The sequence below is a fragment of the Halobaculum sp. P14 genome (assembly GCF_051195155.1).
Classification (GTDB): Archaea; Halobacteriota; Halobacteria; order Halobacteriales; family Haloferacaceae; genus JBNTKA01.
In genome coordinates, this window is sequence record NZ_JBNTKB010000002.1 from 57,672 (window position 1) to 168,844 (window position 111,173).

At 72.0% G+C, this 111,173-nt stretch carries 103 protein-coding genes, 1 tRNA gene and 1 other RNA gene (2 of these 105 cut by a window edge); 55 read left to right on the plus strand and 50 right to left on the minus strand.

What is annotated here, in order from left to right; translation table 11 throughout:
* Positions 1–136, minus strand: the start of a protein-coding gene (locus ACQUS7_RS05345) for a hypothetical protein (protein ID WP_435123735.1). The gene continues 275 nt to the left of window position 1, outside the view; only the first 136 of its 411 coding nucleotides appear in the window; the start codon lies at positions 134–136; its stop codon lies off the left edge, out of view.
* 171 nt (positions 137–307) lie between these two features.
* Complete coding sequence (gene rnz / locus ACQUS7_RS05350; RefSeq protein ID WP_435145357.1) at positions 308–1,240, minus strand: ribonuclease Z; 933 nt, start codon at positions 1,238–1,240, stop codon at positions 308–310.
* 213 nt (positions 1,241–1,453) lie between these two features.
* Between rnz and ACQUS7_RS05355 the strand changes: the two genes are divergently transcribed.
* Positions 1,454–2,536 (plus strand): DUF4382 domain-containing protein, encoded by a 1,083-nt coding sequence (locus ACQUS7_RS05355; RefSeq protein WP_435145360.1) that lies wholly within the window; start codon positions 1,454–1,456, stop codon positions 2,534–2,536.
* 40 nt (positions 2,537–2,576) lie between these two features.
* On the opposite strand, the gene ACQUS7_RS05360 is transcribed toward ACQUS7_RS05355, so the two are convergent.
* Complete coding sequence (locus ACQUS7_RS05360; RefSeq protein ID WP_435145363.1) at positions 2,577–3,113, minus strand: hypothetical protein; 537 nt, start codon at positions 3,111–3,113, stop codon at positions 2,577–2,579.
* Between the two features lie 143 nt (positions 3,114–3,256).
* Here ACQUS7_RS05360 and hisG point away from each other — a divergent pair, with 143 nt between their 5' ends.
* Positions 3,257–4,153 carry an ATP phosphoribosyltransferase gene (gene hisG, locus ACQUS7_RS05365; protein ID WP_435145365.1) on the plus strand — a complete coding sequence of 299 codons (897 nt, stop codon included), beginning with the start codon at positions 3,257–3,259 and terminating at the stop codon, positions 4,151–4,153.
* 67 nt (positions 4,154–4,220) lie between these two features.
* Here hisG and ACQUS7_RS05370 read toward each other — a convergent pair whose 3' ends face one another.
* Positions 4,221–4,577: a DUF7473 family protein gene (locus ACQUS7_RS05370; RefSeq protein ID WP_435123744.1), complete on the minus strand. Its 357-nt coding sequence runs from the start codon at positions 4,575–4,577 to the stop codon at positions 4,221–4,223.
* Positions 4,577–5,137 carry a TATA-box-binding protein gene (locus ACQUS7_RS05375; RefSeq protein WP_435123745.1) on the minus strand — a complete coding sequence of 187 codons (561 nt, stop codon included), beginning with the start codon at positions 5,135–5,137 and terminating at the stop codon, positions 4,577–4,579. Before ACQUS7_RS05375 ends, ACQUS7_RS05370 begins: the two co-directional genes overlap by 1 nt.
* A 123-nt stretch (positions 5,138–5,260) precedes the next feature.
* Between ACQUS7_RS05375 and ACQUS7_RS05380 the strand changes: the two genes are divergently transcribed.
* Positions 5,261–6,256 (plus strand): THUMP domain-containing protein, encoded by a 996-nt coding sequence (locus ACQUS7_RS05380; protein WP_435145881.1) that lies wholly within the window; start codon positions 5,261–5,263, stop codon positions 6,254–6,256.
* Positions 6,257–6,307: 51 nt separating this feature from the next.
* On the opposite strand, the gene ACQUS7_RS05385 is transcribed toward ACQUS7_RS05380, so the two are convergent.
* Together ACQUS7_RS05385 and ACQUS7_RS05390 are read right to left on the minus strand one after the other, a co-directional pair.
* Positions 6,308–6,973 (minus strand): protein sorting system archaetidylserine decarboxylase, encoded by a 666-nt coding sequence (locus ACQUS7_RS05385; RefSeq protein ID WP_435145370.1) that lies wholly within the window; start codon positions 6,971–6,973, stop codon positions 6,308–6,310.
* Positions 6,970–8,010, minus strand: a complete 1,041-nt coding sequence (locus ACQUS7_RS05390) for an AAA family ATPase (RefSeq protein ID WP_435123747.1) — start codon at positions 8,008–8,010, stop codon at positions 6,970–6,972. Before ACQUS7_RS05390 ends, ACQUS7_RS05385 begins: the two co-directional genes overlap by 4 nt.
* 196 nt (positions 8,011–8,206) lie before the next feature.
* Between ACQUS7_RS05390 and ACQUS7_RS05395 the strand changes: the two genes are divergently transcribed.
* The gene (locus tag ACQUS7_RS05395) at positions 8,207–8,863 is read left to right on the plus strand and encodes a hypothetical protein (protein ID WP_435123749.1); all 657 of its coding nucleotides are present in this window, start codon (positions 8,207–8,209) and stop codon (positions 8,861–8,863) included.
* Here the strand turns inward: ACQUS7_RS05395 and ACQUS7_RS05400 are convergent.
* Both ACQUS7_RS05400 and ACQUS7_RS05405 read right to left on the minus strand, forming a co-directional pair.
* Positions 8,836–10,878 (minus strand): helix-hairpin-helix domain-containing protein, encoded by a 2,043-nt coding sequence (locus tag ACQUS7_RS05400; protein WP_435145374.1) that lies wholly within the window; start codon positions 10,876–10,878, stop codon positions 8,836–8,838. The genes ACQUS7_RS05395 and ACQUS7_RS05400 overlap by 28 nt on opposite strands.
* A 143-nt stretch (positions 10,879–11,021) precedes the next feature.
* The gene (locus tag ACQUS7_RS05405) at positions 11,022–11,318 is read right to left on the minus strand and encodes a hypothetical protein (protein ID WP_435123752.1); all 297 of its coding nucleotides are present in this window, start codon (positions 11,316–11,318) and stop codon (positions 11,022–11,024) included.
* Between the two features lie 100 nt (positions 11,319–11,418).
* Between ACQUS7_RS05405 and larE the strand changes: the two genes are divergently transcribed.
* Positions 11,419–12,375, plus strand: coding sequence for an ATP-dependent sacrificial sulfur transferase LarE (larE, locus tag ACQUS7_RS05410; RefSeq protein WP_435145377.1), 957 nt, complete (start codon positions 11,419–11,421; stop codon positions 12,373–12,375).
* Positions 12,376–12,425: 50 nt separating this feature from the next.
* Here the strand turns inward: larE and ACQUS7_RS05415 are convergent, their stop codons facing one another.
* Complete coding sequence (locus ACQUS7_RS05415) at positions 12,426–13,796, minus strand: twin-arginine translocase subunit TatC (protein ID WP_435145380.1); 1,371 nt, start codon at positions 13,794–13,796, stop codon at positions 12,426–12,428.
* A gap of 100 nt (positions 13,797–13,896) precedes the next feature.
* Here ACQUS7_RS05415 and ACQUS7_RS05420 point away from each other — a divergent pair, with 100 nt between their 5' ends.
* The 3 genes from ACQUS7_RS05420 to ACQUS7_RS05430 all read left to right on the plus strand — a co-directional run bounded on the left by ACQUS7_RS05420 (position 13,897) and on the right by ACQUS7_RS05430 (position 17,922).
* On the plus strand, positions 13,897–16,713 hold the full coding sequence (locus ACQUS7_RS05420; protein WP_435145383.1) for a twin-arginine translocase subunit TatC: 2,817 nt from the start codon (positions 13,897–13,899) through the stop codon (positions 16,711–16,713).
* 323 nt (positions 16,714–17,036) lie between these two features.
* Complete coding sequence (locus ACQUS7_RS05425; RefSeq protein WP_435123760.1) at positions 17,037–17,219, plus strand: ribbon-helix-helix domain-containing protein; 183 nt, start codon at positions 17,037–17,039, stop codon at positions 17,217–17,219.
* The gene (locus tag ACQUS7_RS05430) at positions 17,212–17,922 is read left to right on the plus strand and encodes a queuosine precursor transporter (protein WP_435123762.1); all 711 of its coding nucleotides are present in this window, start codon (positions 17,212–17,214) and stop codon (positions 17,920–17,922) included. The genes ACQUS7_RS05425 and ACQUS7_RS05430 overlap by 8 nt, the downstream gene beginning before the upstream one ends.
* Positions 17,923–18,194: 272 nt before the next feature.
* Here the strand turns inward: ACQUS7_RS05430 and ACQUS7_RS05435 are convergent, their stop codons facing one another.
* Entirely contained in the window at positions 18,195–19,007 is an 813-nt protein-coding gene (locus ACQUS7_RS05435; RefSeq protein WP_435145388.1) for an SAM-dependent methyltransferase, read from the minus strand.
* Between the two features lie 100 nt (positions 19,008–19,107).
* Between ACQUS7_RS05435 and ACQUS7_RS05440 the strand changes: the two genes are divergently transcribed.
* Positions 19,108–19,281, plus strand: a complete 174-nt coding sequence (locus ACQUS7_RS05440) for a DUF7535 family protein (protein WP_435123823.1) — start codon at positions 19,108–19,110, stop codon at positions 19,279–19,281.
* Between the two features lie 157 nt (positions 19,282–19,438).
* Positions 19,439–20,182 (plus strand): DNA polymerase sliding clamp, encoded by a 744-nt coding sequence (locus tag ACQUS7_RS05445; RefSeq protein ID WP_435123825.1) that lies wholly within the window; start codon positions 19,439–19,441, stop codon positions 20,180–20,182.
* A 159-nt stretch (positions 20,183–20,341) separates the two neighbouring features.
* Here ACQUS7_RS05445 and ACQUS7_RS05450 read toward each other — a convergent pair whose 3' ends face one another.
* Entirely contained in the window at positions 20,342–20,938 is a 597-nt protein-coding gene (locus tag ACQUS7_RS05450; protein WP_435123827.1) for a DUF7474 family protein, read from the minus strand.
* 142 nt (positions 20,939–21,080) lie between these two features.
* Here ACQUS7_RS05450 and hemB point away from each other — a divergent pair, with 142 nt between their 5' ends.
* Positions 21,081–22,061, plus strand: a complete 981-nt coding sequence (gene hemB, locus ACQUS7_RS05455; protein WP_435123829.1) for a porphobilinogen synthase — start codon at positions 21,081–21,083, stop codon at positions 22,059–22,061.
* Positions 22,062–22,230: 169 nt separating this feature from the next.
* Positions 22,231–22,731, plus strand: a complete 501-nt coding sequence (locus ACQUS7_RS05460; protein WP_435126055.1) for a DedA family protein — start codon at positions 22,231–22,233, stop codon at positions 22,729–22,731.
* Positions 22,732–22,873: 142 nt separating this feature from the next.
* Here the strand turns inward: ACQUS7_RS05460 and ACQUS7_RS05465 are convergent, their stop codons facing one another.
* Positions 22,874–23,041, minus strand: a complete 168-nt coding sequence (locus ACQUS7_RS05465) for a DUF6757 family protein (RefSeq protein ID WP_435123831.1) — start codon at positions 23,039–23,041, stop codon at positions 22,874–22,876.
* An 85-nt stretch (positions 23,042–23,126) separates the two neighbouring features.
* A complete protein-coding gene (locus tag ACQUS7_RS05470; protein WP_435145393.1) occupies positions 23,127–23,918 on the minus strand; it encodes a PHP domain-containing protein in 792 nt (263 codons plus the stop codon).
* Positions 23,919–24,061: 143 nt separating this feature from the next.
* On the opposite strand from ACQUS7_RS05470, the gene ACQUS7_RS05475 reads away from it, so the two are divergent.
* Positions 24,062–24,346: a DUF5789 family protein gene (locus ACQUS7_RS05475; protein WP_435123835.1), complete on the plus strand. Its 285-nt coding sequence runs from the start codon at positions 24,062–24,064 to the stop codon at positions 24,344–24,346.
* A 121-nt stretch (positions 24,347–24,467) separates the two neighbouring features.
* On the opposite strand, the gene ACQUS7_RS05480 is transcribed toward ACQUS7_RS05475, so the two are convergent.
* Positions 24,468–25,517 carry a DUF5784 family protein gene (locus tag ACQUS7_RS05480; protein WP_435123836.1) on the minus strand — a complete coding sequence of 350 codons (1,050 nt, stop codon included), beginning with the start codon at positions 25,515–25,517 and terminating at the stop codon, positions 24,468–24,470.
* Positions 25,518–25,638: 121 nt separating this feature from the next.
* Between ACQUS7_RS05480 and ACQUS7_RS05485 the strand changes: the two genes are divergently transcribed.
* Positions 25,639–25,809: a DUF5786 family protein gene (locus tag ACQUS7_RS05485; protein ID WP_435145397.1), complete on the plus strand. Its 171-nt coding sequence runs from the start codon at positions 25,639–25,641 to the stop codon at positions 25,807–25,809.
* 137 nt (positions 25,810–25,946) lie between these two features.
* Here ACQUS7_RS05485 and ACQUS7_RS05490 read toward each other — a convergent pair whose 3' ends face one another.
* The gene (locus ACQUS7_RS05490; RefSeq protein WP_435145399.1) at positions 25,947–26,960 is read right to left on the minus strand and encodes an NAD(P)H-binding protein; all 1,014 of its coding nucleotides are present in this window, start codon (positions 26,958–26,960) and stop codon (positions 25,947–25,949) included.
* A 153-nt stretch (positions 26,961–27,113) separates the two neighbouring features.
* On the opposite strand from ACQUS7_RS05490, the gene ACQUS7_RS05495 reads away from it, so the two are divergent.
* The 3 genes from ACQUS7_RS05495 (at position 27,114) to ACQUS7_RS05505 (ending at position 29,697) form a co-directional block, all read left to right on the plus strand.
* Positions 27,114–27,332 (plus strand): DUF7561 family protein, encoded by a 219-nt coding sequence (locus ACQUS7_RS05495; RefSeq protein ID WP_435123838.1) that lies wholly within the window; start codon positions 27,114–27,116, stop codon positions 27,330–27,332.
* Positions 27,333–27,413: 81 nt separating this feature from the next.
* A complete protein-coding gene (locus ACQUS7_RS05500; RefSeq protein WP_435145402.1) occupies positions 27,414–29,336 on the plus strand; it encodes a helicase C-terminal domain-containing protein in 1,923 nt (640 codons plus the stop codon).
* 175 nt (positions 29,337–29,511) lie between these two features.
* Positions 29,512–29,697 (plus strand): hypothetical protein, encoded by a 186-nt coding sequence (locus ACQUS7_RS05505; protein ID WP_435123842.1) that lies wholly within the window; start codon positions 29,512–29,514, stop codon positions 29,695–29,697.
* 103 nt (positions 29,698–29,800) lie between these two features.
* Here the strand turns inward: ACQUS7_RS05505 and ACQUS7_RS05510 are convergent, their stop codons facing one another.
* The 3 genes from ACQUS7_RS05510 to ACQUS7_RS05520 form a co-directional block, all read right to left on the minus strand.
* The gene (locus tag ACQUS7_RS05510) at positions 29,801–30,922 is read right to left on the minus strand and encodes a 60S ribosomal export protein NMD3 (protein WP_435145405.1); all 1,122 of its coding nucleotides are present in this window, start codon (positions 30,920–30,922) and stop codon (positions 29,801–29,803) included.
* Positions 30,923–31,012: 90 nt separating this feature from the next.
* A complete protein-coding gene (locus ACQUS7_RS05515; RefSeq protein WP_435145408.1) occupies positions 31,013–32,113 on the minus strand; it encodes a DUF7096 domain-containing protein in 1,101 nt (366 codons plus the stop codon).
* Between the two features lie 111 nt (positions 32,114–32,224).
* Positions 32,225–33,475, minus strand: coding sequence for a helix-turn-helix transcriptional regulator (locus tag ACQUS7_RS05520; RefSeq protein ID WP_435145411.1), 1,251 nt, complete (start codon positions 33,473–33,475; stop codon positions 32,225–32,227).
* 137 nt (positions 33,476–33,612) lie between these two features.
* Between ACQUS7_RS05520 and ACQUS7_RS05525 the strand changes: the two genes are divergently transcribed.
* Together ACQUS7_RS05525 and ACQUS7_RS05530 are read left to right on the plus strand one after the other, a co-directional pair.
* Positions 33,613–33,786, plus strand: a complete 174-nt coding sequence (locus ACQUS7_RS05525; protein ID WP_435123848.1) for a DUF7554 family protein — start codon at positions 33,613–33,615, stop codon at positions 33,784–33,786.
* 4 nt (positions 33,787–33,790) lie between these two features.
* Complete coding sequence (locus ACQUS7_RS05530; RefSeq protein WP_435145414.1) at positions 33,791–34,402, plus strand: 2'-5' RNA ligase family protein; 612 nt, start codon at positions 33,791–33,793, stop codon at positions 34,400–34,402.
* Between the two features lie 60 nt (positions 34,403–34,462).
* Here ACQUS7_RS05530 and lpdA read toward each other — a convergent pair whose 3' ends face one another.
* Entirely contained in the window at positions 34,463–35,887 is a 1,425-nt protein-coding gene (lpdA, locus tag ACQUS7_RS05535) for a dihydrolipoyl dehydrogenase (protein ID WP_435123852.1), read from the minus strand.
* 356 nt (positions 35,888–36,243) lie between these two features.
* On the opposite strand from lpdA, the gene engB reads away from it, so the two are divergent.
* Both engB and ACQUS7_RS05545 read left to right on the plus strand, forming a co-directional pair.
* A complete protein-coding gene (engB, locus tag ACQUS7_RS05540; protein WP_435123853.1) occupies positions 36,244–36,864 on the plus strand; it encodes a GTP-binding protein EngB in 621 nt (206 codons plus the stop codon).
* A 92-nt stretch (positions 36,865–36,956) separates the two neighbouring features.
* Positions 36,957–37,847 (plus strand): hypothetical protein, encoded by an 891-nt coding sequence (locus ACQUS7_RS05545; protein WP_435145418.1) that lies wholly within the window; start codon positions 36,957–36,959, stop codon positions 37,845–37,847.
* 24 nt (positions 37,848–37,871) lie between these two features.
* Here the strand turns inward: ACQUS7_RS05545 and ACQUS7_RS05550 are convergent, their stop codons facing one another.
* Positions 37,872–38,387, minus strand: coding sequence for a DUF367 family protein (locus ACQUS7_RS05550; RefSeq protein ID WP_435145421.1), 516 nt, complete (start codon positions 38,385–38,387; stop codon positions 37,872–37,874).
* Between the two features lie 148 nt (positions 38,388–38,535).
* Between ACQUS7_RS05550 and ACQUS7_RS05555 the strand changes: the two genes are divergently transcribed.
* Both ACQUS7_RS05555 and ACQUS7_RS05560 read left to right on the plus strand, forming a co-directional pair.
* Positions 38,536–38,886: a nuclear transport factor 2 family protein gene (locus ACQUS7_RS05555; RefSeq protein ID WP_435145424.1), complete on the plus strand. Its 351-nt coding sequence runs from the start codon at positions 38,536–38,538 to the stop codon at positions 38,884–38,886.
* Positions 38,887–39,090: 204 nt separating this feature from the next.
* Positions 39,091–39,273, plus strand: a complete 183-nt coding sequence (locus ACQUS7_RS05560; RefSeq protein ID WP_435123859.1) for an AbrB/MazE/SpoVT family DNA-binding domain-containing protein — start codon at positions 39,091–39,093, stop codon at positions 39,271–39,273.
* A 186-nt stretch (positions 39,274–39,459) separates the two neighbouring features.
* Here ACQUS7_RS05560 and serS read toward each other — a convergent pair whose 3' ends face one another.
* Entirely contained in the window at positions 39,460–40,842 is a 1,383-nt protein-coding gene (gene serS / locus ACQUS7_RS05565; RefSeq protein ID WP_435145426.1) for a serine--tRNA ligase, read from the minus strand.
* 172 nt (positions 40,843–41,014) lie between these two features.
* Positions 41,015–42,148 carry a thiolase family protein gene (locus ACQUS7_RS05570; RefSeq protein ID WP_435145429.1) on the minus strand — a complete coding sequence of 378 codons (1,134 nt, stop codon included), beginning with the start codon at positions 42,146–42,148 and terminating at the stop codon, positions 41,015–41,017.
* Positions 42,149–42,289: 141 nt separating this feature from the next.
* On the opposite strand from ACQUS7_RS05570, the gene mutS reads away from it, so the two are divergent.
* The gene (mutS, locus tag ACQUS7_RS05575) at positions 42,290–45,145 is read left to right on the plus strand and encodes a DNA mismatch repair protein MutS (protein ID WP_435145432.1); all 2,856 of its coding nucleotides are present in this window, start codon (positions 42,290–42,292) and stop codon (positions 45,143–45,145) included.
* The gene (gene mutL / locus ACQUS7_RS05580) at positions 45,138–46,916 is read left to right on the plus strand and encodes a DNA mismatch repair endonuclease MutL (protein ID WP_435145435.1); all 1,779 of its coding nucleotides are present in this window, start codon (positions 45,138–45,140) and stop codon (positions 46,914–46,916) included. The genes mutS and mutL overlap by 8 nt, the downstream gene beginning before the upstream one ends.
* A gap of 33 nt (positions 46,917–46,949) precedes the next feature.
* Here mutL and ACQUS7_RS05585 read toward each other — a convergent pair whose 3' ends face one another.
* On the minus strand, positions 46,950–47,255 hold the full coding sequence (locus ACQUS7_RS05585) for a DUF7573 domain-containing protein (protein ID WP_435145438.1): 306 nt from the start codon (positions 47,253–47,255) through the stop codon (positions 46,950–46,952).
* A gap of 123 nt (positions 47,256–47,378) precedes the next feature.
* Here ACQUS7_RS05585 and ACQUS7_RS05590 point away from each other — a divergent pair, with 123 nt between their 5' ends.
* Positions 47,379–47,606, plus strand: coding sequence for a hypothetical protein (locus ACQUS7_RS05590; protein WP_435123867.1), 228 nt, complete (start codon positions 47,379–47,381; stop codon positions 47,604–47,606).
* A gap of 36 nt (positions 47,607–47,642) precedes the next feature.
* Here ACQUS7_RS05590 and ACQUS7_RS05595 read toward each other — a convergent pair whose 3' ends face one another.
* Positions 47,643–48,716: a 5,10-methylenetetrahydromethanopterin reductase gene (locus ACQUS7_RS05595; protein WP_435145441.1), complete on the minus strand. Its 1,074-nt coding sequence runs from the start codon at positions 48,714–48,716 to the stop codon at positions 47,643–47,645.
* Positions 48,709–49,464 carry a coenzyme F420-0:L-glutamate ligase gene (locus ACQUS7_RS05600; protein WP_435145444.1) on the minus strand — a complete coding sequence of 252 codons (756 nt, stop codon included), beginning with the start codon at positions 49,462–49,464 and terminating at the stop codon, positions 48,709–48,711. The genes ACQUS7_RS05595 and ACQUS7_RS05600 overlap by 8 nt, the downstream gene beginning before the upstream one ends.
* Before the next feature lie 116 nt (positions 49,465–49,580).
* On the opposite strand from ACQUS7_RS05600, the gene ACQUS7_RS05605 reads away from it, so the two are divergent.
* Entirely contained in the window at positions 49,581–50,840 is a 1,260-nt protein-coding gene (locus ACQUS7_RS05605; RefSeq protein ID WP_435145446.1) for an NUDIX domain-containing protein, read from the plus strand.
* Positions 50,841–51,122: 282 nt separating this feature from the next.
* Here ACQUS7_RS05605 and ACQUS7_RS05610 read toward each other — a convergent pair whose 3' ends face one another.
* Entirely contained in the window at positions 51,123–51,887 is a 765-nt protein-coding gene (locus ACQUS7_RS05610) for a twin-arginine translocation signal domain-containing protein (RefSeq protein WP_435123873.1), read from the minus strand.
* Between the two features lie 94 nt (positions 51,888–51,981).
* Here ACQUS7_RS05610 and ACQUS7_RS05615 point away from each other — a divergent pair, with 94 nt between their 5' ends.
* Both ACQUS7_RS05615 and ACQUS7_RS05620 read left to right on the plus strand, forming a co-directional pair.
* Entirely contained in the window at positions 51,982–52,941 is a 960-nt protein-coding gene (locus ACQUS7_RS05615; protein WP_435145450.1) for a DUF5787 family protein, read from the plus strand.
* Positions 52,942–53,039: 98 nt separating this feature from the next.
* A complete protein-coding gene (locus tag ACQUS7_RS05620) occupies positions 53,040–54,482 on the plus strand; it encodes an aryl-sulfate sulfotransferase (protein WP_435145452.1) in 1,443 nt (480 codons plus the stop codon).
* A gap of 48 nt (positions 54,483–54,530) precedes the next feature.
* On the opposite strand, the gene ACQUS7_RS05625 is transcribed toward ACQUS7_RS05620, so the two are convergent.
* The 5 genes from ACQUS7_RS05625 to ACQUS7_RS05645 form a co-directional block, all read right to left on the minus strand.
* The gene (locus tag ACQUS7_RS05625) at positions 54,531–55,358 is read right to left on the minus strand and encodes an MBL fold metallo-hydrolase (protein WP_435145455.1); all 828 of its coding nucleotides are present in this window, start codon (positions 55,356–55,358) and stop codon (positions 54,531–54,533) included.
* 97 nt (positions 55,359–55,455) lie between these two features.
* Positions 55,456–56,826 (minus strand): ATP-binding protein, encoded by a 1,371-nt coding sequence (locus ACQUS7_RS05630; protein WP_435145457.1) that lies wholly within the window; start codon positions 56,824–56,826, stop codon positions 55,456–55,458.
* Between the two features lie 95 nt (positions 56,827–56,921).
* Positions 56,922–58,730: a flippase activity-associated protein Agl23 gene (locus ACQUS7_RS05635; protein ID WP_435145459.1), complete on the minus strand. Its 1,809-nt coding sequence runs from the start codon at positions 58,728–58,730 to the stop codon at positions 56,922–56,924.
* A gap of 99 nt (positions 58,731–58,829) precedes the next feature.
* Positions 58,830–60,659 (minus strand): PAS domain S-box protein, encoded by a 1,830-nt coding sequence (locus tag ACQUS7_RS05640; protein ID WP_435145462.1) that lies wholly within the window; start codon positions 60,657–60,659, stop codon positions 58,830–58,832.
* Positions 60,660–60,726: 67 nt separating this feature from the next.
* A complete protein-coding gene (locus ACQUS7_RS05645) occupies positions 60,727–61,353 on the minus strand; it encodes a deoxyuridine 5'-triphosphate nucleotidohydrolase (protein ID WP_435145465.1) in 627 nt (208 codons plus the stop codon).
* A 122-nt stretch (positions 61,354–61,475) separates the two neighbouring features.
* Here ACQUS7_RS05645 and ACQUS7_RS05650 point away from each other — a divergent pair, with 122 nt between their 5' ends.
* From ACQUS7_RS05650 to ACQUS7_RS05680, 7 genes are all read left to right on the plus strand, one after another.
* Positions 61,476–63,461, plus strand: coding sequence for an aconitate hydratase (locus ACQUS7_RS05650; RefSeq protein WP_435123886.1), 1,986 nt, complete (start codon positions 61,476–61,478; stop codon positions 63,459–63,461).
* A gap of 211 nt (positions 63,462–63,672) precedes the next feature.
* Positions 63,673–64,245, plus strand: a complete 573-nt coding sequence (gene rimI, locus ACQUS7_RS05655; RefSeq protein WP_435145469.1) for a ribosomal protein S18-alanine N-acetyltransferase — start codon at positions 63,673–63,675, stop codon at positions 64,243–64,245.
* A 103-nt stretch (positions 64,246–64,348) separates the two neighbouring features.
* Complete coding sequence (locus ACQUS7_RS05660) at positions 64,349–64,894, plus strand: DUF5810 domain-containing protein (protein ID WP_435123890.1); 546 nt, start codon at positions 64,349–64,351, stop codon at positions 64,892–64,894.
* Positions 64,895–64,917: 23 nt separating this feature from the next.
* On the plus strand, positions 64,918–65,475 hold the full coding sequence (locus ACQUS7_RS05665) for a DUF5809 family protein (protein WP_435145472.1): 558 nt from the start codon (positions 64,918–64,920) through the stop codon (positions 65,473–65,475).
* A 32-nt stretch (positions 65,476–65,507) separates the two neighbouring features.
* Positions 65,508–65,891: a hypothetical protein gene (locus tag ACQUS7_RS05670; protein WP_435123893.1), complete on the plus strand. Its 384-nt coding sequence runs from the start codon at positions 65,508–65,510 to the stop codon at positions 65,889–65,891.
* Between the two features lie 50 nt (positions 65,892–65,941).
* A complete protein-coding gene (locus ACQUS7_RS05675) occupies positions 65,942–66,595 on the plus strand; it encodes an NUDIX hydrolase (protein WP_435126060.1) in 654 nt (217 codons plus the stop codon).
* An 84-nt stretch (positions 66,596–66,679) separates the two neighbouring features.
* Positions 66,680–67,120, plus strand: a complete 441-nt coding sequence (locus ACQUS7_RS05680; RefSeq protein WP_435123895.1) for a rhodanese-like domain-containing protein — start codon at positions 66,680–66,682, stop codon at positions 67,118–67,120.
* 14 nt (positions 67,121–67,134) lie between these two features.
* Here the strand turns inward: ACQUS7_RS05680 and ACQUS7_RS05685 are convergent, their stop codons facing one another.
* On the minus strand, positions 67,135–69,246 hold the full coding sequence (locus tag ACQUS7_RS05685) for a hypothetical protein (RefSeq protein ID WP_435145477.1): 2,112 nt from the start codon (positions 69,244–69,246) through the stop codon (positions 67,135–67,137).
* Between the two features lie 240 nt (positions 69,247–69,486).
* On the opposite strand from ACQUS7_RS05685, the gene ACQUS7_RS05690 reads away from it, so the two are divergent.
* A complete protein-coding gene (locus ACQUS7_RS05690; RefSeq protein ID WP_435123898.1) occupies positions 69,487–70,623 on the plus strand; it encodes a WD40/YVTN/BNR-like repeat-containing protein in 1,137 nt (378 codons plus the stop codon).
* A 220-nt stretch (positions 70,624–70,843) separates the two neighbouring features.
* On the opposite strand, the gene ACQUS7_RS05695 is transcribed toward ACQUS7_RS05690, so the two are convergent.
* The 6 genes from ACQUS7_RS05695 to ACQUS7_RS05720 all read right to left on the minus strand — a co-directional run bounded on the left by ACQUS7_RS05695 (position 70,844) and on the right by ACQUS7_RS05720 (position 77,103).
* A complete protein-coding gene (locus ACQUS7_RS05695; protein ID WP_435123900.1) occupies positions 70,844–71,023 on the minus strand; it encodes a hypothetical protein in 180 nt (59 codons plus the stop codon).
* 108 nt (positions 71,024–71,131) lie between these two features.
* Positions 71,132–72,109 carry a hypothetical protein gene (locus ACQUS7_RS05700; RefSeq protein WP_435123902.1) on the minus strand — a complete coding sequence of 326 codons (978 nt, stop codon included), beginning with the start codon at positions 72,107–72,109 and terminating at the stop codon, positions 71,132–71,134.
* 165 nt (positions 72,110–72,274) lie between these two features.
* Positions 72,275–72,568, minus strand: coding sequence for a stress response translation initiation inhibitor YciH (yciH, locus tag ACQUS7_RS05705; RefSeq protein ID WP_435123904.1), 294 nt, complete (start codon positions 72,566–72,568; stop codon positions 72,275–72,277).
* Positions 72,569–72,682: 114 nt separating this feature from the next.
* The gene (locus tag ACQUS7_RS05710) at positions 72,683–74,983 is read right to left on the minus strand and encodes a transglutaminase TgpA family protein (RefSeq protein WP_435145482.1); all 2,301 of its coding nucleotides are present in this window, start codon (positions 74,981–74,983) and stop codon (positions 72,683–72,685) included.
* Between the two features lie 55 nt (positions 74,984–75,038).
* Positions 75,039–76,133, minus strand: a complete 1,095-nt coding sequence (locus tag ACQUS7_RS05715; RefSeq protein ID WP_435123908.1) for a DUF58 domain-containing protein — start codon at positions 76,131–76,133, stop codon at positions 75,039–75,041.
* 4 nt (positions 76,134–76,137) lie between these two features.
* Positions 76,138–77,103, minus strand: a complete 966-nt coding sequence (locus tag ACQUS7_RS05720; RefSeq protein WP_435123910.1) for an AAA family ATPase — start codon at positions 77,101–77,103, stop codon at positions 76,138–76,140.
* 531 nt (positions 77,104–77,634) lie between these two features.
* On the opposite strand from ACQUS7_RS05720, the gene ACQUS7_RS05725 reads away from it, so the two are divergent.
* A complete protein-coding gene (locus tag ACQUS7_RS05725; RefSeq protein WP_435145487.1) occupies positions 77,635–79,839 on the plus strand; it encodes a hypothetical protein in 2,205 nt (734 codons plus the stop codon).
* An 81-nt stretch (positions 79,840–79,920) separates the two neighbouring features.
* On the opposite strand, the gene ACQUS7_RS05730 is transcribed toward ACQUS7_RS05725, so the two are convergent.
* Together ACQUS7_RS05730 and ACQUS7_RS05735 are read right to left on the minus strand one after the other, a co-directional pair.
* A complete protein-coding gene (locus ACQUS7_RS05730) occupies positions 79,921–80,634 on the minus strand; it encodes a hypothetical protein (RefSeq protein WP_435145489.1) in 714 nt (237 codons plus the stop codon).
* Positions 80,635–80,955: 321 nt separating this feature from the next.
* Positions 80,956–81,029, minus strand: a tRNA-Lys gene (locus ACQUS7_RS05735).
* Between the two features lie 134 nt (positions 81,030–81,163).
* Between ACQUS7_RS05735 and ACQUS7_RS05740 the strand changes: the two genes are divergently transcribed.
* Positions 81,164–81,637, plus strand: coding sequence for a universal stress protein (locus ACQUS7_RS05740; protein ID WP_435145492.1), 474 nt, complete (start codon positions 81,164–81,166; stop codon positions 81,635–81,637).
* Between the two features lie 208 nt (positions 81,638–81,845).
* Positions 81,846–83,126, plus strand: coding sequence for a DHH family phosphoesterase (locus tag ACQUS7_RS05745; protein WP_435145494.1), 1,281 nt, complete (start codon positions 81,846–81,848; stop codon positions 83,124–83,126).
* Between the two features lie 219 nt (positions 83,127–83,345).
* Here the strand turns inward: ACQUS7_RS05745 and ACQUS7_RS05750 are convergent, their stop codons facing one another.
* From ACQUS7_RS05750 to ACQUS7_RS05770, 5 genes are all read right to left on the minus strand, one after another.
* The gene (locus ACQUS7_RS05750; protein WP_435123918.1) at positions 83,346–83,789 is read right to left on the minus strand and encodes a DUF5807 family protein; all 444 of its coding nucleotides are present in this window, start codon (positions 83,787–83,789) and stop codon (positions 83,346–83,348) included.
* Positions 83,790–83,820: 31 nt separating this feature from the next.
* Positions 83,821–84,261, minus strand: a complete 441-nt coding sequence (locus ACQUS7_RS05755; RefSeq protein ID WP_435145497.1) for a DUF7112 family protein — start codon at positions 84,259–84,261, stop codon at positions 83,821–83,823.
* A gap of 17 nt (positions 84,262–84,278) precedes the next feature.
* A complete protein-coding gene (locus ACQUS7_RS05760) occupies positions 84,279–84,701 on the minus strand; it encodes a 30S ribosomal protein S6e (RefSeq protein ID WP_435123922.1) in 423 nt (140 codons plus the stop codon).
* A 141-nt stretch (positions 84,702–84,842) separates the two neighbouring features.
* Positions 84,843–87,287 carry a PGF-CTERM sorting domain-containing protein gene (locus ACQUS7_RS05765; protein ID WP_435145500.1) on the minus strand — a complete coding sequence of 815 codons (2,445 nt, stop codon included), beginning with the start codon at positions 87,285–87,287 and terminating at the stop codon, positions 84,843–84,845.
* Between the two features lie 191 nt (positions 87,288–87,478).
* Entirely contained in the window at positions 87,479–88,351 is an 873-nt protein-coding gene (locus ACQUS7_RS05770; RefSeq protein ID WP_435123924.1) for a hypothetical protein, read from the minus strand.
* A 118-nt stretch (positions 88,352–88,469) separates the two neighbouring features.
* Between ACQUS7_RS05770 and ACQUS7_RS05775 the strand changes: the two genes are divergently transcribed.
* From ACQUS7_RS05775 to ACQUS7_RS05785, 3 genes are all read left to right on the plus strand, one after another.
* Positions 88,470–89,120: a lipoyl protein ligase domain-containing protein gene (locus ACQUS7_RS05775; RefSeq protein WP_435145884.1), complete on the plus strand. Its 651-nt coding sequence runs from the start codon at positions 88,470–88,472 to the stop codon at positions 89,118–89,120.
* A 161-nt stretch (positions 89,121–89,281) separates the two neighbouring features.
* The gene (locus tag ACQUS7_RS05780) at positions 89,282–90,616 is read left to right on the plus strand and encodes a dihydroorotase (protein WP_435145886.1); all 1,335 of its coding nucleotides are present in this window, start codon (positions 89,282–89,284) and stop codon (positions 90,614–90,616) included.
* A 144-nt stretch (positions 90,617–90,760) separates the two neighbouring features.
* A complete protein-coding gene (locus tag ACQUS7_RS05785) occupies positions 90,761–91,330 on the plus strand; it encodes a DUF7529 family protein (RefSeq protein WP_435145503.1) in 570 nt (189 codons plus the stop codon).
* Between the two features lie 4 nt (positions 91,331–91,334).
* Here ACQUS7_RS05785 and ACQUS7_RS05790 read toward each other — a convergent pair whose 3' ends face one another.
* Positions 91,335–91,907 carry a cysteine hydrolase family protein gene (locus tag ACQUS7_RS05790; protein WP_435145505.1) on the minus strand — a complete coding sequence of 191 codons (573 nt, stop codon included), beginning with the start codon at positions 91,905–91,907 and terminating at the stop codon, positions 91,335–91,337.
* A 267-nt stretch (positions 91,908–92,174) separates the two neighbouring features.
* Between ACQUS7_RS05790 and ACQUS7_RS05795 the strand changes: the two genes are divergently transcribed.
* The 3 genes from ACQUS7_RS05795 to ACQUS7_RS05805 all read left to right on the plus strand — a co-directional run bounded on the left by ACQUS7_RS05795 (position 92,175) and on the right by ACQUS7_RS05805 (position 96,460).
* Positions 92,175–93,797, plus strand: a complete 1,623-nt coding sequence (locus tag ACQUS7_RS05795; RefSeq protein WP_435145508.1) for an Hvo_1808 family surface protein — start codon at positions 92,175–92,177, stop codon at positions 93,795–93,797.
* A gap of 64 nt (positions 93,798–93,861) precedes the next feature.
* Entirely contained in the window at positions 93,862–95,238 is a 1,377-nt protein-coding gene (locus ACQUS7_RS05800; RefSeq protein ID WP_435145510.1) for an Hvo_1808 family surface protein, read from the plus strand.
* 58 nt (positions 95,239–95,296) lie between these two features.
* Complete coding sequence (locus tag ACQUS7_RS05805; RefSeq protein ID WP_435145513.1) at positions 95,297–96,460, plus strand: nicotinate phosphoribosyltransferase; 1,164 nt, start codon at positions 95,297–95,299, stop codon at positions 96,458–96,460.
* A 322-nt stretch (positions 96,461–96,782) separates the two neighbouring features.
* Here the strand turns inward: ACQUS7_RS05805 and ACQUS7_RS05810 are convergent, their stop codons facing one another.
* Positions 96,783–97,385 carry a TIGR00296 family protein gene (locus ACQUS7_RS05810; protein WP_435123935.1) on the minus strand — a complete coding sequence of 201 codons (603 nt, stop codon included), beginning with the start codon at positions 97,383–97,385 and terminating at the stop codon, positions 96,783–96,785.
* Between the two features lie 172 nt (positions 97,386–97,557).
* Between ACQUS7_RS05810 and rnpB the strand changes: the two genes are divergently transcribed.
* The 6 genes from rnpB (at position 97,558) to ACQUS7_RS05840 (ending at position 104,634) form a co-directional block, all read left to right on the plus strand.
* Positions 97,558–97,915, plus strand: an RNA gene (gene rnpB / locus ACQUS7_RS05815) — RNase P RNA component.
* A gap of 191 nt (positions 97,916–98,106) precedes the next feature.
* A complete protein-coding gene (locus tag ACQUS7_RS05820) occupies positions 98,107–99,210 on the plus strand; it encodes a matrixin family metalloprotease (RefSeq protein ID WP_435145516.1) in 1,104 nt (367 codons plus the stop codon).
* 106 nt (positions 99,211–99,316) lie between these two features.
* Positions 99,317–99,610, plus strand: a complete 294-nt coding sequence (locus ACQUS7_RS05825) for a hypothetical protein (RefSeq protein ID WP_435123939.1) — start codon at positions 99,317–99,319, stop codon at positions 99,608–99,610.
* 115 nt (positions 99,611–99,725) lie between these two features.
* On the plus strand, positions 99,726–100,652 hold the full coding sequence (locus ACQUS7_RS05830; RefSeq protein ID WP_435145519.1) for an MBL fold metallo-hydrolase: 927 nt from the start codon (positions 99,726–99,728) through the stop codon (positions 100,650–100,652).
* 67 nt (positions 100,653–100,719) lie between these two features.
* On the plus strand, positions 100,720–102,642 hold the full coding sequence (locus ACQUS7_RS05835) for an AMP-dependent synthetase/ligase (protein ID WP_435123943.1): 1,923 nt from the start codon (positions 100,720–100,722) through the stop codon (positions 102,640–102,642).
* 108 nt (positions 102,643–102,750) lie between these two features.
* A complete protein-coding gene (locus tag ACQUS7_RS05840) occupies positions 102,751–104,634 on the plus strand; it encodes a cation:proton antiporter domain-containing protein (RefSeq protein ID WP_435123945.1) in 1,884 nt (627 codons plus the stop codon).
* Between the two features lie 65 nt (positions 104,635–104,699).
* On the opposite strand, the gene ACQUS7_RS05845 is transcribed toward ACQUS7_RS05840, so the two are convergent.
* Positions 104,700–105,338: a hypothetical protein gene (locus tag ACQUS7_RS05845; protein WP_435145524.1), complete on the minus strand. Its 639-nt coding sequence runs from the start codon at positions 105,336–105,338 to the stop codon at positions 104,700–104,702.
* A 148-nt stretch (positions 105,339–105,486) separates the two neighbouring features.
* Positions 105,487–106,617, minus strand: coding sequence for an ORC1-type DNA replication protein (locus ACQUS7_RS05850; RefSeq protein WP_435123948.1), 1,131 nt, complete (start codon positions 106,615–106,617; stop codon positions 105,487–105,489).
* Between the two features lie 258 nt (positions 106,618–106,875).
* Between ACQUS7_RS05850 and ACQUS7_RS05855 the strand changes: the two genes are divergently transcribed.
* From ACQUS7_RS05855 to ACQUS7_RS05865, 3 genes are all read left to right on the plus strand, one after another.
* Positions 106,876–108,078 (plus strand): peptidase, encoded by a 1,203-nt coding sequence (locus tag ACQUS7_RS05855; RefSeq protein ID WP_435145527.1) that lies wholly within the window; start codon positions 106,876–106,878, stop codon positions 108,076–108,078.
* Positions 108,079–108,150: 72 nt separating this feature from the next.
* Positions 108,151–109,449, plus strand: a complete 1,299-nt coding sequence (locus tag ACQUS7_RS05860; protein ID WP_435145529.1) for an amidohydrolase — start codon at positions 108,151–108,153, stop codon at positions 109,447–109,449.
* Between the two features lie 461 nt (positions 109,450–109,910).
* A protein-coding gene (locus tag ACQUS7_RS05865) for an adenosylhomocysteinase (protein ID WP_435145532.1) crosses the window boundary here: on the plus strand, positions 109,911–111,173 show its 5' portion. It continues 24 nt past the right edge of the window; only the first 1,263 of its 1,287 coding nucleotides appear in the window; the start codon lies at positions 109,911–109,913; the stop codon falls past the right edge of the window.

Sequence of the window (111,173 nt, forward strand, 5' to 3'; positions counted from 1 at the left end):
CGGCGCCGGTGACCGCGATGTCGTCGCGTGCGAGCAGCGCCGTCGCGGCCGCGCGGAACTCCTCGTGCGGGTCCACGAGCAGCGCCGTCACGGTCCGTTCGGCCTCCTCCGCCGTGGATGCGTGTGCTGCTGCCATCGCGTCACCGGTTCGCCGTCCGGGGCTTAAGCGGCGCTATGAGGGAGCCGTCGCGCACGTGTGAGAAACGTACACGTGGATTCGTCGCGCCGGTAGCCGTCGCGGCGGTGGCCGTCGAGACGGTGCTGGCCGTGCCGCTCGGCGCGGCGGCCGGGCGGCGGAGTCGGCCGGTCAGTCGCCGTCCGGGAACGGCACCGCGACCTCGTCGCCGTCGTCCGGGACGAACACCTCGCCGTCGAACACCGCCGCCGCCTCCGATTCGAGTTCGTCGACGCGGCCGGCGTACCGCGAGGAGACGTGGACGAGCGCGAGCCGTTTCGCGTCGGCGCGCCGGGCCACGTCGGCGGCCTCCTTCGCCGTCGAGTGCGCCGTCTGCCGCGCGCGGTCGGCGTCCGCCTCCGTGAACGTCGCGTCGTGGACGAGCAGGTCCGCGTCCGCGGCGGCGTCCACCGTCGATTCCACCGGGCGGGTGTCGCCGGTGTAGACGAACGTCCGGCCGGGCCGCGGCGGCCCGACCACTTCGTCGGGCTGCACGACGGTTCCGTCGTCCAGTTCCACCGGCTCGCCGCTGTGCAGTTTGCCGTACTTCGGCCCCGGCGGAATCCCGAGTTCCTCCTCGGCCTTCTCGCGGTCGAACCGGCCCTTCCGGTCGGATTCGACCAGCGCGTACCCCATCGACGAGGTGCGGTGCTGCGTCTCGAACGTCCGTATCTCGTACTCCTCGCGGTCGACGGCGACGTCGCCCGGCGCGACCTCCCGCACCCGGACCGGGAACCCCGGGTCGTGGTCGCCGGCGCGGACGAGCGACTCGACGGTCCGCTTCGACCCCGGCGGCCCGTGGATGGTGAGCGGGTCCTCGCGGTCGTTGAAATCGAGGCTCTGGACGAGCCCCGGGATGCCGAGGATGTGGTCGCCGTGCATGTGCGTCAAGAAGACGTGCTCGAAGCCGAAGCCCGTGGAGAACCGCATCATCTGCCGCTGGGTCCCCTCGCCGCAGTCGAACAGCAGTTCGTCGCCTTCGCGGTTCACGTACAGCGCGCTCGGCGCGCGCTCCACGGTCGGTACCGCGCCGCTCGTCCCGAGGAAAGTGACCCGCAGCGTCATGCCCGCACCTGCGGCGCCCGGCGGTGAAACGCTGTCGAACCGCGGCCGCTCCGTCGCCGCCGCGGACCGGTCCCCGCAGCCGCCGCTGACCGCCCCCGAGACCGCCGCGCCGCGGCGACGGCCGTTCACGGCGCCGTATCCGGATTAATTCGGCTGAATCGGGCTTCGGGGGGTCCTATTTATAACCGGGTCGCGGCCGTCACGTCGACGTGCATGACCGAACACAGGACCTGGGCCGCCGTGGGAGCGGCCCTGATGCTGCTGCTCGCGGGCTGTAGCGGCGGCCTCACCGGGCCGTCCGGCTCCGGCGGCGGCGACGGCACGGGCACCGTGAACTTCTACGTCAGCGACCAGCAGAACGCCATCGACCAGTTCGAACACCTCAACGTCACCGTCACGCAGGTGACGCTCGTCAGAGCCGAGGGCGCGGCGAACAGTTCGACCGACGGCGACGCAGACGCCAACGCGACCGCCGAGGCCGGCGCCGACGGGCAGGTCACGTACGACGTCTCGAACGTCACGGTCGACCTGACGGAGCTGCAGGGCGCGAACGCCTCGAAACTCGGGTCGTTCGGCGTCCCGGACGGCCAGTACGACAAGGTGTTCGTCTACGTCAGCGACGTCGACGGGACGCTCACGAGCGGCGAGTCGGTGCGGGTGAAACTGCCGTCCAGCAAGCTCCAGATTACGAAGCAGTTCACCGTCGGGAACGGCGAGGAGGTCGACTTCGTCTTCGACATCTCGGTGTTCAAAGCCGGGAACTCCGGGAAGTACATCCTGAAGCCCGTCGTGAGCCAGTCCGGCACGGGCGACCAGGTCGAAATCAGGGAGAAGGGCGACCGGAAGCAGAAGCAAACGCAGAAGCAGAAACAGAAGCGCGGAGCCGGTGACGACGCGAACGAGACGGCGACGGCGCTGAACGCCTCGTTCGTCGGGAGCGTCGCGGCCGGCGAGAACGCCACCGTGTCGGTGACGCGGAACGGCACCGCGGTCGAGAACGCCTCGGTTCGCGTCACCCAGCACGTCGACGGTGAACTGTCGGTGACGACCGAGACGACGACCGGCAACGGCACCGCGACGTTCGCCGTGGCCGCGAACGCGACGAAACTGACCGTGCTCGTCGAGGACGGCGACGACGACGTCGAACTCGAGCGGGAGTTCGGCGACGCCGACGCGGAAACCACGACCACCGACGACGACAGCGGAGCGGGCAACGGAAACGGCGGTAACGCCGGAAACGGCGGCGGCAACGGAAACGGCGGTAACCCGGCCGTCCGCGCCGAACTGCTCGGCTAACGCCGAGTATCGCCGGTCGACCGGTGCGGTAGTCGCGCGGTCAGGACTCGTTTTTCGCGCCGCCGGCGGCGACGCTGCGGCCGGCGCCGGCGCTGCCGCTCGTCGCGCCGGCGGAGGCGTAGTTGACGCCGACGTACTCGCCGTCGACGGTCAGCAGCAGCGTGTAGTCACTCGGGAGCGTGAGGTTCGCGGCGAACCGGGCTTCGGGCCGGCCGGCGTCGCAGGCGGTCCGGTTCGCCGGCTGCTCCGTTCGGACGGCGAGTCGGTACGTGCCGGGCGCGATGCGGTCGAAGCGGGCGTCGAGCGCGACGTTCGGGTCGTCGACGGTGACGTTCTCGCGGAGCGTCAGGTCGGCGCCGGAGCCGTTCGGCGCGCTGACGGTGCGGTCGACCGCGCCTTCGGCGGCCGGGTCGACGCAGCCGACGCTCACAGTGTCGAACTCCTGGAGGGCGGCGTCTGGCTGGGAGGCGAACGGGCTGTCCGTGGAGACGGCCACGGCGGTCGCGGCGCCGCCGGCAGCGACGCCGACGGCGAACGCGACCGCGGCGGCCGCGAGGAGGGAAGTGCGGGAGACCATGCGTCCTGTCGGTATCGCGCCGCCGCAATCAGCGTTGCCGTCCGCGCTTGGACGCCGGACGCCGGCCGCGGCGACTCCGGGCTGTGCCGTGGCGCCGTGTGCGGAGGGAAAGACAGTTCCCGGCTCCCCCCGTCGGCTCGCGTATGCGCATCGCCGTGCCCAACAAGGGGCGCCTGCACGAGCCGACGATGGAGCTGCTGGAGCGGGCGGGGCTGCACGTCGAGCAGACCGCAGACCGGCAGCTGTACGCGGAGACGGTCGACCCGGACGTGTCGGTGCTGTTCGCGCGGGCGGCCGACATCCCGGAGTACGTCGCCGACGGCGCGGCCGACCTCGGCGTCACCGGCCTCGACCAGGCGCGCGAGTCCGGACACGACCTCGCGGACCTGCTCGACCTGGAGTACGGCCGCTGCCGGCTGGTGCTGGCCGCGCCGGAGGACGGCGACATCACGTCGCCGGCGGACGTCGCGGGCCGCACCGTCGCCACCGAGTTCCCGACGATTACGCGGCGCTACTTCGACGACCTCGGCATCGACGCCGAAGTCGTGGAGGTGACGGGCGCGACCGAACTGACGCCGCACGTCGACATGGCCGACGCCATCGTCGACATCACGTCGACCGGGACGACGCTGCAGGTGAACCGGCTCGCCGTCGTCGACGAGGTGCTCTCCTCCTCCGTCCACCTGTTCGCGCGGCGGGACGTCGCCGACGACGGGAAGGTGCAGCAGGTCGTCACCGCCTTCGAGTCGGTGCTGACCGCCGACGGCAAACGCTACCTGATGATGAACGCGCCGCGCGACCGCCTCGACGACGTCAGAGACGTGATCCCCGGGATGGGCGGCCCGACCGTGATGGACGTCGCGGACTCGGCTGACCCGGCTGCCAGCGGCGAGAACGGCGAGGCGCGAAGCGACGGGGAGGACCGCGTCGCCGTCCACGTCGTCGTCGACGAACGGAAGGTGTTCGAGGTCATCACGGACCTGAAGCGCGTCGGCGCCAGCGACATCCTCGTCACCGAAATCGAGCGGCTCGTCGAATAGCGGCCGGCCCAGCGGTCGACTCCACGGTCGATTCCGCGGTCGGCTGCCCGCCCGGTTCCGCAGCCGCTCAGCCGGGCGCGGTCTGATAGATCGCGAGCAGGCTGTTGACCGAGTAGGCGAGGATGACGGTGAGCGCGTAGTGCATCGCGGTGACGATGGCGGTGCTGCGCGCCGGCAGGTCGTAGACGGCGTAGATGACGGCGAAGTCGGCGACGAGCGCGAACGCGATGACGGCGTACACCGGGAGGACGGCGGCGGTGAGGCTGACGAGCGCCATCGTGACGCCCGGGGCGACGGCGAGCCGGAGGGAGGCGCGGTCGCCCATCACGAAGTACGCGGCGGCGTTCGCCAGCAGCGTCGACAGCAGCGCGATGAGCAGGAAGCCGCCGACGAGCGGGGCGAGCGCGGCCTGCAGCGGCGCCATCACTCCAGCAGCCCGAGCTCGGAGAGCCGCTCGGTGATGACGTCGACGGCGGCCTCGGCGTCGGCGGGCTTCTTCCCGCCGGTGATGACGAGCTTCCCGGAGCCGAACAGCAGCGCGACGACGTCCGGCTCGTCGATGCGGTACACCAGTCCCGGGAACTGCTCCGGCTCATACTCGATGTGTTCGAGGCCGAGGCCGATGGCGATCGCGTTCAGGTTCAGCGACGTCCCGAGGTCGGCGGACGTCACGATGTTCTGCACCGTGATCTCCGGGTCCTCCTCGATGGGAATCTGGAGGTCGCGGAGCTCGTCGAACACGATGTGCAGCGCCTCGTGGACGTCCTCGGTCGACTCGGCGCCGGTGCAGACGATCTTGCCGGACCGGAAGATGAGCGCCGCGCTCTTCGGGTCCTGCGTGCGGTACACCAGCCCCGGGAACTGCTCGGGGTCGTAGTCGGCGCCTTCGAGGTCCATCGCCACGGTCTGGAGGTCGAGCTCCTGCTCGATGCCCGTCGACGCCACGACGTTCTGAATCTCTATCGTCTCCTTGGGGTCGACCATCGTCTCTCTATTTAAACGTGGGAGGTACCGGGTTAAAGTAGTACCGCCGCGCCCGGCCGCGGTTGGCCGGGGCGAGCCGCGGCCTTCAAGCCCGGCGGCGCCGCAGACCGGGACGTGTACGGGCTGGAGTTCGCCGGCGAGGAGGACGAGTTCGCGGCGCTGGAAGCCGGGACCGCAGCGGCCGGCGTCGACGTCGTGGCGCCGGGCGTCGCCATCGCCGACGCCGTCGCCGTCGACCGCGTCCCCGGACTGGCGTACACGCGGACCGCGCTGGACCTGCTCGGCCGCACCGACGCGGACCCGCGGAGCGCCCGCGCCGTCGTCGACGCCGCCGAAATCGACCGCTCCCGCGACGACACCGTCGCCGTCCGCGCGCGCGTCGTCCGCGACTCCGCCGACGTCTCCACCGGCGACGCCGAGCGCGCCTGCGGCGCCGCGCTCACCGACCGCGGCTTCTCGGTCGACCTCGACGACCCCGACCACGTGCTCCGCGTCCTGTTCGCCGCCGACACCTGCCTCGTCGGCTGGGTCGCCGCCGAGTCCGTCCGCGACTTCGCCGACCGGAAGCCGACCGACCGGCCGTTCTTCCAGCCGGGCAGCATGGCGCCGATGGACGCCCGGGCGTACGCCAACCTCGCCGGCGCCGGCCCCGACGCCCGCATCGTCGACCCGATGTGCGGCACCGGCGGCGTCCTCATCGAAGCCGGCCTCGTCGGCAGCGACGTCGTCGGCAACGACGCCCAGCGGAAGATGGTGCGCGGCGCCCGCGAGAACCTCGCGCACTACCTCTCCGGCGACGCGGACCGCGCCGCGCACGCCGCCGACCACGCGGTCGTCCGCGGCGACGCCACCGCGCTCGGCCTCCGCGACGACGTCGCCGACGGCGTCGTCTTCGACGCGCCGTACGGCCGCCAGTCGAAAATCGAGACGCACCGGCTGGAGGACCTCGTCGCCGGCGCGCTCCGCGAGGCCGCCCGGATCGCGCCGCGCGGCGTCCTGGTCGCCGACCGGTCGTGGCGCGAGGCGGCCGTCGACGCCGGCTGGACCGTCACCGACACGTTCGAGCGCCGCGTCCACCGCAGCCTCGTCCGGTACGTCCACGTCCTCGAACGGGTGTGAGCCGGCGGCGACGCCGCTGAGAAGTCGTCGCTTCGTCGTCTCGCTCCTGAATCAGTCGTCGTTGCCGCTGTCGTCGTTGCCGCTGTCGTCGTTGCCGCTGTCGCCGTTGCCGCCGTCAGTGTCCTCGTCGTCGCGTCGCGCGACCACGGATTCGCCGGCGCGGACGGCGTCGCCGCGGCTGACGCGGACGTCCGCGACGTCGTACTCCGGCGGGAGGACCACGTCGGCCCGCGAGCCGAACGCGATGTGGCCGATGCGGTCACCCCGTGTCACCGATTCTCCAGGTGAAACGTAGGGGGTGATTCTGCGGGCGAACCAGCCTGCGATAAGCGCACCGTCCGCGGCCCCGACGCGGTACTCGACGCGTTCGTTTCGACTGGAGTCCTTCGTGAACGCCGGGCGGTGGGCGGCGCCGCGGTGGTCGACGCGGGTGACGTCGCCGCCGACCGGGGCGCGCGTGACGTGGACGTCGAGCGGGCTCATGAACACGCCGACGCGGACGCGGTCGCCGTCCTCGCGGAGCACGGAGACGTGGCCGTCTGCCGGCGAGAGCACGCCGTCGCCCGCCGGGGAGCGCGGCGGGTCGCGGAAGAACCAGACGACGAACGCCGCGGCGGCGACGAGCGCGGCGGCGGCCGGCGGGAACACGACGAGCGCCGGGGCCGCGGCGACGAGCGCGGCGAGCGCGTACCTGCGGCCGCCGGGCGCCAGCCTCATTCGGCGTGAATCGGGGTCCGCGTCGTGTCGCGGCCGGCGGCCCACGCCGCGAGCAGGTGCGTGACGTGCAGCCGGTCGTCGGTGCCCTCAGACAGCTCCACGTCGACCTCGCCGGCGAGCTTGTGGAGCCGCGCGACCTCGTCGGCCGACGCGTCGGACTTCGACCGCGCGACGCGCAGCACCTCGCGGAGCAGGTCGCCGCCGTCGAACCCGGCGTCGTGAAGCAGGTCGTCGACGACGCTGCGCGCCTCCGCGAGGTCGCCGTCGCGGGCGGCGGTGATGGCGTCCAGCACGTCCTCGTCGGTGCCGACGTCGTTCAGCGTCTCGTAGGCGGCCTGCATCGTCAGTTCGCCGTGGTCGACGGCGGTCGCCTGCGCGGACAACACCGCCTCCCGGAGGTCGCCGCCGGCCGCGGACGCGACGAACTCCAGGCCGTCGTCGTCGTAGTCGACGTCCTCGTCGTCGCAGATGTCGGCGAGCACCGCGATCGTCTCGTCGGTGGTCGGCGCCCGCACCGGCACCGGGAAGCACCGCGACCGAATCGGCGGAATCAGCTTCGAGGGCTGCCGCGTCGTGAGGACGAACTGCGTCGTCCGGTGGTGCTGCTCCATGACGCGGCGCAGCGCCTGCTGGAAGTCCTCCCGAATCGCCTCGGCGTTGTCCAGCACGACCGTCTTGAACTCGCCGCTCATCGGCGCGTTCGCCGCCGACTCCTTCAGCACCCGGTTTATCATGTCGCGTTTCGCCATCCGGCTCCGCCCTTCGAGGAACGACGCGAACCGCGGGTCGGTCCGAATCTCCTTTTTTGTCCGGTCGAAGAAGTCCGCGACGTTGATCTCGATGAGGTCGTTGTCCGGGTCCTCGTGCGTCTCCCGCGCCAGCGCGCGCACCGCCGCGGTCTTCCCGACGCCCGGCGGCCCCTGCACCACGAGGTTCATCGGCTCGGCGGCCGCCCGCGACAGCCGGTCGCGCACCTCCGCCTGCGGCACCTCCGACAGCGACGGGGCGTGCGTGTCGGTCCACAACGGGCCGTCCATTACCGGTGTGTAGCCGGGGCGGGGCTATGAACTTGGCCGTTCGAGCCGCGGCGGCCCGGCTCCGGCCACCCGCGGGCACCAGCGCCCGCTTCCCCGCCTATGCCGCCGAACCGACGGACGGCTCCGGGGTAAACTCCGTTTAATCCGGGTTTCGCGTCGGCGGGATTGACACTCCGCGGGGCCGAGAGTGCGACGTATGACGGGAGACGCGTCCGGGCCGGCAGCCGTGCTCGTCGTGGCGGGCACGGAGTCGGCGCGCGACCGCTACGCCGAGCGGCTGGAGCAGGAGTACAGCGTCAGAACCGTCGGGTCCGGAGACGAGGCGGTCGGCCGCGTCGCGTCGGCGGACCGCGGGCTCGACGTCGCGCTCGTCGATCGAGGCACCGTCGACGCCGACGCGGTGGCCGCGCGCATCCGCGCCGCGTCAGAAGCGGTGCAGGTCGCCTGCGTCGCCGGCGCCGACGCCGACGCGGCCGGCGTCGACGTCTCCGCGCTCGGCGCCGCCGCCGACGCTGACGCCGCAGCAACGCGGACCGCTGCGCCGCGGACCACGACGACGGCGGCGCCCGACGACCTGCGCGGACTCGTCTCCGAGTTGCTGCTCGTCGGCCGGTACATGGCGCGGGTCCGGCAGTACTACGACGTGGTCGCGACGCGGGCGACCCGCGACGGCCGCGGCGACGCCGACGCCGGCGTCGACCGGGCGGAACTGGCTCGGCGCCGCGACGAACTGGAGTCCGAACTGGACGAACTCCGGTGTCGGCTCTGCCCCGACGACTACGACGCGCTGTTCAGAGGGGTCGGCGGGCCGCAGTCGCCGTCCGGTCAGAACTTCTCCAGCAGCCCGTCGTAGAAGCCGTCGCCGTCGGTTTCGTCCGCGAGCTTCTCCACGATGAGCTCCGGCGTCGACCGCGCGAGGTGGTTCTTCTTCGGCGACCGGTTCACGACCAGTTCGCCGTCCTCCAGCCCGACCGCCTCGATGCCGTCGACGGCGACCGGGAAGTCCGCGGCCTCCCGGATGTCGCCGGCGAGGTGCGAGACGAAGACGGCGGTGGCGCCCTGCCGGTCGAGCGCCTCCAGGATGCCGGCGATGATTTTCGCGGAGGCGCCCGGCTCCGTGATAGATTCGAGTTCGTCGACGAGCACCAGTCGGCCCTCGGCGCCGTCGACGAGGTCGCCGAAGTCGCGCAGCGTCGACTCGAACGCGCCGGCGTCGAGCGTCCCCTGCGACTTCGCGTAGTAGTGGAGTTCGGAGACGCGGCGGAGCCGCGCCGACTCGGCCGGCACGGGCAGCCCCATGTGCGCGAGCGTCGCGACGAGCGCGACGAGGTCCAGCGTCGACGTCTTCCCGCCGGAGTTGACGCCCGACAGCAGCGTGACGCCGTCGACGCCGTAGTCCACCGGGTCGACGTCGCCGTGCGGGACGTCGAGCAGCGGCGAGCGCCCGCCGACGATCTCGAAGCCGCCGGCCGCGACGCCCGCGTCGTCGGCGTCGTCGGCGTCGTCGGCGTCGCCGTCGGTCCCCGCCGCGTCGCGGTCGACGAACTCCGGCATCGTGCAGTCGAAGTCGCGGGTGAACCGGGAGACGGCGAGTTCGACGTCGAGTTCGAGCGCGTCGCGGACGAGCGTCTCGACCGGCTCGCGGAGCGCCGCGAGGTCGGATGCGAGGTCGGCTTTCAGTTTCGCGGCGCGCTGGTCGCGGGCGGCCTTCAGCTCGGTTCGCAGCCGGTTCACGGGGTCTTCGTTGCGCTCGACCGGGAACGACGGGTCGCCGGCGAACACGCGCTCGGTGAACTCGGCTTCGTTCTCCTGGAGCTGCAGCGCGTCGACGACGTGCTCGCGGGCCTTCCGAACCGCCTCGTCGTACTCGTCGGCGAGCTCCCGGGAGAGCAGCTGGTCGACGCGGGCGCCCTGCTCGACGAGCGAGAGGAAGTCCTGCCCCTCGATGGTGACGTCGCGTTCGCGGATGGCGTCGCGGAGGTGGTCGTTCGCGACGGACTCGGCGGTGCCGACCGCGGCGTCGAGGTCGTCGACGGCGACGCTCAGCCGCTCCAGTTCGTCGTCGCCGAGCACGGTGCCGTCGTCGTCGACGCGGCCGAGCGCGTCCCGGAGATCGTCCGGGTCGCACGCCGGGTCGATGCCGGCTGCGTCGTGGACGTCGAGCGCGGCGTGCAGCCGCTCGCGGTTCTTCGCGAAGAAGCCGAGCAGGCGCTCCGGGACGACCTCCTCCGGATGATCTTCGGCGTCCGGGAGGACGCGGACGTCGCCGTCGACGTCGACGCCGGCGAACTCCTCGTCGAGCGCGACGACGGTCGCGTACGACCGCGCGAGTTCGGCGAGCCCGCGGGTGTCCTCGACGACTTCGACCGACAGCTCCGGGAACGCGGCCTCGGCCTCGGCGTAGCGCTCGGCGTCCGTGGTGGCGAGCGCCCGGTCGCGGACGCGGAGGCCGCGCGGCTCCGCCAGCGGCTCGACGCCGCGGAGCGCCGCGACCACGTCGTCGTCCGGGTCGCGGTCGGCGGCGGCGCGCGCCCACTCGCGCACCTCGTCGATGCGCGACTGCGTCGGGCTCGGGTACAGCGTCCGGAGCCGCTGTTCGGCGTAGTCGGTGACGGCGCGCTCTTGAAGCAGCGCGAGCGCGTCGTCGTAGAGTTCGGCGGCGCGGTCGGTGGCGGCCCAGCCGCCGGGGTCGTCGTGGCGTCGGCGGACGGCGCCCCGCGCAATCGCGGCGGCGCGGCCCTCGGAGACGCCGGGCGCGCGGGCCAGCGTCGCCACGTCGCCGTCGCGGAGCGCCGCCTCGGCGCCGTCGAGCGCCGCGAGCGACTCGGCCGTTTTCTCGCCGACGCCAGGAATCGACGTGAACTCCATCGCGTCGGGGTTCGGCGTCTTCGTAAAAAACGTTCGCGGGCCGGAGGAACTGGTCGGCGACCGATTCGGCTACCCGTCGCTGTCCGTCGCGGCCGCCCTTGCCGGCGTCGTCGCTGCCGGCGTCGTCGCTGCCGGCGTCGTCGCTACCCGTCGCCGTCGTCGGAACCGCCGGAATCGTGGCCGACGACGTCCCAGCCGACCGCCTCTTCGACCTCCTCGATGAAGTCGGTGAGCGCGTCCGGCGCGACGCTCGTCCGCTCCTCGCTGTGCTCCTCGCCGGCGGCGTTCCGCTCGATGACCTCCTCGGTCTCGGAGTCGTAGTAGAACGGCGCGCCCTCGGTGTTCACGCCGAACAGGACGCCGTTTTCGATTTCCGCGGGGTGGTCGGCGTGTTCGACGGCCTCGACGCTTTCGACTTCGGTCGGTCCAGCGCGTCGCATACCGCACGGTTGGCCGCGGAGCGGGGAGTGGCTTGTGGCGGCGCCGGCGACGCCCCCGGCTGTCGCGGGGCTTTTGCGTCAGCGCTCCGTGAACCGGAGTATGGACGACGACGTCGCGGCGAAGGCCGCTGCTGTACGGGAGGAACTCGCGGAGCGCGACGGGGTGCTGGTCGCGTTCTCCGGCGGCGTGGACTCCAGCGTCGTGGCGGCGCTGGCGTACGACGCGCTCGGCGCGGACGCCGTGGCGTGCACCGCGAAGAGCGAGACGCTGCCCGCCGAGGAACTCGGGGACGCGACGCGGGTCGCCGACGACATCGGCATCACGCACGAACTCGTGGAGTTCTCGGAGCTGGACGACCCGGAGTTCGTCGCGAACGGCGACGACCGCTGTTATCACTGCCGGACGATGCGGCTGTCGAAGATGTACGAGGCGGCGACCGAGCGCGGCATCGGCACGGTCTGTGACGGCACGAACGCCTCCGACCCCGGCGAGGGCCACCGCCCCGGGCTGCAGGCCGTCGAGGAACTGGACGTGTACTCGCCGCTGCTCGACGCCGGCATCACCAAAGACGAGGTGCGCGAAATCGCCGCCGACTACGGGCTCGACGTCGCGGACAAGCCGTCGATGGCGTGTCTCTCCTCGCGCATCCCGACCGGGCTCGAAGTGACCGAAGCGCGGCTGAGCCGCATCGAGAAGGCCGAGAAGCTGCTGCGGACCTGGGGCTTCTCGCAGTTCCGGGTGCGCGACCACGACGGCCTCGCACGCATCGAGGTCGGCGCCGACGAACTGGCGGCCGCGCTGAACCCCGAGTTCGCCGCCGCCGCCCGCGACCACCTCACCGACCTCGGCTTCGACCACGTGACGCTCGACCTCGGCGGCTACCGCACCGGCAGCGTCAGCCCCGCCGACAGCGACGACGCCACCGACCCGGCGCCCGGCGCGGACGCGACCACCGCCGCGGACAACGCTGCCGGCGACGCGGCCGAGGACGCTCCGAACCTCGTCGACCGCGCGGCCGTCGACGACGCGCTCTCACGGGAGTACCCGTCGTCGTAGGCGGCGACGCGGCCCACGGCGCAGAACAGTTTTCGCGGGTGGTCAGCCGGTCAGTTCCCGGTCCAGCGGAGCAGCGCGAGCGTCCCCTCGAACAGCGCGATCATGGTGACGCCGACGATGATGGGGGCGAACCCGGTCGGGTCGACGGCGATGAAGGTGAACGCGAGCCCGAGGAACGCGCCCCAGAAGATGAGGCGGCGCTCCTCCATCCACTCGCGGCTCACGACGTTCATCGTGATGGCGAGCTGGACGAACAGCGGAATCTGGAACACCACCGCGAAGTAGCCCATCAGGATGAGGATGAGGTTGAACGTCTCCTTCAGGCCGAACGCGAGCACCGCCGTCGTCTTGGTGTAACTGATGAAGTAGTCGAAGACGAACGGGAGGACCACGACGTGCGCGAACGTCGCGCCGACGACGCCGAGCACGAAACTGGTCGGGACCGCCGCGAGGTAGTACCGGCGCTCGTGCGGGTACAGCCCGGGGCGCATGAACCGGTACGTCTGGTAGACGAACACCGGCAGCCCGACGAGCAGCCCGGCGAGTCCGGCGACCTTCAGTTTCGTGAGGATGAACTCCAGCGGGCCGTAGACGTGCGGCTTGTACTGCTCCAGCCCGATGTGGTAGTCCCAGAAGTACCGGATGAGCTCCTCGGCGCTCGGCACCGGGAGCTGCAGCGTCGTCCCCGGAACGGTGACGGTGTCGAGGGCGGAGCCGATGAACAGCACAGTGAGCGACACGACGGCGCCGATGCCGAGCACGACGGCGAGCCGCCGCATCATCTCCTCGATGTGCGCGGTCAGCGGCATCTCCTGGTCCGACTCTGGGCCTTCGCCGCCGCCGAGCGCGTCCATGCCGCTCTGGACGGCGTCCATCCCCGCCTCGGCGGCGCGCTCGACGCCCTCGGCGGTGCCGCCGGGTTCGGCGCCGACGGTGTCTGCCTCCTCCGCCGGCTCGGCGCCGGGCGGCGCGCCCTCGTCTGCCTCGTCCTCACCTGACTCGCCTTCAGCGGGCTCGACCTCCGGCTCCTGCACCGTCACGTCGGACTCGTCGCCCGGAAGCTCGTCGGCGTGGCTCGGCTCCGCTTCCTCGTCGCCACCGCCGGTGTCGTCGTCGTTGCCTTCGTCGTCGCCGTCGCTGTCCGCGTCGCTGTCCGCGTCGCCGTCAGCGTCGCCGTCAGCGTCGCTGTCGGCGGCGGGTTCGTCGCCGGCGTCGACTTCGTCGTCGGTGCTGACGTCGTCGTCCGCCGGGCTCTCGGCGTCGTCGTCGCCGTCCGCCTCGCTGCTGGCGCCGTCGGGGGTATCGGCGTCGTCGTCGCTAGCGGTGGTGTCGTCGTCGAGGTCGGAGTCGGTCCCGTCGCGGTCGACGTCGCCGCCGTCGGTCGGCTGCGAGTCCTCCGCGGGGTCCGAGTCCTCGGGCATCTACCGCACCTACACCCCCGGGCGGTTATAGGCCTTTTCCGATGCGGTCGGCGGGACGTTAAGAAAAAGGTTGATAACCGGGAGGAGGCTCCACCCGTGTATGTCGAGCGCGCTCGACGAGGACACCCAGCAGACGCTGGCGGAGGGGCGGGAGACCGCCGGCGCCATGCTGCGGGCCGCCCAGAAGGACCTGCAGAAGGTGTTCATCGTCTTCCTCATCGGGTTCCTCGGGACGTTCTACGCGCTCAGGCTGTACGTCTGGTCGTTCCTGAAGTCGGTGACGAAAGCCCGGCTGGACTCGCTGACCGCCGGCGAGGTCGAAATCATCGCGCAGACGCCGTTCGACGTCATCCTGCTGCAGGCGAAAATCGGGCTCATCGTCGGCATCGTCGTCGCGCTCCCCGTGTTCCTCTACTTCTCGCGGGACGCGCTGGTCGCCCGCGGACTGTGGCCGGACGTCCCGGTGGCGCGGTGGAAAATCGGGCTCATCGCGCTGATGGCGGCCGGGCTGTTCGCCGTCGGCGTCGCGTACGGCTACCTCGTGTTCTTCCCGGTGATGTTCGCGTTCCTCGCGAACAACGCGCTTTCCGCCGGGATTCAGCCGAGCTACTCCATCGTGAAGTGGGCGCAGTTCATCGGGCTGTTGACGTTCTCGTTCGGGTTCGCCGCGCAGATGCCGCTCGCCATCACGGCGCTGTCGTACGCCGAAATCGTGCCGTACGAGACGTTCCGCGACAAGTGGCGGCACGCGGTCGTCCTCATCTTCGTGTTCGGCGCCGTCTTCTCGCCGCCGGACCCGTTCACGCAGATCATGTGGGCGGCGCCGCTGCTGGTGCTGTACGCCGCGTCGCTGTACCTCGCGAAGGTCGTCGTGACCGCCAAGCGCGGCAGCGAACGAATCGACGCCGTCGCGACCGCCCGGATCCACTGGAACGCGCTCGCCGGCGCCGCGGTCGCCGCGGCCGCCGCCGTGTTCCTGTTTTTCACCCGCGGCGGCCCGGCGGCCGTCAACGGCGTCCTCGACGGATTCACGTCGGTCCGCGTCCCGGCGCTCGGAACGCCCGGGGCGGCCGCGCTGGCGGTCCTCGCCGCCGTCGCCGCCGCCGCAGTCGCGCTGGCGTACTTCGTCTACCAGGAGCTGGAGGCGGTGACGGAGCTGTCGGAGCCGGGTGAGCCGGCGGCCATCGACCTCGAACCGCTGGACAAGGCCGGCGTCGAGGCGGCGCCGCCCGAGGCGTTCGCGGCGCTCTCGGAGGAGGAGGCGCTCGCCGCCGCGCAGGCCGCCATCGACGAGGGAGACAACGGGAAGGCGCAGGCCATCCTCGACCGGTGGGACGAGGCCGACCAGTCCGCCGGCGGCGAAGCCGGCGCCGCGGAGACCGGGGAAGTCGGCCCCGCGGACGCGACCCAGCCGCCCGGTCCGACGCGCAGCGGCCCGACGCACGACCTGTTCGCGGCCGACGTCGGCGTCGTCGGCGCGGTCCGGCGCGGCGCCGGCTTCGTCGACTGGCGGAGCCGGCTGCGGGCGCTGTGGAACGTGCTCGCCGGCATCGCCGTGCTCGTGTTCGGCGTCGGCTACGCGCTCGTCGAGCGGCCGGCGCTCGCCGACCGGCTCCTCACCGCGTACGGGACGAGCGCCGCGGAGCTGCTGGCCGCGCTTCCGGTGTCCGGTGCCGTGGCGCTCGCGCTGTTCGCGGCCGTCGGCGTCGGCGGCGCGGCGCTGCTCGGCGCGCTGCTCGCGGTCTACTTCGCGTACGTCGCCGGCACGGACCCGACCGGCGTCGACGTCGAGGCGCTGTCCGCCGAACAGGTGCGTCGCGCGCCGACCGAGACGTTCGCCGCGCTCTCCGAGCGCCGCGCGAACTTCCTCGCGAGCAGCGCCAACGAGGCCGGCGACTCCGAGAAGGCGCGGGCGATTCTCGACCGGTTCGACGACGTCCAGGCCGCCCGCGAAGCCGCCGCCTCCGGCGAGTCGGAGTCCGGGCCGACGTCGGCGAGCGAGGCGGCCGGCAGCGTCCCGGGCGTCTCCGAGGACGTCGGCGACCGGGCGTCGCGCGCCACCGGGACGTTCCTCGAAGGGCTCACCGACGGCGAGTCCGGCGAGGAGGAGATCGGCGGCTACTACGACGACCTCGCGTTCATCGCCGACTCGCTGCGCTCGCGGATGTTCCACGTCGTCGCCGTCTTCGGCGTCGTCATGGTCTCCGTGTTCGCGTGGCTGTACGCCGGCGGCATCGGGACGGTCCGCGAGAGCTTCGTCGACCGGCTCCCCGCCGAGGTCGTCGGGCCGGAGGCGCAGAACTTCGCGGTCATCGCGCTCCACCCGGTCGAGGCGCTCATCTTCGAGGTGAAGATCTCGACCATCATCGGCGTCGTCGCCGCGGTCCCGGTCGCCGCCTACTACGCGTGGCCGGCGCTCCGTGACCGCGGGTTCGTCCGCGGCCGCCGCCAACTCGTGTTCGGCTGGCTCGCCGCGCTCCTCGTCGGCCTGGCCGGCGGGCTCTACCTCGGCGCGTACTACGTCGCGCCGACCATCATCTCGTATCTCGTCGGCGACGCGCTGCGCGCCGGCATGGTCATCAGCTACCGCATCAGCGACTTCTTCTGGCTCGTGTTCTTCACGACCGTCGGCGTCGGGCTGCTCGCGGACATCCCGGTGTTGATGCTACTCCTGAACTCGGTCGGCCTGTCGTACGAGTCGATGCGGAGCCGGTGGCGCGAAGTCACGGTCGCCGTCATGCTGTTCGCGGCGCTGTTCACGCCCGCCGACGCCATCACGATGTTCCTCGTCACGATTCCGCTGATGGTCGCCTACGGCGTCGGCATCCTCGTCCTGTTCGTGGTGACGCTCGGCGGCCGCCGCAACCTCGCCGAACCGACCGTCAACCTCGAACGCACCCCGAAATCGGAGTCCTGACGGGGCGACACGTCAGCGGCCTCGCCGCCCGACCTCGTTCTGTCGACACCTCACCTCCGCTCAGCGACCGAGGGCACCGTCCGCCGTTCGGCGCGTGGCGGCCGCGCTGTGTCGCGGCCGGAGGCGCGCGAGGGGCGGCGGCGCGGCCGAGCGGCAGCGAGGCCGCGCCGGCGTCGGCTGGGGAGGGTGAAACCGGCCGCTGGCCACCTGACCCGTGGCAGGCCGGTCCGCCGGACGGACGGCCCGCTGCCGGCTCATCCGCCGAACGGCCCGCCGGAGCCGCGGTCAGTAATCCTCAAGTATTCCCTAGAGAATCTGGAAGTATGCCAAAGATAAGCGTCGAGATTCCGGCGGAGCTGCTCGCGGACCTCGACGACCACGTCGGCGACGACGGGAAGTTCGTCAACCGGAGCGACGCCATCCGCGCGTCCGTCCGGAAGACGCTCGACGTGCTCGACGAAATCGACGACCGACACGGCCGGCTCGACGAGGACGACGATGCGTAACGAGCCGCGGAAACTCGGCGTCCCGACCGCCGCGGTCGCGCTGACGGCGCTGTTCGTCGCCGCGCTGGTGACGGCGCAGGTGATTTCGGCGAAGCTGCTCGCGCTGTCGCTGCCGCTCGTCGGCGCCGTCACGGCGCCCGGCGGCACCCTCGCGTACGCCGCGACGTTCTTCGCCTCGGACTGCCTCTCGGAGCTGTACGGCAAGCGGTACGCCCAGCAGGTCGTGAACGTCGCGTTCACGATGAACTTCGTGCTGCTCGCGCTCGTGTTCGCCACCATCGCGCTGCCGGCGGCGCAGGGCTCGGTCGACCCCGAGAAGTTCGCGACCGTGCTCGGGCTCTCCGGGAACGTCGTCGCCGGGTCGCTGTGCGGCTACGTCATCAGCCAGAACTGGGACGTCATCGTCTTCCACCGCATCCGCGAGGCCACCGACGGCGCCGCGCTGTGGCTCCGCAACGTCGGCTCCACCGCGACCAGCCAGTTCATCGACACCGTCGTGTTCACCGTCGTCGCGTTCGTCGTCGCGCCGCAGGTGCTCGGCTCCGGCGCCGCGCTGCCGTGGAGCGTCGTCGGCTCGCTCATCGTCGGCCAGTACGCGCTGAAACTGCTCATCGCGCTCGTCGACACGCCGCTCGTCTACGCCGCCGTCGGCCTCGCGCGCCGCGGCGACGCCGACGACGCAGCCGCCGGCGTCGGAAACTGAGTGACTGACGAGCCGAGCCGGACGACCCGCTCGCGCTCGACACCGAACTCTCCCGTTCCCGTTTCTGTTTTGCTCGACTCGGCCACGGCTCCGGCACCGAGGGCTGTATCGGGTCCGCATCTGCGCACCGAACTGCCGACAGAAATTCGGCGGACCACGGAGTTCACCGACCCCTGTCCGTCGTCGGCGACCTACATGCAGAAATCACTCCAGTAGCACGGCGCCGCGTCGGCGCGTCGCGGGACGGACAGGGACGGGGGACGAAGACGGCTTCAGTCGAGGCGTTCGGCGAACGCGAACGTCGGCTTCACGTCGCCGACTCTGACCTCGACGGTCTCCCCCCCGTCCGCGCCCTTCACGAACACGGTGAAGCCGTCGACGGTGGCGATGCCGTCGCCCTCGTCGCCGACGTCGGTGACGTCGACGGTGAGCCGGTCGCCCGTCTCGACGGGCGCGTCGACGCGGCCCTTCGCGATGAGGTAGCGCTCCGAGGACTCCTTCCGGCTCGCGTCCGGCGTGAACGCCCGGACGTACTGGAACTCCGCTTCGACGTCCTCGCGGAACGGCGCGAGGTCCTGGCCGTCGAACACCTTCACGACGAAGTCGCCGCCGGGCCGGAGCAGTTCGAGCGCCGTGTCGAACGCCTGCCGCGCGAGGTGGATGGAGCGGGCGTGGTCGAGTGAGTACTCGCCGGTCATGTCCGGCGCCATGTCCGAGATGACGAGGTCGGCCGGCTGCGCCGCGTCGCCGGTGCCGTCGGCGTCACTGTCGGCGTCGCCGGCGCCGAGTTCGTCGCGGAGCCGGTCGCGGGTGCGCTCTTCAGTCATGTCTCCGCGGAGCGTCGACACCTGGTGCGCTTCGAGTTCGTCGATGCGCTGGAAGTCGACGCCGACAACGCGGCCCTGTGGCCCGACCTCCTCGGCGGCGACCTGCAGCCAGCCGCCGGGCGCCGCGCCGAGGTCGACGACGGTGTCGCCGGCGCTGAACAGGTCCGCGGTGTCGTCGAGCTGCTGGAGCTTGTACGCGGACCGGGCGCGGTACCCCTGCTGTTTCGCTCGGTTGTAGTAGTCGTCCTTTCGTCCCATTTCCCTCCAGTAGCGGCCCGAAGCGGTTATGCCGTTCGCTCCGGCGGCCGGACGCGCCGTTTCCGGGGGGTTGAAGCCGGTCCGTGCGGAACGACCAGGCATGGCCGACGAAACGCAGTACTCACTCGGGATTCCCGCGGCGAAGGCGCGCGTCGTGCACATGAACGCGGCGGGGCTCATCGTCGCAGCCGCGTGCGCGCTGCTGCTGCTGCCGCTGCTCCCGTTCATCGTCGTCTACTACCTGCTGGCGGGCGCGAGCAGCGGCAGCCGCTAACGCGGTCCCGCGGTCCGCTGCCGTGCTGCCGCCGCACCGAGCCGTCGAGCCGCCGGTAGTCCGCGTTGTCCAAGCCGACCAATCTTGACGCCGCGAGCGCGGGCGCGCGCACCCGAACCGCGGGTATTTTGAGGGGGTCAACCGAAGGTTTCCTCATATGTTCAAGGCCATCGTGAGCGCGTCGACCCTCCGGGACGCGCTCGACTCGGTGAGCGTGCTGGTCGACGAGTGCAAGGTCCACCTCAACGACGACGAATTCGCCATCCGCGCCGTCGACCCCGCGAACGTCGGCATGGTCGACCTGACGCTCGAGGCGGCGGCGTTCGAGTCGTACGAGGCCGACGGCGGCGTCATCGGCGTGAACCTCAACCGGCTTGAGGACATCGCCGGCATGGCGAACGCGGACGACCTCATCCACCTCGAACTCGACGAGGAGACCCGGAAGCTCCACATCGAGATGGAGGGGCTGAGCTACACGCTCGCGCTCATCGACCCGGACTCCATCCGGCAGGAGCCCGACATCCCGGACCTCGACCTCCCCGCCGAAATCGTGCTCGAAGGCGCCCAGCTCGACCGCGGCATCAAGGCCGCCGACATGGTGTCCGACCACATCCGGCTGCGCGTCGACGAGGCGGAAGAGGCGTTCAGCATCGAAGCCGAGGGCGACACCGACGACGTCGACCTGAAACTGGAGCGCGACGACCTCATCGACCTGCAGGCCGGCCCGGCGGACTCGCTGTTCAGCCTCGACTACCTGAAGGACATGAACAAGGCGATTCCGTCTGACGCCGAGGTCCGCGTCGAACTCGGCGAGGAGTTCCCGGTGAAGCTCCACTACGAGTTCGCCGAAGGCATGGGCCGCGTCACGTTCATGCTGGCGCCGCGCATCCAGAGCGACTGACGCCGCCGCGCCCGCCCGGTCCGCGCCAGCCCGTCCAGACGCCCTGTCCGACCCGCCCCCGGAGGGCCTCCGCAGTCCCGCCGCTCGTCACTCACTCGTTTTTCGAACGAACTCGACTCCGAACGAATCGCGGCCGTTCCGTCGCGCGGCCGCTCCGCGCTACGCGGTGCCGCGGTGGCGGTCGATGACGCGCTTTGCGGCCTGCGCCTTCTCCTTCCAGCCGTAGCCGGCCTCGTAGACGTGGCGTTTGCTGTCGACGAGCTCCTCCGGGCTCGACTCCTCGAAGCCGCCGCGGCTCCACGTCCCGGAGTTGTGCAGCCACTCCACGACGTTCTGTCTGGTCTCCTCCCACGACAGCCCGACCATCTCGTACCACGCCACCAGCGCGAACACGGCGTTGTCGTGACAGCCCGGGTACGACCCTTCGCGGTAGATCGTCGCCATCGGCTCCCGCGTCGGCTCGGACACCTCCTCGCGGTACCGCTCCGCCGTCAGCAGCGACAGCCCGGCGTCCGTCTCGCGGACGCGGCCCTCCCGCTCCAGCAGGTCCAGCGCGGCGCGGTGCAGCCCCGACCACTCGTCGTGGACGGCGTGCCGCAGTGCCTCCTCGGTCACGGTCTCGCGGGTCAGGACGGCGAGCAGGTCCGTGTACGCCTTCTCGACGTGGTGCCACTCCGTCCCTTCGAACTCACAGCCCGCGTCGTGCAGGCTGTTCGTGGTGCGACAGCCCGGGCACGGATACGCGAACCGCGGCATAGCCGGTACACGGCGACGCGCCGACTTATCTCCCGTGGTTCACCGGGCCGCCGGCCGCGCCGCCGCGAGCGCTCACGGCAGAACCGCGGCAGTTCCGCGGGCGTCCGACGAGGTTTTGCGGTCGGCGCACCGACGCCGACACGTGAACCTCACCGACCGGCCGCGTCGGCTCCGCACGGACGGCGTCCGGCCGCTCGTCTCCGAGACGGAGCTGTCGGCCTCGGACCTCATCGCCCCGGTGTTCGTGGACGCGACCACGGACGAGCGCGTCCCCATCGAGTCGATGCCGGGCCACGAGCGCGTCCCGGTGGACGAGGCGGTCGCGCGCGTCCAGGAGGTGCTGGCGACCGGCGTCGAGGCCGTCATCGTCTTCGGCATCCCGGCGTCGAAGGACGCCGAGGGGTCGCGGGCGTACGCCGACGACGGCGTCGTTCAGCGCGCCGTCCGCCGCATCGACGCGGAGACCGACGCGTACGTCATCACCGACGTCTGCCTCTGTGAGTACACCGACCACGGCCACTGCGGCGTCCTCGAAGAACACGCCGCCGAGGACCCGACGCTCACCGTGAAGAACGACGAGACGCTCGACCTGCTCGCCCGCACCGCCGTCTCGCACGCCGACGCGGGCGCCGACATGGTCGCGCCGTCGTCGATGACCGACGGCATGGTCGCCGCCATCCGCGACGGCCTGGACGACGCCGGCCACGCCGAGGTGCCGATCATGAGCTACGCCGCGAAGTACGAGTCGGCGTTCTACGGGCCGTTCCGCGACGCCGCCGACGGCGCCCCCGCCTTCGGCGACCGGCGGCACTACCAGATGGACCCGGCGAACCGCCGGGAGGCCGCCCGCGAAACCCGAATCGACGCCGAGGAGGGCGCGGACGTCCTGATGGTGAAGCCGGCGCTGCCGTACCTCGACGTCGTCGCCGACGTCCGCGAGAACCACGACCGGCCGGTCGCCGCCTACAACGTCTCCGGCGAGTACGCGATGTTGCACGCCGCCGCCGACCGCGGCTGGCTCGACCTCGAAGCGACCGCCCGCGAGTCGCTGCTCGGCATCAAGCGCGCCGGCGCCGACCTCATCGTCTCCTACTTCGCCGAGGACGTCGCCGAGACGCTTTGACGCCGGAAGCGGCGTCGACGACCGCCGAACTCCGACTCTCCCTCGACTCGGGGCGCCGCTCCGTCGCTGCCGCCGGTGAACGCCGCGGTTCGCGCCGGAACTGCACGACACAAGCGATTTATCGCCCGGGTCGCTACGGACGGCCGTGACTCAGCCCACGCCGATAGAGATGATGCCACAGTGGCTGGAAGGGCTGTTGACGTCGGAGTACGCGCTGCTGGCGCTGTTCGCGGTGTTCGTCCTGGAGGGCGCGATGCTGATGTACTTCATGCCGAGCGAACTGCTCGTCCCCGGCGCGATTCTGTTGGTCGGCGCGACGCCCGAGCGCGCCGTCGCCATCATCGCCGTGGCGGTTCTCGGCGCGACCGCCGGCCAGTACGCGCTGTTCCGGGTGGCGCGTCGCGGCGGCCGGGAGTACCTGCTGTCGAAGCGGTGGTTCCGGGTGAGCGAGTCGTCGATAGAACGGTTCGACGGCTGGTTCGAGCGGCACGGCCCGGCGGCGGTCGCCGTGTCGAACTCGCTGCTGTTCACGCGGGGGATGCTGACGGTCCCCGCCGGCTTTTCCGACCTCGACGGCCGGCGGTTCCTCGCGCTGTCGGCGCTCGGCACGCTGTGTTTCGAGTCGATTCTCGCCGCGCTGTACTTCGCCGGCGTCGACTTCCTGTTCTGAGCCGCAGACTCCGAAGCATCCGTCACGTCCGCAGAATCCGCCGGCAGCGACCCGCTCCACGATTCCGTGCTGGAGTCACCGCCCTCGGTTCGGTGCCGGGTTCGCTGTTCGTCTCGCCGACCGTCTCCGGCCGTCGGTGCTGTTACTCGTCGGCCTGCGTGACGTCGACGCGCTCGCGGAGCGCCTCCAGCCCCTCGTGCTCCGTCAGTTCCTCGACGCGCTCGCGGAAGTGCTGCTCGCAGAGCCCGACAGAGACGCCGCCCTGCTCTGCGGCGTACGCCGCGTCGCGTTCGCAGTAGTGGCACTGCATACCCGAATCTTCGCGGTCCACGGGGTTAAGCCTCTTCCCCGGAGCGGCCGGGTCGGCCCGGCCCGGACTCACCGCCTCGCGCGGCTCAGACGCCGCTGAGTCGGTCGCGGACGCGGTGCCAGTGCTCGCGGTCGAGGCCGGCGACGCCGAGCCGTTCGTCGTGGGCGTCGCTGCCGCCGGTGAGAAGCAGGTCGTGTTCGACGGCGGCCGCCTCGATTCGCCCCGGGTCCTCGTCGACGTCGTGGCGGTCGTACGGGTAGAACCGCTCCACTGCGTCGAGGTCGGCGCAGCGCTCAATGGCGGCGTCGGGGTCGTCGTAGCGGAACGGGTGCGCGAGGCCGACGAGGTCGCAGGCCTCCCGGAGGAGGTCGACGCCGCGGTCGAACGGCGTGACGTCGCGCGGCACGAAGCAGGGGCCGTCGTCGCCGATGAGTTCGTCGAACGCGCGGTCGACGTCGTACGGCGCGTCGCTGTCGGCGATGGCGCGGGCGATGTGCGGGCGGCCGAGCCCCTCGCGCGGTTCGACGTCGAGGTCGACGCCGAGTTCGGCTTCGACGGCCTCGATGATGCGGCGGCCGCGGTCGACGCGGTCGCGCTGCAGCCGGTCGCACTCCTCGCTGAGCGCGTCGGTTTCGGTGACGCCGTAGCCGAGCAGGTCGACCCGTTCGGCCGCGGTTTCGACGCGGAGTTCGATGCCGCGGACGACGGTGACGCCGCCGACCGTCGACACCGGCTCGTCGAGCCCGGGGTGGAGGCGGTCGTGGTCGGTGAGCGCGACGACGTCGACGCCGGCGCGGTCGGCCGCCGCCGGCAGCGTTTCGAGCGTGAGCGTGCCGTCCGACACCGTCGTGTGCGCGTGGAGGTCCGCGACGACCATGCCGAGGTGTCCGCCGGTGGCGAGGAAAGCCCTTGTGATGCACCGAATCCGAACTAAGGTTCATTAAGGTCACCTAGTCCGTTGGGTCAGTCCAATGTCCTACATGGACAACCATTATAAATCTCGGTGGGCTGGACTCGTGTATGCGCCTGACAGGCACCGATGCCGACCTGACCGACCACAGCTACCCCGCGACGTCCGGGGAACTCATCGACGCCTACGGTGAGTGCCGCATCGAACTCCAGGACGGAGCAGAGTCGGTCGGGACGGTACTCGGCCGGCTGGGCCCGGACACCTTCGAGTCCGCCGAAGAGGTCCGCGACGCGCTGTACGGCGGCGTCAGCGCCGAAGCCATCGGCCGACGCTTCTACAGCGACCGCGACGCGCCCGCCGTCGGCGAAGACGGCCCGACGCAGCTCTCGTTCTGAACGCACCGCGGCGCTCGGCTCCGTCGTCGCCGCGGCAACCCCCATTTTTCGAGGCGCGAACACCGCAGCGGCTGCTGCGTCGCTGTCGGTGTCGCCGTCTGCGTCGCCGTCCCCGGCGTCGCTACACCCACTCCAGCGCGCCGTCCAGCTCCAGCGGCACGCTCCCCTTCCGGTACGCCTCCGTCCGGCCGCTGGGACGCGACCGGAAGACGACGGCGGGCCGGTGGCCGACCTCGGGCTGCTCGCCGCGGACGGCCGCCCAGTCGTCGTCGAGGAACGACGAGCAGTCGACGAACAGCGTGACGCCGCCGCCGTGCGCTTCGAGCTGCCCGGACGTCTTCGTCTCGACCGTGTCGCGGACCGCCGCAGTCGGCGTGTTCGCGCTGCGGCGGTTCGGCGCCACCGGCCGCGTCACCTCCACCAGCACGGCGTCGTCGCCGCTGCCGCCCGGCCGCTCGGCGCGGAAGTCGATGACGTGGTCGGTCGTCACCTCGATTTCGGGCGTGATGTCGTAGTCGGCGAGCGTGAGCAGCCGCGCCACGTCGAACTCGCCCATCGTCGCCGTCATCCGGGTCTCGTCGAAGTACTCCGAGGTGCCGAGCTTCGCCGCCATCTCCTCGCGGTCGTCGTCGAGCACGCCGGTCGAGAGGAACTCCTCGTAGAACGACAGCGCCTCCTCGCGCGTCGCGTCCGGGAAGCCGGCGGCGTACTCCCGGAAGAACTCCCGCGTCGTCTCCGCGCCGTCCTTCGAGCAGAACACGGGGAGGAAGAACCACGACACGTACGGGTACGACTCCAGCCACGGCTCGTCCTCGTGGAGCACCGCCGTCAGTTCGCGTTCGGCCCACCGCTGCACCGGGTACGGGACCGACTCGAGCGCGTACTTCTCGGTGCGCCACAGCGACGACGGCGTCTCGGTGTTGCCGAGCCAGTAGCCGCCGGGGCCGCCGTCGGTGCCTTCGGGGCCGTCGTCGCCGTCGGTCCAGCAGAACAGCGCGAGGCTGCCGTCGTCCATGTCGAACCGGCGGGCGTCGTAGCCGCTCGGCGCCTTGAACCACGGGCTGTCCATCTCCGCGCCGAGGTTCGCGTCGAGCGGCCGGTAGACGTCGCCGCGGACGCGGTCGAGCGACCAGGTGCCGGGGGCGTATCGGAACCGGAGGGGACGAGCCACACCGTCTCTCGTCGCGGCGGCGATTTCAAGCCACCGTCTCCCGCGCACATTTATTCCGCCCAATCTCACTTTGAATTTCACCCGAATCTATAAGCCAACCAGTGCCAAGTGTTGGCACACCATGTCGATGGGTGCGTACGACGACGACGAACACGAACGCCGCGAGCAGAAGACGAGAGTCGACGCCGACTTCGCCGAGGAGCGGTCGGAGTACCGCGGTTCGCTCACGTACGACTCCGGCGACGACGCCGACGCGCTGCTCGACCAGTTCCGCGAACTCAAACAGGAGTAGCGGCGGACGGCGACGACCGCGCGGCAGCCGACCGCGACCGCGACACGGTTTTGTGACACGCCACTGCCTCCGAGCCACGGCTCGTGACTGTCCCCGCGGCTCGGCCAGCGTCTCGGCCGACCGGCTCGACCGCTTCGTCAGGTCTGGAGCGGCGGCTCCGCGGCGGTCCCGGCCGAACCGGGGTCGGCGTCAGCGTCGTCGACGCCGAGCGCGCGACCCACCGCGTCCGACACCGGCGTCGACGGCGCGTCGCCGCCGACGTGGTCGTGGAGCGCGGCGCCGTCCGCGGCGACGAGCGGCGCGCGGAAGGCGTCGACGAACGCCGCCGCGTCGGCGGCGTCGACGTCGGCCGCCGAGGCGACCCAGCGCGCCGAGAGTCGACGCGCGGCCACCGGCACCGGCAGCGCGTACAGCCGCCCGCCGAGCGCCGCCCGAATCCGCCGCAGCAGCGACCCGAACGTCACCACGTCCGGCCCGCCGACGTCGAAGGTTCCGCCGGCGGCGTCGACCGCGGCGACGAGCGACGCGACCAGGTCGTCGACGGCGACCGGCTGGCAGTCGGTGCGGACCCACCGCGGCGTCACCGCGACGGCGTGCCGCGCCGCGAGCCGCCGCGCGATCTCGAAGCTCCGCACCCCGGCGCCGACCACGACGCCCGTCCGGAGCGTCGTCACGGCCGTCTCCGCCGCGGGAGCGCCACCGCCGGCAGCAACGTCGGCAGTCGTGTCGTCCGACTCGGCTTCGTCGCCGTCGGCGTCGCTGTCGGACGTGCCGGGGTCGCGGTCGCCGAGCGCGCCGAGCGTAACGATTCGGTCGACGCCGGCGGCCGCGGCGGCGTCGGCTGCGGCGGTGGCGACCGCGCGGGACTCGTCGGTCGGGAGGAGCGGGTCGTCGCCGAGGACGTACGCGGCGTCGACGGCGACGGCGGTGAGGAGGCGGGCGAGCGACTGGCCGGCGGTCGCGGAGGCGCCGGTGACCAGCCGGAACGACTCCGGGGCGGCCGGGTCGCCTTCGATGACGCGGACGTCGTCGCCGACGTCGACCGCGTCCGCGTCGCGGACCAGCACGACCGGCTCGTGGCCGGCGGCGGCGAGCGCCGGGACGAGCCGACCGCCGACCGGCCCGGCCGCGTCGGTCACGAGGACTCGCATACCGTGCGTATCGGCACCGGCTGACATAACCCCTTTGTCGCGCAGATTTCGTCGCCGCCCCGCGTGAGAACTGGGCGGCTCCGGCGCCGCGGCTCCGACTCGCCGACCCGTCGACGCCGCGGCGTTTATCCGGCGGCGGAGCGGAGCCGACGTATGGCGAAACGCCGCTGTGACGGCTGCGGGCAGCGTGTCAGAGTCGGCGGCGGCATCGGCGACCTGTGGTCGTTCGAGTCCGGCAGCACGCGGGGGCTGACGCTGGAGTTACGCGACGGCGCCGAGCGGTTCCTCTGTTACGACTGCATCGACCGGCTCCCGGACGACGAGCCGGTCACGGCGGACCACGTCGACGCCCTCGGCGACGCGGACCCGTAGCGGCGCCCGAACCTCGGCGCCGGCGCCGGGGTCGCTATCCGACACCCTTACCCTCGCGCCGGCGGTTCCATCCACCGAACAGTGGACCCCGACCGCATCCGTTCGTCGTTCCCGGCGCCCTCCTACCGCGGGAACCAGGAGGCCGCGCTGGCCGACATCCGCGACGCGTTCGCCGCCGGCAACGACGTCGTGCTGGTCCGCGCGCCGACCGGGAGCGGGAAGTCGTTGCTCGCGCGCGCGATCGCGGGCGCCGCGCGGACCGTCGAGGAGGCGTCGCCGGCGCAGGCCACCGGCGCATACTACACGACGCCGCAGGTGTCCCAGCTCGACGACGTCGCCGCGGACGACCTGCTCGACGACCTCAACGTCATCCGCGGGAAGTCCAACTACACCTGCATCCTGCCGGGCGAGGAGACGACGCCGGTGAACCAGGCGCCGTGCGCCCGCCAGCGCGGCTACGACTGCTCCGTGAAACACCGGTGTCCGTACTACTCCGACCGGGCCATCGCGTCGAACCGGTCCATCGCGGCGATGACGCTCGCGTACTTCATGCAGACCGCCGGCTCGGACGTGTTCCGGAAGCGCGACGTCGTCGTCGTCGACGAGGCGCACGGCCTCGCGGAGTGGGCCGAGATGTACGCCGCCATCGAACTCAGCCCGGAGACAGTACCGGTCTGGGACGACGTCACCGTCCCGGACGTCACCAACGCCGAGGTCGGTCCGGTCGAACGCACCTCCCGGTTCGCCGAGCAGCTCGCCGGCGTCTGCGAGCGCGCGAAAGACGACCTGCTCGCGCGCGACGAACTGACGCCGGAGCAGGCGGCGCGCCGCGACCGGCTGCAGGAGCTCCGTTCGGAGCTGAACTACTTCGTCGAGGACTACCGGGACCGGGACTCGGCGACGACGTGGGTGGTCGACCAGCCGGGCGGCGCGGACAGCCCGCTCACCGTGAAGCCGCTCGACCCCGAGAAGTACCTCAGCCACACCGTCTGGGAGCGCGGCAACAAGTTCGCGCTGCTGTCCGCGACGATTCTGAACAAGGCGGCGTTCTGCCGGCAGGTCGGCCTCGACCCTGACCGCGTCGCGCTCGTCGACGTCGGACACACCTTCCCGGTGGAGAACCGGCCGCTGTACGACGTGACGCAGGGGAAGATGACGTACGAGCACCGCGACGAGACGCTGCCGAAGGTCGCGCGGCTCTGCCTCCAGCTGATGGCGCGCCACCCCGACGAGAAGGGGCTGATTCACGCGCACAGCTACGCCATCGCGGACCGGCTCGCCGAGAAGTTCCGCGAGTTCGGCGTCGCCGCCCGCGTCCGGACGCACGGCCGCGCCGACCGCGACGCCCAACTCGAGGAGTGGAAGGCGACCGACCGCCCGGAGGTGTTCGTCTCCGTGAAGATGGAGGAGGCGCTCGACCTGCGCGGCGACCTCTGCCGCTGGCAGGTGCTGTGTAAGGCGCCGTACCTCAACACCGGCGACTCGCGGGTCGCGCGGCGGCTCGAAGAGGGGCAGTGGGCGTGGTACCACCGCGCCGCGCTGCGAACCGTGATTCAGGCGTGCGGCCGCGTCGTCCGCGCGCCGGACGACTACGGCGACACGTACCTCGCGGATTCGAGCCTGCTGGACCTGTTCGACCGCGCGGAGCACGACACGCCGTCGTGGTTCCGCGACCAGGTCGACCGGCTGTCGACGCCGGACCTCCCCGAGTTCGACCCGGCGGCCGCGCTCGCCGGCGTCGACGCCGAACCGGGGCCGAGCGGCATCGCCGGCGGCTCCCCCGGCGGAACGCGCAGCGGCCGTAACGCCGGCGGACGCAGCGGCCGCGGCGGCAGCAGTAGCAGCGCCGGCGGTGAACGCGGCGGCTCCGGGTCGACGTCGCGGTCCACCGGCTCCGCGTCCGGCTCGTCCACCGCCTCGTCTTCTTCGTCCTCGTCCCCTTCCTCCGACGGCGACGACGACCCGATGGCGGACCATCCGCTGTCGGACGTCTGGGGCGAGTAGCGGCCGCGGCGACACCGCGGTGTTCTACGTTTCCGCCCGACAGCGACGCCCTCCAACATCGGCCGAGCCGTGGGGAGTGCCTAGTACGTGGGAGAATACCGTCCGCACGCTCCGGCGCCCTCCATGACATATTATCTCACGAAGGATTATGTATCACCTTCCACATTGAGTGGACATGAGCCGGCAGGCGGCCCAGACGGCGCTGACGCTGTACGACGCGGGAACACTGACAGCCGCGCAGGCGGCCCGGCGCGCGGGCGTGTCCGAGCGGCGGTTCGCGGCGCTGTGCGAGCGGTTCGGCGTGGACCGCCCGGCCCCGCAGGCTGCGGCGTCGTCGACGCGGCCCGCGAACGCCGACTGAGAGCCGAGCAGCGACCATCCGAGCGGAGCCGAGACTACCCGGCACTTTTCGCGCAGTCGACCGGAGAAACAGCGGCAGGTCTCGCGGAGCGGCGTCGGTTCGGTCAGTCCTCGTCGTCGGGCAGCACGTACAGCCCGGCGTCGGTCTTCAGCGCGGGGACGTCGTCGGCGTCGGCGTCGAAGTAGTCCGGCTTCGGCACCGTCACTGACTCGAACGTCTCCGGGTCGAGCACCTGCACCGCGTTGTCGTCCTCGACGGCGACGACGGTGGTGTCGGCGGCGTCGTCGGCTTCGCCGACCTTCTCCGCGTCCGGGGTTTCGCCCTCCTCGAACGACGCCTCGTAGTGGTCGCCGGAGGCCAGCCTGACGCCCTTCAGGTTCCCCTGGACGGACCGGACGAGCACGGGGCCGTCGCCGTCGTCCGGGTCGATGACGTCGCCGGGGCGGAACTTCGGGAGCCGGACCGGGAAGGTGACGCGGTACACCTCGTTGCCGTCGCCGTCCTCCGTGACGAGCGTCGGCGCCTCGGTGAAACTGCCGCCGAGCCGGTCGGTGACGCGGGTCGCGACGGCCTTCCCGAGCTTGTTCGTCGAGAGCTTGATGTCCTTCCCCTCCGGCTGGTCGATGATCTCGGTGACGAACGCGTCGCGGTCGCCGTCGGCCTCCCGGCGCTGGACGAGCGACTCGGCGATGTCGACGGCTTCGCGCTGCTCGTCGGCGTCGGGGACGCGGTCGCGGCCTCGAATCTGGACCTCGGCGGCGTAGCTGCCGCCGGCGACGCGGCCGCAGCGCTGGCAGGTCTGTCGGGATATCTTCACGGGGACGACGACCTCCTCGGTGACGGGGGTGTCGCGGACGACGCCGGAGAACTGACAGTGCATCCGGATGGTGTTCTGGTCGACCTGTTCGGGGTCGACGCCCCACTGCATCTGCTCGGCGTTGACGTGGACCGCGAGCGCCTCCGACACCTCGTCGACGGCGACGTCGGTGTAGTCGCGGGCGCCGACGTCGACCCAGCGGTTGCCGCGGTGGACCGCGCCGCAGCCCGAACACACCATCACTTCGATGCGGTCGGGCGCGTCCACCAGGTCGAAGTCCTCGAAGTAGCAGGCGTCACACAGCATCCGGTCGCGCTCGCGCGGCGCGCCCGGGAGCGGCTCCTCCCGCTCGGGTACGGCGTCGCCGCACCGCGGACAGAACTCCCGGGAGCCACGAGATTCGCTCATGTTGGCCGTCGTAGGCGACTCCGCGGTTTAAGCGGCCCGGCTGGCTCCGGCCGTTCTCGGCTGCGCTGACTCGTCCGCGGCGGCGCCGCCTCAGCCCGCCGACGGCGTCGCGGTCGCGGTGGCGGCGTCCGCGCCTCTGGCACCGGAGTCGGCGCCGCCGGGCGCGTCAGCGCGGTCCGTTCGGCGCTGCTCGTCGCCCGACCCCGCGCCGGGGTCGGCGCTTCCGTCACCGCTGCTGTTCCCGTCCGCGCCGTCCGCCGCGCCCGAGGCGCCCGCTCCGGCGGACGAACCGTTGCCGGCGCCGCCGGAGCCGCCGCTGGACGAGTCACCGGCTGCAGAAGACCCTTCGCCCGCAGACGTCGCGTTTCCCGCCGAGCGGTTCGCCGCGCCGGCGTCTCGGTCGCCGCCGGCGTCTCGGTCGCCGCCGGCGTTCGACCGGTTCGCTGCCGCGCCGCCGCCGCCGACGGTGCGGTTCGCGCGGTCGGCCTGCTCGCCGGCGCCGCGGGAACTGTTCGTCGCGTTTCCGGGCGTCTCCGGCGGCTCGCCCGGCGCGTCGCCGCCGGCGTCCTCAGGCGGGCCGCGTCGGTCGCCGTCCGACTCGTTCCCCCGCCCGCGGTTCCCCGGGGCTTCCGGCGGGCCGCCGAACCCGGAGCCGACGCGCTCGCCGGCGATTTCGCGGGCGGCTTCGGCCGCCTCGCCGTCGTTCATCGCCGCCGCGCCGCGCCGGAGCTGCCGGAGCGCCGTGACGTTCACGCCGTGCTCCCGCAGCGTCTCGGCGGGGAGCCGGTCTGCCACCTCGGCGGTCGTGTTGAGCTGGCGTTCGAGCGCCCGTGACTCGGCGACGACCCGCGCCAGTTTGGACCGGTATTCGGCGCGGGACATCGTCCCGTTCTGGTACTGCGCCCGCAGCGTCTCGCGGCGTTCGCGAAGCGCCTGCAGCCGGTCGCGTGCCGACGCGGACTCGGCGGCGACGACCGCGGCCGTCGAGGCGTTCGAGTCCGCCGCGGCGAGCCGCTGGCTGAGCGCGCGGCTCGCGACTTCGCCGTCGATTTCGGCGCCCTGAACGCCGACGACGCCGGCGAACGTCGCGCCGGGCTGTTGCCCGCCGGACTCCTGTGCGACCGCCGCGGTCGCCGGGACTCCGGCCGCGAGCACCGCGGCGACCACGAACAGCACCGTCAAGCGTCGCATATCTCACCCGACGCGCTCCGCCCACTAATACCGTCCACTCCCTTCCGTCGGATTTACCGCGGTTAAGCGACGTTAAGCCGCGCCGACCGTGCGGCTCCACCCCGGCGCCCGTCAGCGGTTTCGCGGGCCGTCCCCGTCGTCTGCGTCGCCACCGTCGTCGGTGTCGTCTGCGTCGTCGGCGACGGGGTCGCTGCCGGGGAACTGCTCGTCCTCCTCGGGGAGCCGGAGGACGTTCTCGCGGCCGAGCCGGAAGCTCTCCAGTTCGCCGGCGTCGCGGAGCTGCCCGACGACCTGGCTCGTCCGGGCGGCGCTCCACCCGAGTTCCTCGGTCACCTCGGCCTGCTTCATCCGGCCGCCGCGCTCCGCCACCAGCCTGAGCACCCGTTCGCGCGGGCTCAGCAGCTCCGCCGGCGTCTCGGACGCAGCACCCCCCGATTCCGGCTCAGCTTCCTCAGTTCCTCCGGCTTCCTCGGCCTCTTCGGCGGCTTCGGCGGCTCCGCCGCCTGCTTCGGCTCCGGAGGCAGCCGTCGACTCCGCGGCCGTCTCCTCGTCGCCGGACGCTGCGTCTGCCGCGGCTGCGCCGGAGCCCGTGTCCCGGGCGGCTTCGCCGTGTTCGTGGCTGCGGTCGAGCGGGAAGGCGCCGCGGCGTCGGAGCAGCGCGGCGCCCGCGACGCCGAGCAGGACGACGACGGCGAGCGCGAGATACGCCGGCCGAATCGGGAGCGCGGACGTCGGGGCCACGACCACCCGGGGCTGATTCGGCCCGAAGTCGCGCTCGCCGCGCCACGTCACGTAGGTGTCGCCGCGGTCGTCGGGGTTCGGGTCGACCGAGCGGAGTTCGTAGCCGTCGGGCCACGACACGGTGAACGAGGTTCCGGCGTCGAGGTACAGGCCGGCGAGCGCGTCGCCGGCGACCAGCCGGTTCCCCTCGGTCGCCGCGAAGTTCGTCCACCGGAACCGGTAGACGACGTAGCCGTACCGCGTCGGCACCTGCTGGATTCGGGTCGTCACGGAGACGTTCGTAATCGACATCTCGCGTCCGGTCGCGTTCTCGGCGACCGCTGCGGTCGACCGCATCCGGGCGGCGAACTGGTCGGTGTACGCGGACGTGTTCGCGCGGACATCCGCCTGGAGTTCGCGGAACGCCGCGGTCGTGTTCTCGTCGTCGAGGCGGACCTGATACGAGAGGGTCCAGGCGGCGTCGCCGTCGGCCGCCACGTCGGCGCGCATCGACACCTGGTCGGCCTCGACGTCGCCGGTCTGCGCGAAGCCGCCGTCGGCGAAGCCGCTCGCCGCCCCGGCCGGCGCGACGACCGACCCGAGGAGGGCTGCGACGAGCAGCGCCGCGACGGCTCGATGCATACTCCCGGGTGTGCCCGGCCGACTCAAAACGGTTGTCACCGCGGACGCCCGGTGACAGCCGGGAGACAGGACCGCGGAGCGTCCGGCGCAGCGCGGCCCCCCCCGCGTTTTTGTTCTCAGGCGCCGAGACCGGGCGTATGGACGTCGAAGACCTGCTGAAGCTGGTGCTCGTACTCGTCGTCGTGTGGCTCGTCGTCGAAATCATCACCGAGGTGCTCGGCTTCGCGCTCGGCGTCGTCAGCGCGCTCCCGTCGATACTCGGCGTCGTCGTCGTGGTGCTCATCGTGCTGTGGCTGCTCGACCGCATCTGAGCCGGTGGACAGCCTGAACGCGCCCGTCCCGGCCGCCGTGCAGCGACTCGCCGCGGCGCTCCGCGACGACCTCGGCGGCTTCCGGTCGGTCCGCGACCGCCACACGCTCGTCGTGAAGCGACTCGGCGACGCCGCGGCGACGGACCGCGGGCCGGAGCCGCGAGACGACACGGCGGCGGCTGCGGCGCTCCGCGAGACGCTTCGACCCGTGTTGCGCGACACCGACCCGTTCCCGGCGCGCGTCGACGGCCTCGACGTGCTCGCCGCGCCGAGCGGCGACGCCGTCGTCTCCCTCTCGGTCGACAGCCCCGGACTGGTCCGGCTGCACCGCCGGCTCGCCGCCGAGTTCGGCGCCGTCGACCGCGTCGAGGGCGACGCGTACCTGCCGCACGTCACGCTCGCCCGCGGCTGGAGCGGACCCGGGAACGAAAATGGGGACGGGAGCCGGAACGGAGACGGGAGCGAGAACGGGAGCGCGGACGCGTCGCTCCGGGCGGTGACGGCGCGGCTCCGCGGCAGAATCGAATCGGCGGTGCCGGTCGAGTGGACCGTCGACGAACTCGGCCTGTGGAGCCGCGAGTACCGCGAGTTCGTCTGGCGCGAGCCGCTCGGCTGAGCCGCGACTCGGTCGGCCGAACGTAGTCGAACCGCTCGACGGTGGGCGGCCGCGTCGCCGTCAGCGGTTCAGCGTGTGAATCGCCTGCCCCAGCGCGTTCTCGGCCGCCTCCATCACCGCCTCCGCGAGCGTCGGGTGGGTGTGGACGGTGGCGGCGACGTCTTCGAGCGTCGCGCCCATCTCGATGGCGAGCGCGAGCTCCGCGATCAGTTCGGAGGCGTCCGGGCCGACGATCTGCCCGCCGAGCACGAACCCGGACTCCTCGTCGGCGACGACGCGGACGAAGCCGTCGGTGTCGCCGGTCGTCATGGCGCGGCCGGAGGCGTTGAACGGCATCTGCCCGACGACCGGGTCGAAGCCGTCGTCGGCCGCCTCCGCTTCCGTGAGGCCGACGGTCGCGATCTCCGGGTCGGTGAACACGGCCGCCGGAATCGCCTGCTGGTCGAGCGCCGCCGGCTCACCGGCCGCCGCTTCGGCGGCGACGATGCCCTCCTTGCTGGCCTTGTGCGCGAGCATCGGCTCGCCGGCGACGTCGCCGACGGCGAACACGTGCTCGACGTCCGTCCGGGCCTGGTGGTCCGTTTCGAGGAAGCCGTCGTCGTTCGGTTCGAGCCCGATTTCGTCGAGGTCGAGCGTGTCCGTGACCGGCGAGCGGCCGACGGCGACCAGCACCGCGTCGGCCTGGTACTCGCTGCGGTCCCCGGCCTCGGTTTCGGTGGCGACCGTGACGCCCTCGCCGTTCTCGTACCACTCGGCGGCGCCCTCGCCGAAGTTGAACTCGACGCCGAGGCCCTCGGCGCGCCGCCGCACGACGCTCCGGACGTCCTCCTCGTACCCCGGGAGGACGTCGTCGAGCATCTCGACGACCGTGACGTCGGTGCCGAGTTTCGCGAGCATCGTCGACAGCTCCATGCCGATGTAGCCGGCGCCGACGACGACGAGCCGGTCCGGCGTCTCGGTCATGCCGAGCAGGTCCCGCGAGGAGAGGACGTTCTCGCCGTCGAACTCGAACCCCGGAATCTGGACGGGGCGCGACCCGGTGGCGATGACGGCGTTGTCGAACTCGATGGACTCGCTGCCCTGCCCGTCGCCGCCGTGCGCGACGCGGAGCCGGTTCTCGTCGGCGAACGTCGCGGTGCCCTGCACGAGGTTGACGCCGTTCGCCTTGCAGAGCTTCTCGACGCCGCCGGTGAGCTGGTCGACGACGCCCTGCTTCCACTCTTGCATCTGCCTGACGTCGACCGCCGGGTCGGCGTGGATGCCCATCTCCTCGGCGGACCCCGCCTCGTGGGCGACGTCGGCGCCGTGAATGAACGCCTTCGACGGGATGCAGCCGTGGTTCAAGCAGGTGCCGCCGTAGGCGTCCCGCTCGATGAGCGTCGTGTCGAGCCCGTGCTGTGCCGCGCGGATGGCGGCGACGTAGCCGCCCGGCCCCGCGCCGATGACTGCGACGTCCGTCCCGGTGGAGATGTCTCCGACGACCATGCCCCGCCGTTCCGCCCCCGGGGCCATAAACAGGCAGGAATTGCGGCCGCCCGCGCCGCGTCGCCCGGCCACACCACGCCGGGTTTCCCGCGGCCCTCCATCGTGGCTGAGGCCCTCCCTCGCGATCGAGACCCTCCACTATGACCGAGACCGTCATCGTGGCGCGCGGCGGCCGCGCTGCGTCGCGGCCGGGAGCGCGCGAGGGGCGGCGGCGCGGCCGAGCGGCAGCGAGGGCGCGCCGGCGTCGGCTGGGGAGGGCGAGGCCGCCGTCGTGCAGGCCCGCGGCCCGGACTCCGGAACCGCCGTCAGCGCCGGCAGTCGCGCGGTTTATCCGGCTCAGCGCCCTTCCGCCGAGTATGCCCTTCGAGAACCGGCCGAACTGCGACGCCGAGGTCGTCCTGGTCGGCCGGTCGAACGTCGGGAAGTCGACGCTGATGCGCGAACTCACCGGCCACGACTTCACGACCGGGAAGAAGCCCGGCGTCACCCGGCAGCCGAACCACTACGACTGGTCAAGCGAGAGCTTCATGTTCACCGACCTGCCCGGGTTCGGCTTCATGTCCGGCGTCGAAGCCGACCACCGCGAAGCCATCAAGACCGACGTCGTCCGGTACGTCGAGGAGAACGCCGACAGCATCCTCGCCGGCGTCCTCGTCATCGACGGCAAGAGCGTCATCGACATCATCGACCGGCACAGCGGCGACGGCGAAATCCCGCACGACGTCGAACTGTTCGGCTTCCTGCAGGACGTCGACGTCCAACCGGTCGTCGCCGTCAACAAGATGGACAAAGTCGACGACCGAGACGAACGCCTGAACGAACTCTGCGACCGCCTCGGGCTGTACCCGCCGTGGCAGCAGTGGGACGAAATCGCGCCCGTCACCGCCAAACGCGGCAGCATCGGCCCGCTGCGCGAGGCGCTCCGCGACGTGTTCCACGACCACAACCGCGACGACCTGCTGAAGTTCGTCGCCTGACCCGCCGCGGTTCGACGCTGCCCGGCGCCGTCCGGCGACGCAGCCGGCGGTTCGAGGACAACCTTCTTGGCCGGCGCTGCGTCTCATCCGGTATGCATCGGCCCGCAATCGACGACGACCACATCGCGGACGCCGTCGAGCGCAGCGGCTTTGGCGACCACGACGTCCGCGTCGGGCTGCGCGTCGTCCACGACGCGGTCCGCGACCGGCTCGCCGCCGAACGCGAACGCAGCGCCGACCCCGACCGGCTCGACCACCACGTCCGCGAAGCCCCCGGCTCGTCGTGGTTCGCGTTCGACCTCGACGAGCTGCGCGACGCCGTCACCGCCGCCGGCTACGAACTCGACGAGGGGCTGCTCGCCGTCGTCGCCGCCGTGAACCTCGCGGCGTTCCAGGCCGAATACGACCGGACGCTGGCGTTCCCGCGGTCGGTCACCGAGGACCGCGACCAGCCGTTCTTCTTCCCGGTGTACGTCGAAACCGGGGCCGAACCCGGAGCCGAATCCGGCGACGGCGCGGTCGGCCGCGGCGCTGCCGACGACGGCGCGGCCGGGACTGACGCAGCCGGCGACACTGCCACCGCCGCCGACGCGCTGGACCGCATCGGGGCGTACCTCGACGCCGGCGCCGACGCGGCCGCCGCCCTCGACGCCTACGCCGTCAGCGACGCCGGCGCCGACCCGGCGGACTGGGCGGCGCGCCGCGGCGTCGACCCGGACACCGTCCGAGCCAACGCCGACAGCGTCGCCGCCGCGGTCGGCGAGAGCGGGTCCGCCGACGGAACCGGAACCGACGCCGGGGGCGCCGCCGGCGACGCTGCCGGCGCTCCGGAGACGTATCCGAGCGGCGGCATCGAGGCCGTCCCGGCGTCCGAGGCGCCGAACGGCGTCTACGACCCGGAGACCGACCGGCTGTTCATCCCGACTGACGACCAGTTACAGGCCGCCCGCGACGTCGACGACGCCACCGGCCTCGACGGCTGAGAACCGCCGGCGGCCGCGTCGCCGTCAGCGGTCCAGGTACTCCTGTTGAACCTCGACGACCTCGCCGGAGTCGGCGCAGTCGGCGTACCGCCGCAGCGGCTCGTCGTTGAGTTCGAGGAACGTCTCGCCCCACGTGAACTTCGCGAGAACCCGCTCGGCGTGCTCGCGGTCGCCGAAGACGCACAGCGCCGCCGCGAGCGCCTCCACGGTCGTCAGCTTCATCGGCCGGCCGAAGTTCACGGGGTTCGCGGCGACGAGGTACGGCAGCGCGCGGTGCTCTCCCGGCAGCGAGAACATCGCTTCGCCCGCCGACTCCCACGAGCAGTCCAGCGCGACGAGCGCGTCGTCCGACTCCGCGGCGGCGACGCCGTCCGGTGCGTCCGCCGGAGAGAGCGCCCGCTCGGCGTGCGGATTCAACACGACGCCGTACGGCGTCTCGCGGTCCGACCGGTGCAGCGACGCGAGGTCGAACCGGTCGAGCTTCCGGGCCGTGCACTTGTCGGGGTCGTCGTCGCCCTCGTACCGGACGTGCAGCTCCACACGCCGTCTCGGCGGCCGCCGCGGATAAGCGGTGCGTTCAGCGGGGCGCACAGCGGCGCACTCAGCGGGGCGTTCGGCGCGGAAACCGAGCCTGGCGGTGGACCGGCGCGGCCGTCCGATTCAAGCACCCGCGGCCGAACCAGCACCCATGACCGACGACGACCGCGGAGCCGCCGTCCGGACGTACTACCGAGCCATCGACGACGGCGCCTACGACGACCTCGCCTCGCTGCTCGCGGCCGACTTCGTCCACCGGCGGCCCGACCGGACGCTGGAGGGCCGCGACCGGTTCGTCCGGTTCATGCGCGACGAGCGGCCGAACCCGGACACCGTCCACTCGGTAGACGCCGTCTACGCCGACGCCGACGCCGACTCCGGGGAGCGCGCGGCGCGCGGCCGCCTGTTCGACGCCGGCGGCGAGGAACTGTTCGCGTTCGTGGACGTGTTCCGGTTCGACGACGCGGACCGACTGGTCGAACTTCGGACGTTCACCCGATAATCGCGTGACACTGACCCACACGATGGGGATTTGTTTCTCCTGTCTCCCGCAGAAACCACGGCAGACAACTATGACACTTCGGACAGATTTGCTGCGACGAAAGGCCTCTACGTGCTGCGGTTTTGTGTATCTTCTAGTCATATCAGAATTTGTGGGAAATGTCTGCCGGGACTTTATGCAGTCGGCACCCGTCAGTGGTCGTGTATGCCGGGCAACGGACCATACGCAGACAGTCGAACCGTACAGGAATCCAACGGCGGCTTCACGGTCTCCATCCCGAAGGAGATCGTGGAGCGCTACGAACTCGAACAGGGCGACCAGGTGTGGTGGACGGACGACCCCACCGACGACCGGCCGAGCTTCGTCCCGCCCGAGCAGCTGAAGTGACGCGCGGCCGGGCGACGGCCGACGGACCGCGGACGGCCAGTATCGGGCAGCCGTCCCCCGCGGACGCGTCAGGGCGCGTCCGCACCAGCCGTTCTTCTGACGCCGCCGCCGACCGTCGAGCCGCGTCGCCGACGACAGCGGCTCCTGGTCTGCACCGCACCGTGTCGCGCCGACCGCCGAGCGGCGCTACTCCTTCTCGCCGGCGCCGACCGCGGACTCGCCGACCTTCTCGCCGCCTTCGATGACCTCGCGGCCGCCCATGTACGGCTGGAGCGGCTCGGGGACGTCGACGGTGCCGTCCTCGTTCTGGTAGTACTCCAGAATCGCGACGACGACGCGCGGCACCGCCAGCCCGGAGCCGTTCAGCGTGTGGAGGTACTCGGCGCTCTCGTGGCGCTCCGGCCGGTACCGCAAGCCGGCGCGTCGCGCCTGGAAGTCCTCGAAGTTCGACACCGACGACACCTCCAGCCAGCGGCCGCCGGCGTCCGGCCCGTCGGGCATGTCGTCGCCGGGCGCCCACACCTCGATGTCGTACTTCTTCGCCTGCGTGAACCCGAGGTCGCCGGTGCACATCTCCAGAATCCGGTACGGCAGGCCGAGGCGCCGCAGCACCTCCTCGGCCTCGTCGAGCAGTTCGTGGAACCGCTCGTCGCTGCGCTCCGGCCGGACGAAGTTCACCATCTCCACCTTGTTGAACTGGTGGACGCGGACGATGCCGCGGGTCTCGGTGCCGTGTTCGCCGGCCTCCCGCCGGAAGTTCGGCGTGTACGCCTGGTGTTTCAGCGGCAGGTCGTCGTCCAGCAGAATCTCGTCGCGGTACATGTTCGTCACCGGGACCTCCGCGGTCGGCAGCAGCCACAGGTCGTCGTCGTCGTACGCCGCCGGGTCGGTGTCGCCGACCGGATAGGCGTCCTCGGTGAACTTCGGGAACTGCCCGGTGCCCTCCATCGACGCGCTGTTCACCGGAATCGGCGGGAACACGTCGACGTACCCCTGCTCGCGGTGCACCTCCAGCATGAACTGGATGAGCGCGTGCTCCAGCATCGCGCCCTCCCCCTTCGCGAAGTAGAAGCCGCCGCCGGCGACTTTCGCGCCGCGGTCGAAGTCGAGGACGTCCAGTTCCTCGCCGAGGTCGTAGTGCGGCGTCACCGGCTCCGGGAGGTCGCGCAGGTCGTCGAACCCTTCGCGTCGCCGCTCGACGTTCTCGTCCTCGTCGGCGCCGACCGGGACGTCGTCCTGCGGAATCTGCGGGATGCGCAGCATCGCCTCGTGGAGTTCCGCCTCCAGTTCGTCCGCGCGCTCCTCGATTTCGGCGAGTTCGGCTTTCAGCTCCTGGCTGCGCTCGATGGCCTCCTGAGCCGCCTCCTCGTCGCCCTCCTGTTTCAGTCGGCCGATCTTCGAGGACACCTCGTTGCGTTCGTGCCGCAGCGTGTCGCCGCGCCCCTTCAGTTCGCGCCACTCCTCGTCGAGTTCGATGACGCGGTCGAGGTCGACGTCCTCGACGCCCTTCTGTTCGAGCGCCGTCCGCACCGTCTCCGGCTCCTCTCGGAGCAGCTGCCGCGAAATCATTGCGCGACGGTTCTGGGGGGCGCCGCAAAACCGTGTCGGGTCCGTTCGAACGAGTGGCACGGACCCGCGAAAAAGGAGCGACCGGCCGCGCGAACGGCGGTGACGCCGGCGGTCGCGTGACGGCGGCGACCGCGTGGCGGCGAATTCGGCGGTGACGCCGCGGGCGGCGCCGTCAGCGGCTGAACTCGATTGCCGCGCCCTGCCCGAAGCCGACACAGAGCGTGGCGAGGCCGCGGTCGACGTCGCGTTTCCGCATCTCGTGGATGAGCGTCACGGGGAGGCGCGCGCCGGAGGCGCCGAGCGGGTGGCCGATGGCGATGGCGCCGCCGTTGACGTTGTACTTCTCCTCGGGAATCCCGAGTTCGCGGCGGGCGTAGACGCACTGGGAGGCGAACGCCTCGTTGAGTTCGACGAGGTCGTAGTCGTCGACGTCGAGGCCGCTGCGCTCGAGCAGGCCGCGGGTCGCCGGGACCGGGCCGATTCCCATGACGGTCGGGTCGACGCCGGCGACGGCGTTCGTCCCGATTTCGGCGAGCACCGGCAGGTCGTGCTCGTCGGCGAACTCGGCGGAGCAGACGAGCGTCGCGGCGGCGCCGTCGGTGACCTGCGAGGAGTTCCCGGCGGTGACGGTGCCGTCGCCGGTGAACGCCGGGTCGAGCGACGCCAGCGTTTCGAGGTCGGTGTCGCGGCGGATTCCCTCGTCCTCGTCGACGACGCCCTCGTCGGTCTCCACCGGGACGATTTCGTCGTCGAAGCGGCCGGAGTCGGTCGCTTCCGCGGCGCGTCGGTGGCTGCGGAGCGCGTACTCGTCTTGCGCTTCGCGGCTGACGCCGTACTCCTCTGCGACCGTCTCGGCGGTCATCCCCATCTGGAGCTGGAAGACGTTGTACTGCTCGGACAGCTCCGGGTGGAGGTGCTGGTAGGAGTCGCCGTCCATCGGGACGCGGCTCATCGACTCGACGCCGCCGGCGATGATGCACTCGCGGTTCCCGGCGGCGACGGCATCCGACGCCGAGATGATGGACTGCATCGACGACGCGCACCACCGGTTGATGGTGGTCGCCGGCGTCCCCTCGCCGAGTTCGGAGAGCAGCGCGATGACGCGCGCGACGTTGTTGTCCTGTTCGCCGCGCTGCTGGGCGACCCCCCACATGAGGTCGTCGACGTCGTCGGCGTCGAGGCCGTGCTCGTCGAGGACGTGGTCGATGAGCGTGACGGACAGGTCCTCGCTGCGCGTGTCGGCGAAGACGCCGCCTGCCTTCCCGAACGGCGTTCTGACGGCGGCCGCGATGACGGGCGTTGCCATGGCTCCACGGACGGGCTGGACGGTGATAAATCAGGGAGAACCGCACACCCGTTCCCGGCCGTTGCTCGGCGCCGCGGCGTCGCGCGGCCGGCCGGCGGGGCGTGCGCAAGGTTTTCGAGCGTCCGCCGCCGCCTCACGACCATGGTTACGGGAGCACCGGCGAAGATGCTCGACCGCCGGGACGAGCTCACGCCGATGCTGGCCCAGTACGTCGACCTCGCGGAGGCGTACGACGACTGCGTCCTGCTGTTCCGCGTCGGCGACTTCTACAAGTCGTTCTGCGACACCGCCGACGAGGTCGCGCGGGTCTGTGAACTCACCCGCATCGAGCGGGAGGACTCCACCGGGACGTACACGGCGTGCGGCATCCCCGTCGACAACGCACCGAAGTACCTCGAACGGCTGCTCGACGCTGAGTACCGCGTCGCGCTCGCCGACCAGGTCGAAGACCCCGACGAGGCGTCCGGGCTGGTCGACCGCGCCGTCACGCAGATTCTGACGCCCGGCACCGTCGTCGAGGAGGAACTGCTCGCCGCCGGGACGAACACGTACGTCGCCGCGGTCGCCCGCGGTGACGCGGACGGCACCGCCGAACAGCCCCGCGGCGACGGCGCCCCTGGAACCGCCGGCACCGCCGCGGACGACGACGCCCGGTTCGGGTTCGCGTACGTCGACGTGTCGACCGGAGAGTGCGCCGCGACCGCCGGCTCCGCCGCGGCCGTCGAGGCCGAACTGGCGCGGACCGCGCCCGCCGAACTGCTCGTCGGCCCCGGCGTCGACGCGGACCGCTTCGGCGACGCGGTCGGTGACGCCGCGGTCGCCGCCGGCGCCGACGAGCAGTTCGGGGCCGACGCGGCGGGCGCCGTGCTCGACCGGTACGCCGCCGCAGACCGCTTCGGCGACGCGGAGACCCGGGCTGCCGGCGCGGTGCTGTCGTACGCGGAGTGGAGCAGCGGCGGCGACGAACTCGGGCACGTGAGCCGGGTGCGGCGGTACGACCCGCGGCAGTCGCTCGGACTCGACGCGACGGCGCTCCGCGGCCTCGAACTGTTCGAGAACCGCGCGCCGTCCGGCGAGACGCTGTTCGACACCGTCGACGAGACGCGCTGCGCGCTCGGCCGGCGACGGCTCCGGGCGTGGCTCCGCCGGCCGCTGGTCGACCGGGGCCGCATCGAGGCGCGCCACGACGCCGTCGACGCGCTCGCGGCGCGGCCGCTCGTCCGTGAAGCGGTCCGCGAACGGCTCTCCGCGGCGTACGACCTCGAACGGCTCGTCGGCCGGGTGAGCCGCGGCCGCGCGGACGCCCGCGACCTCCGGTCGCTCCACGAGACGCTCGCCGTCGTCCCCGACCTCCGCGCGGAACTGGCCGACGTCGACGCGCTCGCGGACCTCCGGGAGGCGCTCGACCCGCTCGGGGACCTGCGCGACCGCATCGACGAGGCCGTCGTCGAGGAGCCGCCGCAGGAACTCACCGAGGGCGGCGTCATCCGCGACGGCTTCGACGACGACCTCGACGAGGTCCGCGCCACCGCCCGCGAGGGCCGCGAGTGGGTCGCAGACCTCGAAGCCGCCGAGCGCGACCGCACCGGCATCGACAACCTCGAGGTCGGCTACAACCAGGTCCACGGCTACTACATCGAAGTGACGAACGGCCAGCTCGACGACGTCCCCGACGACTACACGCGTCGGCAGACCCTGAAGAACAGCGAACGGTTCTACACGCCGGAGCTGAAGCGTCGCGAGGACGAAATCCTCGGCGCGGAGGAGCGCGCGGACGGCCTCGAGTACGAACTGTTCTGCGAGGTCCGCGCCGAGGTCGCGGAGTCGGCCGAGCGGGTGCAGGCGCTCGCTGACGCGCTGGCGCGGCTGGACGCGCTGGCGTCGCTCGCGACCGTCGCGGTCGAACGCGACTACGTCCGGCCGGAACTCGGCGGCGACGACGTCCGCATCGAGGGCGGCCGCCACCCGGTGGTGGAGCGCACCGAACCCGAGTTCGTGCCGAACGACGCCGACCTGCCCGGCGGGACCGTGGCGCTCATCACCGGGCCGAACATGAGCGGGAAGTCGACGTACATGCGGCAGGTCGCGCTCGCGGTCGTGCTGGCGCAGGCCGGCAGTTTCGTGCCGGCGCAGGCCGCCGAACTCCCCGTCGTCGACCGGGTGTTCACGCGGGTCGGCGCGAGCGACGACATCGCCGGCGGCGAGTCGACGTTCATGCGGGAGATGCGCGAACTCACCGACATCCTCCACGACGCCACCGCGGACTCGCTGGTGCTGCTCGACGAGGTGGGCCGCGGCACCGCGACCACGGACGGCCGCGCCATCGCCCGCGCCGCCGTCGAGTTCGTCCACGACGAACTCGGCGCGACGACGCTGTTCGCGACGCACTACCACGACCTCACGGCGCTCGCGGACCGGTACGACCGCGTCAGGAACCTCCACTTCGCGGCGACCCGCGAGGACGGCGACGTGACGTTCCTCCACCGGGTCCGCCGCGGCGCCGCCTCGTCGTCGTACGGCGTCGAGGTCGCGGACCTCGCCGGCGTCCCCGAACGGGTCGTCGCCCGCGCCCGCGAGTTCGTCGACGCCGACGCGGACACTGCCGCCGACGTCGCCGACTCGGACAGCGACCCGGACGTCGACGAAGATGGCGACGCGGGCGGGGACGGAGTGGGAGGCTCGGACTCCGCGCTCGGCGACGACGCTCAGCGCACGCTCTCGGACGTCGCCGGCGCGGACGCCGATGCGCCGAGCGCGCCCGGCCGGGGCGCCGCCGCGTCCGGCGACGCCGCCGCGGGCGATGAACTCCGGGCCGCCGAACGCGACGTGCTGGCGGCGCTCCGCGGCGTCGACGTGGCGGAGACGACGCCGATAGAGGCGCTGAATCGGCTGTCCGACCTGCAGCGACGGCTTCCGGACGAATCCGCGAAACCGTCCGCCGCCGGCGACGCGAGCCGCCCGGACGGCACCGACGAGACGGGTGGCGACGATGGCTGACCGGGAGGACGCCGCCGGCGACGCGGCCGCCGACGCCGACGCGGCGGCCGATACCGACGCCGGACCCGGTGCCGCCGCCGACGCGGAGGTCCGCGAACTGCCGGAGTCGACGGTGGAGCGAATCGCGGCCGGCGAAGTGGTGACGCGGCCGTCCCGCGTCGTCGCCGAACTGGTGGAGAACAGCCTCGACGCCGGCGCGACCCGCGTCGACGTCGCGGTCGACGGCGACGGTACCGACCGAATCCGGGTCGCCGACGACGGCCGCGGAATGAGTCGGGCGGACGCCGCGCTCGCGGTGGAGCCGCACACGACCAGCAAACTCCGCGACGCCGCCGACCTCGAATCGGTCGGGACGCTCGGCTTCCGCGGGGAGGCGCTCGCCAGCGTCGCCGACGCCGCGGACCTGACGGTGACGACGAACGACGGCGGCGACGTCGGCACCGAAGTCACCGTGGCGGACGGCGAAGTCAGCGTCAGCGACGCCGGCCGCGCCCGAGGCACCACGGTTACCGTGACGAATCTCTTCGCGGACCGGCCGGCGCGCCGGGAGTCGCTCGCGTCGCCGGCGCGGGAGTTCGCCCGGATTTCGTCGCTGGTCGCGGAGTACGCCGTGCTCCGGCCGGGGGTCGCATTCTCGCTCACCCACGACGGCACGGAGACGGTTTCGACGCCCGGAACCGGCGTGACGGACGCGCTGCTCGCCGTCTACGACCGCGAGACGGCGAGCCAGTCCACCGCGTTCGAGCACCGCGCGGACGTCGACTTCGCGGGGCGGACCGGGGCGCTCCGCGTCGACGGCGCGCTCGCGTACCCGTCGACGACGCGGTCGACCCGGGAGCACGTCCACGTCGCCGTCAACGGCCGGCCGGTCCAGAACGAGGCGCTCCGCGCCGCCGTCGCGCAGGGGTACGGGTCGCTGCTGCCGTCGGGCCGGGAGCCGGTGGCCGCGCTCCGACTCGACGTGCCGGCGTGGGCCGTCGACCCGAACGTCCACCCGGCGAAGACGCGCGTCGCGCTCCGCGCCGCCGACGCCGTCGCCGACGCCGTCGAATCCGGGGTTCGGGACGCGCTGACGACCGCGGACCTGCGGCGCAGCGGCGAGGTGGCGATGGACCTCGACTCGTCGCTCGCGCCGGTCGACGGCGCGAACTCCGACTTCGCCGACGCCGCCGTCATCGGGCAGTTCCGCGACCTGTACCTGCTGTGTGAGGCCGACGGCGACCTACTCGTCGTCGACCAGCACGCCGCCCACGAGCGCGTGAACTACGAGCGGCTCCGCGAGTCGCTCGCGGACGAAGCGGTGCCGTCCGCGAGCCTCGACCCGGCGGAAACCGTGTCGCTCGACCCCGGCGCGGCCGCCGCAGCCGAAGCGTACCGCGACGAACTCGGCCGGCTCGGCTTCGACGTCGAACCGTTCGGCGGCACCACGTACCGCGTGACGGCGGTGCCGGCGCCGCTCGGCCGCGTCGCCGACGCGGACGCGCTCCGCGACGTGCTGGCGGCGCTCCGCGACGACGCCGGAACCGTCGGCGACGACGCCGGCGGCTGCGGCGGAGACGCGGGCGTCCGGGACGCGCTGCTCGCGGACCTCGCGTGTCACCCGTCGCTGAAAGCCGGCGACGCGCTCGACGACGAGGCGGCGACGAAGTTGCTCCGCCGGCTCGGCGAGTGCGAGCAGCCGTACGCGTGCCCGCACGGCCGGCCGACGGTGCTCAGCGTGGACGAGGCGACGCTCGCCGCCGGCTTCGAGCGCGACTCGGCGCGCCGATAAGGGGTCGGCCGGCCGCGGACCCGGCGGCCCGCGCTACCACTCCTTGCAGTCGGCGCAGACGTAGTCGCCGTCCTGCCGCCACCGCGTCGTCGCCTGCTCGCCGCAGGCCGCACAGGCCGCGCCGTCGGCGGACCACGAGTACGTCGGCTCCGCCGGGTCGACCGTCGACGGGTCCAGAACGACCGGCTCCGCGTCCTCTTCGTCGCTTCCGGCGGCCGCGACCTCGCCGGATTCGGTGTCGGATTCGGTGTCGGATTCCGGGGACGGGGCCTCGTCTGCGTCTGCGTCGTCGTCGGCCGCGTCGCCGACGAACTCGTCGAGCGAGCGGTCGGTGGGCATACCGGAGCCAGCGCCGCAGCAGGGATAACTCCGACGGGACGGGCCGTCGGCGCCGCGCGGGCCGGGGCGCAATCGGTGCCGGAAGCATCAACGCTCAAGTCCCCGCGGCGGCGACGTCCGGGCATGGCTACGCTCATCGCGTTCCTGACGAGACTGGTTACCAGCGCCGTCGACCTCGTCGTGCTGCTCGTGACGGAGGCGGCGCTGCGCGACCCGCTCGCGTTCGTGTCGCTCGCCGTCGGCGCCGTGTTCGTGCTCAGCGCGTCCGCCGTGCTCGGGGCGCTTGCGCTCGGCGCGCTCGGCCGAGAAATCGGGGCGCTGGAGCCGGCGCCGGGCCGGCAGCCGCGGTAACGGCGAACCGCAGACGAGCCGACGCGGACCCGCCGGTCACGCCGTGGCGTCGCGGAAGGCGTCGGCGGCGAGCCGAATCGCTTCTTCGAGGTCGGGGCCGAGCGGCGACCCGACCACCAGCGAGTCAGCGTGCTCCAGCACCGCGGCCATCCGGTCTGCGACCGCGTCCGGCGACCCGGCGATGCTGAAGGCGTCGACCATCGCGGGCGTCACCCGGTCGAAGGCGTCCGTGAACGCGCCGGCGGCGATGTCGTCGCCGATGGCGGCGGCTGCGTCGGGGTCGACGCCGTGTCGCTCCAGCACCGGCGGGGCGGCGCCGGCGGCGATGAATGCGACTGGCGGCCGAGCGGCTTCGCGGGCGGCGACGTCGTCCGCCGCGACCGAGACCGACGCGTACGCCGCGAGGTCGAATCCGCCGCGGGACGCCGGGCGGTCCGCGACGCCCTGGTCGACCTGCTCTCGCGCCCACGCGAGGTCGTCCGGGTGCGACCCGTTGAACAGCAGGCCGTCGGCGTGCTTGCCGGCCATCCGACACATGTGCGGGCCCTCGCCGGCGACGTACACCGGGATGTCGGCGCCCTGCGGCGGCGCGTAGTTCAGACCGGCGTCGTCGGCGTCGAACGTGGCCGCGCCGTCGACGCGCTCGCCCGCCCAGAGCCGCTGTGCCGCTTTGAACGCCTCCAGCACCGGGCGGAGCCCGCGGTCGTCGTCCAGCCCGAGGTTCCGGAGCGTCGTCGGGTCGCCCGGGCCGATGCCGAAGACGGCGCGGCCGCCGGACGCTTCGTCGAGCGTCGCGACTTTCGAGGCGAGCGTCACCGGATGCGTCTCCAGCGGGTTCGCGACGCCCGGGCCGAGCCGAGCCGTCGACGTGGCCGCTGCAAGCCGCGACAACACGGAGAATGCGTCGCGGTTGTTGTAGTGATGCGAGACGAACAGCTCGTCGTAGCCGGCGGCTTCGGCGTCGACGCCGAGGTCGACGAGCCGGTCCACGGAGTGCTCCGGCGCGAGTTCGACGCCGAGCGCCGGCTCGGACTCGCCGCCCCGGTCGCCGTCTGCGCCCGCGCCAGCGTCGCCGTCCTCCTCGGCGTCGGCGTCGGCGGCGTCACGCATCGAACTCCCACCCCCGGAGCGCCTGCCGGACGAAGTCGCCGTCGACGTCGCGGAAGTGCCGGTCGCTGCCGCCGTGGTCGCCCCACTCGAAGTCGCGGACGACGACGACCGGCGTGCCGTCGTCGCCCTCGCCGGAGACGAGGTTCGCGGCGGCCGCCAGTTCGTCGACGACGTTCTCGACGGTGACGCCGAGTTCGCGGCCGTCGCGGTCCGGCTCGCCGCGCCAGTCGCGCGACGCCTGCATGCCGGCCCAGCCGATGGCGACGCCCCGCTGGCCGTGCCGGAACGGCCGGCCGCAGGTGTCCGTGACGACGACGCGGTCGGCGGCGACGCCGTCGCGGATGCGGGCCGCCGACTCCGACGGCCGCGTCGGCAGCAGCAGCAAGTCGTGCTCCGGGACGTTCGACCGGTCGATGCCGGCGTTGACGCCGACGTGGCCGAACCGTGTTTCGGTGAGCAGGAACGGCGACTCCATCAGCAGCTCCGTGGACTCTTCGAGGACGGCCTGCGCGAACCGCGGGTCCTTCTCGTCGCCCGTCGCTGCTTCGAGGTTCGTGGCGACCTCTCTGGCGCGCGGCCCGGCGGGGAAGTCGTCGAGGTCGGCCGCGCGGCCCTCGGCCTTCGAGACGACCGTCGAGGCGACGCAGACGACGTCGTCGTCGCGGAGGTCGACGCGGTCGGAGACGAGCGCGGCGATGTCGTCCCCGGCGGTGATTTCGGGGAGGTCGGGGACGGCGAACAGCTCCATACCGGGTCTGCGGCCGTCCCCGGCAAAAGGCCGCCGGTGGTGGCGCGCGTCTCCGGTGTTCCGGTCGCTCCGCGCCGCGGCGACAGCTTCGAGTCGCCGCCGGCCGACCACCGGACATGGCGCACGTCGTGACGGCGTTCCTGCGGAACCGCGGCGACCTGCTGCTCGTCCGACGGAGCGACGACGTCGGGACGTACCGCGGCCGCTGGGGCGGCGTCTCCGGCTCCGTCGAGGGCGACCCGGCCGAGGCGCTCGACGACGCACGCCGAGAGGTCCGCGAGGCGGTCGGCGTCGACGAGGCCGCGCTGACGCTGGTCCGCGGCGGCGACCCGGTCGGCGTGGACGACGAACAGGGCGAGCTCACGGTCCACGCGTTCCTGTTCGACTGCGAGACGCGAGCGGTGTCGCTGAACGACGAACTGGACGACTCCGAGTGGGTCCCGGCGACCGCGATGCTGAGACGGCGGACCGTACCGCGGCTCTGGGACGCCTACCGGGCGGTTTCGCCGACCGCCGAAACCGTCGAACAGGACCGGACGCACGGCTCGGCGACGCTCTCGGTCCGCGCGCTGGAGGCGCTCCGCGACGACGCAGCCTGTGCTGAGTCGTGGAGTGAAGTCGCGGAAACGGCGCGGGCGCTCCGCGACGCCCGTCCCGGGATGGCGGTGCTCCGGAACCGAGTGAACCGGGTGCTCTCGGAAGCGGACCGCACGCCGGACGCCGTCCGTGAGCGCGCCGAGGACGCGGTGGCGGCCGCCGTCGAGGCGGACGACCGAGCAGCCGCGGAGGCGGCGGCGCTGCTCGACGGCCCGACGCTGACGCTGTCGCGGTCCGGCACCGTCGACGCCGCGCTTCGCGCCGCCGACGTGCCGGTGTTCGTCGCCGAATCGGTGCCGGGCGGCGAGGGACGCGAGGTGGCAGCGTCGCTGGCGACGGGCGCGGACGGCCGCGACGTGACGCTGCTCCCGGACGCAGCGGTGGCGGCGGTGCTCGCCGAGCGAGACGTGGCGGCGGTGCTGGTCGGCGCCGACACGGTGTTCCCCGACGGCGACGTCGCGAACAAAACCGGGACCCGGGCCGCCGCCGTAGCGGCCGCTCACGAGTCGGTTCCGGTGTACGTCGCCGCGGCGCGCGACAAAATCTCCGGAGCGGCGACGCACCACCCGGAGTCGGCCGCGTTCGACGTTCCGGACTCCGTCGAGGGGTACGCGCCGCTGTTCGACCGGACGCCCGCAGACCTCGTGACGGTCATCACCGAGGACGGCGAACTCGACGCGGCCGACGTGGCGGCGACCGCGGCGACCCACCGGGCGCTGGCGACGTGGGACGACGGGGGCGACGGATACCACGGGAACGACGCGGAACCGGACGAGTGAAACCGCCGGGCGCCGTAGCCGGTCGTGGACGGCGGTGACGAGGGTTACCCCCACCGAGCCCCGTGTGACGAGGGATTTCACCCGAGCCGTCCATCTCCTGAGACCCCGTGAGCGACGCGGGCAGCTGGGCTGACACAGCGGGGACGTGGGCGTGGCGCGACTACATCGTGAGCCGCTGGTCCCGTCCTCGTATCTAAACGTTCGCAGGCCTCCGTCGCGGTCGGAGCGCGTGGCAGCGGCGGTTTCGGCTGCGACTGCGGCTGCGGTTGCGGCTCGGTGGCGCTACGTGACGCCCGCGACGAGCCGCTGCATATCCCGGGCGTACTGGTCCGGGTCGAACTGGAGGTCGACGTCGACGGTGACCGAGATGTCGTCGGTGAGCGGCTCGGTGACGGTCCGGCGGCCGCGTTCGGCGGCGTAGGTGCCGCCGGCGGCGAGCACCGAGTCGCCGTCCGGCCAGACGGCGAGAAACCCCTCCGCGTCGATCGCGTCCGCCGAAACCGAGAGCTCCCGGGAGCCGACCGAGAGCCGGAACCCCTCGACGGGGAACGCGGCGGTGTACGTCGTTGTGCGGGCTGTTTCGCCGTTCGCAGCCGCGAGCTCGCCGCGGTCGACGGCGTCGACGGCGCGGAAGCCTCGCGCGCCGAGTCGGCGTCTGAAGGCGTCGCGGGCGGCCCGCTCCGTCGCAGCGCACAGCGCGTCAGCGGTCGGCGCCGGCTGCTGCGGCGCGGAGAACGTGACGCGCCCGGCGAAAAACGAGTTCAGGCGGCCGTCGACGCGGCCGAGCGTGGCGTTCCGGAGCCGCCGCCAGCGCTCGTCGTTGCCGAATCGGACGGCGTGCGTGACGGCGTTGACCGCGACGCCGTCGACGACGCGGTCGAACAGCGGGCGGCGCTGCTCGCGGAGCCGGGTCCAGCCGGCCTCCGAGAGGCGCGTCTGCGGGACGGACGGAAGCGCGTCGTCCGCGGTGTCGGTACAGCCGGCGAGACCGGCGGTTCCGGCCGCTGCGGCGGCCGTGAGGAACGTTCTGCGACTCGGACGGTTCATCGCCGGGCTGTTCCGCCGCGTGGATGCTCAAGCCGGGATTTCTCCGGGACTCCGTGGCCGTGTGCTTTTGTCCGTCGGCGCCCGAGGAGGCCGCATGGAGTTCGGGTTCGAGCTGGCGCTGTGTGCCGCCCTCGAAGCGCGCACCGACTGGGTGCTCGCGCGTCAGCTCGGCGGCGGCGTCACCGACCCCGGCGGCCGCGTCGTCGACGTCGTCGGTGTCGTCCCCGGCCCTGAGTTCGACGACCGCGCCCGCATCACGGACCGGTCGATTCCGGGCGTCGCCATCGAGTCCGCGGTGGGCGTCGGCGAGCCGCGGCGGCCGCGCGACGCGCTGGACTGCCACCCGGAGCGGGTCGACGGCGTCGTCGACGCCGCGGTCGACGCCGGCTTCTTCTCGGCGGAGCGGCGCGGCGGCCGACGGTACGTCCGGCAGACGACGCGCTACCCCGACGACTGGTTCGGGCGGCTGGTCGGCGTCGAGAACAAGCCGGACCTCGGCCGCCCCGGCGACCTGCGGCGGCAGCTTCGGCTGGACGTGAGCCTCGCGCTGTTCGACGAGGTGTGGCTGGCGACGGAGAGCCACGTGACGGGCGCGCACCTGAACCGCATCCCGGAGCCGGTCGGCGTCTGGCGGTTCGACCCAGAAACCGGCGAGCGCGACGTGGTCCGGGAGGCCGCGTCGCTGCCGGTGGACGGGCCGGGCGTCGAACTGCTCGACGAGCGGCCGCTCCGCACCGACGTCGACGTCGTCTCCGCGGACGCGAAGCGGCGGCGCAGACGACGCATCGCCGAGCGGGCGTACGGGAAGGGCTGGCGGACCTACGACTTCCCGGCGTGCGCCCGCTGCGCCGCGACCGACGACGCCCGCCCGCACTGCGAGCACTTCGACGCCGTCGTCGACCCGGCCTCGGACTGCGGCGCCGACTGCCCCGGCTTCCGCCCCGGCGACGCCGCCGACGTCGACGCCGACGCGCTCCGTGACGCCCGGACGCCGTGGCGACGCGACCCGCCCGGCGTCTCGCGGCGGCAGGCCGGCCTCGACCGCTTCCGCTGACCGACGACCCGACGACAGCGCCGTCCAGCGACGTTTCAGCGACGGTTCGGCGGCGGCGGACGAGAAGGTACTTACTCGGCGAGGCGGCAGGCTTCGCTATGAGACGATTCGCCCTCCTGTGTGCGGTCCTGCTGGTGGCCGGCGGCGTCGCTCCGGCGGCGGCGGTCGGCGGCGCTGCGGCGCGGCAGTCGTCGACGTCCACGTCGGCCGCGGCGTCCGCGGCGTCGACGCCGTCGAACGCGACCGGGGCGCCGGTGTGTGCGGGCCGCGTCAGCCAGCCGGCGAACGGCGTCACGGTGGTGTCGGTGCAGGGCGCCCGGTTCGGCGAGGAGGGCGGGAAGACGGCGGCGCGGCTGGTCGCGTACGGGCCGCGCGGCGGGATTCTGTGGGTGCACCACAGCGGCCGGAAGCACGGCGTCGTCTGGTCGTACGACGTCGACCCGCTGCCGAACGGGAACGTGTTCGTCACCGGGACGCAGCGCGGCACGACGGTGCTGTACGAACTGAACGCGACGACCGGCGAGACGGTGTGGCGCGACGAACTGCCGTTCGTGGACACCCACGACGCCGACCCGCTGAACCGGACGCACGTCGTCGTCGCGAACATGCGGAACCCGGACATCGCGAACGGGACGAACGACGACCGCATCGTCGTCTACAACCGCGAGACCGACGAAATCACGTGGACCTGGCGGTTCGACCCGCGGTACCCGGCGTCCGTCGGCGGGAACTACTCCGAAGACTGGACGCACGTGAACGACGTCGACGCCGTCAACCCCGACGGAGAGGGCGACCGGGCGACCCACTTCCTGGTGTCGCCGCGGAACTTCGACCAGGTGCTGCTGGTGAACCGGTCGACCGGCGACGTCGAACTGAAACTCGGGTCGGACGGCGACTACGACACCATGAAACGGCAGCACAACCCCGACTTCCTGCGGAGCGACGCCGGCAACCCGACGGTCGTCGTGGCCGACTCCGAGAACGACCGGGTCGTCGAGTACGCGAAACGCGGCGGCGAGTGGACGCAGACGTGGCGCGTCGGGTCGAGCGACTCGCTGTCGTGGCCGCGGGACGCCGACCGGCTCCGGAACGGCCACACGCTGCTCGGCGACTCCCGGAACAACCGGGTGCTGGAGGTGACGCCGCGCGGCCGCGTCGTCTGGGAGGTGTACGCGCCGTGGCTCGTCTACGACGCCGAGCGCGTCCCGGCCGCCGGCTTCGACGCCGACGGCTACCGCGACGTCGGCGGCTCCCGCGGCCCGACGATGGCCGACATCGGCGGCGGCGGCACCTACGCCCTCTCGAACGCGACGCCGCCCGAGACGGCCGCGCTCGAATCCTGCGCGGCCGCCATCACGACCCACGACGGCGGCTTCCGGTCGCTCGCCACCGCGACGCCCGGCGGCGACGGCGACGAACGGACCGTGACCGCGGCGACGCCGGTACCGTCCCAGACGTCGACGACTATCGCCGGCTTCGGCGCCGCCGTCGCGGCCGCCGCGGTGCTGGTCGCGGCGCTGCTCGGCCGGCGCCGAGCCTGACCGGCGGCAGTGCAGACGGGTCGACCGGCCGGCCGTCGGGGCACCGACCTACAGGTCGTACGTCTCGCCGTCGACGGCAATCGGGTCGTCGAACGCCTCGTCCGCCGGGTAGAAGTGCGCGACGTGGACGAGTCTGGTCCGTGCGGCGTCGAGGTCGTCGGCGAGCGACAGCGCGCCCTCGCGGGTCATGTGTTTCGTGCCGAACGTCCGCGGGACGCCGTCGGCGTCGTGGTGCGACCCGCCGAGCGGATGTTTCTCGCACAGCGACGCCGGGACGATGGCGTCCGCGAGCAGCAGGTCGGGGTCGGCGAGCGCCGCGCGCGACTCCTCGGGGACGTCGTAGCTGGTGTCGCCGGTCAGCGACAGCTTCGCGCCGGTGACGGGGTCCTCGACGACGACGCCGTAGCAGACGAGCGGCGGGTGGTCGACGGGGACGAGCGTGACGTCCAGTCCGCAGACGCGTTCGGCGCGGTGCGGCGTGGCGTCGCGGACGGTGACCCGGTCGAGGTAGTCGTACTTCGACCGGACGGTGTCCGCGACGGACTCGCCGGTCACCGGGTCCGTCTCGTCGGCGGCGTACACCGGGAGGTCGTCGTCGACGACGCGGTAGGCGTTCCCGAGGCCGTCGAGATGGTCGAAGTGAATGTGGGAGACGACGCCGGCGTCGGGCACGTCGACGTCGTGGGTCAGGAACTGCTGTCGGAAGTCGGGCGAGAAGTCGACGAGCAGCGACTCGCCGGTGCGGTCGTTCGCGACGTGGACGGAGAACCGCGAGCGCTGGACGCCGCGGTCGCGGGCGGCCCGGCAGGTGTCGCAGTCGCAGCCGACGGTCGGCGTCCCGGTCGTGTCGCCCGTGCCGAGGAGGGTGACGCGCATTCGCTATCCGGGCGAACGCGGCCGGGGGAGTAAGGGGTGTCGGAGCCGGCGGGCGATGGCCGCGAGTCGAGAGAGGGGAGTCCGGAGCCGGGAGCCGTCAGTGGCTGTGGTCGTGGCCGTCGTGGTCGTGTTCGCCGCCGCCGTCGCCGGCGACTTCGGGGACCTCGGCGCCCTCGCCTTCGATCATGTCCATGTTCTTGAGGTTGTCGCGCTCCTCGAAGTCGGAGACGGCGTCCATGATGTCCTCCTGCGTGATGGCCATGCGGTCGTCGGTGAGCGCCTCCAGGACCGCCTCGCGGAGCACGAGCCGGAGGTCGGAGCCGGTGAGCCCCTCGGTGCGGTCGGCGACGACGTCCGGGTCGAACTCCGCGATCTCCATCTGGCGCGTGATGACGCGGAGGATGTCCGCGCGCATCTCCCGGTCCGGCTTCGGGAAGTTCACGATTTCGTCGAACCGGCGCCACGCGGCCGCGTCGAGCTGGTCCGGGTGGTTCGTCGCGGAGATGAGAAGCACCTCGTCGCGGACCAGCGAGATGTCGTCGATGCTCTTCAGCAGCGTGTTGACGGCGCGTTTCAGCGCGGCGTGCTCGTCGCTGCGGCGGGTCTTCGCGACGGAGTCGAACTCGTCGATGAACAGGATACAGGGCGCGAGCCGCTTTGCGACCTCGAACGTCTTCTCGACGTTCTTCGCGGTCTCGCCGAGGTACTGGCTCGTCACCATCGACAGCTTCACCTCGACGAACGGGAGGCCGAGTTCGTGCGCGAGCGCGCGGGCGGCCGTCGTCTTCCCGGTGCCGGGCGGGCCGACGAACAGCAGCTTCCCGATTTCGCGGAGCCCGATGTTCGCGAGGTACTCGCGGTGCTCGATGGCCTTCATCAGCTTCCGAATCTCGCCCTCCTGGTCGTCGGTGAGCACGAGGTCTTTCAGCGTCATCTCGATCTCCTCGGGCGCCCGGACCGTGACGAGGTCGAGCATCTCGGCGTCCTCCTCCTCGTCGAAGTACTCGTCGAGCAGCGCGTCGATCCAGACGCGGTCGGCGCGAATCGGCCGGTTCTCGTCGCTCGCCTCCTCGTAGGTCGCCTCGAACGCCTCGTCGGACTCGTCGGCGATCTTCGCGAGCACCGGGTTCGACCGGAGCCGGTCGTCGTCGACGCGGTCGAGCAGCCACTCGACGGCCATGCCGGACTGCGTCAGCGAGATCTCGCCGGAGAACTCCTCGCGCTGCGTGAACAGCAGGTCGGAGACGGCCTCCCAGGGGCGCTCCACGCCGGTCGCGGTTTTCGCGTCCGCCTCGGTGACGTGCAGCGGCCGCTGTACGGTCCCTGGGCTCGATTCGTCCTCTGTCGACTCCGTCCAGAACACGCGCCGGTACCGGGGCGGGAGGTCGTCCGGGTCGAGCCCGCGGTCCTCGGTGTATCGGTGGGCGGTGACGAGGAGTTCGACCACGTCGACTGCCGGGTCACTCATCCCCGAGAACTTGCCGGCGAAGGTGGTTAAGCGCGTCGAAGCGACTGGCGCGAACCGCCGCCGCGGCGAAGCCGGCCCCGGGCGTCGTTCGCGGGTCAGACCGCCGATTCCGGCGGCTGTGGCGAGACGCCGGGCCGCGACCGCGGCGTCGACGTGGTGTGTGTCGGCAGGCTGCGTGCCGTCTCCGTCGACGCATCGTCGCCGTGCAGCGCCGCCTCGTCGGTGAACACGACGACCGGGTTGCCGTACAGCGCGAGGTCGTACTCGCGGCGCCGGTAGCCGTCGAGCGCCCCGGCGACCTCGTCGGCTTCCGCCGGCGCGGCGAACACGACCGGCGGCGGATTCGCCGGAACCGACTCCACGCCGGCGGCGTGCCGGTGTGTCGCCCCGGCGCGCTCGACGTACCACGTCAGCGGGAGGCGGCGGAGCCACAGGCCGAGCCACGGCCCCGCGTCCCGCGGCGGCACGGCCGCGACCGTCTCGTTCGGCAGCCGGAAGAACGACCCGTAGTACAGCACGCCGCCGTCGCCGGCCGCCGCCTCGACGTCGGCGACCAGCGGGTCGAGGTCGTCGCCGGGCTGTGCGCCCTGCGCGAGCAGGTTCACCCGCGGCGTCGGCTCCGTGTACGACGTGGCGAGCAGCACGAACCCGGTCTGCGCGGCGACGAGCGCGACCACCAGCACCGCGACGGCGACCCGGAACCCCGGGGAGACGCGGCCGTCGGTGCGGCGGCCGGCCGGGTCTGCGTCGCGACCGGCCGAGTCGGCCGCGCCGTCACGGCCAGCGACTCGGTCGGCGTTCCACGCGCGAATCCGACGACCGACGGCGACGGCGCCGACGGCGGCCGGCACGGCGAGCGGGACGGCGGCGTGGACGGCGAGCCACGGCGCCTTGATGTCGGTCGCGTACGGGTAGCCGGCGAGCGAGACGAGCCCCCAGGCGCCGGCGGCGACGACGAGCGGCCGGGCGGCGTCGCCGCGGACGAACCCGCGGAGTTCTCGGCCGACGCCGGCCAGCGCGCAGGCGTACAGCGCCGGCGCGCCGACGGCGACCGTCGCGAGCAGGTGCAGCAGGTACGGCGCGTACGGGTGGCTGTGCCCGCCGACCCAGAGGCTCCCGGCGAACGTGGTCCACGCGCTGACGGTGCCGGCGGCGACGGCGGCGACGGGCGTCGCGAGCAGGTCGTCGAACCCGGGCGAGTAGCCGCGGGGCGCGTAGAACACCCACGCGACGGCGAGCGCGGCCACGGCCGCGACCGGAACCGCCGGTAGGAGCGGCCGTGCCCGTGCGAGCGCGGCGCGAGCCCCGCTTCGTCCGTCGATGCGCCACCGCACAGCGAGCGCGACGCCGACGGCGCCGAGGACGCAGGCGGCGTACACGACGACGTTCTCCTTCGTCGTCAGCGCCAGCCCCCAGAGGACGCCGGCGGCGACGAGCAGCCACGGCCGGCCGTCGGTGTAGCCGCGGTACGCCGCGGCGACCGCGGCGAACGCGAACGCGGCCAGCGGCAGGTCCTCGCGGAAGAACCGCGAGAAGAACACGAGCACCGGCGAGACGGCGAGGAACGCCGCGAGCGCGACCGTCTCGTCGTCGTCGAGCGCGGCGCGGAACCCGAACGCGGCGAGCGGGAGGAGGCCGCCCAGCACCGCCGGGAGCAGCCGGACCGTGAACTCCGAGGCGCCGAACAGGTCGAGAAGCGGCGCCGTCGCGATGGAGAGAAACGGCCCGTGGACGACCGGCCTGTACGCGAAGTAGCCGGTGTCGAGGTAGCGCAGCGTCCAGTAGCCGACTCGCGCCTCGTCGAAGTGCATCGCCCGGGCGCCGAGCCCCCACAGCCGGAGCGTCAGCGCGAGCAGCGCCAACAGCGGAACCGCTCGCCGTGGACTCCGGAGCGTCTCGACCACTGCGCGGCGACGCGGGCGACGCGACACGGTCGAGCGTCACGGCGTCCGGATAAGTGTCTTGTCGAACCGCGCGGGACGGACTGGCGGGGACGTCACCGGTCAGCGCCGCAGTTCGTCGCGGAGGAACGCGACCGCGGCGTCGACGTACTCGGCTTCGGCGCCGTTTCGCGGGAGTTGCAGCCGGTAGCTCCGGCTCTCCGTGTCGAGCAGGAGCGCGTCGTCGACACGGCCGACCGCCGCGAGCGACTGGTAGGCGATTTCGAATCGGGCGTCCGCGGTGGCGACGAGGACGGCGTCGTCGAGGAACGCCGCGGCGGCGGCGCCGCGCAGCAGCGTCTCGCCGTCGCGGACCAGCGGCCCGGACCGGCGGAGCCGAAGCAGGTGGTGCGGCTGGTCGTCCGCGCCGAGCGCCGGCACCACCGACGGCAGCCACCGGGTCTGTCCGGCGAGCCGGCTCCGCGTCACCGAGTCGCCGACGGCGGCGGCCGCGAGCGCCGCGACGCGGTCCGTCTCCGGCGTCCCGTGGCCGACCCGGCGGCCGCCGAACTCGCCCGGCGTGTCGGTCGGCGGCCCGCTTCTGGTGTCTCCGTCCGCCGCCTCGGCGCCCGACCCGGTTCCGGTGGCGGACCGCCCGCTGCCGCTGTCCGCGCCGGCGGCGCGGCCGCGGGTCCAGGCGCGCCGCACCGCGTCGGCTTCGGTTCCGGCGGCAGCGTCGCCGCCGGCGTCCGAACCGTCGGAGTTCTCGGCGGCGCCGTCGCCGTCGACGCCGCGGTCAGCGGGCCGGACGCCGCCGTCGTCAGTGGCGGCCGCGTCCGACTCGGCCGCCTGCGACCCGGCTTCCGCTTCGGCCTGGTCGATGTACGGGTCGGCGCCGGCCGTCGGCCGGCGAAATCGGAGTTCGAACACGGTCCCCTCGGGGTCGTTCTCGCGGACGTCGACGTCGCCGCCGTACACGTCCATCAGCCGGTCGACGAAGAACAGGCTCAGTCCCTCGCCGTGTTCGACCTGCGTGCGCTCCTCGCGGCCGAGCACCTCGTCGCGGCGGTGCTGGTCGATGCCGGGGCCGTTGTCGGCGATGGACAGCGTCACCGTCCCCGGGTTCACGTCGACGGTCACCGTCACTTTCGCGGCGTCCTTGTCGTTGTGCTCGACGGCGTTCTCGACGACGGCGCGGAGCGCCGGCCCGAGCATGTCGTCGGCGAGCACGTCCAGTTCGTCGTCGACGCCGTGGACGGAGATGGAGGCGTTCGTCGCCGGGACGTCCGCGACGGCCTCCTTCACCGCCGAGGACAGGTCGACCGGCCGGATGGAGTCGGCGTCGCCGCCGGTGAGGATGCCGCTGAACCGCCGGGTCGTCCGCGCGCGGTGGAGCATCTCGCGGACCCGGCTGCCGGCGGTTTCGAGCGACGACTCGACGGCGTCGCCGGCGGCGTCGGGGAGCTCCTCGTCGACCTCGCTCGCGACGCGCTCGAGGTGGCCGAGCACGACGTTCGCGTCGTTCCGGATGTTGTGCCGCAGGACGCGGTTCAGGATGCGCAGCGACTCCTCGTAGCGCCGCTGCCGGGTCATGTCGGAGAACACGGCGACGTAGCCGCGGACGACGCCGTCAGCGTCGAGCGGCGCGGCGCTCCCGCGAGTGTGGACGAGCCGGCCGTCCTTCGTCATGGACTCCAGGTCGCCGGCCCACGACTCGCCGGCGGAGAGCGCGTCGACGATCTCCTCGTACACCGCCGGGTCGTCGACGAGTCGCAGCGGCGACGAGCCGAGCAGTTCGTCGCGGCCGTAGCCCGTCAGGTCGCAGAGCGCCTCGTTCACGTCGACGATGACGAACTCGGTGTCGACGATGACCGCCGGGTCCGTCGTTTCGCGAAACGCGCGTCTGTGGAGCCGTTCGCTCCCGTCCGGCGCCGATTCCCTCCCGTGAACCACGAGTGTGGCGCTCGGTTCCCCATGGACCACTAACAATCTTTCGTCAGACAAAGTCGCCCACGTAATCTTACGCCGCGTCGCTGCCGACTTCGTCGTCGTCGCCGCCGTCGTCGTCACTGTCGCCGTCGGCGGCGGACAGCCGTTCGCCCTGGTAGTCGCCGTCGTACCGGCCGTCGTGTTCGGCGGTGGAGAGCACGAACTGGGCGACGCGGGCGCCCCGCTCCAGTTCGAGGGCGTGGCCGACCTGCAGCAGCCCTTCGCCGCGGCCCTCGTAGCCGGCGTCCCAGACGGCCGTGTTCAGCATGCAGGAGTTCCGCAGCAGCGACGACCGCGGGTAGACGAAGCCGACGTGGCCGTCCGGGACGCGGAGCGTCTCGCCGTACTGGACGACGTACGCGCCGGGGTCGAGGCGGTACTCGCCGGCGCCGTCGCCGTCGCCGTTCACGGGGCGGAGTTCGCGGCGGTCGCCGACGCGCTTGTCGCCGCGTTCGATGCGTCCCGGGGCGGTCTGTTCGTACACCGCGTCGACGGTGAGGTCGACGCCGTTCGGCTGGACCTGCCCCTCCCGCAGCGGTTCGACGTGGTCGGCGACGAACGCGCCGGATTCGTACATACCGGTGGCTGTGCGAGTCGGGACAAAAACGGCGCGATTGCCGACCCGGTTCCGCGTCGCCGGCGGAATCAACGAAACCACAACTCACACCCGAGTGAAAACAAAATTCGCCGCAAGAATGACCGCACGGGCCGTATTCCTCACGAACGACAGTGGGATGACTCGCCGGATTTATATCTCCGCGAGGTCGAAGTCCGGACGATATGGGAGAGACGATTACGGAGAAAATCCTCAGCGACCACCTCGTTGAGGGCGAACTCACGCCCGGTGAGGAGATCGGAATCGAAATCGACCAGGTGCTCACCCAGGACACCACGGGCACCATGGTCTGGCTCCAGTTCGAGGCGCTCGACCTCGACGAAGTGCAGACCGAACTCGCGGCGCAGTACTGCGACCACCAGACGTACCAGTTCGACTTCAAGAACACGGACGACCACCGCTTCCTCCGGTCGGCCGCAGGGACGTACGGCGCGTACTTCTCCCGGCCCGGCAACGGCATCTGCCACCAGGTCCACAAGGAGAACTTCGCGGCGCCCGGCAAGACGCTGCTCGGCTCCGACAGCCACACGCCGACGCCCGGCGGCCTCGGCCAGCTCGCCATCGGCGCCGGCGGCCTCGACATCGCCGTCGCGATGGGCGGCGGCCCCTACTACGTCGAGATGCCGGAGATCGTCAACGTCGAACTGACCGGCGAACTCCCCGAGTGGGCGACCGCGAAGGACGTCGCGCTCCACCTGCTCGGCGAACTGAGCGTCAAGGGCGGCGTCGGCAAGGTGCTCGAATACACCGGCCCCGGCGTCGAGACGCTCACCATCCCGGAACGCACCACCATCACGAACCTCGGGACGGAGCTGGGGGCGACCTCCTCCATCTTCGGCACCGACGAGAAGACGAAAGACTGGCTCGCGCGGCAGGACCGCGAAGAGGAGTACGTCGACCTCTCGCCGGACGAGGACGCCGAGTATGCCGAGACCATCGAGGTCGACCTGTCCTCGCTCGAACCGCTCATCGCGAAGCCGTCGATGCCGGACAACGTCGTCCCGGTCCGCGAAGTCGCCGGCGAGGACGTCGAGCAGGTCATCATCGGCTCCTGTACGAACGGCGCCTACGAGGACATCCTCCCCGGCGCGAAGATGCTGAAGGGCCGCGAGGTCGCGAAGAAGACCGAGATGATCGTCGCGCCCGGCTCCAAGCAGGCGTCCGAGATGCTCGCCCGCGAGGGCTGGACGGCCGAGATGATGGCCGCCGGCGTCAACTTCTCCGAGGCGACGTGCGGTGCCTGTATCGGCATCGGCCACGTCCCGGCGTCGGACTCCGTCTCGCTGCGCACCTTCAACCGGAACTTCGAGGGTCGCTCCGGCATCGAGGACGACTCCGTGTTCCTCTGCTCGCCGGAGGTCGCGACCGCGGCCGCCATCGCCGGCGAAATCGTGGACCCGCGCGACCTCGCCGACGAACTCGGCGACCTCGAGGCGCCCGGCCTCGAGATGGGGACGAAGTACAGCCCCGGCATGGGCCAGGACGACCCGGACATCATCAGCCCCGACGAGGCCGTCGACGACGGACTCGTCAAGGGCCCGAACATCGGCGACGTCCCGCTGAAGGACGAGCTGGCGTCGGACATCGAGGGTGAGGCGCTCCTCAAGATGGAGGACAACATCACCACCGACCACATCATCCCGGCGACGGCTGACATCCTGAAGTTCCGCTCGAACATCGAGAAGCTCTCCGAGTTCACGCTCTCGCGCGTCGACGACACGTTCGCACAGCGCGCGCTCGACGCCGACGGCGGCTTCCTCGTCGCCGGCGAGAACTACGGGCAGGGCTCCTCGCGCGAACACGCGGCGCTGTGCCCGATGTACCTCGGCATCGAGGGCGTCCTCGCACAGAGCTTCGCGCGCATCCACAAGGCGAACCTGTTCAACTTCGGGCTCGTCCCGCTCACCATCGACGAGGAGACCTACGAGAAGATCGAGCAGGGCGACGACGTCGAAATCGTCGACGACGTCGGCGCGGGCGTCCGCTCCGGCCAGGAGGAGTTCACCATCCGCGTGAACGACGACTGGGAGGCGACCGCCCACCTCGACGCCTCCGAACGCGAGCGCGACATCCTCGCGGCCGGCGGCAAGCTCTCGTGGACGAAGGCGCAGCACGACTCCGGCTCGGGCGCGGCGCCCGCGGACGACTGAACCCCGAACCGAACGCGAACTGAACGCGGACCGACCGCGCCGCGGGCCGACCGGGGCGGCGTCGCCGCCTCTGACCGCGGCTTCGACCCGCTCGCAGCGCACCGGCACACCCGCGTCCGCGGGGCGTAGCCGGAACGACGCGGCACTTTTTCGGGCTCCCCGGACACGTCGGGGCCACCGTGTTTATGTACCGTAGCTCCGTAGCGGGGGTGTGACCACTTCACGCGGAGCCGTGGAGGGGGGCGCGCCCGGCGAGGACGGCATCGACGTCAGAGTCGTGACGCGCGCGGACCTGCTGTCCGTGTTCCGCATCGAACAGGCCGTCTTCACGCAGCCGTGGCCGTTCGCGGCGTTCGAGAACCTGCTCGACGCCGAGGGGTTCTTCGTCGCCACGGCCGACGCCGCCGCCGACGTCGGAGCGGACGGCATCGCCGCGGCGGACGTGCTCGGCTACGTCGTCGCCGACGTGCTGCGGGACCACGGCCGCGACATCGGCCACGTGAAAGACATCGCGGTGCGGCCCGGCGGGCAGGGCCACGGCGTCGGCCGCCGGCTGCTGCGCCGGGCGCTCCGGCGGCTCGCGACCGTCGGCGCCAGCGTCGTGAAACTGGAGGTCCGCGAGTCCAACCACCGCGCGCAGTCGCTGTACCGCTCGGAGGGCTTCGAGCCGGTGCGCCGCGTCAGCCAGTACTACGGCGACGGCGAGGACGCGTTCGTCATGGCCGTCGACCTCGGCGAGTGGATTCGGACCGCGAACCGGTGTGACGCCCCCGAAGACGGCTGAGCCGACGAGCGACCCGCAACTCCGGTTCTCCCCGCGGTGGACGCCCTCGCGCGGGTCGCCGCGGACGGCAGGTGTTTTGCGTCTCGGCGCCCGACGGGCGGACATGGGATACGCCTGTCCGGTGTGCGACGTGCCGCAGCGCGACGGCGAGCACCTCGCGAACCACCTCGCGTTCACGGCGATGCTTCACGGCGACGAACACGAGGCGTGGCTCGACGACACCGTCGCGGACTGGGGCGACCGGACGCCCGCCGACCTCGCCGCCGACGTCACCGAGCACGCCGAAGAGACCGAGTACGACGAGGTGTTCGAGGACACCGCACACGACCACGGCCACGGCGACGCCGGCCACGACCACGGCGACGGGCCGGCGCAGGGCCGCCCTGACGTCGGGGCTGGCCGCGGTCCGGCCGGCGGCGGTGCCGGTGCGGGTGCCGGCGCCGGCGGCTTCGAGGGGATGGCCGAGGGCGTCGTCGACGACGCCGTCGAGTCCGTGCTGCAGGACGCACAGGAACTCACCGAGGAGATGTACGGCATGAACCCCGGGGAGGACAGCGGCGGCGGCGCGGCCGGCGGCGACAACGACGTTGCTGCCGGCGACGCGGCAGACGACGCGGCCGGCGACGCGGACGAAGGAAACGACTCTTGACGCCGGCGGGCCGAGCCACGCATATGGAAACCGAGGGGACGCTGGCGCCGGAGTCGCCCGAGGCCGCCCGCGACGAGTACGACGCGCTGGTGCCGACCGCGAAGGTCGCGGTCCGGGAGACGGCGAAGGCGATGGAGTTCGACCGCGACGAGTACAGCGAGCGCGTCACCGGCGACGTCGTCGAGACGGTGCGGGACGCGCTGTTCGCGTCGCTGCTCCGCGTCCACGTCGGCAGCCGCGAGGAGTTCGACGACTGGCTCGACGACCACCCGTCGTACGACGCCGACGTCATCGGCAGCGGGAACGTCGGCCGCGTCGTCTGGCACCCCGTCCCGTTCGCCGACGTCGTCGTCGCGGCGACGTGGGAGAACGAGCGCGAAGCCGCGCTCGGCACGCTCCGCCGGCACGCCTTCGGCGACGTGTACCGCGAACACCTCGACGGCGACGAGGACAGCGGCGGCGAGGACAGCGGCGGCGAGGACAGCGGCGGCGACGACAAGCCAGCAGCCGACGGGCCGGCGGACGACGACGTTGCGTCGGACGCCGAGCCGGACGACGCGGCGGACGACGGCGAGCCGTAACCGGTTTGCGCAGGTAGCCGGTACGTGACGGTATGCGACGCGTCACTCGCTCGTTCCTCCTCCTTCTCGCCGCCGTCGTGGTGCTGCTGCTCGCGCTCGGCGCCGTGCCGTCGTATCTCGGCTCGGGGGACCCGTACTACCTCACCGCCGAGCCGGCGGCGGACGGGCCGGCGCTGAACGTCACGGACTTCTCCGAGCGCCGGTACCCGTACCTGTTCGAGGCGCTGGAGAGCGACGACGGCAGGTCGTCGGCGTACCGGTCGGCGCTCGGCGGCCGGAAGGACTGGTTCGCGAACTCGCCGTTCGACGAGGTCGGGTCGCTCCGGTCGTTCGCGCCGGCGAACGCCACCGCCGGCGACGCCGTGTTCGTCCGGTACGAGGGCGAGCGCTACCGAGTTGAGGTGGTGCAGCCGTGAGCCGCGACGGTGACGGTGACCGCGACGACGCCGACCGCGACGGCGACGACGTGGACCGCGGCGGCAACGACGCTGACCGCGGCAGCAACGCGGACCGCGAGGGCGACGTTGCCGGCGACGGCTGGACCTCCGACGAGCCGGCGTTCGACGACGGGCGGCGGCACGACTGGCCGGGCGCGCCGGAGTGGCCGGTCGTGGAGTCCGCCGTCGAGTACGAGACCGGCTGGTTCACCGGCGGCTACGACCTCGTCGAGCAGCCGGACGGGTCGACGAAGCGGTACTACTGGGCGGAGCTGCCGACCGCGGTGGTCGTCGTCGCGCGCGCCGAGGACCGGCTGCTGTTCGTCGAGCAGTACCGGCCGACCATCCGCGAGACGCACCTCGAACTGCCGGCCGGCATCGTCGAGGCCGGCGAGTCGTTCACGGCGGCGGCGCGCCGCGAACTCCGCGAGGAGACCGGGTTCGACGCCGGCAGCACCGCGCTGCTCCAGGAGGTGCAGTGTGCGACCGGCGTGCTGCGGCACCGCCGCGCGTTCGTGTTCGCCGAGGACCTCACGCCGACCGAGCAGGACCTCGACGCGAACGAGTACCTGACGCCGCGCAGCGTCCCGGTCGACGAGGCCGCCGCGGTCGCCCGCGAACGGCCGACGAACGACGCGACCGTCGAGGGCGTCCTGCTCGCCGCCGAAGAGGGGCTGCTGTAGCGACCCGGCGCCGCCGCGGCCGCCGGAGGTATCGAACGCCGGCGCGGCGACGCGCTTTTCCGCGCCCGCCGGATTCGTTCGGCCATGGACGGCGAAATCGCTCCCGCGGACGTGCAGTCGCTGCTCGACGAACGAGGGAACGGCGGCGGTGCGGGCGACGACCGCGACGACAGCAACGGCGACGGCGACGCGGCCCTCGACGTGCGCGTCGTCGACATCCGGCAGCCGGCGGCGTTCCGCCGCGGCCACATCCCGGGGTCGGAGAACGTCCCGTTCCCGGAGCTCGCAGACCGCGTCGAGGCGCTCGCGGGCGCCGACCGCATCGTCACGGTGTGTCCGCACGGCAAGTCCAGCGTGCAGGCCGCGCGGCTCATCCAGTCGTACGAGGGGACCGCAGACGCCACCGTCGAGAGCATGGCGGGCGGACTCACCGAGTGGGACGGCGAACTGACGACCGGCGCCGCGGACGACGGCCGAGAACGGGTCGCCGGCGAAGCCGACGAAGGCCCGCAGTCACCGTTCTGAGCCGGCCGGCGCCGCTACTTCTCCCGCCGTTTCGCGTTCGCCGCGCCGACGAGCCCGCAGAGCAGCAGCGCCAGCGCTCCGGCGACCGCGCCGAACCCGGGTGTCCGCGTCGACGTGGCGGCCGTCGGCTCCTGCACCGTCACGGTCGTCGAGCGGTTCCCGACGGCGACGCGGTGCGTCCCGGGCTCGTCGAACGCGACGACGACCCGGAGCGTCACGGAGCCGTTCGGCGCGACCGCGACGGACTCGGTGCGGAGGCGGTCGCCGTCGACCGTCACCGGGAGGTGGCCGACCGCCGGCACCGGCGCGTCGTTCGCGACGGTCGCCGTCACCGCCACGGCCCCGCCCGGGCGGACCGTCGACCGGTTCGCCGTCACCGACGCGACCGTCGGCGTCGCCGGCTCGCGCACGCGGACGACGTAGCTGCGGCCGCGGAGTTCGACGCGGTACTGGCCGGGCTCGTCGAAGCGGTGCGACAGCGTCACTGTCGTCGCGGTCTCCGGCTGAATCTCGCCGTCGGTGACGTCGACGGTGCGGTTGTCGACCGCGAGCGCGACGCGGTACTCGCCGGCAGCGCCGCCGTCGTTCACGACCTCGACGGGGAGCCGCAGCGTCTCGCCGGCGGCCAGCAGGAACGGCGGCCGCACCGTCTCGTTCCGGGCGACGCCGCTCACCCGGCCGACCTCGGGGAGCGTGTAGCCGACGCGGGCGGGGAGCGCGCCGAAGGCGGCCTCGTGTTCGGCCTGCGTCCACATCTCCGGCGCCGCCGTCGTCGTCGTGAACCGGTCTGCGGCCGCCGCGACCGAGTCGTTGCCGGCGGCGGCGACGGCGGCCAGGAACGCCGACTGGGTCACCGCGTCGTCGCGGCCGTTCAGCGCCGAGAACACCGACCCGAACGAGTGGCTCCGGTCGCTCGCGAGCCGAATCCGCCGGTCGAGCACGCCGACGACCAGCCCGCCTTTCAGGTACTGCGCGCCCGACACCCACGTCTCCGGGTCGGCGAGTACGACGCCGCTGTACGGCTGTCTGCTCCCGCGTTCGAGGTTCGCCGCGAACCGCTCGAAGTCGATGCGGTCCTGCCGGAGCGTCAGCAGCGCCGCGTAGTAGTCGGCGCTGCCCTCCACGACCCACTTCGTCCGGTTCGTCGTCGCGAACGACTGGCGGGTGTGGACGTACTCGTGCAGCCACGGATTGTCGGCGGTCGACAGCCGCTCGTCCGCGCGGACCCACGCGTCCGCCTCCCCGACCTGCAGCCCTCTGACCGCCCAGTCGACGCTCGTCGGCGCCGCAATCATCGTCACGACGGGGTCGCGGTCGCCGACGCGGAGCGCCGCCGACGCCGACGCCAGCGACGCCAGCACGTCGTCGGGCTGCTCGCGCAGGTCGGCGGCCGCCGGCACGACGAGCCGGAACGTCTGGCCGGACGCGGTGCGCTCGACGACGCGGTGCTCGCCGAGGAACGCCAACCGGGTGCCGACGACGCCGGCGCCGTCGACGACGGTCCGCCGCTCCAGCCCGACTGTCGCGCCGGTGTAGCGCCACTGCGCCGCCGGCCACGGAATCGACACGATGGCCCACGGCCCGGCGTCGGCCAGCAGGTACTGCTGGGTCGCAGCAGCCGCGCTCGGTGCGGCCTGCCCGGGAGTCGCGGTCCGTCCGGGAGTCGCGGCGGCGTCGAACCGGCCGGACGCCGAGGTTCGGTTCGCCGGGAGCCGGTAGGTCAGCGTCGGCGTCGCGGTTCGGCCGTCCCACTCGTACCGGGCGCCGCCGACGCGGTCGAACCCCTGTGACGACACCACCGTCGCGGCGGCGTCGATCGTCGTCGTCAGCGACGTCACCCGGTCCGGCGGCGCGAAGCGGAGCCGAACCGTGATTTCGCCGGGGCGCTCCGGCGTCAGCGACAGCGACGTCTCCAGTCGGATGTCGCTGCCGGCGGTCTGCGTCGCCGCGGCGGTGCCGGCGTGCTGCGTGGTCGACGTCGCTGCGGCCGCTGTGGCTGCGGTGGCCGATACGGCCGTCTCACCCGGCTGCGGTGCCGCGGCGGTGTCGGCTGCGGACGGCGCGGACGCGCCCGCGGCGGCGACGAGAACGAGCAGGACCAACGCGGCGCGGAGCCGGCGACTCATCTGGTTCCGGCGTTCGGCCGTCCGACGCAAAGGCGTTGTCACCGCGGCGCCCGCGTCGACGCGCTCGGCGCCGTCCACGGCGGCAGCCGAGTCGACACCGACTCAGCGTGCCCGAGCGAATCCGTCGGGAGCGGTGCGGAGCCGGCAGGAGCAGTGGGTCGAAGCCGGAGATTCCCGTTCTCCGTGCGTCTCCGGGAAGAATTCCGGCTTCATGCCGATTCCGGCCGACGCACGAATCGCATGTGGAATCTCGGCCCCGAAGCTGACAGACCCGAGTGGAAGGTCGTCGAAACGCCGTTCGACGCCGGACTGACGCAGGTCGTCGCGACCCAGGAAGGTCCGTACGCCGTCGGCGAGAGCGGCGTCATCGTCGCGAACCGCGGCGACGGCTGGGAGGTCATCATCGAGGACGGCCCGAACGCGCGGCAGAACGCGCTGAACGGCATCTCCGTCACCGACGACGGGAAGCGGCTGTGGTTCCTCGGCTCCTCCGGCGCCATCGGGATGTACGACGTCGTCCAGCAGCGGAAGTACGACTACTCCTACCCGAACGAGATGACGTCGACGTGGGAGGGCATCACCGTCTCCGGGGAGGCCGGCAGCGAGAAGCTGCTCGCCGCGAACGGCTCCGGCGAGGTGCTGCCGTTCTACATCGACGGCTACGACGTCGACTGGGGAATCGTCCGGAAGCCGGCGCAGAAGGCGTCGAAGATCGCGGCGCTCGCGTCGACGCCCGACGGCTACGGCTACTGCATCGACACCTCCGGGAACGCGTTCAAGACGACGCGAGAGGAGGGGTGGAACGACATCGGCGTCGTCAACGCCCAGGTGAAGTTCTACGACATCTACGCCGGCTCCGAACACAAGGTGTACATCGCCGCCGGCGACGGCCGCGTCTACCGGTACGACGACTCCTACCACGACTGGACGCCGCTCGGCGTCGGCGAGCGGTCGCTGCGCTCCATCGACATCTACCGCGGCGACGACGGCACCGAGCAGATGGTGGTCGTCGGCAACAGCGGCGACATCTACCAGCGCAGCGGGAAGGAGCGCTGGGAGAAACTCCACTCGCCGACCAGCAAGGACCTGTTCAGCCTCGCGCTCGGCGACCCGGACGTCGCCGTCGGCAGTGGCGGCGTCGTCATCCAGCGCCCCCGCGGCGAAACCCGGCAGTCCGGGAAGAGCCCGGACGGCGACAACTACGACGGCACCGGCGAAGCGTTCGACGGCGACGACAACGACCCCGGCGAGAACACCTCCTCGGACGGCTCTACCGGCGGCACGTCGGGCGGTTCGACGGACGGCACGTCGGGCGGCTCGACCGGTGACTCCACCGACTCGACGTCGGACGGCTCCACGAGCGACACGCAGAACTGAGTCCCGGCCGCGTCGCTCGCGTCGAGCGAAACCGAACTCGCCGCGCGCTCTTTTCGGCGGTCGTCGAGGACGGCGACGGGAACAGCGTCGAGGCGAACCGCGACAGCAACGACGACAGCAACGACGACAGCAACGGCAACAGCGACCGCGACAGCGACGACGATTCACTCGCTATCGGTCGGGCCTGCGCTGAGAAGCCGCGTCGCCGCCGCGGCAGCGGTCACTCCGCGTCGGTCACGCGCTCGACCGCGTCGGCGCCGCACTCCGGGCACGAGTCGTGGTCGGCGTGGAACCGCTCGCCGCAGTCCCGACACCGGTAGTCCGCGCGTTCCGCCGCCGCCTCCTCGGCGGTCCGCTTGAACTGTTCGACCTGCCGACCGACCCGCTTGAAGAGACCCATCAGTCGCGTGAACAGAGGCGGACCCGAAATATAAGGGTTGGCCGCGGCGCGCTCGCCGCCGACCCGGGCAGCGCCGCTTCGGGCAGCGGCGATTCAGGCAGCGACGACTCAGGCGTCGCCGGAGCCGTCGCCGGAGCCGTCGCCCGAGCCGTCCGCTGACTGCTCGGAGACGCGTTCGACGATTCGGCCGCCGCTGCCGACCGCGACGCTCGGGAAGGAGTCGCCGCCGGCGACGCAGCCGTAGACCGTCTTGCTCTTCCGCCAGTCGGCGCCGACCCAGTCGCCGCCGGCGTCGCGGACGACGATGTGGCCGCCGCTGCCGACCGCCAGCGAGAAGCCGTCGCGGACGTCGACGTCGTGGACCGAGAAGTTCCCGAGGTCGTACGGCGTCCACTCGTCGCCGCCGTCGACCGTCTCGAACGCCCGGCCGTTGCCGCCGGCGGTGAGGAACCGGTCGCCGTCGACGGCGGCCGCGTACAGCGACACGCTCGCGTCCGCGACGCCGACGTGCTGCCACCCCCGGTCGGCGGTCGTCTCGAAGACGTTCGCGTTCGCGTCGACGCCGTAGCCGTAGCCGGCGTCGTCGGCGTCGAGGTCCTCGAAGGCGGTGTCGCCGTTCGGCCGCATCTCGAACTCCCAGTCGACGCCGTCGTCGGTGACGTAGCCCGGCAGGACGTTCCCGGAGTTGTCGGCGACGAGCAGCTTCTCCTCGCCGCGCGCGCCGGACACCGTGACGGCGTTCAGCGTCCCGGTGATTCCCTTCGGCTCCGAGTGGTCCTCGCGCGACTCCGTCGGGATGTCGTACGAGCCGAGCGCGCCGGAGTTCCCGGCGACCCAGAGCCGCTTCCCGTCGTCGGTGACGGCGACCGAGTGCAGCGCCGCGCCGCGGGCGGCCGGCCCGTTCTCGACGACGACGCCCCAGGTGCCGTCGTCGGCGCGCCCCACGACGACGCCCTTCTTCCCGACGGCGACCGGCCCGTTCACGGTCGCGGCGGCGTCGAACAGCGTCGTCGACACCGGCGAGTCGACCTGCCGCCACTGGCCGGGGTCGGTGCTCGATTCGAAACTCCAGTCGGGGTCGGACATGCCAGCGGCTACGCCCGGCGCGCCCTTGATGCGGACAGATTAGGCGGCGCTCGGACGGCGCTCGGGCGACTCTGGGCGGCGTCCGACGGACGCGCGGCTCGCGGCTCCGGGTGGCGGCGCGCGAAAAAGACCGTGGCTCGACGGCGGGTCAGGTACGGGTGGTGGTCACGCGACGTTGAATCCCTTCTCGCGGAGGAAGTCCTCGACGCGGCCCGTGTGGTTCCCCTGCAGTTCGATCGAGCCGTCCTCGACCGTGCCGCCGCAGGCGAACTTGGATTTCAGGTCGCTCGAGAGCGAATCCATGTCTACGTCCTTCGGGTCGAACCCGTCGATCACCGTTACCTCTTTGCCGTACCTTCGCTCGTCGATGCGGATCGTGATCTCCTGGGACTCCTTGGCGACGTCCTCGCAGACGCAGAGTTCCTCAGGCAACCCGCACGTCGAGCATACCTCAGACATTTCCACTACAAAATACAGGACGGCTGTATTAAACAGTGTCGGGTACTGTCATCCCCGGCGGAATCCGGCCGCAGTCCCGCGGTTTCCCGCGTCGCCGCGGCGGAAACGGGCGTGTCAGAACCGGCGCAGAACCGGGGCGTGCTCGCGGACGAGCCGGTCCGTGGCGTCGACAGCCGTGGCCGCCTCGTCAGCCGTGACGCCGCCGCCGTACGTGGCGCGTTCGTACGCCGAGCCGACGGTTCTGGCGGTGTCGCCGAACGCGTCGCGGGCGAGCGCGTCGACGTACTGCCGGGGCGTCTCGCCGGTCTGCCGCGGCCGGTAGGCGACGGCGCCGAGGTACTCCAGTCTGCGGTACGCCCGCTCGGCGTCGGCCGCGGGCTCGCCCGGTGACTGGTGGAGCAGCCAGACCGCCCGGTACGCCCGGCCGGTCAGCCCGAAGCGGCGCGCGCCGGCGACGACGCCGACGACGAGCGCGCCGATGAGCACCGCGTCCCCCCGGGTCGGCTGCCAGCCGCCGTCGTCGCCGGCCGCCGCGCCGCCGCCGGTCGTCGGCCGGCCGAGGCTCCCGGTGATGCCGCCCGGGCCGGCCGGCGTGATGCCGAGGCCGCCGGCGCCGCTCGGGAACGGCGTCACGCCGATGTTGCCGGCGGCCGCCGTCCCGTTGTCGCTCCCCGGCTCCGGCGTCGGCGTCGGCGTGCTGTACGTCCCGTCTTCGGAGCCCGCGGCGTCGACGCCGGACTCGCCGCTGGCGCGCGCCTCCTCGACGGACTCCTGCTCTGCGGACTCGCGCGGCCCGCCCGGCGTCGGGTCGAACCGGACCCAGCCGTGCTCCGGGAAGTACACCTCGACCCACGCGTGCGAGTCGAGGCCGCGGACCACCCACTCGTCTTCGGCGACGCGCTGGCCCGGCGTGTAGCCGGTGACGAACCGCGCCGGGATGCCCTGCGTCCGCAGCATCACGGCCATCGTCGTCGCGTAGTAGACGCAGTAGCCCGACTCCATCTCGAAGAGGAACCGGTCGGCGACGCTCCCCCGCGGCGCCGGCACGTCCAGCGAGTACGACTTCGTCGACTCCAGGTACCGCTCGACGGCGACGGCGGCGTCGTACGGCGTCGTCGCGTTCGCCTCGTCGAGTATCCGCGCGGTGCGGTTCGCGACGCGGTCCGGAGTGCTTTCCGGCAGGCCGGTGTACCGCTGCTGGACCGACGACGGGTAGTCGACGCCGGCGCGACGGAGTTCGGCGGGCGTCGCCGTCGGCGTCTCGCTGACCACGGTGTACGTGTCGTTGACGAGCAGCGCCGTCCCCGGCTTCAGCCCGTCGAGGTCCGTCACCTGCATCGTGTCCACCGGCGCGTTCCGGACGGAGACGGGCTTCCACGCCGCCGGCATCGCGTTCAGTTTCGCCTTCGCCGTCACCTCCTGGACCAGGCGCTCGGTCTCGCCGGGCGGCGACGCCAGGTCGCCGCTGTACCGCGTCGTCCCGCCGGTCCGCACCCAGCCGCCGCCGGTGTACCGGTCGTACGCGCCGACGCGCCAGTACGCCGACCGGTCGGCCTCGACGACGAACCGGACCTCCGGCGACAGCCGGATGCTGCCGAGCACGCCGACCCGGTCGCTGTTCGTGACGAGACTCGACTCCACCGTCGGCGACTGCCCGCCCGGAAGCACCGGGTTGGCGCCGCTGCCCGGGACGACCGTCACCGCCGACGTGACGACGACCATCGCGGCGACGACGACGGCGAGCGTGTCCCACTGCGCCGACACGCCGCGCCAGCCGGCCGTGTCGAGGCCGGCGAACCCGGCGGTGAGCGTCGCGCCGACGGCGGCGGCGAGGATGGCGCCGACGCCGGCGTCGCCGGTCAGCGCGAAAAAGCCGGTCGTCGCGGCCGCCACGGTCGCCGCGGAGACGTACCGGCGCCGCACCGTCAGCGCCGCCGCGAGGAACGTCGGCACCGGCGCGAGGAACAGCGCCCACGCGCCGACGTTCAGTAGCCGCAGCACCGACAGCCCGGTGAGCAGCGCCCGGAGGTCCGCGAGCACCCGGGCCGCCGTGAACAGCGCCCGCGCCGACTCCGGCACCGAGAAGAAGTAGCCGGTGAGACCGACCGCGAGCCCGGCGGCCGCGAGCGCCGCCGCGGTCCGCGGCCGCAGCGTCCGGCCGAGCCACACCGCCGCCAGCGTCGCCAGCGCCAGCTCCATCGCGAGCACGCCGCTGCCGCCGACGACGTCGGTGACGTGGAAGAACACCGACCAGAACGACGCGACGACCAGCGCGACGCCGGCGGCCGGCGGCCGCACCAGCGCCCGGTAGGACGCCCGTCCGTGGCCGTCGCTTCCGCGGCCGCGGTCCGACCGGGTCGCCGCCGCGGTCGCGTCCTTCGCGATCGACGTCAGCCCCTCGGTGCCGCCGCTCATCCCGACACCTCCGTCCCCGCCGAGTCTGCCGGGGCGACCGGGCCGACGCGGCGGGTCACGCCGCCACCTCCGCGTCGTCGCTGTCCGCGGCGGCCGCTCCGTCGGCCGCGTCGGCGGGGCGGGAGACGCCGTACGTCGGCGGGTGCGCCGCGGTGAGGTCCGCGAAGTCGGTGTCGCCGTCGCCGACGTCGACGCGGACGCGGTCGCGTTCGCCGTACACCGTGATGTCCGCGTCGGCGTCGGCGAGCCGTCCGGCGCCGGCGACCGCGAGCCGTTCGAGCAGCCGCACCTGCGTGCCGCGCTCGGCGCCGACCCGCAGGTCGCCGTCGGGCAGCGCCACCTCCACCGGGACGCCGTCGGCGACGAGCGCGAGCGCGAGGCTCGCGACCGCCTCCGCCATGCCGTCGGCGGCGCCCGGCTCGGCGGCGGCGCCGGCGGCGATGGACACCGCCTCCGTCTCCGCCTCCGCGGCGAACTCCTTCACGATGAGTTCCTGCCGCTTCGCCGTCGACTTCCAGTGGACGTCCCGGAGCGAGTCGCCGCGGGCGTACTCGCGGAGCCGGTCGAACTCGCGGCGCTCCTCGTGGACGCCGGTCTCGTGGAGCGCGCGGAGGTCGCGGCGCGCCCAGCCGGCGATGGCGTGGACGCGCGGATACACCAGCACCGTCGCGGTTTCGGCGGTGGACAGCTCCGTCTCCGCCAGCCCGAGGACGTCGCGGGCGGTGACGGTCGCCGGGCCGAGCGTGTGCCGGCCGCGCGACTCGTAGGTCACGTCGTACTCGACGGGGACGGCGCCGACGACGGTGTCGACCCGGGTCTCCGCCGGGTCCGCGTCGACGCCGTCGCCGACGCGCTCGCGGACCGCGCCGCTGAACGGCCGCCGCAGGCCGTGCTCCTCGTCCGGCCGCGGCCCGCCGCGGTCGCCGAAGAACAGCCTGACGCGGTGGCTGCGGCCGACGTGGTCGTCCGGCGGCACGTCGCGTGCGGCGCGCGGCGCCTCCGCGCGGCGAAGCTGGACGTAGGCGGCGCCGAGCGCGATACCGCCCGGGATGACGGCGGCGTTCAGTCCGCGCGGCCCGAACAGCGCCGCCGACCCGACGGCGACCGCGACGGCGACGACGACGGCCTTCCCCCGTCTGGTCAGCCGCATCCGCCTACTCCACCGGCACCGCGTCGAGCGCGTCCTCCACGACGTCGTGGCCGGATTCGCTGCCGGTGCGCGGCCGGACGCGGTGGGCGAACACGGTCGGCGCCTCGGTCTGCACGTCGTCCGGGACGACGTAGTCGCGGCCGTCCAGCACGGCGCGGGCCTGCGACGACCGGACGAGCGCGATGCTGCCGCGGGGGCTGACGCCGAGCTGGGCGTTCTCGCGGGTGTACGTCGCCAGCGCGGTGACGTACTCGCGGACCGGCTGTGACACGTCGACGTCGCCGACGGTCGCCTGCGCCCGCCGCAGCTCCTCGGTGGACGCGACCGGCTCCAGCGACTCGATAGGGTGGGTGCCGGCGGTGCGCTCCAGCATCGCCGCCTCCTCGTCCGCGTCGGGGTAGCCGAGCCGGAGCTTCTTCATGAACCGGTCGATTTCGGCCATCGGAAGCTCGTAGGTCCGCCCCGGCTCGACGTCGTTCTGGGTCGCGATGACGGTGAACGGCGCCGGCAGCTCCCGGGTGACGCCGTCGACGGTCACCTGCTGTTCCTCCATCGCTTCGAGCAGCGCCGACTGCGTCTTCGGCGGCGCGCGGTTGATTTCGTCGCCGAGCACGATGTTCGCGAACACGGGGCCGGGCTGGAAGTCGAACTCGCCGGTCTGCTGATTGAAGACGTTCACGCCGGTGACGTCCGAGGGCAGCAGGTCCGGCGTGAACTGGACGCGCCGGAACTCGCAGTCCACGGACTCGGCCAGCGCGCGGGCGAGCATCGTCTTCCCGACGCCCGGGACGTCCTCCAAGAGGAGGTGGCCGCGGGCGAGCACCGTGACGAGGACGTGCTCGACGGCGTCGTCGTTGCCGACGATGACGCGGCCGACGTTGTCGGCGACCCGGTCGGTGAGCGCGGCGGCCTCCGTGACCGGCAGCGTCGCTCGGTCGTCGAACTCGGTGTCGGCGTCGGCGTCGCTCATCGGTGACTGACGGGGGACACCCGGACGAATGTTTTCTGGGTGTGATTCACAGACACCGAAACGGCCCGGACCAACCTAACTCTGCCGCCTGTGGACACCTGACACGCCCGCGGAAGGAACACCGCGACGCCACGGGCCGACCGGGATTCGGCCGCGGGAGCGCTCCGGAGCCTCCCGGAGCACTCTGGAGTGTTCCCCATGATTTCGAGTGGAGCGCCCGGGAACCAGGCGTCGCCGCTCGGCGCGCGCCGTTCGCTGTTCGCCGCGTCCGCCGAGCGTCCGTCCGGCTTCACAGGCGACCCGACTGCTCGGTACGGCTCGGGAGCGCTCCCCATGGTTTCGGGTGGACAGCGGAGGCGGCGCCGCCGCGGGCCGCGTTCCGGGCCGAGCGGCGGCACAGCGGTCGGCGTCGTTGCGGGCGCCGTCAGCAGCGGCCGGCGTCGGGGACGCCGGTAATCAGGCGTGATGAGAGCGGAGACACATTTAGGTAGTTCCGTCCGAGAGAGAAATCCGACTCACATCGGGTTTCACATGTCTCAAGGAGCATACGGTCAGGGGTTCGTCGAGCGGGTGGTGGAGGCCGCAGACCGCGTCGAGGCCGAACTCGCCCCGGCGGCCCCGGCCGACGCGGTCGCAGCACGGCTCCGCGACGCGCTGTTCGGCGGCGTGCTCGGATTCGACGCTGCGGCCGTCGACACCGACGGCGCGGTCGTCCGGTTCCGCGACGACGCCGGCGACACAGCCATTGTGTTCGCCGCGGCCGGCCGCGACCAGCCGGCGACGGCCGCCGTCTCCCCGGCGTTCGAGGCGGCGAGCAGCGAGCCGTACGTCCGCTACGTCGTCGCCGGGACGCTCGACCGGCTCATCGTCTTCGAGCGCGTCGACGACGCCGCCGACGCCGACACGGAGACCGAGACGGTCCACGGCGTCACCGCCGGCGTCCACACCGACATTCCGCTCGCGGACGTCGTCGCCGCCGGCCGCCGCGGACGGCTCTCCCAGACGCTCCGCCCCGGCCAGCAGCTCGCCGTCGCGAAGCTCACGGCGCTCCGCCCCGAGGAGCTGTCCGCCGAGGAGCGCTACGACGAGTACGACACCCCCGGGAAGCACTCGGTCGCGGAGGACGACGGGCTGGACACGCTCGTCGGCACGCTCCGCGACTGCCTCACCGACGTGCTGGTGCCGGCGGTCGAAACCGCGCTCGACGACGTGTCGGGCCGCGTCGACGGCTACGAGGACCGCGCCGAGGCGCTCCGCGCCGCCGTCGACGAGGACCGCCGCGCCGCCGCCGACGACACGGCCGCCGGCGCCGCGCGGAGCCGCCTGCTCGCCCACCGCGACGCGAACAGGGACGTCCGGCTGCTCCGCGCCGCCTACGGCTCGTGGGTGCGCGGCGCGAACCGCACCGGCTACACGCCCAGCGAGAACGAACGCGCGTTCGCCCGCGTCGCCGCGTTCGCGCTGCTCGAAGACGTGTTCGTGGTGCGCGTCGCCGAGGGCATGGGGCTGCAAGACGACGTGCTCACCGGCGACGCCGTCGACCGGTTCGAGGAGTACGCCGAGTCGTTCGGCGTCGACCGCGACGTCGCGGACCTGCTCCGGGTCGCCCGGGAGTCGTTCGGCCACGTCTACGAGCGCCGCACCCCGGCGCTCGGCGACTGGGCGCTCGGCCACGACGACGTCGCGGAGGCGCTCGGCCGCGTCGTCTGGTACTGCAACCACTTCGCGTTCGATGTCGACGCCGACCGCGCCGCCACCGCCTACGGCCGGCTGCTCGGCGTCGTCGACCTCCCGGAACTCGACTACGACCCGGACGACGCCGTCCCGGCGGCGGCGCTCGACCGCGCCGGCTACACCGCGGACGCAGCCATCGACGCCGCGGACGCGGACCTGCTCGACCCGGCCGCCGGCGACGGCCGCTTCGTCCTCGAAGCCGCAGACCGGCTGCTCGCCCGGCTCGACGCGCAGGACGCCGACCCGCGCCGCCGCGTCGACGCGGTGTGCGACCGGCTCACCGCCGCGGACGACGACCCGCTGTCCGCCCGCGTCACCGAGACGCGGCTGCTGCTCCGGCTCCTCGACGACTACCAGGAGGCGCGGTGGGAGGAGTCGGGGTTCACTATCGACCCGCTCGGCGTGTACGCCGTCGACCCGCTCCGCCGCGACGACGGCCAGACGACGCTCGCCGCGCCGGCCGCCCACGCCGACGCCGAGCCGGGCCCGCTCGACCGCGAGGACTACGCGTACGTCGTCGGCCGGTTCCCGGCGACGCTCCGGCGCGACATCGCCGACGGCCCCGCCGCCGACGCGTACGCCGACTACGAAACCGCCTACTACACGTACGACACGTCGGCGCTGTACGTCGAACGCGCCGCCGACTGGCTCGGCGAGAACGGGACGCTCGCCGCCGTCGTCGCCGGCCGGTTCCGCGACACCCGGTTCGGCACGCGGCTCCGCGAACACCTCCCGCAGTGGTACCGGCTCGACGAACTCCGCGAACTCTCCGGGACCGCCGCCGGCGGCGCCCCGGTGCTGCTCGTCGCGCGCCGCTTCCGGAAGAACGAGCCGGTGGTGTCGCCCGACGAGTACGAGCCCCCGACGTACCGGTTCCGCTACGTCGCCGGCGACGGCGCCGACCCCGTCGAACTACCGTCGGCGCTGCTCGGCGGCGACCACTGGACGTTCGACGCCGACGAACTCGCGGCGCAGCTCGTCGACGAGCCGCCGGCGGAGTAGCCGACTGCGGCGGTGGCGTTGGCGGAGCTGACGGGAGATCGGTCCGGTGGAGCGGGCTATACAGAGATCGCACCAATTGGATTATTTCGCTGGTGTGTACGTCAAGCCGGACAAATTCAGCCGCTGCCAGACATACCCCGTCTGATGCAACTCGTTCAATCGGACTTTAGCAACACGCTCGGACATTCCTGTGTCTACCGCGTCCTCAATAATCTCCTCTTTCGGCACACCGGCGGTCTCTTCATCATCTTCATACAACGACTTGATTAGCTCAAGTAGTTCAGCGTGTTGGCCCTCTAGATGTTCTGTTGATGGTGAAGTCTTGATATCAGGGTCTTCACGAACCTCCTCCATCTGGTTATCGGCGATGTTCCAAGAGTGAACTCCTGGGTATTCTCCCATCATGCCAGAGTCGTTCCAGACCCAACTGACAAAATCGTTATAGCAGAATCTACATAGAATGTAGAAATCAGTCGTTGAGCCTTCATCACCTGGGTTTTCGAAATATTTCGACTCCTCGAGCTTCACGGAGTCGTATCCATCAGTGATTCGTCCGCACTTCTTACATGCGTGCTTGGTCGATGTCCTCGATTCATCCTCCGGAATGTAGTATGCAGTAGCGTTCCCAATTTGAGTAGTGGCGACGCGCTTCTCCGAGACTAGTTCCTCGATGTAGCTGTTGATGGTTGGAATAGACACATCGAGATCGTCAGCGAGTTGCTGCGCTGACTGTGCTGGTTCGCTTGAACTTCTGAGCCGGTCCGTAATCTGCTCTTTCACACTTCGCTGACTCATATCAGTACCATGGTGAAGCAGTGTGTTAAATTTGCTCATAGGAAAAAATCTCGGAGGCTCTAAACTAAATATGGCGGATAAGGCGGATAATCGACGAGACGGTTTATAGAATCTAAAATTAACGGGCTATAATCGAGATTGGCTTATACAAGTCTGAAAATTATCTACTTAATTAGGTTTTATATTGGTGGTCTGGCTCGTTATTCGAGAGAAGCCAGTGATGGTGACGACGAACGTACTCTCAACAGAGGAATCCTTCTACGAAGTAGCTCCAGCAATACAGTCTCATAGCTTCATTACCACATCTAACGCCCTAAGAAGCGGGCTGGGAGGGAGTCGAACCCCCGACCGTCCGGTTAAAAGCCGGACGCTCTACCTGACTGAGCTACCAGCCCTCACCCGGACTAACTGACCTGCGCGCATAAGCGTTTACGATACGGGGCGGGGATGCGGCGTCGCCGGCGGCGTCGCGGCCGCGGCACGCCGAAGAAACCGAGATTTAAGCCGGAGTCCGCAGAACGACCAGGTAATGATCGACACCATCGTCATCGCGACCGACGGCTCCGCGAGCGTCACCCGCGCCGTCGACGTGGCGCTGGACCTCGCAGAACAGTTCGACGCGTCGGTGCACGCGCTGTCCGTCGTCGACGAGGGCGAGGTGGAGTCGGCGCCCGACTCGGTGCGCGAGGACATGCGGCACGCGCTCCAAGAGCGCGGCGGCGAAGCCGTCGTCGACGTCCAGTCGGCGGCCGACCGCGACGTCACCGCGGTCGTCCGCGAGGGCCGCCCCGCGAACGAAATCTCGGAGTACGCCCGCGAGGTCGACGCCGACGTCGTCGCGACCGGGACGCGGGGGCGACACGGCGAGAACCGGTTCCTCATCGGCTCGGTCGCCGAGCGCGTCGTCCGCACCTGCCCCGTCCCGGTGTTGACCGTCCGGCAACTGGAAGGCGAAAACGGCGACTCCGGCGGCGACGACGCCGCGGTCGGCGCCGAGGCGTGACGTAACGTCCCCCGCGGCCGCGACGACGACGCCGGCGCCGCGGTCGGCGCCGAGGCGGACTGGCGGCTGCGACGCCGACGGCGACGCAGACCGGCGGCTGGAACGGCGACCGCGCCGCGGACCCACAGCGGGCGGGTCGCCCGCGCGGCCCGAACCGCCGCACGGCGGGGAACACGGGAGTTTTCAGGCGTCGCCGCGTCGCGCCGGTATGGACGACGAACTCATCGAAACCGACGACCTGTCCCTGGAGCGGAAGTCGAAGCTCCCGGGCAAGGGCTTCTTCTACCCCGACTCGCTGGACGAGGACCGCGCCGAGGAGCGCGCGAAGGAGGCGCTGGAGGGCGCCGGCGTCGTCGTCATCACGGACTCCGACGCCGACGGCCTCGGCTGCGTCGCGCTGGTCCGGGAGGCGTACGACGCCGCGGTCGACGTCGCGGAGTTCGAAGACCGCATCCACGAACGGCTCGCCGACGAGGACGAAGCGGACGACGGCGCCGACGCCGAGGACGCCGGCGGCAACGAGGAGGGCGACGGCGACAGTGACGCCGACGCAGAGGCCGAAGGCGAGGAGGAGGAGTCGCTGCCGGAGTCGCCGGTGGCGCTGCTGCCGTCCGGGCCGCACAGCTTCGAGGAGGACCTGGAGTACGCCGCGGAGTACCTGGAGGAGGGCGCGGACGTGTTCATCTGCGACATCTGCCCGGACGAGTACCGGTACATCGAGGAGGACCTGACGGCGGTGGTGCGGCGCGCCGACTCGGTGTCGTGGTACGACCACCACCAGTGGGGCGACGACCTCGCGACGTCGGTGCGGAACCTCGGCGTCGACCTCGTCGTCGGCGAGAGCGACGAGGAGTGTTCGACGGACGTGACGCTGCGGTCGCTCGACTACGACTTCCCGCCGCGGTTCGCGGAACTGGCGGCGGTCACCCGCGACCACGACCTGTGGCTCCGCGAGGACGAGCGCAGCGACGACCTGGCGGACTACGCCCACTGGTCGGACGCCGAGGAGTACGTCGCGGTCGTCGGCGCGTACGGCGCCGACCTCCCCGTCGTCGTCGAGGACTACGTCGCACAGCGCCGCATCGAAAAGGAGCAGCTCATCGAGAAGGCGGTCGCGCGCGCCGACGAACACGAGGTCGGCGACTGGACGGTCGGCGTCACCTACGGCCGCTGCTCGCAGAACGAGGTGTCCGAGACGCTCCGTCAGCAGGGGATGGACGCGGCGGTCGTCGTCAAGCCGTCCGGCAGCGTCAGCATCCGCGGCTCCGAAGGCGGCTTCGAGCGCGCACACGAGGTCGCGGGGGCGCTCGGCGGCGGCGGCCACCCGCAGGCGGCCGGCTGCAAGCCCGACATCTACGACGACATGCTCGACTTCGCGCACCACTGGAGCACCGAGGGCCGCGCGACCAAGCGCGTCGTCCTCCGGGAGTTCGAACGGCTCGCCGCCGAAGTCGACCCGGACGCCGACCCGGACGCCGTGGACGCCTGACCGCGCGACCGACGCGCGGACTGAAGCGGACGCAACGCGGAACGAAGCGCTACGCGGCTCTCCTCGGACCTGATCGGCTCTCCTCGGCTGCTACGCGGTGAGAGACGGGCCGCTGAAGAATCGAGACGCCGCTCCGGTCGTCTGCCCCTCTGGCCGTCAGGCCGCCTGGCCGCCTGGCAATCCGGCCGCTTTGGAGCCGCGGGGGCGAGAACCGGTCGTTCAGGCGTCGGCGGCGCGTTCGCCCATCACCCACTTGTGCGAGTAGTTGGTGCCGCACGAGCAGTGGGCGTACGCGTGCATCACGTCGCCCTCCTCGTAGATGCCGCCGACGTCCTCGTTCTGCTCTTCGGCGAACGCGAAGATGAACTGGACGGCGTGTTCTTCGTCGTCGTCGCCGGCGGCCGGGCAGTCGCCGCCGCCGAGGTCGGGCGCGATGGTGCCGGTTTCGTCCATGGCTTCGCGGGCGAACTCCATCGGGTCCATGCCGGTGCCGGAGGCGAACGCCTTCCGGCCGTCGTCGCCGGGGACGACGAGGACGACGCCGTCGTCGACGGCTTCGCCCATGTTCGCGATTTTGCCCTGCGAGTCCAGGTAGTCGTGCGTCAGGAAGATGGCGACGTCGTCGAGGCGGTCGCCGGCGAGGAACTCGTCGAGTTTGCTCATGGCCGTAGTGGGCGGCGGAGGCGTAAAAGGGCTATTCGTCGCCGCCGAGCAGCGAGTCCGCGATGCGCTGGAGGTTCTCGTCCGGGCGGCCGCGGACCGTGTAGACGACGCGGTCGCCGGGGACGCGAAGCCCGTACAGGTAGCCCGGGTCGACCTCGTCGAGGTCGACGGCGTCGCCGGGTTCGCGGTCGTGGTCGCGGCACCACTCGACGAGCCGGTTGTCGGCGTCGCCGCCGCGTTCGCGGAGCAGCCGGCGGTTGTCGTAGGCGCCGCGGACGACGAGCCCGGAGGAGTCCGCCGTCACCTCGGCGTGGCGCTCGTCGCCGTCGAGCACCAGCCGGATTTCGTCGCCGTCCGCGACCGCCGCGTCGTCCGGGACGCGGAGACACGGGAGCCGAGTGCCGCCGCTGCGCGCGAGGTGGGCGCGGTAGGTGTCGACGCTGTCGGCGTCGCTGGCGATTCTGTCGGGCATGAAAACTGCGCGGCGGCTTACTCCTCGTCCGCGTCGTCGGCGTCGGCCTCCTCGGCCTCGGCGTCCTCCTCGTCCTCGTCGAGCGCCGCGGCGAGCGTGCCGTCGACGACCTGCGCGTTGATCTGGACGGTCTCCTCGGAGACCTCGCGGCCGCGGACCGTGACGCGCTTGCGCTCGCCGGGCCGGCTCGGCTCGTAGCCGACGCCGCCGTCGAGGAGCAGCTCCTTCAGGTTCGAGCCGGGGACGTCCTCGCGCATCGGGCGGCCGGCCTTGTCGGAGCCGCCGGTCAGCGACAGCGTGAGGCCGTCGGCACCGATCGCGGTGCCGTCGACCTCCTCGCCGATGTCTCGGCCGAGGAATCGGTTCGCGTCCTGCCCCTCTACGTCGAACTGCCGGGTGTCGCCGGTCTCGTCGCCGACGACGACTTTGAATTCAGCCATTACGGGGACGAACTCGGCGGATGAAGAAAAGAGCGTCGAAAGCCCGGGCGGACGAGCCGAACCGGGAGACGCAGCGCCCCCCGACTCGCCGCGACAGCCGGGCCGCGCGGTCAGTCTCGGCCGGCGTCGGGGTGCCCGGAGTCAGTCGCGGCGGAGCGCGAAGAGCGCGGCACCGAGCAGCGCGACCGCCGCCGCAGCCGCGCCGAATCCGGGCGCGGTCGTCGACGTCACCTCCGTCGGAGCCCCGGTCGTCGCGGCGGTGGACGTCGCGGCCGTCGTCGAGGTGGCGGCGGGCGTCTCGGTCGACTCCGGCGTCGCCGTCGCGGTTCCGGCGCCGCCCGAACCGCCGGTCGCGGTGGACGACGGCGTCGGCGTCGCGGTCGGCGTTGCGGTCGGCGTCGCGGTCGGTGTCGACGTCGGCTCCGGTGTCGCGGTCGGTGTCGACGTCGACTCGGTGGCCGGGCTGACGGAGTCGGTCGACTGGTCGGTGTCCCCGCCGTCGTCTGTGGAGCCGGTCGGGGAGAGACTCACCGTTCCGCTGGAGTAGTGAATCGGGATGTCGACGAACAGGCCGCCGGAGACGTTCCGAATCGAGAGCGACCGGTTCGTCCCCTGGTAGGCTGCCTGCAGCTTGCTGCCGTCCGTGACGTTCCAGGAACTCAGCAGTGAGTCCGGGAGGAACGTCTCGTAGTAGCCGCTGTTGACCGTGGTGCCGTCGGGCTGGTAGTGCGGCCCGGCGACGCGCAGCTCCAGTTTCGGCGTCTGTCCGGGGCCGCCCGGGACGAACTCCGGCGTCCCGAACGACTGCGCGTCCGTCGAGATGACGGTGCCGTTCAGCCGCTCTTTCCGCTCCGGGCTGGAGTCGTACTGCGTCATCGGGTCGAACGCCAGGTCGAACGACGCGTTCCGGTGGTACGTCGCCGTGTCGGCGGAGCCGGTCGGCCACGACCCGAGGCTCGCGCCCTCCAGGTAGTCCCACTCGGACGGCGACAGCTCGACGACGTAGCGCGTGTGCGTGTCGTTGACTGCGGCGCGGTCCCACGTGACGTTGTTCCCGGTCGCGATGAGCAGCGGCGCGGAGAAGTTCTGCACCGTGAAGTTCAGCCGGAACCGGGTGTCGGTCGTCACGCCGGCGTCCCACAGCGTGCTGGCGTTCGCGACGCTGACGTCGCTCTGTAGCATGCTGGCCTGGAGGCTCAAGTCGACGGAGACGTCCTCGGTCGGACACGGGCCGCCGACGCAGGTGACGTCCATCCGGGTGACCACCGGGTTCCGGACGGTGAGGTTCAGCGTCCGGCTGCCGACGGTCACCGTTCCGTTCTCCACCTTCTGGGGGAACGTCACGGTGAAGCTCGCGGACTTTCCTTCCGTGGAGTTCACGGTCCGGTTCCAGGAGTCGAGCACCTGGCCGTTCCAGACGACGGTCTGGTTTTCGGTGCCGTTCGTGTCACCGAGGTTGTACGCGGTCGCGCCGATGAACGTCGACTGGTTCACCGTGGCCGTGAGGCTCGTCCCGGTGTCGCCGAGGACGACGTGGGTCCCGCCGACGAGCGCCCAGCCGGTCGTCGTGGTCCCGTCGGGTAACTGGACGGTGTACTTGTCGGCCGACGGCACCGAGAGGTTCACGAGCACCGTCTTCGTCTCGCCCGCCGACAGCGTCACGTCTTTCGACGTCGTGTTGCTCGCGCTGATGTTCACGTTGCCGTAGGCGGCCAGCGAGACGGTCTCGGTGGCGCTCGAATCGCCGGTGTTGTTCAGCGTGACCGACGCCGTGAAGCCGTCGGTGGCCATGACCTCCGCGGAGACCAGCGACGCGCTGTCGACGACGACAGCCGTGCTGTCTCCGCCGCCGCCTCCGCCGCCACCGCCGTCACCGACCGTCACGGTGGTCGCGGGCTGGCCGTTCACGCGGATGTTCACGGTCGTGTCGTAGCTGATGGAGGTGGTGAGCGAGACGTTCGTGGTGCCGGCCGTCGGCACCTCGACGGTCTTCGACGTCAGCGACCGGTTCGAGTCGGTGTAGGCCGCGACCGTGAAGTTCTCCGCGGCGCTCCCGGTGTTGTTCAGCGTCGCGTTCACGAAGAACGACTCGCTCTTGTTCACGGTCGTCTTCGGTATCGTCGACTCCTCGACGGCGACGTTCGTCGCGGCGTGCAGCGGAGCCGAGTCGGCCGTCGTCGGATAGTCGACGTACGACATCGACGACGAGTTGATGAGCGCCGCCGTGACGGCGTGTTCGCCGCCCGCGATGGCGTCCGCGGGGACGGTTACGTTCACGGTGCCGTTCGACGTCGTGAGGTCAACCGTCGTCCTACCTCCAGCCCAGGAGACGCTGAGTGCCAGGTCGGCCTGGGTGACGGTGCCGTCCTCGACGTACTTCGTGGCGTTGTAGCCGACTTCGATGTCGCTGTCCGTGCTCCCGTTGATGGTGGTTTCGGGGACGTGCAGCCCCGCTGTCGGCGGCGTCGACGCCGTGCCGCCGCTCGTCGTCGCCGCGAGGACGACGGTCGGCACGGCGGCACCCGCCGTCACCAGCACGACGGCGACGAGCGCCGCCGCGACGCGCGATGGTCCGTCGAATGTCATGAACTGCGCCACGGCGTGAACCAAGTTAACTGTGCACGGTTCGTTCTCAGAACCGAGAACTGCAACCGGCAGACTTCGCCGGGTCGAGCGACCAGAGCACCGAACCGGGCGGCGGCCGCTCGGACTGGCACTGCTTTCGAGAACAGATACGCAAAATTATGGTTCGAGGTGTCGGACGTGCCTCGCTCCGCTCAGTCGAGCCGAACCGGGTCGTCGCTCGGCCGTACCGTCACGGTCACCTCGTCGCCGACGCGGAACGTCGGGTCGCCGGCGTCGGGCCGCGTCACCAGTTTCGCGCCGACCGTCGCCTCCCGGGTGGCGAACAGCGAGAGCCCGGTGACGCGGTCGCCGTTCGCCAGCACGTCGACGTCGGCCCAGGCGACGTCCCGACCGGCGGCGTCGCCGACGCGCCGACCGAACAGCGACACGTCGTCTGCGGATTCCGCGTCGCCGAAGATACCGCCGGCGCTGTAGTGCGGGAGGCCGCCGTCGAGCGGCCGGCCGTCGTCTGCGGCGACCGCCGCGAACGAGTCCTCGGCCGTGTCGGGTCGACCGGGGGCGTCGAGGCGGGCGTGGGTCGGGCCGACGTCGACGACCGTCCCGGCGCCGTCCCACGCGACCGGTTCGACGTCGACCGCGGCGCGCAGCGGCAGCGACCCGGACGCCCGGTACGGGTTCCGGTCGGCGTCGCGGAACTCCAGGTGGAGGTGGTTGTCGACCCACTGACCGAAGAACCCCGACCGGACCAGTTCGCCGAGCGGGTCGCCGACGGCGACGCGGTCGCCGGCCGTCACCGCCGGGTCGACGTGGAGGAGCCGCGCGACGCGGTCACCGGTGTCGACCAGAATCAGGTGGTCGCTGTCGGCGGCGTACGGCCGGTCGGGGCAGCCGACGGTCCGCGTGTCGATGACTTCGCCGGCGACCGGTGAGGCGGCGACGTCGCCGTCCGGGTAGAGGTCGACGGCGCGGCCGCGGTCGTGCGCCGGGTACGGGGAGTTGTACAGCGAGAAGCGGCGGTACTGCCGGAGGACGGCTGCGGGCAGCGACACCGGCGTCCGGTCCATGTGCCCGGGTCGCGGCGGAACTGCTTAGGCGCCGCGACTCCGATCGACGGCCGTGACAGTCCGGGTGTACCGCGGCCGGCGAGCAGACCGCGAAACCGACCGGCGAGCGACCGCCGCGATGCTCGACGCCACCGCCGACTCCGGCGACCCGGCGCTGCGGGTGTGGACGCCCGGCGCGCAGGTCGCGTTCGGCCGCCGCGACGCCCGAGCGGACGGCGCCGACGCGGCGCGGGCGGCGGCAGAGCGCCGCGGCTTCCCGGTCGTCGAGCGCTCGGTCGGCGGCCGCGCCGTCGCGTACACGGAGACGACGCTGGCGTTCGCGTACGCGCTCCCGCTCGCCGACATGCGCGAGGGGCTCGACGAGCGCTACGAGACGGCGGTGAACGCCGTCGTCGACGGCCTCAGCGCCGCCGGCGCCGACGTGGAGCAGGGCGAGCCGCCGCGGTCGTACTGCCCGGGCGACTACTCGGTCCGCGCCGTCGGCGGCGGGAAGGTCGCCGGCGTCGCCCAGCGGGTCCGGCAGCGCGCCGCGCTCGTCTCGGGCTGCGTCACCGTCGACGGCCGCGACCGCATCCGCGACGTGCTCTCGCCGGTGTACGGCGCGCTCGGCGTCCCGTTCGACCCGGATTCGGTCGGCTCCGTCGCCGCGGCCGGCGGCGCCGCCGACCCGGACGCCGTCCGCGACGCGCTCGAAACCGCGATACTCGACGGCTTCGACGCCGCCGGCCGGGTCGACCGCGACGTCGACGACCTCCGGCTCGACGGCTGACCGCTCGCTGACTGCCCGCTCGACGCCGACCGGCGGTCGTCGTCGCCGCTGACGACACCGCCGCCGGCGATTCTCCTGCCCAGTGGCCGAGACCGGGGACACCGGGAAAGCGCGGCACTTACTTCGCGCGGCGCTGCATCACCCGGTAGACTACCATGGCGATGCTCTTCCGGGAGGCGACACTGGCAGACGGGCGGGTGCGGGACGTCCGCGTCGACGGCGAGGAAATCGCCGCGGTCGGAGCCGACCTCGACGCGGCGGCCGGCGACGACGTGGTCGACTGCGCCGGCAAACACCTGCTGCCCGGCGCGGTCGACGTCCACGTCCACTTCCGGCAGCCCGGCTACGGCCACAAGGAGGACTGGGGGACCGGGTCGCGGTCGGCGGCCGCCGGCGGCGTCACCACGGTGGTGGACCAGCCGAACACGTCGCCGCCGACGGTCGACGGCGCGGCGTTCGACGAGAAGGAGTCGTACGCGGACGCGTCGCTGGTCGACTACGGCATCAACGGCGGCGTCACGGCCGACTGGGACCCGTCGTCGCTGTTCGCCCGGCCGCTGTTCGCGCTCGGCGAGGTGTTCCTCGCGGACTCCACCGGCGACATGGGCATCGACGCCGACCTGTTCGCCGACGCCGTCGCGCGCGCCGCCGACGCCGACGTCCCGGTGACGGTCCACGCCGAGGACGCCGACCTGTTCGACGACAGCGTGAAGCCGGGCGGAAGCAGCGGCGGAGACGGCGGCGACAACGGCGACGGCAACGACGGCGGCCGGACCGACGCCGACGCGTGGAGCGCTTACCGGACCGCGGAGGCGGAGGCCGCGGCGGTGAAGCGCGCGGTGCAGGTCGGCGCGGACGCGGACGTCGCGCTGCACATCGCGCACACCTCGACGCCGGAGGGCGTCGACGCCGCGGCCGCCGGCGGTGCGACCTGCGAGGTGACGCCGCACCACCTGTTCCTGTCCCGCGACGACCTGCCGGCGCTCGGGACGTTCGGCCGGATGAACCCGCCGCTGCGGAGCGAGGAGCGCCGCGAGGCCGTCCTGGAGCGGCTCCGCGACGGCACCGTCGACGTGGTAGCGACCGACCACGCACCGCACACCCGCGAGGAGAAAGACGCCGGTATCTGGGAGGCGCCGTCGGGCGTCCCGGGCGTCGAGACGATGCTGCCGCTGCTGCTGTCGGCGGTCCGCGACGGCGACCTGACGCTCGAACGCGTCCGCGACGTCACCGCGGCGAACCCCGCCGCCATCTTCGGTCTGCCGCGAAAGGGCCGCGTCGCCGCCGGCCGCGACGCCGACCTCGTCGTCGTTGACCTCGACGCCGCCCGCGAAATCCGCGGCGACGACCTCCACTCGAAGTGCGGCTGGACGCCGTTCGAGGGGTTCGACGGCGTCTTCCCGGAACTGACGGTCGTCCGCGGCCACGTCGCCTACGACGCCCGCGGCGACGACGAAACGTTCGGCGACGCCGTCGGCGAGAACGTCCGCCGGTAGCGACGATTGCAGGGCGATGACCGCCGGAGGCGACGGACCGGGGGCGACGGTCGGCGGCGACCTCGCGCTCGCGCGGGCCGGGCGGCTCGTTCGGCCGCGCGGCAAGGCGAACGGTTTTCAGGGGGTGCGCCCCGATGGCCGTGCATGGCTGGTAGTCACCCGTTGGCGGGCGTCGAGGACTTCTGGCAGGACGTCATGGACGACATGGAAGCGACCGCCGAGGAGTACCGGGACGCCGGCTGGGACGTACTGGCGCTGCACCCGGGCGACGTGACCGCGCTGCCGACGGCGTCCGCGCAGGCGACGCCGGACCGCGTCGGCCTCGACGTGCTGCTGCCGGGCGACGAGTTCGAGGAGCTGGAGGGGCTCGTCGCGGAGACCGACGCCGAGTTCGACGAGTACGACGCCTACCGCGCGGAGACCGACGACGTCGTGTTCCTCGTCGTCGCGATGAAATCGGAGTCCGCCGGCGCCGCCGTGGTGTTCCCGCTGTACTACGCCGTCTCGGAGGCGGCGCCGATGCTGAAGCAGGTGGCGCGCATCGGCGAACTCCGGACGTACCTCCGGCCGCTCGACGACTCCAGCCGCGTCCTGTTCACCCAGCAGGAGCCGTCGAACCTGCTGCCGGAGGAGTTCACCGCCGACGCGGACGACGGCGGAGAATCGGACGCGGACGGCGGCGACGGCGGAACCGACGACAGCGGCGACGCATAACGGTTCAGGCGAATTCGACGTCGTCGAGCGTCGCGGTTTCGCCGAACAGCCAGTCGGCGTGTTCGACGGCGTACTCGCGGTGCTCCTCGTCGATGTAGCCGAGGGCGTCTTCGATGACGACCGGGCGGTAGTCGCGGAGGCCCGCTGAGCCGGCGGTGTGGAGGACGCAGACGTTCGCGAGCGTCCCGCAGACGACCAGGTCGTCGACGCCGTGCGTGTCGAGCCAGCCGTCGAGGCCGGTCCGGTAGAAGGCGTCGTAGGTGTGTTTCTCGACGACGTGGGCGGCGTCGTCGGTCGGGAGGTCGTCGACGAGTTCGGCGTCCCACGACCCCTCGACGACGTGTTCGCCCCACCGGTCGAACTCGTCGTAGTAGTGCGCGTCGTCGAACTGACCGGGCGGGTGGACGTCACGCGTGTACACGACGGGCGCGTCCGCGTCGGCGGCGCGGTCGACGAGCGTCGACACCGGGCCGATTGCGTCGGCGCTCGGCGGCGCGTACAGGCTGCCGTCCGGGTGGCAGAACCCGTTCTGCATGTCGACGACGACGACCGCGGTGCTGTCTGGGTCGAACTCCATGCGACCCCGTGGGGTCGCTCCGCACGTAAATCTCGGCCACCGCGCTCCCGACGCGGTACCGACGCGGCACCGACGCGCCACCGCCGACGCAGCACCACCGACGCCCTCCGCCGTGTCGACGCCGACGCCGCAGGCCACGACGCCGATACAGGCGGTGAGGGCGGCGTAGACGGCCACGGAGACGCGGATGTCGCCGTGCCGCAACCGCCGTCCGGCAGCGTCGCCGCGGCGGACAAGGTACTTTTACCCCCGGTTCCATGCGAGAGTATGCGACGCTCGGTCCCGCTCGGCTCCACGAGCCGAGTCGTCCCCGTTCTCATCGCCGCGCTGCTCCTCGTCGCCGCGGTGGCGCCGGCGGCTGCAGGTGCCGCCACCGCCGGAGACGCGCCCGAGCAGCGCCAGGCAGCCGCGCCGTCGCCGGCCGACCCGGCGACGGACGTCCTGGGATGGGAGGACGGCTACTGGCACAACGAGAGCGTCTCCGTCGACCAGTCCGACGGCCTCTCGGACGCGGAGCTTCGGCGGTACGTGGCGCGCGGCATGGCCCGAGTCGAATATCTGCGGCGGCAGGAGTTCCAGTCGCGCGTCCCGGTCGACGTCATCTCGCGGGAGCGCTACCGGAACCGGACCGCCGCCGGCTCCGGGAACCGGACCGAGTTCAACGAGTGGAACGACCAGGTGTGGGAGGCGCTGTTCATCGTCGGCGAATCCACCGGTTCCGAGAGCCAGATTTCCCAGACGACGGGGTCGTCGGTCGCCGGCTTCTACTCGCCGACGAACGACCAGATCACGATCATCACGCCCTCCCCCGACTCGCCGACCATCGACAACGCGACGCTGATTCACGAACTGACGCACGCGCTGCAGGACCAGCACTACAATCTGACGCGGGCGCGGTACCGCGGGCAGACGCAGGACGGCGAACTCGGCATCAACGGCGTCGTCGAGGGCGAAGCGAACTACATCGAAGCGAAGTACTCCGCGCGCTGCGGCGGCGCGTGGTCGTGCGTCAAGGACGCGCCGTCCAGCGGCGGCGGAGGCGGCGGAGGCGGCGGCGGGCCGAACCTTGGTATCCTGCTGACGATGCTGAATCCGTACTCCGACGGCCCGGTGTACGTCCACGACATCGTCCAGCGCGGCGGCTGGAGCGCCTTCGAGAAGCGGTTCGTGAACCCGCCGGCGTCCTCCGAGCAGATTATCCACCTGACCGACGAGAAGCCGCGCCCGATATCGTTCGAAGACCGCGCGCGCAACGGCTGGAAGACGTTCCCAAAGCAGGGCATCAACGGCTCCGAGACGACCGGGGAGGCGTCGATGTTCGCGATGTTCTGGTACCAGGCGCGGACCGCGCAGGCGGACACCGTGAACCCGCAGGTGCTGTTCGAGACCACCAAGCAGTACGACACGTACAACTACGACGCCGCGCCGACCGACGGCTGGGCGAACGACCGGCTGTTCCCGTACCAGAAAGGCTCCGGCGAGGACGCGTCGTACGGCTACGTCTGGGTGACGGCGTGGGACACCGCGGACGACGCCGAGGAGTTCTACGACACGTACCTCCGGATGCTGGAGGCGCACGACGTCAGGCGGACCGACGCCGGCTACTACGTCGTCCCGGACGGCCAGTTCGCGGACGCGTTCCTCGTCAAACTCGACGGGAAGCGCGTCACCATCGTCAACGGCCCGTCCGTGTCGGCCGTGAAGAACATCCGTCCGAACGCGACGCCGACCTCGACGCCGACGACGCCGACACCGACGACCGCGACACCCGGGTCGGCGACGTCCGGAACCGCGACTGACGACGCGACGACGACGACCGGCGCCGGCTTCGGTTTCCTCGTCGCCGTCGTCGCCGTCGCACTCGCCGGCCTGCTCGCGCGGCGGCGCTGACTGTCGGACGCCCGGCCGCGCCGGCCGCACCAACGTTTTTCGTCGTGGCCGCGGGACTGCGACCGTGAGACGCGTCGCCGCAGTCGTCTGCCTCCTCGTTCTCGCGGGCTGTGCCGCGCCGGCCGCACAGCCGAATCTCCGCGACGGCTGGCAGTGGCCCGAGGACCCGCCGACGGACCGAATCGGGTTCGAATCCGGCGTCTGGTGGAACGAGTCCATCGACGTGAACCAGTCCGACGGACTGAGCGCCGCCGAACGCCGCGCGTTCGTCGCGCGGACGTCGGCACGGGTCGAGCGGCTCAGGGGCCTCGAGTTCACCGCGACGGTGCCGGTCGAGGTGATTTCGCGCGCCGAGTACCGGAACCGGTCGGTGTTCGCCGGCGACCGGTCCGCAGCCTACCACTCGTGGCGGAATCAGGTGTGGGAGGCCGCGCTCGTCGTCGGCGAGGACCGCAACGCCACCGACGCCTTCGCGGCGCTGTACGGCGGCGCCGTGCAGGGCTACTACTCGCCCCGCAACGACCGAATCGTCGTGGTCAGCGACGCCGACGAGCCGGTGCTCGACCGGGCGACGCTGGCGCACGAACTGCTGCACGCGCTGCAAGACCAGCACTTCGGGTTCACCGGCGCGGCGCTCCGCGACGTCGCGCTCGCTCACGACGGCCTGACGGAGGGGGACGCCAGATACGTCGAGACGCTGTACGAAGAGCGCTGCGCCGCGAACCGTTCGGAGTGGCGGTGCGTCCCGCGTCCCGCGCCGTCTGCGGGCGGCGGCGGTGCTCCGGTGAACCAGGGGCTGTTCACGTACATCTACCAGCCGTACGCCGACGGCCCGCAGTTCGTCCACCGGCTCCGCGAACGCGGCGGCTGGGCCGCCGTCAACGCGGCGTACGACGACCGGCCGGTGTCGACCGAGCAGACGATTCACCCGGACGCGTACCCGGCTGAGACGCCGACCCGGATTCGGCCGACCGACCGGTCGTCGGACGGCTGGTCGCGGTTCGACCTCCAGCAGCACGCCGAACGACTCGGCGAGACCGGCGTGTTCACGATGCTGTGGTATCAGCGCTACGTCGACCGCGGCGCCCTGACGCAGCGGGACGGCGCGTACTCGCCGTACGACTACTCGCATCCGGCGTCGGCCGGCTGGGCGGGCGACAGGCTGGTGCCGTATCGCTCCGGGAGCGGCGCCGACGCCCGGTACGGCTACGTCTGGACGCTCCGCTGGGACAGCAGCGCCGACGCGGCGCAGTTCGCGTCCGCGTACCGGACGGTGTTGACGGAGCAGCTGGGCGCCGAGACCGTCAGAACAGGCGTCTACCGGGTTCCGAGCGGCCCGTTCGCCGACGCGTTCCGGGTGGAGCGCCGCGGCGACACGGTCGTCGTCACGAACGCACCGACCGTCGACGCGCTCAGCCGCGTCCGGGCGCCAGCCGAGTAGGGCCGCGTCTCCGCCGTGACGCGTGTCTTTTTGTCCCGGCCGCGCAAACTCGCCGGTAATGGATTCGCCGTCGCTCGATTTCGACGTCGTTTCGCCCGGCGCCATCCGCGACGGGCGCGCGACGGACGCCTACTTCGCGCACACCGAGGAGACGCTTCGGCACGCCGACCGGAACCCGCACGTCGTCGCCGAGGTCACCGCCGACCAGTTCCCGACCGGGGAGTTCGAACTGCTCGCCGGCGTGAAAGACGCCGCGGCGCTGCTCGAAGGCCACGACGTCGACGTCGACGCGATTCCGGAAGGGACGCTGTTCGACGGCGGCCCGGTGCTCCGAATCGAGGGCGACTACCTGGCGTTCGCGCGGCTGGAGACGTCGCTGCTCGGCTTTCTCTCGCACGCGTCCGGCTGTGCGACGGCGGCGCTCGAATGTCGCCGCGCCGCGCCGGACTCGACGGTGCTGTCGTTCGGCGCGCGCCACGTCCACCCGGCGGCGACCGCAATGGTGGAGCGGAGCGCGCTGCTCGGCGGCTTCGACGGGTTTTCGCACGTCGCGGCCGGCGAACTGCTCGGCCGGGAGGCGTCCGGGACGATGCCGCACGCGCTGCTCATCTGCTTCGGCCGCGGCCAGCAGGAGGCCGCGTGGCAGGCGTTCGACGAGGCGACTCCGGAGAGCGTCCCGCGAATCGCGCTGTGTGACACCTACAGCGACGAGAAGGACGAAGCCATCCGGGCGGTCGAGGCGCTCGGCGACCGGCTCTCCGGCATCCGGCTCGACACGACCGGGTCGCGCCGCGGCGACTTCCGGCACATCATCCGGGAAGTGAAGTGGGAACTCGACGCGCGCGGACTGGACGACGTCGACGTCTTCCTCTCGGGCGGGCTCGGACCGGCGTCGCTGCGGGAGCTACGGGACGTCGCGGACGGGTTCGGCGTCGGCGGCTACGTCAGCAACGCCGACCCGGTTGACTTCGCGCTCGACATCGTGGAGGTGGACGGCGAGCCGGTGTCGAAGCGCGGGAAGCTCTCCGGCGCGAAGTCGGTGTATCGGACCGCCGACGGCGCTCACCACGTCGGCCTCCGCGACCGCGACGGCCCCGAAGACGCCGAGTCGCTGCTCGAACCGGTGCTGCGCGACGGCGAACTCGTCGCGGAGTTCTCCATCGACGACGCGGCGGAGCGGGCGCTCGCGGACGCGGACCGGACCGGTTTCGGCGACGAGTGACGTCGCGGCGGAGCGGCTGCTCACGGACGGGGGCTGGCAGGCGGCCGTGCTCGGGGCGTGACCGACGCGCCGTCGGGCCGCACAACCGCGTCCCGGCGCGCCGCACCTGTTAGCTGACGATGCGGCGTCTGGCCGCGGCTTCGTATTTGAACGTGCGGATGCTCTGAGGGGAACTGCGAGCCGCGACAGCCTGGCCGGTAGTCGGTGTGCCACTACGGCCGTACCGCGACGGCAACGACGCTGACGGCGACCGAGGATGAGCAGCGAGGCCGAGGCTACGGTGCGTGCGGTTCGGAGCGGCGAGAAGCCGTCTGTCGTCCGACTATAGTTCTTCGACGCTGCCGCCGTCGGCGCGCTCGCGGAACACCTGGCCGTCGATGAGCGTCACCATCGTGTCCTCGTCCTGCCAGGCGGTCGGCGAGAGCTTCGCCTTGCGGCAGACCCGCGAGAGGAACTGCTCTTTGCTCCAGTCGTTCTCGACGGGAATCGTCGGGTAGAGCCAGCCGTGGTGGCCGTTGTTGTCGATTGCGACGCCGTGCCGGCCGAGTTCGAGGTCGGCGATCGGGTCGGCGGTGAGCGTGATATCGGAGACGATGCAGGCGGAGACCACGATGGAGTCGAGCTCTTTCGGTTCGACTTCGGAGCCGCCGGTGTCGTCGGACGCGGCCTTGATGGCGGCGTCGACGATGGCGTGGCCGAGCTGGTCGGAGCCCCGATACGACCCGGCACAGCCCCGCATTCGACCGCGGCCTCTCGTGGACTGCAGTCGGACGAAGGCGCCGGTCCGTGCGTAGAAGGCGTCCCGCATGCTGCCCGGTTGTTCCCGCTGTCCCTGGAGGACGTACGATTCCACGGATTCCCGAGCGAGTTCGACCGCACGTGCCCCATCGTCGTAGGAAAGTCGCACGGCCTTCGCCTCGGACATACCACTTAGTTGGGCTGATTCGACTTGAACCCTTCCCTTCATGTGAAGGACCGTGAGGGACCGCCCGCCCGATTTCGGCTGGCTCAGCCGCCGAGCGCTCCACTGCGACGACGGCGGCCGAGCCGGGTCGCGTGGCGAACCACTTAACCGCGGCAGCGACGTACCCGGAGACGGCAGAGGGAGCCCGACCCCCGTGTCGCCGTCACACGCGACATGAGGAAAGTCCCCCCACCGCCCGGACAGGCGACCGGATGCAAATCCGGAGTCGGAGACGGCTGGCTCTGGAACAGAAACGACACCGCCCGGCGCGACCGATGAGGCCCGCGAACCGACCCGAGAGGGGAGGGAGCTAACCGGCCGAGGGCCGACCGCCGGGACCGGATGGAACGGCGAATCCTCGCCGGTGCAAGTCCGCGCCGACGGGACGCGGCGTCCCTTCGGACGCCGCGTCCCCGATGGTAGTTCGGGCGCTGGCGCGGACGCTCAGCCGAATGTCGGGTCGAACCGAAGGGGGCTTACTCCCCTCAGCCGCACTGACTCCGCCAGCGACGGCGCCGTCGACGGCGACAGCAGCGACGCCGACCGCAGTGTCGGCCGCTGCGTCGACCGCGACCGCGACGACACCGTCGACCGCGACTGCGACGACGCCGAACGGGCGGCGTTATCCGTCTCGATAGCGCGACCGCAACGTTTTCGGGCGTGTTCAGAAAGCACACGATGAATGCGCCGCCGAGCCACCGCGCTCCTCGTCGCCCTCCTCTGTGTCACGGCGGGCTGTGTCGCCTCCTCCGCATCGCCTCGCGACGCCGGCGCCTCGCCGGCGACCGCTGTCGAGACGACGTCGCCGGCGCCCGGCGCGGCGTCCGACGCCTCTGAAGCGACGTCTGACGCCTCCGACGCGGGATCCGACGAGCGGAATCCGTGGCGCGAGGAGACGCTGACAGTCGCGGTCGTCGCCGGCGACGCCGAGCGCGCGACTGACTCCGAGTTCGCGCCGCTCGTCCGCCGCGCCGCGTCGTTCTGGGCGGCGAACGCGGAGCGATACGCCGGCTACGCCGTCGACTTCCGGGTCGCCGCGGCCGCCAACGGCTCCGGCGCGGACGACGCCGACGTGGTCGTTCGCCGCGTCGACGACGTCGAGACGTGCGGGAACGCGACGAACCCGGTCGGTTGCGCACCGACGCCGAACGGGACGGCGCCCGCCCGCCCCGCGGTCGTCGAAGTCGAATCCGGGCTGACCGAGCGCTCGACGGTCAGAGTGCTGAAACACGAGTTCGGCCACCTCCTCGGGCTGCGGCACGGCGACGCGCCGCGCGGCCTGATGCAGTCCGCCGTGGCCGTCACGACCGCGCCGCGGCGGAACGCGACCGACCGGGCGTTCCCGTGGGCGGACCGGCGGCTGACCGTCGCCGTCGACGCGGCGGACGCGTCGTCCCCGGCCGAGCGCCGCACCGTTCGCGACGAGGTCGCCGGCGCGCTCGGCTTCGTCGAGCAGTCGGCCGCGCTGCCCGCCGTCCAGTTCGACCGCGTCGACGCCGCGGCCGACGCCGACGTCGTGATTCGGGTGGCCGAGACCCCGGCCGACGGCGACGCATGCGCGTGTTTCCGGCTCCGCGGCCCGGACCCGGACCGCGACGGCGCGCCCGAGCGGTACCGTCGGCTGACCGTGACGCTGCGCGACCTCGACCCGGAGACGGCGGCGTGGCACGTCGGCAACTGGCTGTCGTACGCGCTGGGCGCCGAGTCCCCCGAAAACCGGCCCGCGCCGTTCCGCGACGACTCCGCGGAGCAGCGCCGCAGCGACGCGTGGTACGACGGGCACTGACGCCCGAACCGGCCGGCAGCGACGCCGCCGCGCCGTCAGACGAGGGTCGTGCGAACGTCTGACACAGACCCCGCGAACTAAAAAGGGAGCAGTGCCAAGGAGTGGCGTGGACACGAGAGAACTGAAAGCCGCCCTCGAACGCGAGTTCGACGGCGACGAGCCCGCCCGCCGGACAGTGGTTCGCCAGGCGCGCGACCTGGCCGACTCCGGGAAGCTCGCGGACGACCGAGGCCAGGAGCTCACGGTCGACGACGTCGTCTCGAACATGGCCGACGCCCCCGACGACAACTCCGTCGTCGAACGCTGGAACTGGTGGCTCGGCTCGCTCGAAACCGCCTACGGCGGCTACGACCGGTTTACGGTCCGGTTCGTCGACGACGGCCCCGACGTGAACGCGTGACGCGCCTCCGACCCGGTTCGTCGACGCTGCCGACGCCGCCGACGTCGTCGCCGGCGAGCGGCCGGCCCGCGGTGACGACAGAACGCTTTTGCGCGTCTCCCGCGGGAATGGACGTATGAGCCGCGGCGACATCACGGCGGTCCCGGACAGCACCGACGTCTACTGCGTCGACACCGGCATGTACGACACCGACGAGTACGGCGCCGTCTACGTCGTCGACGCGGAGCGGCCGGCGCTCGTCGACACCGGCATCGGCACGAACCACGAGGTCATCTTCGACGCGCTCGACGAACTCGGCGTGACGCCGGATGTCATCCTGCCGACGCACGTCCACCTCGACCACGCCGGCGGCGCCGGCTTCCTCGCGGAGCGCTACCCGGACGCGACGGTCATGGTGCACGAGATCGGCGCGCCCCACCTCGCCGACCCGTCCCGGCTGGTCCAAGGGACGAAGGCGGCCGTCGGGTCGCAGTGGAAGTACTACGTGGAGCCGAAGCCGGTACCGGAAGCCCGCATCGAGTCGCTCTCCGGCGGCGAAACCGTCGACCTCGGTGACCGCGACCTCGACGTCCACCACGCGCCGGGGCACGCGCCCCACCAGGTGGTCGTCCACGACCGCGGCGACGACGTCCTGTTCGCCGGCGACGCGGCCGGCATCTACGTCCCGGGGCTCGACGAGATTCGGCAGACGACGCCGCCCTCGCAGTTCGACCTCGGGCAGTGTCAGGAGGACGTCGACCTGATTCGCGACCTCGCGCCGACCGTCGTCTGCTTCGGCCACTTCGGCCCGTGGCGGTTCGACGACGACGCGCTCGCCGGCTACAAGCGGACGCTCGTCGAGTGGGTGGAGGCCGTGAAACAGCGGCGCGCCGCCGAGCGCGACGACGAGGCCGTCGTCGAGCACTTCGCGGCGCACGCGCCGGAGAAACTCATCGAGGAGTGGAGCGAGCGGAAGGCGCGCGCCGAGGAACGGCTGAACACGCGCGGCGTGCTCGGCTACCTCGACTACCGGGCGAACCAGCGGGACGCCGCCGACGAGTAGGCGACAACTCCGAGAAACGTGCCGCGGTGACGGTGTCCTTTATTACAGCAGCGCGCCACGTAGTCCCATGGATTGGCGGCAGGCCGAACGGGAGTTCGACCCCGACATCACGCGGGACTCGCTCGCGGCGACGTTCGACGCAAGCGCGCGCCGGAACGCCGACCGCGTCGCACAGCGCTACAAGGGCGGCGTCTACGACCGGTCGCTGGTGCGCGGCGGCGTCGTCGACGCGGCGCCGGACGGCGAGTTCGCGGACCTGACGTACGGCGAGATGCACGACGTCGTGCGCCGGCTCTCCGCCGGGCTTCGCGACCTCGGCGTCGCCGCCGGCGACCGCGTCGGGCTGTTCTCCGACACCCGCATGGAGTGGGCGCAGACCGACTTCGCGGTGCTCGGCGCCGGCGCGGTCACCACCACCGTCTACACGTCCTCCTCCGAGCGGCAGGTCCGGCACCTGCTCGGCGACCCCGACGCCGACGCGGTCGTCGTCGAGAACCGCGACCTGCTCGACCGCGTGTTCGCCGTCGAGGACGACCTGGACCTGGAGTTCTTCGTCGTCGTCGACGGCGACTCGCACGACCGCGACGACGTGTACACGCTCGCGGAGGTCCACGACCGCGGCCGCGACGCCGACCCCGGCGACGGCTGGGTGGTCGACCGCGACCTCGACGACCTCGCGAGCCTCATCTACACGTCCGGCACCACCGGGACGCCGAAGGGCGCCGAACTCACCCACCGGAACTTCGTCGCGAACGTCGACCAGTGCTACCGGCGGTTCGGGCCGCGGCCCGACCGCGACGGCACCGACGTCCCCGTCATCGACGCGTCGTCGACGACGCTGTCGTACCTGCCGCTCGCGCACGTCCTCGAACGGCTCGCCGGCCACTTCCTGATGTTCGCGGCGGGCGCGACCGTCGCGTACGCGGAGTCGCCCGACACGCTCCAGGAGGACTTCGGGCTGGTGCAGCCGACGACGGCGACCAGCGTCCCGCGGGTGTACGAGAAGCTGTACGGCGCCATCCGCGAGCAGGCGAGCGAGTCGCCGGTGAAAGAGCGCATCTTCAAGTGGGCGACCGCGGTCGGCCGCGAACACCACCGCGCCGACGACCCCGGCGCGTGGCTGCGCGCCCGCTACGCCGTCGCGGACCGGCTCGTGTTCTCGTCGGTGAAGGAGGCGCTCGGCGGCAACGTCGACTTCTTCATCTCCGGCGGCGGGTCGCTGTCGGCGGAGCTGTGCGAACTGTACCACGGCATGGGCATCCCGATTCTGGAGGGGTACGGACTCACCGAGACGTCGCCTGTCATCGCGGTGAATCCGCCGGAGGAGCCGAAGGTCGGCACCATCGGGCCGCCGGTCGTCGAGGTCGACGTGAAACTCGACGAGAGCGTCGCCGGCACCGTCGAGTCCGACGGCGACGTCGGCGAACTGCTCGTGAAGGGGCCGAACGTGTTCGACGGCTACTGGAAGCTCCCCGAGGAGACCGAGCAGGCGTTCACCGACGACGGCTGGTTCCGCACCGGCGACGTCGTCGAAATCCGGCCGGACGGCTACATCCGGTTCCGCGAGCGCGCGAAGCAGCTGTTCAAGCTGTCCACCGGGAAGTACGTGCCGCCGGGCGCCATCGAGGACGCGTTCGCGGCCGCCGAGTACGTCGAACAGGCCGTGGTGCTCGGCGAGGAGCGCAAGTTCGTCTCGGCGCTGCTCGTCCCGGACTTCGACGCGGTCGAGGCGTGGGCCGAGCGGAAGGGGTACGACCTGCCGGACGACCGCCGGTCGGTGTGCCGCGACGACCGCGTCCGCGACCTGATTCAGACCGAGGTGGACCGGGTGAACGAGCAGTTCGAGCCGCACGAGCAGATCAAGCAGTTCCGGCTGGTGCCCGAGGAGTTCACCGAGGAGAACGACATGCTGACGCCGACGATGAAGAAGAAGCGCCGGAACATCCTCGACCGGTACGCGGACCAGGTCGAAATCCTGTACGACCAGTGATGAATCCGGGGGCGAGAGCGCCGACCAACCACGGGCCGGCACGCGGACCGCCGCAGTAGTGGATTTTTTACCGGATGCCGCCGCAGGCTACGCCATGGAGGTGACCTGATGGCCGGCGCGGCTGGACTCATCGCACTCGTCGCTGCAATTATCGCGGTCGGCGTGATTGCACAGGTGCTCTCTGACCGGTTTCAGGTCCCGAGCATCATCTTTCTCATCACCGCCGGGATTCTGCTCGGTCCGGAGGGGGTCGGCGCGTGGGTCCCGGGGCTCGACCCGCTGGTGACGCCGGCGGCGTTCGGCGACGCCCTGCCCGCCATCGTCGGCCTGTCGGTCGCCATCATCGTCTTCGAGGGCGCGTTCCACCTCCGAGCCGACAAGCTCCGTGAGGCGCCGGCGGCGACGCTGCGGCTCGTGACGGTCGGCGCCGTCGTCGCGTTCATCGGGACGGCGCTCGCCGTGAAGTTCGCGCTCGGCGTCGACTGGCTCGTCGCCGGGCTCATCGGCGCGCTGCTCGTCGCGACCGGGCCGACCGTCATCGCGCCGATTCTGGAGGTCGTGCCGGCGCGCGACCGCGTGGAAGCCGCGCTGGAGACGGAAGGCATCGTGAACGACGTGACGGCCGCCATCCTCGCGGTCGTCATCTTCGAAGCCATCAAGACCGGGACGCGCGACCCGGTGACGCTGCTGACGCTGTTCGTCGAGCGGCTCGGCGTCGGCGTCGTCGTCGGCGGCATCGTCGCCGGCGTCGTCTACTACGCGCTGCACTACGTCGACCTGTCGCCGGGGAACGCACCGCAGAACGCCCGGCTGCTCGTGCTCGCCGGCGCGCTCGTCGCGTACGGCGCGGCGGACACGCTCAGCACGGAGGCCGGCATCGCCGCCGTCGCGACCGCCGGCGTCCTGCTCGGCAACGTCGACATCCCGTACGAGTCCGAAATCACGGACTTCAAAGGCGACATCACGCTGGTCGTGCTGTCGTTCGTGTTCATCGCGCTCGCGGCGCTGCTCCGGTTCGAGGATCTGCTCCGCGTCGGCCTCGGCGGACTCGCGGTCGTCGCCGCCGTCATGTTCGTCATCCGGCCGGCGCTGGTGATGCTGTCGACCGCCGGCGACCGGTTCACCCGGAACGAGAAGCTGTTCATCTCGTTCGTCGGGCCGCGCGGCATCATCCCGGCGTCCGTCGCGACGCTGTTCGCCGTCGAACTCGCCGACGCCGGGATGGACCAGGCGGCGAACGTCCTCGTCGGCACCGTGTTCCTCGTCATCCTCGCGACCGTCGCGCTCGAAGGCGGGTTCGCCCGCCGCATCGCGGAAGCACTCGACGTGATACCCATGCGTGTACTCATCATCGGAGGCGGGAAGGTGGGCCGTGCGCTCGCCGAACGCCTCGAAGACCGTGGAGAGAACGTGGTCCTGATCGAGACCGACGAAACAGTCGTGGAGGCGGCGCGGAACGAGGGCCACACGGTCCACATCGGTGACGGCACCGACACCGACGTCCTCCGCGCCGCCGGCGCCGAGAAGGCGAAGGTCGTGGTCGCCGCCACCGGCGACGACGACGTGAACCTGCTCGTCGCCCAGCTCGCCGACTCGAAGTTCGACCCGGAGACCATCCTGGCGCGGGTGAACAACCCCGACAACGTCGAGGCGTTCGAGGACCTCGGCGTCCGCACCGTCTCGTCGGTGCTGGCGACCGCGCAGGCCATCGACAACTACATCGAGCGGCCGGCGCTCGCGAACTGGATGGGCGAAATCGGCCGCAGCGGCGACGTCCAGGAGGTCGAAATCACCTCCGAGGAGATGGCGGGCGTCACGGTCCGCGACATCGGCCCGCAGCTCCCGAGCGGGAGTCTCATCGCGCTCGTCGACCGCGACGGCGAGGCGAACGTCCCGGACGCCGACTTCACGCTGCAGGTCGGCGACCGCATCACCATCATCGGCCACCGCGAGGGCGTCCGCGAGGCGATGCAGCGGTTCCACCCGGACTGAGCCGCGCCGCACCGCTTCGGCGACCCGGCTGCCGGCGCGTTCGCCGCCGCCGACCCGCCGGCTGCTCAGTCGCCGCGGCGCCGCAGGTACGCCGCGCCGCCGAACAGCCCCGCGACGGCGGCGCCGACGCCGAACCCGGGCGTCTCGACCGCCGCGTCGTCGGCCTCCTCGGGCACCCGGACGTCCGCCTCCCCGATTTCTTCGAGTCGAAGCTGAACCGTGCCGGCGCCGCACTGCTGCTGATTGTTGACGACGAACAGCGCGCCGGCGGAGACGTCGTCGTTGCCGCTAGCCGCGTACAGCGTCGTGTCCGCCTGCGGGTGGTCGTCGTCGACGCGGTCGACGACCGTGGCGTCGTACGCCGTGACCTCGTCGTCGGCGCCGAGGAACGGGCACGTCCCGACGTCGGCGGTGGCCGCCGCGTCGTCGACGCCGGCGACGTGGACGAACATCCCGGTGTAGTCGTCGTTGTCGAACTGCGGCGTGTCCGCCGGAATCGCGGCTTTCGTCGTCACGTCGCCGCCGGTGTCGTCCTGCGCGGCGGCGACGCCGGTCCCGGCTCCGACGCCGGCGACGAGCGCCGCGGACGCAGCGCCGGCAGCGCGGAGCACGCCGCGTCGGCTCGTCCGCGGTTGCTGCCCGGCGCCGTCGGCGGACGACTCGGCTTCGGAGTTCATCCGGTCAGCGGAACGGTCTCCGTCCATGGGCGGCACTCAGGGCCGTCCGCGTGTTATGCCGTGTGGCCGAGGCGCCGAGGCGCGGCCGACGCCTCCACGTTCGGCGTCCGCGCGCGGCTGCTGACGGAGTGACGCGTCGGATGGGGCGACGGACGGAGCGGGCGCCGTCGACGAGTCAGCCCTCGATGCGGTCCATGACCGCGTCGGAGTCGTACGCGAGCGTGAGCGAGCGCGAGCGACCGCGACCGTCGACCTCCGCGTACTCGGCTTCGATGATGCCGAGCTGGTCGAGCTTGTTGATGATCTCGGAGTAGCGGGTGTAGCCGAGGTCGGTGCGGTCGTGGAACGCCTCGTAGACGTCGCCGGCCTGCTCGCCGTCGTGTTCGGCGAGCACCTCCACCAGCGCGGTTTCGGAGTCGGAGAGCCCGCGGAGGCTCCGGGACAGGTGGACGTACTTCGACTTGTCGTACGCCTCGTCGACGTCCTCGACGGAGATGGTTCGAGACGCCCGCATCTCGGCGTTCAGGCCGGCGCGCCGCAGCAGGTCGATACCGACGCGGAGGTCGCCGGACTCGCCGGTGAGTTCGGCGACCCGGTCGAGTTCGGTGTCGCCGAGCACGCCCTCGTGGAAGCCGCGTTTGGCGCGCTCGCGGAGGATGTCGACGATCTCGTCGACGTCGTACACCGGGAAGTACACCTCCTCCGGCCGGAAGACGGACTGGACCCGCGAGTCCAGTTCGTCGATGACGTCGAGCGACAGGTCCGAGGAGACGCAGATGACGCCGATTTTGGCGCCGCTGTGCGCCTCGTGCGCCCGGAGCAGCGAGTACAGCGCGTCGGACGCCTCGTTCTCGTAGAACAGGTAGTTCACGTCGTCGAGCGCGACCGCCAGCACCTCGTCGCGTTCGACGAGCCGGTCGGTGATCTGCCCGAACAGCTTCTTGAACGAGATGCCGGAGGAGGGCGGCTCGTAGTCGAATATCTCCTCGAAGATGCGCGAGAAGACGGCGTACCGCGTCGAGTCCACCTGGCAGTTCACGCGGACGGTGCGGACGTCGGTCTGCGCGCGCAGCTCGGCGAACAGCTTCTGGACGGACGTGGTTTTCCCGGTGCCGGGCGGGCCGCGGACGATGGTGTTGAGGGGGCGAGAGCCGCGGGCGGCCGGCCGGAGCGCGTACTTCAGCGACTCCAGTTGGCTCTCGCGGTGCCGGAACGTCTCCGGGACGTAGTCGATTTCGAAGACGTGTTCGTCGCGGAACACCGACTCGTCCCACGACAGCATCCCCTCCTCGGGGTCACCGGGCATCGTACCTGAGAGGTGGCCGCCCTGACCACTTAACCGTTTGCCGACTCCGCGGTGAAAGTGAAAGTTGCCGAGTCGCCGCCCCCGACGGGGGTTCGCGTCCGTTCCAGTTTCAGTACCGGGGCGCTCCGCGCCGCCGAACTGCGCCGCCGAATCGGCGCCGAGCAGGCTGGGTCGCGACGGACGGTTCGGCGGCGCCGGACCGGCCGGGGCTGTTTCGACAGTCGACACGGATTTGGTTCGGCAGCGGACACGTCCGGTGTGCTCCCGCTGCAATCCGCCTCCACGCCCGCCCTCGGACCGCCGGTCGCGTTCTGGCTGGCGCTCTGTGTCGTCGCCGTCGTCGCCGGCGCGGTCGGCAGCGCCGTCGCCCGCCGGCTGTCGAACCCCGTCGGAAAGTACCGGCTGCTGTACCTCGGTGTCGTCTTCCCGATCGGCCTCCTCGCGTACGGACTGCTCGCCGTCCTCGACTTCGGGACCGCCGTCACCGGCGCGCTGCTCCCCGGCGTCGCCGCGCGGAGCGGACTGGTCGCCGCGCTGGCCGCCGACTTCGCGACGTGGCTCGCCGCCGCCGTCGCCGTGCTCGCGGCGTACGCGCCGACGATTCGGGGCGTCCGCGCCGTCCGCGACATCGACCTCTCGACGGCGTCCGCGGTCCGCCGTATGGCGCGCTACCTGCTCGGCGTCGCGGCGCTGCTCACCGTCCTCATCGTCCCGCTCCGCCGCGTCGTCGCCGGCGGCGCCGGACTCGTGCCGCTCGCCGTGCTGCTCGTCGGGGTCGCCGCCGTCGTCCTCGTCGCGTCGCCGTGGGTAATTACTGCGCTCCGTGACACCCGCGAGCCGACGGCCGCCGAGGCCGACCGGCTCGCTGCACTGCGCGAGCGCGCCGGACTCTCTGTCCGCGACACGGTCGTCCTGGCGGAGACGGACGCGGAGTCGGCGACCCTCGTCGTCCGCGGGCCGCCGGGCTACCGCCGACTGTTCGTCTCTGACGCGTTCCTCGACGCCTTCGACGACGACACCGCGGCTGCGCTGCTGGCGTCGAAGGCCGCGCAGGGCTCCGTGCACGTCCTCGGCCGCCGCATCGGCACCGTCGTCGCCGCCGGCGTCCTCCTCATCGCCGCGTTCGGCGGCGACGGCGGACTCTCGGTGGTTCCGCTCGCCGGCGCCGCCGCCGCGCTGCTCGTCGGCCTGTGGGCGACCCGGCGCGGGATTCGAAGCGCCGACGACGCCGCGGCCGACCGCGTCGGCGCCGCGGTCCTCGCGGACGCCTTCGAGCGGTACGCCGACGCGCACTCGCTGGTGCCGTCCCGCCGCAGCGTCCCGAATCCGCTCTCCGCGAACGTCCCGCTCGGCGACCGCATCGACCGGCTCCGCGACCGCGCAGCCGACGGCGACGGCGGTGGCAACGGTGACGGCAGTGGGGACGACGGGGGCGACGTAAGCCACGGCGGTGACGCGTAGCCCCGCAGACGACCGGCCGGCTCCCGCTCGGCCTTCGACGGATTGAGTAGCCGCGCCGGCACATTCCGACGCATGAGTACGCTCGCGGTCGTCGACGGACAGGTCCTCCTGCCCGACCACTCGGTCGTGGCGGCGGACGTGCTGGTCGACGGCGACACCGGGACGATTCGCGCCGTCGAGCCGGACCTCGCGGCGGACGCCGACGAGACGCTGGACGCCGACGGCGGCCTCGTGATTCCGGGGCTCGTGAACGCGCACTGCCACGCCGCGATGACGCTGCTGCGCGGCTACGCCGACGACAAGCCGCTCGACGCGTGGCTGCAGGAGGACGTCTGGCCGGTCGAGGGCGCGCTGACCCCCGAGGACGTCCGCGCCGGCACCGAACTCGGCCTCGTCGAACTGATTCGGTCGGGCGTCACCGCCTTCGCCGACATGTACTTCCACGTGGGCGAGGTCGCCGCGGCGGTCGAGCAGGCCGGAATCCGGTGCCGGCTCGGCCACGGCGTCGTCACGGTCGGGAAGGACGACGACGCGGCGTGGGCGGACCTCGACGAGTCGTTCGCGGTCGCAGAGCGGCTGGACGGCGCCGCCGACGGCCGCGTCCGGACGGCGGTGATGCCGCACTCGCTCACCACGGTCGGCGAGGCGTTCCTGCGCGACGCCGCCGACCGCGCCGCCGACGCCGACGTCCCGATTCACTTCCACCTGAACGAGACGCGCGACGAGGTCGCCCCGATCGTCGAGGAGCGCGGCACTCGGCCGGCGGCGTACGCCGACGACGTCGGGCTACTCGGCGGCGACACGTGGGTCGCCCACGGCGTCCACAGCGACGACGCCGAACTCGACCTGCTCGCCGAGCGCGGCACCGCCGTCGTCCACTGCCCGGCGTCGAACATGAAACTCGCCTCCGGGATGGCGCCGGTGCAGGCGATGCTGGACGCCGGCGTCCCGGTCGCGCTCGGCACCGACGGCGCCGCCTCCAACAACGACCTTGACCTGTTCGACGAGATGCGCGACGCCGCGATGGTCGGGAAGCTCGCCGCGGACGACGCCGCCGCGGTCGACGCCGACGCCGTCGTCGAGATGGCGACCGAAGGCGGCGCCGCCGCGCTCGGCGTCGACGCCGGCCGCATCGAGGCGGGCGCCGCCGCCGACCTCGCCGTCGTCGACCTCGACGCGCCGCACCTCACGCCCCAGCACGACCTCGTCTCCCACCTCGTGTACGCCGCCCGCGGCAGCGACGTCCGCCACACGGTCTGTGACGGCGACGTCGTGATGCGCGACCGCGACGTGCTCGGGTTCGACGAGGCCGCCGTCCGCGACCGCGCCGCCGACGCCGCCGCCGCAGCGGTCGACCGCGCACAGAACTGACGCCGGCGCCGGCGACGACCGCCGTTCCGCTGCACCGACGACCGCCGCTCCGCTGCAGCGACGACGATTCTTCTGCCGCCGGCGACGACGCCTATTCTACCGCCGCAGCGACGACGACCACACCGCCGCCGGCGCCGACACTCGCCCGCCACGGGTGGGACTGGAAGGGGCCGAGCCGTCGGCGAGCGAGACCCGGCAAGCACCGCAGCGCGACCGCAGGGAGCGCGAGGCGCGCAGCGCGGTCGCAGCCGTCGACGGCTCGGGGGCTTCCGCGGTCGAGGTCACCGCGGCTGTGCCGGAGCGGTTTCGGAGCGGTCCCGGAGCGGTCGACGTCCGCGGCCCGGGCGGCCGCGTCAACGCTGCGGAACCCAGTTCCGTCAGGCACCCAGTGGTGCCCCACGCTCCATCCGCGCCGCCGGCTTCGTCGGGGTTAAGACGGCGACTCCCGAACCGGACTCCATATGAGTGAGCCGTATCCGCCCGTGACGGAGCACCTAGACGACCCGGAGTCGGCCGTCGAGGAGGGGCGTCGGAAGATGGACTGGGCGCTTCAGCACATGCCGATTCTCTCCGAACTCCGCGAGGAGTTCGCGGAGTCGCAGCCGTTCGCCGGCGAGGTCGTCGGGATGGCGATGCACGTCGAAGCGAAGACCGCGAACCTCGTGGAGCTGCTGGCGCTCGGCGGCGCCGAGGTCGCCATCACCGGCTGTAACCCGCTGTCGACGCACGACGACGTGTCGGCGGCGCTGGACGCGAACGACGCCATCACGTCGTACGCCGTCCACGACGTCGACGACGAGGGGTACTACGCCGCCATCGAGGCCGTCATCGACCACGAGCCGACCGTGACCGTCGACGACGGCATGGACATGGTCGCCGCGATTCACGAGGACCACCCGGAGCTCATCGACTCCATCGTCGGCGGCTGCGAGGAGACGACGACCGGCGTCCACCGGCTCCGCGCGATGGACGCCGACGGCGCGCTCGACTACCCGGTGTTCGCGGTGAACGACACGCCGATGAAGCGGCTGTTCGACAACGTCCACGGCACCGGCGAGGCGAGCCTCGCCACCATCGCGATGACGACGAACCTGTCGTTCGCCGGGAAGGACGTCGTCGTCGCCGGCTACGGCTACTGCGGGCAGGGCGTCGCGAAGAAGGCGGCCGGCCAGAACGCGAACGTCATCGTCACGGAGGTCGAGCCGCGGAAGGCGCTCGAAGCCCACATGGAGGGGTACGACGTGATGCCGATGCGGGAGGCCGCCGAGGTCGGCGACGTGTTCATCACGACGACCGGGAACCGCGACGTCATCACCCGCGAGCACTTCGAACTGATGAACGACGGCGTGCTGCTCGCGAACGCCGGCCACTTCGACGTCGAAATCAACCTCGAACAGCTCGACGCGATGGCCGCCGACCGCTACGAGGCCCGCGACGGCGTCGAGGCGTACGAGCTGGACGACGGCCGCCGCCTGAACGTCCTCGCGGAGGGCCGGCTCGTCAACCTCGCGGCGCCCATCGCGCTCGGCCACCCGGTCGAAGTGATGGACCAGAGCTTCGGCGTGCAGGCCGTCTGCGTCCGCGAACTCGTCGAGAACGGCGAGACGTACGACGCCGGCGTCCACGACGTCCCGGACCGGCTCGACCGCGAAGTCGCCGAAATCAAGCTCGCCGCCGACGGCGTCGAGTACGACGCGCTCAGCGACGAACAGCGCGAATACATG

Bases quoted from the DNA above. Each gene is read 5' to 3' on its own strand.
- rnz (WP_435145357.1), bottom strand. From the start codon at position 1,240: ATGACGCTGCGGGTCACTTTCCTCGGGACGAGCGGCGCGGTACCGACC.
- ACQUS7_RS05355 (WP_435145360.1), top strand. From the start codon at position 1,454: ATGACCGAACACAGGACCTGGGCCGCCGTGGGAGCGGCCCTGATGCTG.
- ACQUS7_RS05360 (WP_435145363.1), bottom strand. From the start codon at position 3,113: ATGGTCTCCCGCACTTCCCTCCTCGCGGCCGCCGCGGTCGCGTTCGCC.
- hisG (WP_435145365.1), top strand. From the start codon at position 3,257: ATGCGCATCGCCGTGCCCAACAAGGGGCGCCTGCACGAGCCGACGATG.
- ACQUS7_RS05370 (WP_435123744.1), bottom strand. From the start codon at position 4,577: ATGGCGCCGCTGCAGGCCGCGCTCGCCCCGCTCGTCGGCGGCTTCCTG.
- ACQUS7_RS05375 (WP_435123745.1), bottom strand. From the start codon at position 5,137: ATGGTCGACCCCAAGGAGACGATAGAGATTCAGAACGTCGTGGCGTCG.
- ACQUS7_RS05385 (WP_435145370.1), bottom strand. From the start codon at position 6,973: ATGAGGCTGGCGCCCGGCGGCCGCAGGTACGCGCTCGCCGCGCTCGTC.
- ACQUS7_RS05390 (WP_435123747.1), bottom strand. From the start codon at position 8,010: ATGGACGGCCCGTTGTGGACCGACACGCACGCCCCGTCGCTGTCGGAG.
- ACQUS7_RS05395 (WP_435123749.1), top strand. From the start codon at position 8,207: ATGACGGGAGACGCGTCCGGGCCGGCAGCCGTGCTCGTCGTGGCGGGC.
- ACQUS7_RS05400 (WP_435145374.1), bottom strand. From the start codon at position 10,878: ATGGAGTTCACGTCGATTCCTGGCGTCGGCGAGAAAACGGCCGAGTCG.
- ACQUS7_RS05405 (WP_435123752.1), bottom strand. From the start codon at position 11,318: ATGCGACGCGCTGGACCGACCGAAGTCGAAAGCGTCGAGGCCGTCGAA.
- larE (WP_435145377.1), top strand. From the start codon at position 11,419: ATGGACGACGACGTCGCGGCGAAGGCCGCTGCTGTACGGGAGGAACTC.
- ACQUS7_RS05415 (WP_435145380.1), bottom strand. From the start codon at position 13,796: ATGCCCGAGGACTCGGACCCCGCGGAGGACTCGCAGCCGACCGACGGC.
- ACQUS7_RS05420 (WP_435145383.1), top strand. From the start codon at position 13,897: ATGTCGAGCGCGCTCGACGAGGACACCCAGCAGACGCTGGCGGAGGGG.
- ACQUS7_RS05425 (WP_435123760.1), top strand. From the start codon at position 17,037: ATGCCAAAGATAAGCGTCGAGATTCCGGCGGAGCTGCTCGCGGACCTC.
- ACQUS7_RS05430 (WP_435123762.1), top strand. From the start codon at position 17,212: ATGCGTAACGAGCCGCGGAAACTCGGCGTCCCGACCGCCGCGGTCGCG.
- ACQUS7_RS05435 (WP_435145388.1), bottom strand. From the start codon at position 19,007: ATGGGACGAAAGGACGACTACTACAACCGAGCGAAACAGCAGGGGTAC.
- ACQUS7_RS05440 (WP_435123823.1), top strand. From the start codon at position 19,108: ATGGCCGACGAAACGCAGTACTCACTCGGGATTCCCGCGGCGAAGGCG.
- ACQUS7_RS05445 (WP_435123825.1), top strand. From the start codon at position 19,439: ATGTTCAAGGCCATCGTGAGCGCGTCGACCCTCCGGGACGCGCTCGAC.
- ACQUS7_RS05450 (WP_435123827.1), bottom strand. From the start codon at position 20,938: ATGCCGCGGTTCGCGTATCCGTGCCCGGGCTGTCGCACCACGAACAGC.
- ACQUS7_RS05460 (WP_435126055.1), top strand. From the start codon at position 22,231: ATGATGCCACAGTGGCTGGAAGGGCTGTTGACGTCGGAGTACGCGCTG.
- ACQUS7_RS05465 (WP_435123831.1), bottom strand. From the start codon at position 23,041: ATGCAGTGCCACTACTGCGAACGCGACGCGGCGTACGCCGCAGAGCAG.
- ACQUS7_RS05470 (WP_435145393.1), bottom strand. From the start codon at position 23,918: ATGGTCGTCGCGGACCTCCACGCGCACACGACGGTGTCGGACGGCACG.
- ACQUS7_RS05475 (WP_435123835.1), top strand. From the start codon at position 24,062: ATGCGCCTGACAGGCACCGATGCCGACCTGACCGACCACAGCTACCCC.
- ACQUS7_RS05485 (WP_435145397.1), top strand. From the start codon at position 25,639: ATGTCGATGGGTGCGTACGACGACGACGAACACGAACGCCGCGAGCAG.
- ACQUS7_RS05490 (WP_435145399.1), bottom strand. From the start codon at position 26,960: ATGCGAGTCCTCGTGACCGACGCGGCCGGGCCGGTCGGCGGTCGGCTC.
- ACQUS7_RS05495 (WP_435123838.1), top strand. From the start codon at position 27,114: ATGGCGAAACGCCGCTGTGACGGCTGCGGGCAGCGTGTCAGAGTCGGC.
- ACQUS7_RS05505 (WP_435123842.1), top strand. From the start codon at position 29,512: ATGAGCCGGCAGGCGGCCCAGACGGCGCTGACGCTGTACGACGCGGGA.
- ACQUS7_RS05510 (WP_435145405.1), bottom strand. From the start codon at position 30,922: ATGAGCGAATCTCGTGGCTCCCGGGAGTTCTGTCCGCGGTGCGGCGAC.
- ACQUS7_RS05515 (WP_435145408.1), bottom strand. From the start codon at position 32,113: ATGCGACGCTTGACGGTGCTGTTCGTGGTCGCCGCGGTGCTCGCGGCC.
- ACQUS7_RS05520 (WP_435145411.1), bottom strand. From the start codon at position 33,475: ATGCATCGAGCCGTCGCGGCGCTGCTCGTCGCAGCCCTCCTCGGGTCG.
- ACQUS7_RS05525 (WP_435123848.1), top strand. From the start codon at position 33,613: ATGGACGTCGAAGACCTGCTGAAGCTGGTGCTCGTACTCGTCGTCGTG.
- lpdA (WP_435123852.1), bottom strand. From the start codon at position 35,887: ATGGTCGTCGGAGACATCTCCACCGGGACGGACGTCGCAGTCATCGGC.
- engB (WP_435123853.1), top strand. From the start codon at position 36,244: ATGCCCTTCGAGAACCGGCCGAACTGCGACGCCGAGGTCGTCCTGGTC.
- ACQUS7_RS05545 (WP_435145418.1), top strand. From the start codon at position 36,957: ATGCATCGGCCCGCAATCGACGACGACCACATCGCGGACGCCGTCGAG.
- ACQUS7_RS05555 (WP_435145424.1), top strand. From the start codon at position 38,536: ATGACCGACGACGACCGCGGAGCCGCCGTCCGGACGTACTACCGAGCC.
- ACQUS7_RS05560 (WP_435123859.1), top strand. From the start codon at position 39,091: ATGCCGGGCAACGGACCATACGCAGACAGTCGAACCGTACAGGAATCC.
- serS (WP_435145426.1), bottom strand. From the start codon at position 40,842: ATGATTTCGCGGCAGCTGCTCCGAGAGGAGCCGGAGACGGTGCGGACG.
- ACQUS7_RS05570 (WP_435145429.1), bottom strand. From the start codon at position 42,148: ATGGCAACGCCCGTCATCGCGGCCGCCGTCAGAACGCCGTTCGGGAAG.
- mutS (WP_435145432.1), top strand. From the start codon at position 42,290: ATGGTTACGGGAGCACCGGCGAAGATGCTCGACCGCCGGGACGAGCTC.
- mutL (WP_435145435.1), top strand. From the start codon at position 45,138: ATGGCTGACCGGGAGGACGCCGCCGGCGACGCGGCCGCCGACGCCGAC.
- ACQUS7_RS05585 (WP_435145438.1), bottom strand. From the start codon at position 47,255: ATGCCCACCGACCGCTCGCTCGACGAGTTCGTCGGCGACGCGGCCGAC.
- ACQUS7_RS05590 (WP_435123867.1), top strand. From the start codon at position 47,379: ATGGCTACGCTCATCGCGTTCCTGACGAGACTGGTTACCAGCGCCGTC.
- ACQUS7_RS05595 (WP_435145441.1), bottom strand. From the start codon at position 48,716: ATGCGTGACGCCGCCGACGCCGACGCCGAGGAGGACGGCGACGCTGGC.
- ACQUS7_RS05600 (WP_435145444.1), bottom strand. From the start codon at position 49,464: ATGGAGCTGTTCGCCGTCCCCGACCTCCCCGAAATCACCGCCGGGGAC.
- ACQUS7_RS05605 (WP_435145446.1), top strand. From the start codon at position 49,581: ATGGCGCACGTCGTGACGGCGTTCCTGCGGAACCGCGGCGACCTGCTG.
- ACQUS7_RS05610 (WP_435123873.1), bottom strand. From the start codon at position 51,887: ATGAACCGTCCGAGTCGCAGAACGTTCCTCACGGCCGCCGCAGCGGCC.
- ACQUS7_RS05615 (WP_435145450.1), top strand. From the start codon at position 51,982: ATGGAGTTCGGGTTCGAGCTGGCGCTGTGTGCCGCCCTCGAAGCGCGC.
- ACQUS7_RS05620 (WP_435145452.1), top strand. From the start codon at position 53,040: ATGAGACGATTCGCCCTCCTGTGTGCGGTCCTGCTGGTGGCCGGCGGC.
- ACQUS7_RS05625 (WP_435145455.1), bottom strand. From the start codon at position 55,358: ATGCGCGTCACCCTCCTCGGCACGGGCGACACGACCGGGACGCCGACC.
- ACQUS7_RS05630 (WP_435145457.1), bottom strand. From the start codon at position 56,826: ATGAGTGACCCGGCAGTCGACGTGGTCGAACTCCTCGTCACCGCCCAC.
- ACQUS7_RS05650 (WP_435123886.1), top strand. From the start codon at position 61,476: ATGGGAGAGACGATTACGGAGAAAATCCTCAGCGACCACCTCGTTGAG.
- ACQUS7_RS05660 (WP_435123890.1), top strand. From the start codon at position 64,349: ATGGGATACGCCTGTCCGGTGTGCGACGTGCCGCAGCGCGACGGCGAG.
- ACQUS7_RS05665 (WP_435145472.1), top strand. From the start codon at position 64,918: ATGGAAACCGAGGGGACGCTGGCGCCGGAGTCGCCCGAGGCCGCCCGC.
- ACQUS7_RS05670 (WP_435123893.1), top strand. From the start codon at position 65,508: ATGCGACGCGTCACTCGCTCGTTCCTCCTCCTTCTCGCCGCCGTCGTG.
- ACQUS7_RS05680 (WP_435123895.1), top strand. From the start codon at position 66,680: ATGGACGGCGAAATCGCTCCCGCGGACGTGCAGTCGCTGCTCGACGAA.
- ACQUS7_RS05685 (WP_435145477.1), bottom strand. From the start codon at position 69,246: ATGAGTCGCCGGCTCCGCGCCGCGTTGGTCCTGCTCGTTCTCGTCGCC.
- ACQUS7_RS05690 (WP_435123898.1), top strand. From the start codon at position 69,487: ATGTGGAATCTCGGCCCCGAAGCTGACAGACCCGAGTGGAAGGTCGTC.
- ACQUS7_RS05695 (WP_435123900.1), bottom strand. From the start codon at position 71,023: ATGGGTCTCTTCAAGCGGGTCGGTCGGCAGGTCGAACAGTTCAAGCGG.
- ACQUS7_RS05700 (WP_435123902.1), bottom strand. From the start codon at position 72,109: ATGTCCGACCCCGACTGGAGTTTCGAATCGAGCACCGACCCCGGCCAG.
- yciH (WP_435123904.1), bottom strand. From the start codon at position 72,568: ATGTCTGAGGTATGCTCGACGTGCGGGTTGCCTGAGGAACTCTGCGTC.
- ACQUS7_RS05710 (WP_435145482.1), bottom strand. From the start codon at position 74,983: ATGAGCGGCGGCACCGAGGGGCTGACGTCGATCGCGAAGGACGCGACC.
- ACQUS7_RS05715 (WP_435123908.1), bottom strand. From the start codon at position 76,133: ATGCGGCTGACCAGACGGGGGAAGGCCGTCGTCGTCGCCGTCGCGGTC.
- ACQUS7_RS05720 (WP_435123910.1), bottom strand. From the start codon at position 77,103: ATGAGCGACGCCGACGCCGACACCGAGTTCGACGACCGAGCGACGCTG.
- ACQUS7_RS05725 (WP_435145487.1), top strand. From the start codon at position 77,635: ATGTCTCAAGGAGCATACGGTCAGGGGTTCGTCGAGCGGGTGGTGGAG.
- ACQUS7_RS05730 (WP_435145489.1), bottom strand. From the start codon at position 80,634: ATGAGTCAGCGAAGTGTGAAAGAGCAGATTACGGACCGGCTCAGAAGT.
- ACQUS7_RS05740 (WP_435145492.1), top strand. From the start codon at position 81,164: ATGATCGACACCATCGTCATCGCGACCGACGGCTCCGCGAGCGTCACC.
- ACQUS7_RS05745 (WP_435145494.1), top strand. From the start codon at position 81,846: ATGGACGACGAACTCATCGAAACCGACGACCTGTCCCTGGAGCGGAAG.
- ACQUS7_RS05750 (WP_435123918.1), bottom strand. From the start codon at position 83,789: ATGAGCAAACTCGACGAGTTCCTCGCCGGCGACCGCCTCGACGACGTC.
- ACQUS7_RS05755 (WP_435145497.1), bottom strand. From the start codon at position 84,261: ATGCCCGACAGAATCGCCAGCGACGCCGACAGCGTCGACACCTACCGC.
- ACQUS7_RS05760 (WP_435123922.1), bottom strand. From the start codon at position 84,701: ATGGCTGAATTCAAAGTCGTCGTCGGCGACGAGACCGGCGACACCCGG.
- ACQUS7_RS05765 (WP_435145500.1), bottom strand. From the start codon at position 87,287: ATGACATTCGACGGACCATCGCGCGTCGCGGCGGCGCTCGTCGCCGTC.
- ACQUS7_RS05770 (WP_435123924.1), bottom strand. From the start codon at position 88,351: ATGGACCGGACGCCGGTGTCGCTGCCCGCAGCCGTCCTCCGGCAGTAC.
- ACQUS7_RS05775 (WP_435145884.1), top strand. From the start codon at position 88,470: ATGCTCGACGCCACCGCCGACTCCGGCGACCCGGCGCTGCGGGTGTGG.
- ACQUS7_RS05780 (WP_435145886.1), top strand. From the start codon at position 89,282: ATGCTCTTCCGGGAGGCGACACTGGCAGACGGGCGGGTGCGGGACGTC.
- ACQUS7_RS05785 (WP_435145503.1), top strand. From the start codon at position 90,761: ATGGCTGGTAGTCACCCGTTGGCGGGCGTCGAGGACTTCTGGCAGGAC.
- ACQUS7_RS05790 (WP_435145505.1), bottom strand. From the start codon at position 91,907: ATGGAGTTCGACCCAGACAGCACCGCGGTCGTCGTCGTCGACATGCAG.
- ACQUS7_RS05795 (WP_435145508.1), top strand. From the start codon at position 92,175: ATGCGACGCTCGGTCCCGCTCGGCTCCACGAGCCGAGTCGTCCCCGTT.
- ACQUS7_RS05805 (WP_435145513.1), top strand. From the start codon at position 95,297: ATGGATTCGCCGTCGCTCGATTTCGACGTCGTTTCGCCCGGCGCCATC.
- ACQUS7_RS05810 (WP_435123935.1), bottom strand. From the start codon at position 97,385: ATGTCCGAGGCGAAGGCCGTGCGACTTTCCTACGACGATGGGGCACGT.
- ACQUS7_RS05820 (WP_435145516.1), top strand. From the start codon at position 98,107: ATGCGCCGCCGAGCCACCGCGCTCCTCGTCGCCCTCCTCTGTGTCACG.
- ACQUS7_RS05830 (WP_435145519.1), top strand. From the start codon at position 99,726: ATGAGCCGCGGCGACATCACGGCGGTCCCGGACAGCACCGACGTCTAC.
- ACQUS7_RS05835 (WP_435123943.1), top strand. From the start codon at position 100,720: ATGGATTGGCGGCAGGCCGAACGGGAGTTCGACCCCGACATCACGCGG.
- ACQUS7_RS05840 (WP_435123945.1), top strand. From the start codon at position 102,751: ATGGCCGGCGCGGCTGGACTCATCGCACTCGTCGCTGCAATTATCGCG.
- ACQUS7_RS05845 (WP_435145524.1), bottom strand. From the start codon at position 105,338: ATGGACGGAGACCGTTCCGCTGACCGGATGAACTCCGAAGCCGAGTCG.
- ACQUS7_RS05850 (WP_435123948.1), bottom strand. From the start codon at position 106,617: ATGCCCGGTGACCCCGAGGAGGGGATGCTGTCGTGGGACGAGTCGGTG.
- ACQUS7_RS05860 (WP_435145529.1), top strand. From the start codon at position 108,151: ATGAGTACGCTCGCGGTCGTCGACGGACAGGTCCTCCTGCCCGACCAC.